The organism is Paenibacillus sanguinis 2301083 = DSM 16941, from assembly GCF_000374825.1.
Classification (GTDB): domain Bacteria; phylum Bacillota; class Bacilli; order Paenibacillales; family Paenibacillaceae; genus Fontibacillus; species Fontibacillus sanguinis.
The window spans coordinates 57,672-173,014 of record NZ_KB895384.1 but is presented as its reverse complement, the minus strand read 5'-3'; the positions used below and the strand labels follow the sequence as shown (position 1 = coordinate 173,014).

Here is a 115,343-nt window from a genome sequence, read left to right as displayed (position 1 = left end):
TTGTTAATATCAGCAGGAGTCATGCCTGCATCACTCAAGGCACGGCGAGTTGGACCCAAGGTGCGTTCAACAAGATCTGCAGTCAATTCTTCAAATTTGGCACGAGTCAGACTGAGCTCCAAATGCTGAGGAACTCCGTCAGCCACGGTAATAAACGGCAAGGAAATCGTGGTCGTCAATACGCCGGACAATTCCTTTTTCGCTTTTTCCGCAGCATCCTTCAGACGTTGAACCGCAGCTTTATCCTTGCTCAGGTCAATACCTTGGTCTTTCTTGAACTCGGCTACCAAATAATCAATGATCTTCTGATCGAAGTCATCGCCACCCAGGTTGTTGTCGCCACTGGTTGCTTTTACTTCAAAAAATCCATCGCCCAGCTCCAGAATGGAAACGTCAAATGTACCGCCACCAAGGTCGTATACGAGAATCGTTTGATCATCCGACTTCTCCATACCATAGGCCAAAGCTGCAGCTGTAGGCTCGTTGACAATCCGCAGCACTTCAAGCCCGGCAATTTTACCGGCGTCCTTGGTTGCTTGACGTTGGCTGTCATTGAAATAAGCCGGTACGGTAATGACCGCTTGAGTAACTGGCTGGCCAAGATAGGCTTCCGCATCAGCTTTTAGCTTTTGCAAGATAATGGCCGAAATTTCTTGTGGAGTATATTCTTTGCCATCAATCGATTCTTTGTGATTAGTACCCATATGTCTCTTGATAGAGATAATTGTACGATCAGGGTTAGTAATTGCCTGGCGTTTGGCCGTTTCCCCTACTACCCGTTCTCCGTCTTTCTTAAAGCCTACCACGGAAGGCGTTGTACGCGCTCCTTCCGGATTAGGAATAACTACCGCCTCGCCGCCTTCCATCACGGCAACACAGGAGTTGGTGGTTCCAAGGTCAATTCCGATTACTTTGCTCATTTGCTTATGTCCTCCTTAAAATGGGTTGCTACCCCTGTATGATCTGTGTGATTACCCGCTAACCTTAACCATGGCCGGGCGCAGTACCTTATCCTTCAGCATGTAGCCTTTCTGAACCTCTTCCACTACAATGCCTTCCTCATATTCCTCAGACTCGACCTGCATAATAGCCTGATGGAACTCCGGATTAAACGGTTGCCCTACAGTCTCCATCGGAACAAGGCCTTCTGCACTAAGTACACCTTCAAGCTGGCGGAATATCATTTCAACGCCCTTGGTATAGGATGCAGCTTCAGGGCTGTCTCCCGCCGTACCAAGCGCTCTTTGAAAATTATCGATAACGGGCAATAGCTCGGTAATCAGCTTCGCAGAAGCGTATTTGCCCAGTTCTTCCTTCTCCTTCACCGTACGGCGTCGGAAATTATCAAAATCGGCCTGCGTCCGAAGCAAGCGCTGTTGTCCTTCTTCATTTTCGGCACGAAGCTTCTCAACTTCCTCAGACAAGCTCACAGTATCGGCTGCCTGGTCGTTGCTGGCCGTCTCCTGACTGACTGCCTCGTCTTGCCTTACATCCTCATCGGGTGATTGGCGCAAATCCTCTTGTACGTTATCATTCATGTTCAATTCGTCCTCTTTACTTTCACTGTGATTGATGTTGTCTTGAATCGGCTGTGATTCCTTCAAGATGTTCACCTCCTTAAAGCACATGCGTAGCAAGCTTACTAATCGCTGTTACGACATTCTGGACAAAAATGCACTTAAGTCCTTCGATAAAATATCCAGAATCCGAATGACCCTGGCATATTCCATCCGCGTCGGTCCCAAAATGCCAATCGTTCCAACCGCTTCGCCTTCAATCCGGTAGGTCGCCGTAATCAGACTACAGTTGGCAAAGGCTTCATGGTCATTTTCAGTTCCAATACGCACCTGAACGCCGGATCCGGCAGATGCGGACGATATCATCTTGGTTAATGTCGGTGTTTCCTCAAGCAGGTCAAGAATGCTCTTCACCTTGTCGACATCACGGAACTCAGGTTGTGTGAGCATGTTCGTGGCTCCGCTCAGGAACAATCTTTGTCCCTCCAGTCCTGCACCCAGTGCTTCATCCAACATCTTCATCAATTCTTCAAAATGCTCGATGTGCCGCTGCATCTCCTGCCCGATCTCACTATACAAAGCCGCCTTCAGCCTGTAAATAGGCACACCGGCCAGCTTGCGGTTCAGCAGGTTCACCACGCGCTCCATCTCAGAAACAGAAACCCCGGCTGGCAGTGAGACCGTCTTGTTCTCCACCTGCCCCGTGTTGGTCACCACAATAGCCACCGCCGTATCTTCATTTAATGGCAGTAGTTGAAAATGGCGTAAAGATGTCTGGAAAACCTCCGGTCCCAGCAAGATGGAGGTGTAGTTGGTCATATGGGATAAAATCGTTCCCGCATGCTGAATCACTTGTTCTGTCGCACTCAGCTTCTCGGCAAAAAAGGCTTTGAGGGTCACAATCTCTTCCTTCTCGAGGAGATTAAATGGCGTCAGATGATCTACATAATAACGATATCCCTTATGTGAAGGAATCCGACCGGCCGACGTATGCGGCTGCTCCAGAAAGCCGAGTTCCTCCAAATCGGACATTTCATTACGGATGGTCGCCGGACTATACCCGACATCGCCCCGTTTGGAAATGCTTCGGGACCCCACCGGCTCCGCTGAACGGATATAGTCATCCACAATGGCTGTCAATATCATTCTTTGGCGTTCCGTTAACATGGCAATCCCTCCTGTGTTTAATTCATTGTCATTTATATCCTTGCCGCAATTCTTACTTCGTTAGCACTCGTTAACGTTGAGTGCTAATCGCTAATACAAAAATACCAAACCGACCTGACGATTGTCAAGTCAGTCCAGTATCTTAAGTACAGCTATTTCATCGCAGCAAAGTTGCTTCGCACAATTAACGCAATCCGTCCATACTTTTTCCGGGAAAATCTCCTTGCTTACTACATCAAATCCGTTCTTCACAAAGAAAGAAACCTCATAGGTCAAGGCCATGAGCTTGGGGATTCCCTGCTTGCGCGCTTCCTTCTCCAATTGCGCTACCAACCGGGACCCAAGCCCCTTACCCTTATGACCTTCGGCAATGCCAAGCGAGCGAATTTCCACCAATTCATCACCAAGCTGGCACAGCGATCCGCAGCCCACAACCTCGCCATCTACCTCGGCAACCACAAAGTTCTTGATTTGGCGCTCCAGTACCGCCCGGGAACGGGGCAACATAATCCCACGCTTGGCATAGTCCTCAATCATGATATAGAGAGGCTCAACATCTGCTAAATTCGCTTGTCTGCATACAATCACCGCTGGCACGCCCATTTCCCCCTTGCACTTTCAAATAATATGAATAAATATACATGATACAGTATAAAACTTCAAGAGGTTAACAAGCGTTGTTATAAAAAAATAGCCCGTGCATTTTTCCCCAACAGGAAAGCACGGGCTCCGTATTAATGAGTTTGTTTAATGAACTTATTTAATGAGTGTTTAAAAAGTCAGGTTTTCAGCACGGAGAACAGCCTTTACTACTATGGAACAAGAACGCCAACGAATTCGGCGAAGACCTCGTTACCAAACAACACGCCTTGATGGCTTAGCTTGTAGCCTTCGCCATCTTCATGTGCTTCCAGCAGGCTGGTCTTCAGCATTCTGGCCAGCGGCCCTGCAAACACATCGTCAAGCTCCTCGCCGAACTGCTTGTAAAAATCAGCCTTGCGGATGCCATCAAGCATGCGCAGACCAACCATCACAAAGTCCTCCATCGCCTCTTCACGCGATACCTCGAACTGCTCCAGCCGGGGGAATCCTTGCTTCGCTGCCTCAACGTAAGGAGTAACCCCCTTGATGTTGACATGACGCTGTCTGCCGAGATAGCCATGAGCTCCTGCTCCCAGTCCATAATAGTCCTCATTGCGCCAATACGTAATGTTATGGCGACTCTCATAACCAGGCTTGGCAAAATTACTGATCTCATATTGCCTGCGCCCTGCACTCTGCATTCTCTCCATTAGCAGAAGATACATGTTCAACTCATCCTCTTCGCTTGGCAAAGGAAGCTGGTTCTTATGATACATCGTATGAAACAATGTATTCTCCTCCACCTTCAAGCTATAAATCGAGTAATGGGGCAGTCCCAGCTCAAGCGCACGCGTAATGCTGTAATCCAACATCTCTACCGTCTGGTTAGGCAATCCGAACATCAAATCGATGGACAGATTGTCAAGTCCAACCATATGGGCATTCTCCAGGCTTCGGTAGACATCGTCCGTATTATGAATTCTGCCGATTCCGCTTAGCAGCTCATTCTGAAATGCCTGCACACCAAAGCTAACCCGGTTCACTCCCCCATCCTTCATCACACGCAGCTTCTCACGATCGGTGGTACCCGGGTTGGCCTCCATGGTAAATTCAATGTCCTCCGCCCAGCGAGGGTAGTGACGTTTAATGGAAGCGAGAAAGTACTCCATTTCCTCCGGCTTGAGCACCGTTGGCGTTCCGCCTCCCACGAAGATCGTACGAATTTCGACAGGTGGGGTCTGCTTCACCGAAAGTTCCATCTCCCGATCTAGGGCTTTCAAATAATCCATCACTGGCTGATCCTTCAATACATAGGAGTTGAAATCACAATAAAAGCATTTATTGGTGCAAAACGGAATATGAATATAGACGGCCTCCGGTGCATGCGTCGGCACTCCCTGCGCTGCTCCTTGGTTATACTGATTCATTAGGTCATGCCCCCTCTATACTAATAGTAGATAAAACACCGGACCTTCTCTTAAGTCAGGCTTGGAAAAAAGGAAAGCCTGACGGCTTCCCCCTGTTAATCTTCGTCAATTTTCAGTACGGCCATGAAAGCTTCCTGCGGCACTTCCACGTTGCCGACCTGCTTCATCCGCTTCTTGCCTTCCTTTTGCTTCTCGAGCAGCTTCCGCTTCCGCGAGATATCCCCGCCGTAACATTTGGCGAGTACATTCTTGCGCATTGCCTTTACGGTCTCACGGGCAATGACCTTCTGTCCGATCGAGGCCTGAATAGGCACCTCGAACATTTGACGCGGGATAAGCTCACGCAGCTTCTGACAAATAATCCGTCCACGATGATATGCTCGTTCCCGGTGCACGATGAAGGACAAGGCATCAACTTGTTCACCGTTCAGCAGAATGTCCATTTTCACCAGACTCGACTGACGATATCCGGATAGCTCGTAATCAAATGAAGCATATCCCTTCGTGCTCGATTTCAATTGATCAAAGAAATCATAAACGATTTCTGACAAGGGCACCTGATAAATAATCGTCACCCGTGTCGTATCGAGATACTCCATATTCACGAACTCGCCGCGCTTGCTTTGGCAAAGCTCCATAACCGTCCCTACATAATCATTAGGCACGATAATCGAAGCTTTGACGTAAGGCTCCTCGACGTATTCAATCTTGCCAACCTCCGGATAGTTGGACGGATTATCAATGGAGATCATTTCGCCATTAGTCAACGTAACATGATAAATAACACTTGGAGCTGTCGTAATCAACGGAATGTTGAATTCCCGCTCAATCCGCTCCTGAATGACGTCCATATGCAGCAGGCCCAAAAATCCGCAACGGAAGCCAAAGCCAAGCGCGCTTGAAGTTTCCGGTTCAAAGCTAAGCGAAGCATCATTTAATTGAAGCTTCTCCAGCGCTTCACGCAAATCGTTGTAATCCGATGTCTCAATCGGATACAGACCACAGTAAACCATTGGATTGATCTTACGGTAACCCGGCAACGGCTCTAGCGTCGGATTTTTCGCATCCGTTACAGTATCCCCGACACGCGTATCGCCAACCGTCTTGATCCCGGCTACGATAAAGCCAACATCGCCGACATTCAATTCATCCACCGCTGTCATACGCGGCATAAAGGCTCCGACCTCAATAACCTCAAAGGTTTTGTTCGTTGCCATCATGTGAATTTTGGAACCGGCCTTGATTTGCCCGTCAATGACGCGGACATAAACGATAACCCCTTTATACGGATCATAATGGGAGTCAAAGATCAAAGCCTTCAACGGATTTTCCGGATCTCCTGTTGGAGCCGGAACCTTCTGCACCACTTGCTCGAGAATCTCCTTGATGCCGATTCCCGCTTTGGCTGAAGCAAGCACAGCCTCGCTGGCATCAAGGCCAATGACATCTTCGATTTCTTCCTTTACCCGCTCAGGATCAGCGCTTGGCAAATCAATTTTGTTGATGACTGGCAATATCTCCAGGTTATTGTCCAGCGCCAGGTATACGTTGGCCAACGTTTGCGCTTCGATGCCTTGAGCCGCGTCCACGACCAATAAGGCGCCTTCACAAGCAGCCAAACTGCGGGATACCTCATACGTAAAATCCACGTGTCCCGGAGTATCGATAAGATTAAGCAGATATTCCTCACCATCATCAGCGCGATAGCTCAGACGCACTGCCTGCAATTTGATCGTAATTCCCCGCTCGCGCTCCAGATCCATGTTGTCCAGCACTTGCTCCTGCATCTCCCGGGAAGTAAGCGCTCCGGTGAATTCCAGAATGCGGTCTGCCAAGGTTGATTTGCCATGGTCTATATGTGCAATAATGCTGAAATTCCGAATTTTTTCCTGCCTTGCCCTAATCTCTTTCATTCTTACCCCCACCAAAAAGTGCTCGAAGTCTTACTGTAATTTATTAATTATAACAGTTGAGCAGGCAGGCAGCAACGACATTAAAGTACAGTCACTTAGTCGGAATATCTGGCAGATGCGCATCATGCACTGCCTGGATATCATCGAAGTAGAGAACACCTTGATGATCACCTTGATCCATAGAATTAACATAAAGGTTGAAGCCAGTTACCTGTTTCAACCCTTCCTTTGTTATCGGACCCCCTGAACTCCACGGAGCTACGACAAATTCATCGAAGGGTATGGTCAAATCATAGGCTTGGGCGGGCTCGATATTCGGATAGTATTCATAGGCTGTGCCGCTGATCAAAACCTGAATAACCAGTTTCAGCGGTTTTCCCTGCCCGGCATAAGCGCCTGTTTCATCTGTCTTTATCCAGATATGCAGCCCATTGCTCTCCGACCAGTCTACTGAATTCAAATTTTTACCTGCACCGGTATAGCCGGCCGTATTCACCGCATATTGATACTTCATACTGTATTGGCCGTTGAATTTCTCTTCCCCGCTCAAAGACACCCGGACATCATCTCCGCCTGCCTTGGGATACTTGGCAGACAATGCCTCATCAGAGCCGTCATAGGTTTCAAAATCATCAACCCATGAAGCCTCCAGCACTGGAGCCATATAGACATCATACAGTTCCAGATCATCCAGATAGAGACTGATTGGGGCATTTGCCTCCAAGCCGCTGCCAACCAGAGAAATGGCCAGCCCTTCAGCCGATGCAGCCGATGCAGCCTGATCAAGCTCGATGGACGTCTTATACTGATAATATGAAGCTCCCGACACGGTCACCTTGGTTAGTTCGGATAGCCGCTGACGAGTGGAGCCTTCCCCATATTTATGACTCCAATCCTCCGGATACATGGCGACAGCCTGTATCGTTGCAGCATCCTTGGCCATAGCGGCTGGAATCAGCGCCGACAGTTTAATGCGGCGTACTCGGGACAGATCGACGTCCGCCAGCGCCTTTTCGGTCAGTTGCAGCTTCAGCTCCTGCCAGGTTTGCGAAGCCTTCAGGCCCTTATCAATCTGAAACGCCAGCTTTCCGTTGTCATTGACATATTTATGAGCAAGCTTCATTTGAATATCGGCCGGATAGGTCCCATTATTTTTGAACCAGGCCAGACTCTCTGCGGTATCAAATGTCCAACTTTTTAGCTTTAGTTCAGGCACCTTCAGGGTTGCAGCAACCGTCTGCTCAAGAGCGGCTTTGCCCCCATGATAAGCCCGGACGGTTAGCTCGACGGTCGTTCCATTCAGCTCGACAGGCGGAGTCCAGGAGGCTGCATAATATCCATCCGGCCCCAACGACATTTGAATCTCTTGTCCTGCCTGCCCGATGCGGTAAACTACCTTATCAGGGACCAAGTTCAGCACTTTGGCGCGAACTGTAGTTGCGGCCTCGCTCACAGCCGTGGCATGAACAGGAGTTACAATATGAAGAAACGGCTGCTTGGGCCTTGTATTTACCTTGCGCCCATATACCTGCTCCCTCTGCAAATCTCCGGCAAATGCAGTGTACGGGTCCTTATAATAGTTAATAAAATCGTTCAGCAGCTCATGACTGCCTTTGCCGGGAACCTCTTTATATGGGACATACAAATTATTGTCTTCCCCAAAATTGGCCCAGGTCAGCATATAGGCAATTTTCCGAGCATCAGGATCGCTTTTGATGGCATTCATCACTTTGGTAAACCACTCTTTTTCATGATTCCCTGTTGTTTTCATCCCAGCGGCGCTATAGCCATACTCCGATAACGCCGCAATTTTCCCTTTGCTGTCTGCAAGCCCGGAGATCATCTTCAAATCTTTGACTAGCCCGGCAAGGAAGGCCTCGCTTCCGGCATTCTCCTTATTGTCATACTGGTCCATCCCTAAAATATCAACATACGAATCACCGGGATACGTCTTCAAGTATTCCTCTTCGTTGCCATTAAATGATCCGTTTGGCGAAAATACGTAGAGAAGATTGTGGACATGCTTCACATCGCGCAAGTATTCCACAGTATAACGGTATAGCTCCTTATATTCGCTTGTGGTTGTCGTCGCGGACCCCCACCAGAACCAGTTGCCGTTTTGCTCGTGGAACGGTCGAAAGAGCACCGGAATCAGTTTGCCCTGATCATCCTTTAATTGGTTGGCAAAGCTAGCGATCCGGTTGAGATATTTCTGGAAATCCGAATTCAGATCACCGCCTGGCAGCACACGGGCAGCTACGGATTTCACTGCCCCCTCCGAATTCCCCGTATCATTGAAGCTTCCGCCGGTGGCAAAATTGTAGGGATGCGTGCTTAACGTCACTATGCCGCCCATCTCGTACGCTTGCTTCATCGCGCTTGACAGCCCGATTCGGCTGGCTTCGTAATCTCCAGCCACCCCCGGCGGAGCTTCCAGCCCATCCAGGCTCAGTGTATCCCAGCCAAATACGGCCGGATAATCGCCAACCGAGTTTTTTACATCTGAAATGACTCGCCCCTGCGCATCCTTGCCCGCAAAGGAAACGGTTGTATCATGCTGATGTCCGAACAAAACAGCTTTCCCGCGCGTTTCATTTAAAAAGGCAAATAAAGACCGGGTTTCCGCCGTAGCATCGGCATCGGCCAAATCGACGTCCTGAGCCTTCGGTGCTGTTAATTTTCCGGAAAATGATTGCGCTTTCAAATTGTCGGATACTACCTCCTTCGTCTGAGGATTTGCCGCATGAACGGCATAACCTGGCATCGCCAGCGTCACAGCCAAGACTACTGCCGACAACAACCTGCAAGTCTTTCCTATCTTTCTTCTCATCAGCCTCACCCTTTAATTTAGAATATAAATATAAATATAAATATATTGGGAAGGGCAAGCAGACCGCAGCCCGAAGTCTATACTGTACTACCAGCAGCCGCTTGCCCATCACTCTATGAATTTATAGCTTTAACATTTCCTCCAGTACACGGTCGCTCAAGAAAGGCAAATATTCATGGCCGTATTCGTGATACACAACCAGCTCTTTGTCGGAAGCCATTTTGTTATAAGCGGCAAATTGCGTGTAGGGAGGGCACACCGTATCCGCCAATCCCGTGACAAAAACGACCTTCGCGCGAATGCGATCGGCCAAATTCTGAACATCGATATAGCCCAATTTGTTGAAGAAAGCCTCCTGCGTCCGGTGCAGCGGGTCCATAAACCGAAAATAGTACGCTAATTCCTCGTAGGCTGAAATTGTCACATCCATCTCCCAAGCCTTCTGATAATCGGATAGAAACGGATACACCGGGATAGCCAGCGCAACTCGCGGCTCCAAAGCGGCGCAGGCGATGGTCAGCGCCCCGCCCTGAGAGCAGCCATGGGCGCCAATCCGCTCCGGATCGACCTGTTCCATCGACATCAAAATGCGGACAGTCTGCACTAGATCCAGAAACACATTCCGGTAATAAAGCTTATCCGGGTTATCTTCATCAACGCCGCGAATAATATGTCCCTTCAACGTCGTTCCCTTGACCGTCAAATGATCCTCGGATAATCCGCCCTGGCCGCGGCAATCCATCGCCAGCACGGTAATGCCATGCGCCGCATAGGCCGCTTTGTCCGACCAATCCCCGCTTCCGGAATGATAGCCATGGAACAACGCCAGCCCTGGCCCTTTGCCTTGAGCAGCTCGCGGCTTCACATATTTGGCATGGACTCTAGCCCCTCCGACACCAGTAAAATAAAGATGATAGCACTCTGCCATCGGTGTCTGGAAATCGGCAGCCACCAGCTCATAGTCCAGACTCTGGGCCTCCAGCTCCTTCAATGCCCGCTCCCAGTAAGCATCAAAATCCTCCGGCTTCGGACTGCTGCCTTGATATTTCAGCAGTTCCTCAATTCGATCGTTAGCCATGCCCAATTTTCCCCTTTCACTGTGTTACATCACGCCGATTTCGGCGTCATCCCCAATTTCCTCATGCGTTGCCTTCACATAGTCTACAATTTCCTGAACTGTAGTATAAGCCAGACCTACATAAGTATCTGCAGCGCCATAGTATATCGCAATTTTGCCGCTTGCTGCATCTGTCAGCGTAGCACAAGGGAAAACAACATTAGGCACAAAGCCGCGCTCCTCATACCATTCCTCAGGCGTCAGTACGTAGGTGCTGGAGCGGTATTTGACGCGGGACGGCTCCTCCTTGTCAAGAATAACCGCGCCCATGCTGTACACCAGACCGTTGCAAGTTCCTGTAACTCCATGGTAGAACATCAGCCAGCCCTCGGAGGTTTCGATCGGAGCCGGACCTCCGCCAATTTTTACAGATTGCCACCAGCCCTGACCGCCCTTGGTCATCACATGACGATGCTTGCCCCAATATACGAAATCCGGACTTTCGCTAAGGAACACATCACCAAAAGGCGTGTGTCCGCTATCACTCGGACGAGACAGCATCACAAAATTGCCATTCAGCTTGCGAGGAAACAACACCCCGTTGCGGTTAAATGGCAAAAACGGGTTTTCCAGCCGTACAAACGACCGAAAATCCTGCGTTTTGGCAACGCCGATCGAAGCGCCATAAAAATCGGTGCACCAAATTATATAGTAAGTATCCTCTACCTTCACTAGCCGGGGGTCATAGGCATAATTCGGCTGAAACGGCCGCCCTGCCTCATCCACAAAGGAAATCCGCTCCTCTTCAATCGTCCAGTTCAGACCATCCTCACTCCGGCCCAGATGCAGATGTGGCCGCCCGTTAATCATTTCAGCGCGAAATACGCCGACGAATCGATCCTCATGCCATACAACTGCGCTATTGAAAATGCGGGCAATGCCCTTGACCGGGTTTCTTGAAATAACCGGGTTTTCACTATGCCTCCATACCGGTCCCACGGCTCCCTCCGGTTTATTTTGCCATGGGATATTCGGCAAATTCTCTCCAATAATTTTCACTGTGCTCATATAGCTGCTCCTTCCAGTTTAGAAATACGATGATTATTTGACAGATCCTTGCGCAAAGCCGTTATAAATATATTTTTGCAGGGAGACAAAGGCGATCAGGATCGGCACAATGGTAATCATTATACCTGCGCAAATCACTTCCCATTGCGAGCCGTACGGTCCTTTGAATTTAAACAATGCGGTTGAAAGCACCTGCAAATCCTCGCTTGGCATATACAGGAACGGTGTATAGAAATCGTTATATATGTTGACACCCTTCACGATAATGACCGTCACGATAGCCGGCGCCAGCAGCGGTAAAATGATTTTACCGAAAATTGTAAAATAGGACGCTCCATCCAGCATGGCCGATTCGTCCAGCGATTCCGAGATAGAATCCAAAAATTGCATAAAAATGTATACGGCAATGATGTCCGTGCCAAGATACAGCAAAATCGGAGCGAAGCGCGTGTCTACCAGATGCAGAAAGTTGATGATCCGGAAGGTCGCAACTTGCGTAGTAACGCTTGGAATCAAGGTTGCCAGCAAAAAGGCTCCCATTAACAGCTTGCTGCCGCGAAACTTGAAGCGGCTCAGCACATAGGCGATCATCGAGCCAAGCAGCGTAGCGCCAATAATCGAAATTACGACGATGATCAAGGTGTTGCCAAAGCCAAGCAGCATTTTCCCATTGATAAACGCCTTGGAATAGTTGGCAAAATTCAGCCAGTTCTCCGGGGGAGTCAGGGGACTAGTTACGCCGTATTCCTTGTTTGTTTTAAAAGAGGCGAAAAATACAACAACGATCGGCACCAGCGCAGCAAAAGCGCCAAGCAGCAAGCTCGCATATTTAAAGAAGGAAGCGGCGAAATTCTTCAGTCGGTACATGGCTTATTTCTCCTCCTTAATCAACAAGCGCTGCAGCAGCGTCACTAAAATGACGATAAACAGCAGAACAACCGCCATGGCGGAAGCAAGTCCCAGCTTGTTATATTTGAACGCCGTGGTGACAGTCTGAATGACAAACGTATTACTTCCGTTTGAGCCACCCGTCATGATATACGGAATATCGAAGGCGCTAATTGCGCCGCTAATCGCTAGAATCAGATTTAATTGCAAAATCTTCATAATACTCGGCAAGATAATGTGGCGAAATTGATGCCAGCGGTTGGCCCCGTCAATTTCGGCGGCTTCATATATGTCCGAGCCGATGGACGAGATTGCGCCAAGGAAGATAATAAAGTTGAAGCCCATATATCTCCATAAAGATGCACCAGCCAATGAAATGTTAATAATGCTGGGGTTCTTGAGCCAGCCCTGGGTGTAAGCACCAAGCCCCACCGATTGCATCAGGGTATCCAGCGTGCCGTCGGGCCGGAAAAAGAATAGAAAGATAAAGCCGATGGCCACCCCATTTAGCAAATAAGGGAAAAACAGCACCCCTTTAAAAAAGTTTTTAAGCCGAACCTTGAAGCTTAGAATAGTGGCAAAATACAAGGCTAAGGCCATCTGCACGAAAGTCGCTCCAAAATAATACAAGCTGACCTTGAAGACAGAAAAATATTTAGAATCCGTAAAAATCGTTTTATAGTTTTCCAAACCTACAAAATTGTAGTGTTTGCTATAACCGTTCCAATCCGTAAAGCTGTATTTAAACATATTGAATACTGGCAAATAAGCAAACGTGAACAGTAGAACGACCGGAATTAACGAAAAGGCTAAAATAATGACCTTTCTTTGTGTCTTGTAGCTCAGGTTTTTGAACACATCCACACCTCCAAATCCACAATCTGTATATCTTGTTTAGCTAACAAGGAAGGGAAACGCACATCAAGCGCGTCTCCCTCAGCTTGAGCTAATTTCTTGAAACTGTTGCGTGCTATGGCCTATTGGACAAACTTGGCACGGGACTTGACCCAAGCGTCGTTCAAATCCTGCATAATTTCATCATAGGTTTCTGTGGTGTTGCCAATAGCAGCTTCAATAATCCGTTTCTTGAACTCCGGCTGCCAGAGTCCGATTTCCCCATCTTTATCAATTTTATCGACTAAACCCTCTTGCCCTGGCTTCGCAGGAGTTTGGAGTTCAAACCTCACTTCTGTGCCCTCAAATTGCTTCAAGGTTTCAGGAAGCGGAGCGTCTATAACCGGACTCATGCCTCCAGCCTGCTCTGTCGGATATCCGGATTCTTGAACAAACCAGTCAATCCAGGCGCGAGCAGCGGCTTTATTTTTACTGTGTTTGCTGATCCCAACTGTATAATCGTCAGCCAAAGGCATAATGATCTCTTTCGCATTCGTCGGGAACGGCATATATGCAATGTCAGCCTTGTTCTCGGTTAGCCCTTGCACTTGGCTAATTGCCCAGGACCCTACCACCATCGCGCCAATTTTGCCGTTGGCCATATCAGCCTTGGAAGTCTCCCAGTTCGTGGTCATCGGATCATCCTCGATCAAGCCTTGCTTGGCCGCATCATACATAATCTTGTACAGCTCGTAATGCGGCTGTCCGGGAACAAAGTTGTCATCCGTATTAGGCTGCGTAACATTCACGTAATCGACGTCGCCGGCTACCGAAGTCAGGACAGCTTCCCACTGTGTCAACGGCCAGCTGTCCGCATAGTTGGTATACAGTGGAACAGCATCACCCTTATCCTTTATCTTCTGCAATGCATCTAAAAATTCATCCGGCGTGCTTGGCGCTTTCGTGATGCCCGCCTCTTCAAATACTTTCTTGTTATACAGAACACCGGAGAAATTCACGGCAATCGGAATACCATAGACGTTACCATCAACCGTTCTTTCCTCCAGACCGATATATTGCTTGCTCAGCTCCTCCAGTGTCCCCAGCGGCTCGAAAAATTCCGGCGTATCCGCCAGCGGAATACTGGTCGGCAGCAAGAGCACATCGCCATAATCATCAGAGTTCATCCGTACCGTGATTTGCCCCTCATAATCGGACAAAGCCTGAAAGTTCACCTTCACGTCAGGGTATTTTTTATTAAACTCGACAGCATAGTCTTTGAACACCGTGTCTACGATGTCTGTTCTCTGTGTAATGACCGTAATCTCTCCCGAAATATCCCCGCCTGTCTGCTGCTCCTGTCCAGCTCCATTGTTGCTCTTGTTATCTCCTCCCGCGTTGCCGCCGCAGCCAGCCAACATAGCCACCAGAAGAAGCATGGCCATAAATCCCGTTAAAATTTTATTTTTCTGCACTTGATTAGCCCCTTTCTCTTTAATTAAGTTATCGATTAGCTAATAAAATATTAATATGAATGCGCTTTCTAGTCAATGACTAAATTTAAAATAATTTTCTCCGCGCTGTATATGTTAAGTTATTATTAACTTTTTTTCGTATTATTCCATAAGCTTATCTTTATATTCGCCGATACTATCATGTATACTGAATGTGAATTATGCCTGATTTCTTGGGCCACGATGAACGGGATGGTGAATTGAAATTCATGAAGAACAACGTAACAATGAAAGATATCGCCAGTGAATTGGGAGTTAGCAGCGTAACGGTCTCCAAGGCGCTAAACGATAAAGAAGGGGTTAGCGACAACCTCAAGCTAAAAATTAAAAAGGTGGCCAGTGAAATGGGCTACCGATTTAATTCTGCTGCGAAATCTATAAAAGAAGGGCTCTCCTACAATATAGGTGTAATGATTCCACAACGGTTCACAGGGCCGCAGGAATCGTTCTACCTGCAGGTTTATCAGCAAATTGCCATCCAGTTGGATCACTACGGATATTTTGGCATACTGAATATTTTGAGTCATGAAGACGAGGAAGCCTTGAGTTTCCCACGAGTATACAGTGAAAAAAAAGTAGACGGCATTATTGTGCTGGGCCAGATCAGCAAGCAATACATCGAGATCGTACAAAATATGAATTTGCCCAAGCTGTTTCTTGATTTTTATGACGAGCATGCCGGCATTGACTCGATTGTTACCGACAACTTCTACGGCGCGTACGAAATTACTAATTATTTGATACAGTGCGGACATCGCCATATCGCCTATGTTGGCAATATTTACTCTACCAGCAGCATTCAGGATCGATATCTTGGCTACTATAAATCTTTACTTGAGCACGGGATGGCAATCGATCAACGGCTGCTGCTGAACGACCGGGATGAGCAAGGCCAATACATCGATATTGCATTCCCTGAACAAATGCCCACCGCTTTTGTATGCAATTGCGATCAGGTCGCTTATAACCTGTGCGAACGCTTGATCAGTATGGGCTATCGCATACCGGAAGACTGCTCCGTGGTTGGCTTTGATAATGATGTGTATGCAACACTGGCCAATCCCCAGTTGACTACGGTCGAGGTGGATATTGAGCAAATGGCCCGAATAGCCGTGAAATCAATCATGGATAAAGTAACGAATCCTCATCGCCGCATCGGCCGGGTGCTGGTGCATGGGAAAATTATTTATCGCAACTCCGTGAAAATTATCCACGATTCCAAATAAAAGTATTGAATTCTTCTGTGCACTAGATATATAGTTATGGCATGCTCAATTTTGTTATTAATTTATAAATAACAAATGCTAACAAAATAACAAAGAGGTGAATGCCAAGCATGAATCTAGTGGATCCTTATGTAGCTGGAATGACGTGGGGCTTCATGGGAGTTCGAGGTACCTGGAATCAGGAAGCTGCGGGCCGCTCCATGGAGATGATGGTGCAATCCACCGGCATCAATTGGACGGCTATCGCCTTCTCTGCCCTGCAAGCGACAGCCTTTTCGACGGCAATCCCCTATTGGCAAGAGCCAACGGTGAGCGATGAAGAAGTCAGATGGGCGATCCGCAAAGCCAAGACATTGGGTTTAAAGGTATGCCTGAAGCCGATTGTCAACTGCGCGGACGGCACTTGGCGCGCACATATTAATTTTTTCGATAAGGATGTGCCGTGCGAGCCCAAATGGTCAGACTGGTTCGCCTCCTACCGAGCTTACATTTTGCATTTTGCCCAAATCGCTCAGGAAACGGACTGCGAAATGCTGTGCATCGGCTGTGAAATGGTACAGACTGACAAACGCGAGCTGGAATGGCGGGAGCTGATTGCCGAGGTCAGACAAGTCTACAACGGCCCTATCACCTATAACTGCGACAAATATCAGGAGGATAACGTCGCCTGGTGGGATGCTGTAGATATAATCAGTTCCAGCGGATACTATCCGATTGGGGACTGGGAACATCAGCTGGACCGCATCGAGCAGGTTGTTCAAAAATTTGGAAAGCCCTTTCTTTTTATGGAGGCAGGCTGCCCTAGCCGGACTGGATCGGCGAATATCCCAAATGATTGGACATGGCAGGGGCAGACGAACCAGCTTGAACAAGCTGATTATTATCGGGCTATGCTAAGCGCCTGCGAACCGCGCACCTGGATGCGTGGCTTCATGCTGTGGGATTGGCCGACACAGCTTTATTCGCTTGAGGAAGCTGCCCAAGATGACGGCTACTGTGTATACGGGAAGCAGGCGGAAGCTGTTGTGGCCGAAGCATATGCTGCCAGATTAAGATGAAAAATTGTAAGGAGGTCGGCGTCAATGGATAAATCCATTTGGATGAAACAGTTGCGGCAGGAGCTGCAACACCATATTTTGCCATTTTGGATCGACCATACTATCGATCCAGAGCATGGCGGATTTATCGGTTATATCGATCAGCAAATGAAAGCTGATCCCTTGGCTGATAAGGGGCTCGTGTTGAACGCTCGAATTTTGTGGACCTTTGCTTCGGCCTACCGCTTTTCCCCACAAACTGAATATGTGCAGACCGCTCAGCGTGCCTACACTTATCTGATGGAGCATTTTCTGGATCGCGAGTATGGCGGATTGTTCTGGATGGTTGATTACCAGGGGAAACCCACGCAAGATAAGAAGCAGATTTATGGCCAAGCCTTTGTAATCTATGCCTTGGCGGAATATGTGCTTGCTTCCTCCAGCCAGGATGCACTGGATATGGCGATAGAAATTTACCATCTGCTGGAGAAGCACAGCTATGATCCTGTTCATCAGGGATACATTGAAGCGCTATCCCGGGATTGGAAACAAACGGACAATTTCAGTCTTAGCGATAAAGATTTAAATGAGATGAAATCGATGAATACGCATCTGCATATCCTTGAGGCCTACACTAATCTGTACCGGGTGTGGAAGTCTCCGGAACTGCAGCAGAGTCTGTCCGAACTGATCAAGATCACGCTGGAGCATATTATCGACCCGCAAACCGCTCATTTCCGCCTGTTTTTCGATGAAGCCTGGCAGATTAAAAGCTCTCATATCTCCTATGGGCATGATATCGAAGGCAGCTGGCTGCTGGTAGAAGCCGCCGAGACGCTTGGCGATCCCGCTTTGCTGGCGCGCGTCAAGCATACAGCGGTTGCGATGGCACAGGCTGTATATCAGGAAGGCATAGACCAGGATGGCGGCATTTGGAATGAAGCGGATCAAACGGGGCTAACGGATCAGAACAAGGACTGGTGGCCACAAGCCGAAGCGATGGTGGGCTTCTATAATGCCTATCAGTTAACGGGAGAACAGAAATACCGCGAAGCTGCCGCAAGCTCCTGGAGCTTTATCCAGCAATATTTAATTGACCGCAAGCATGGGGAATGGTTCTGGGGAATCGGGCCGGATGGACAGCCACTGACCAGCGAGCCAAAGGTCAGCTCGTGGAAGTGTCCTTACCATAATGGACGCGCTTGTCTCGAAATGCTGATACGGCTGGAGCTTGAGTAACTAGTAATATAAAATGGCTTAATCAAAAAATCAGTGTTTGCCAACATGGATGTATAGAGCGTAGGGTCGTAGGGATTCTGGAGAAACTTAAAGCCTTGAGCCTATAAAATTATTTAATCTGGAGGAAAGACGCATGAGCTTATTTGAGGAAAGAAAGCAGCAGCTAACCGCACGTTATGAACAGTTAATTAACCGCCGCAACGAACAGCTGCCCTGCGGCAATGGAATTTATGACCGCTACCGCTATCCGGTTTTGACTGCCGAGCACGCGCCTCTCATCTGGAAATACGATTTCAATCCGCAGACTAACCCTTATTTCTCGGAGCGCCTGGGTGTCAACGGAGTTTTTAACCCCGGGGCTATTGAATTAAACGGCAAATTTTATTTGGCGGCTCGCGTTGAAGGGGTAGACCGAAAATCATTTTTCGCCATAGCCGAGAGCGACAACGGCATTGACGGCTTCCGCTTCTGGAATCGTCCAATCGTTATGCCGGAGACGGAGGACCCGGATATCAACGTGTACGATATGCGGCTTGTTCAGCATGAAGACGGATGGATTTATGGCCTCTTCTGCACCGAACGCAAGGACCCCGCCGCTCCGCAAGGCGATCTGTCCAGCGCCATTGCTCAATGCGGCATTGCCCGCACCAAGGACCTGATCACATGGGAGCGGCTGGATGATTTAAAGACGCGTTCTCCGCAGCAACGAAATGTTGTATTGCATCCCGAGTTCGTCAATGGAAAATATGCATTCTACACCCGGCCGCAGGATGGCTTCATCGATACAGGCTCGGGCGGCGGCATTGGCTGGGGGCTGTCTGACTCCATTGAGCATGCCGTTATTGACCAGGAGATTATCGTCGATGATCGCAAATATCACACTATTAAAGAGGTGAAAAACGGACAAGGTCCCGCCCCCATCAAAACTGCCAAGGGGTGGCTGCATATCGCTCACGGAGTGCGGGGAACGGCAGCCGGGCTTCGCTATGTATTGTACGCCTTTCTGACCGACCTGCATGAACCGCATCGTGTTACCCATCGGCCTGGCGGACATCTCATTGCTCCAGAAGGAGAAGAACGGGTTGGCGACGTGTCCAACGTAGTATTTTGCAACGGAGTTATCGCCCGTGCTAACGGAGATGTGTATATTTATTATGCCTCTTCAGACACCCGCGTCCATGTGGCAACCACAACCATCGACCGTCTTCTCGATTACGTGCTTCATACACCGGAAGACCCGCTGCGCTCCTATGCCTGTGTGCAGCAGCGACTGGAGCTCATCGCTCGCAATGAACAACAAACCGCGATGCAGTGATCGAACAGCTCCAAAAAGCGTGCAAGCCGTGAACATCATGTTCGGTCTGCACGCTTTTTTTATACTTAATTAGTAGTTGTTCCAGGCTCCGACGTGGACATGCGATAGATGGCATCTACCGTAATCAGCACCTTCTCCTGTCGGGCTGACGGCTCAGCGAGCCGTTCCAGCAGCCTCCTCACTGCCCGCTGCCCCAGTTCCTCCTTCGGTACGTTAACTGTTGTCATTGCCGGAACATGCTGGGCTGCATCCGCGATATTATCGAAGCCGCTTACTGCAACCTCATCAGGTACGGATATACCGGCTTCCTTCAAAACTGAACAGGCGCTCAAAGCTACCGCATCGTTCACGCATACCAATGCTGTCGGCAGCGTTCCCGCAGCTCTGCGCTGCTGCACCCATTCAGACAGGTCCTCCCGATAAGCTCCAGTCTCAATCCCCTCCAGCTTGAGCATCGGATCATCTCCTGACTGAGGGGTAAGTCCATTCTCTTCCAGCGCACTGCGAAAGCCAAGCCAACGATCCCGAAAGCTTCTGGAAAAAGAGGAGTTGCCCAAAAAATGCAGTTGCCTGTGACCAAGACCAAGCAAATAATTTGTCAGCCGGGCCATCCCATCCAAATTGTTCGCAAAGATCGTGTCGCTGGGAATGAGCGGGTCCTCATGGTCAACCAGCACCATTGTCAGGCCCAGCCGATGCGCCTCAAGCAGAAATGGAGTTGCGATATGCCCAACGCCGATCATTCCGAGAATGCCGGCTGGATTCAAAATGTGCACAAAGTGGTCGCTTTGGGGATCGGAAACGATGACCATTCCCAGTTCCTGTGCTTCCAGTTCTTTGGAAATCCCCTCCAGCAGCCGTCCCCAATACAAAGAATCCTTGTTCTGATAACGAATATTAGGCATCAGCACGAGCACAGACTGCTTGCCTGCCTGTGCTAGCCCGCCCGAAGCTGCCGGCGGATTCATCGTATTTTTGACATACCCGTTTTTCTGATTGAAGTACCCCAGCCGTGAAGCCGCCTGAATCACTCGCTCCCTGGTTGTTTCATTCACGCCCCCTTTACCGGATAAAGCCTTGGAAACGACGAATTTCGACACCCCCAGATGGTCGGCAATTTGCTGCATCGTAATTTTCTTCAAAATTCATGACCTCCGGTCGATCCGTAACACTAACGGTTATAATAACAAGCTAACAATATTATAACATAGGCAAGCACGTTATTCGTTCGGATCAAACCATGAAGCGACCCAGTGAATGCTTTGCTGCGAGACACGCTGCAATAAATGGGCAACTTTGTCGGCAAAACGGTCCACAGTTGGTGCTGAAGGAGGCGGCAGCAATAAATCTGCGGGCGTTTGCATCACCATGTTTCCGCTATAAGCTTCCTCTGTCGCTTCGCCCGCGTAGTCCTGCTTCGGGGGAACCAAGGCCTGCGGCTGGCCTGCGGCAAGAGGAGCGTTGCCCTGCACCATAATGTCTCCTTGCCCGTTGGTCCATACGTAGGCAGGATTCCAGCCCTGGGCTATCTGCTGAGTGGAGGCTGTTCTGTTCGCATCAAAGGAAGGTCCATAGATCGAGGCTGTTCCATTCTCTGCTAGCTGCATGCCAAGCGTCACTCCCCCGACTAGTAAAAAGCCATATAATAAAGTGTTACGCAGCATTTTCGCCATAGCAGCCCATCTCCTTCAATTACGATTTTTGGTTGGATGCCCCTTCGGTTGTTCCGGCATCTCCGCTCCGCGTCAACGTGCCAGCCTTCTCGGCATCCTGGCTCTCCCAATACAGATCAGCAATAATACTAGCCAATACTTTGGCCGTACGTTCCAATTCATCCTGGCTGTTATCGATGCCGCCAACTTCAATCAGAATGCTGTTGGGAGACAATGACTGATTATATTCTCCGTTGCCCTGCGAGGATGTCTTTCCCCAAATGCCCCGTGAAATGCCGGGGTAGCTCCGCTCCAGCCGATCATGAATCGAGCTTGCAAACTTCTCGTTCTCTCTCCAGTTCTCGTTGCCATGACCGATGATAAAATAAACCTGCGCATAATTGAGTCCGTCGATAGATGTTGTTGTCTTATCGTGACGCTGCGAATCCCGGTGAATATCGATGAAATATTCGAGCTTGCCGTTCTCAGCCATAGCTCGTTTGACCGTCTCTCGTGAATATTTATATGAGTAGTTATAGCTATAATTGCTTACCTTGGACGCATAATTCTCGAAGGAGTGCAGGGCAGCAACCCCTTTACGCTCCAATTCCTTCGTCAAAGCCTCTCCTACCAGCCCTACATTCTTCATATTTTCTGCCGAGCTGGGATTGTCTATGTCTGTGCCCAGCACGGGGTTAAAGGATTCCTGAGGATGTGAATGGTAGACCATAACAATGTTCTTGCTCCCCGGCTTCACGGAAGGCTTCCCGTTATCCTCTCCAACACCATTATCCGGCGGGGTGGGCGGAGGGACTTCACTTCCATCTTCCTCCCCTGGTTCTACACCAGGATCATGTCCCTCATCCGGATCGGAATGATCCGGCGCGCTTCCATCTGCTCCTGTACCAGGCCGGTAATCCTCAGGCGCGCGCGCTGTGTGATTGCCTGAGCCCGTCCGCAGCAGAATCGGATGATCAGCTCCAAGTCCCGGCACCTCTCTGGCTACCAGACTTTTGGGGTCCGCGGGATTCACATCAGTCAAGAGCTGAAATACAAAATTCGTCATTTGCTTCCCCGAAATGGTGGGGGTCTGCTTCTCGCTCGCCACATGGGGAACCTCCATGCCAACCATATCCATAAAAAAACCGCTGGACAACGAAGCTGCCAGGCCTTTCATAGAAGACACCGGCGATGTATTCAGGCTTTTCTCGGCAATTCCCAAGACGCCCAGCATGATAAAGAAGATCATCGACATGACCGACAACAGCGCGAAGGTCCGTCCTAGCGCTAACGCATGCAGCAGATTTCGTCTCATCTTTCCCAGGTTCCAAGCTTTGAATTTCATAAGTAAAACCTCCTCCAGCCGCTTTCAAACTGTATACTCCAAATCTATGAACCTAGTTTGGCGGCTAGAACCCGGAATCTCATAAAAAAAAGAAATCCGCTAGATTTGCGGATTTCCATATATTCGCGACTCGCTTTATTTTAATAATTATGTTCAAAAAGTCAGACTTTCAGCATCACTACCTCTAAATTAATGGGTATAGGAGGCTACATTATCCGGAGTTACCGCCTCATGCAGCGCAATATTAAGTCCGCTGGCAATCACGTTAGCTACATCTTCGATGAATTCGTCAATTTCCTTCGGCGTGACGATAAGGTCATGCCCCAGTGGCTCCAGAACCTCTTTGACCAGTCCCAGGCGTTCTCCTTCACCCAAATCATTAAGCATGCCCATGATCTGTTTGGTCGGAGCCTCGCCGTCACCATTTTCCTGGTTGAAGTGATTTTTCATTAAATCAAATACATTATTAACGATAGTGGACGCGTAGCAGACGGTGGGAACCCCAATCGCAATACAGGGCACTCCCAGTATTTCCTGGGTAAGCCCCCGCCGCTTGTTGCCGATACCCGATCCCGGATGTATGCCGATATCGGCGATCTGGATCGTCGTATTGACCCGTTCCAGAGAGCGGGATGCCAGCGCATCGATCGCAATAATCAAATCTGGCTTCGTCCGGTCGACGATGCCCTGAACCACTTCACTGGATTCAATGCCCGTAATTCCCAACACTCCCGGCGCAATCGCACTCACCTCGCGATAACCCGGGGCTACCTGGTCAGGTGTCAGTTCAAAATAATGCCTGGTCACTACGATATTTTCCACGACCAAAGGCCCCAGCGCATCCGGTGTAACGTTCCAGTTGCCTAAGCCTACGATTAAAGCCTTGGCTCCGGGGGCAACGCCAATCCTCGGCAGGAATGCTGTTAGTTCTTGGGCAAACGCAGCGGATACCCTCTCTTGAAGCTCCGTGTCTTTCGTCCGCAAGCCAGGCACCTCCAGCGTAATGTAATGCCCCTGGATTCGCCCTATTTGCTTGGAGGCAGCCTCGCTGGTTACGTCCAACCGAGTTATTTTAATGCCAGCATCCAGCTCTTCAACCTGCTCATGAACACCCGGTACAGGCCCGCCATGGGCTGTCTCCGCCATTTCCTTCGACTCGACAGCAAGATCAGTGCGTACGGAAAATTTGCGCAAATCCAAATTCATGCCATAAGACCTCCATTTGCTCTTGTTGCCTTTATTGTGCGGGAGAGGGAATCCGTTTATACCCTTTATTTTGCAAATTACAGCGACGCCTCCATAAACTGATCCCTATAAAGCACCCGCACTCAAGATTACGGGTCTGATTCCTTACAGCGGATAGGACAATGTGACGATCTTATATGGTCCTACTTCATAAGCCTTACCTTGATTCATCAACTCATGTCTGCGTTCTAACACATCACTAACATAGATATCGCCTGTACCATGTGCAAGCTCAGTTGTAAGTGGAACCGTAGCTTTGCCAAGATTATAGAATCTGGCAATTACATCTGAAGTGCCTTCACTTAATTTAAAGGTTGAAAATGCAAGAGATGCTTCGGCTTCATTCCAGCTTAACCAGCTATACGTGGTTGGTAATGTTCCATGCCCAAGCTCTGTTTGCGCCGCAGTCCAAGGAATTTGGAATTGATAGGCTAACGCATAAGCGTGAGAACTAATCCCATCCTCAGCATGAGGAATAATTGCATATTCCACAGCCTGCTCTCCTAGACACTGTGCTTCTGGTGTTTCAAACACACCCCAGTCACCTAACTCAGAAACGGCACGCAACAAGGTCACAGCAATGGTATTTTCCTCGCCTTGGAGCACTTCATATTCTTGAAGCCCTTTGTTTGCAATAGTTAACCCCCGATTTTGCTCATGCACACTAACAAAAGCACCTTGGTGCTGACAATTACTTGGGTTAATCCATTCCTTGGCAGGCTGCGTATTACGTTGTGCTACCTCAAAAATAGAATCTGCATAGTGATGCTCACTTCTTAGTCCAGTTGGGAACAATGCGCGTAAGCGATGATCCTTAGCCTGATTATTGAAGCTTGTTTTCACCTTCACTAGCCTACTATTCCCTTCTAGCGTATATCTAGTAGTAATTGTGAAAGGAATCATTTCAGTCGTTCTTACTGCTGTCCGGTCTCTAAATGGTACAAATTCACGTTTTTCCTCAACAAATTTCTCATTTGCAGAAGCTGGGATTTCCCAAGCCAAGACCGCTTCAATGACTGCACGTACTGCACTTTGCTCAACAACAGTCACTTGTGCGTTTAACCCTTTTGTTGTGAGTGCAACCTCACCATCAGGTTGACGGTACACATATTCGTTCCCGATGTCCCCTGTGTTTTCAAATGCATTCAGTCCAGTATAAGTATGCCCACTAACTTTATCTTGCAAAGTTAATGTACCATCTCCTTCTACCGTTGCACGTAGCTTGCTGTTTTCCATCGTGTGTCCATCTACTTGCACACTAGCTTCTGGCATTACAGAAGATACTGATTTTCCATATGCAAATACTTTATAACCTAATGCAGGAATTTCACTTGCAAGCAAGGTCACCTTCACCTTGCGAGCCATATAAGGCTGGCGGAAGCGATCCTTAGGTAATTCATAATCAAAATGAACTCCTAAATCTTCAATTTGTGCGGGTACAATGTCTCCATTTGCATCCATAATCACATTATTGTCGAGTGCAATTTGTTTTAATTCCTGTGCCAACGCTTGCGGAGAAGGACCCTCTGGGAAGTATTTCTTAGCTACAACTAATTCAACCTCCACAGCACCACTTCGTGTCCAGCCTGCTGTATTAAATACCGTGAATGGAATATCATTGCCATCCCAAGCCTCAACATCCAGTGTATTAATTTGCTTGACTATTTTTGAAGTTGCTTCATGGATGAGTGATTCTGCTACATTGCGGCTCTTTAAGAAACGAGTCTCCATCTCCTGATGCACTTCATCGACACTACATCCACAAATACTGTCATGGGGATGATTTTGCATCAACGTTTTCCATGCATAGGTCAGCTCATCATGTGGATATGCCGCATTAGCGTCAAGATGTGCAAATACGGCTAGTGGTTCTGCAACCTTTTCAAGCAAAGTCTGTGCTTGCTGGTTCATTTGCTTCAAGTACACACGAGCAGAAGCTGTATTCACCAAAGTTCCCCAGCCATCGGTATGCTGACTACGCAATTCACCTTCAATGACGGTGAGATCAGAGGGTACAGCTTTTGCCACATCCGCAATGTATTCGTCAAAGTTAGAATGTTTAAACCGGATGTCTGGATACAACTCCGATGCTGTCTCAATGGCTTTAGACAAATCAGTCTGAATCGGCTGATGATCGCAACCATTCATGAACAGCAAGTGAGGCGTAGAAGCAAACTGCTCTGCATCCTTGAGATTTTTATCCCAGTATGCTTGCGCAGCCTCCTTGTCCACAGGAACTTCCATTCCGTTACAATACCAATTGGCAAATAGAATACCGAGTACCTGTGAACCATCTGGTGACTGCCAGATCATTTCAGAATACGGGGATTCATAGGTATCAGACTCTCCAACTGTATTGTTGAAGCCTGTTGGCTTCACGCCGCGTCCAAACACCGCATTATTAATACCTGCTTGCTCCATAATCTGCGGGGCTTGTCCCATATTCCCGAACGAATCCGGGAAATACCCTACTTTAGAGATAACGCCATACTTGGCAGCGTCCTTGTGCCCTGTTAACAAGTTGCGGATGTTTGCCTCGCTGCTTGTGAGAAACTCATCCTGCAAAATATACCATGGACCAATATGAATACGTCCTTCTTTAATATGGCGTTCTAGCCGCTCGCGTTGATTCGGACGAACCTGCAAATAGTCCTCAATTACAATCGTTTGTCCATCTAAATGAAAGTACTTGTAATTTGGATCGGAATCAAGTGTATCCAGCAAGGTATCCATTAGTTCAACTAATAGCATATGATGGTATTCAAAGGGCATGTACCACTCCCGATCCCAGTGCGTATGGGAGATAATGTGCGCCGTTTTTTTCTGGGTCAACATATTCAACTCCTCTGTAGCTTATCAAAATCACAAATGTCTACCTTAGCCCTTCGTAGCTCCACCCATGCTAAAGCCTTTAGACATATAGCGTTGTGAGAAGATATATAACACGACGGATGGCATTGTATACAATAGTGAGAATGCTGCTAGACGGCCATATTCAACCATGCCATGACTTCCAAAAAATTGATAAATAAGTACAGAAGCAGGCAGTTTTTCTGGTGTTTGCAGCAAAATGTACGGAACAAAGAAATTACCCCAGCTTCCAGAGAAGGTAAAGATCGCAATGGTTGCAATACCTGGAACCATCAATGGAGCTACAATTTTCCGTAATCCAGTCCCTACAGACGCCCCATCAATCCAAGAGGATTCCTCAAGATCAATCGGAACAGAATCCATAAAATTCTTCATCATCCAGATACCATAAGGCAAGGAGGACGCAGTTAGGAACAGCATGGTAGCAAAAATGGAGTTTTGTAATTTCAAAAATAAGAACAATTGGAATACAGGAACCATTACTGCTGTAATTGGCAGCGCGGTCATGAATAATATACCGAGTAAGAAGCTTTTTTTAAACTTCATCTCATATCTCGACAGCGGATATGCAGCCAAGGCAGATACAATGACGACTAACGTTGCCTGACCACCAGAGAGCAGAAGTCCCACTCCAAAAGATCGAATGTTTGCAGAATCACTGAGCACATCTTTAAAGTTATTTAGCGTAAATGTATCCGGTATTTTAATTCCTTGCTGAGCGTGAGGATCAAAGGATGCTAACACGATCCACAGCAATGGGACAAGGAAACATATTGCGATAAATACTAATACTCCATATTGAATTTGTTTATGAATGCGATGTTTTTGAAACATTTTCGCTCACCTCCCCTAGCCTATACTTTGACTTTCATGCTTCTCATGTACAACAAGCTTGCTATGATACCAATAAACAAGAGCACCAAGGAAATTGCTGTACCATATCCGAACTGATAATTCACAAACGCTTGATTGTACATAAATATTGGCAAGGTTTGCGTAGAATTACCTGGTCCACCGCCTGTCATTGTATAGATCAAAGTAAACACCCCGAGCGTGGATAACGTTACTAGCATCATGTTCGTCACGATAGAGCCTTTAACCATTGGAAGCGTAATATGACGCAAGGTTTGGAATGAATTTGCCCCATCAATTGTTGCAGCTTCCTCAACATCCTTAGGAATATCGTCTAAGGCAGATTGGTATACCATCATAGAGAAGGCAGTGCCATGCCATATATTCGCAATTACAACTGTGGTCATCGGGAATGTAAATAACCAAGATACCGGGGTTAGTCCCACAGTCTCCAGAACACTATTCAAAGTACCTGTATCACCAAAAAACGCAACCATACAGAAGGCAACAACAATTTCAGGCGTTACCCAACCTGCGATTACGATAATACCAACAAATCGTCTAAACGTAACATTTTTCTCTTTCATCAATAACGCAATAATAAAGCCTAATACTACCTGTCCAATGACAGCAGACAAAAATAGGAATACTAATGTACGATACACACTGATTTTAAAATCCGGGTCCTGAAACATATTTGCAAAGTTCTGGAACCCTACAAATTCTAAGCTTTTTGCTGCTGCTCCCGTCAATGACATATTCGTAAAAGCAAAACCAAAGGTCAGAAAAATCGGGATGACGAAAAAGATAAGCAACAGGATAATTGATGGAAATAAGAATAGGAATGCTTGTAATCCTTTTCCCCTATGTCTGTCCATGTCATTCTCTCCATTCACAAGCGGATAGAGGGATAGCTGCTTATAAGCTTTATCCCTCTATTCCTTTTTTAGGAAATGCTATATTTCATACTATTTTTGTTCAACTGCATCTGCACCAGCAACACGAGTTACATTATCCGTAAATTGCTTGATTGCATCTTCAGGTGTTAACTTACCAGAAGCAATACTTTCTACGATGCTTTGGATTTGTGTAGATACAGAAGCATATTGATCGTTAGTTGGACGGAAATGAGCAGTGTTCAAGAAAGATTGTGCTTCTTTAATAAACGGACGATCCAAGTATCCGCCGACTTCTACAGAATCCATACGTGGGCTTAATGCACCTTCAGCTACAACACGAGCGGTTGCATTTTCTTTATTCATAATGAACTGCAGGAATTTCCAAGAAGCGTCCTTGTGTTTACCATTTGCCGGAATGGACCATGCCCATCCACCAGACATTGTTGTCGCACCAGGCTCTTGACCATGTTGAGTAGGCATTGCAACAAAGCCCATTTTCTCAGTTACATTTTCAATTGGTGCAGCACCGTCAGGACCCCAGGTTGATCCTGCCCAGCTACCATCAAGGGCAATCGCCATTTTATCTTGTGGCAGCAATTGTTCAAACGCCATGCTTCCTGCTTGTCCACTAAGTGCAATTTGCAAGGATGGACCTGTTTTGTCTACGTTGAATACTTGGTTAATAAATTTGAAGGAATCTAACAAGCCTGGGCTGTTCACGATCCATTTTTTCGTTTCAGCGTTGTATAGCTCATCTTCTGTTCCATAGAGTAGCATTTCCAATGTTTGCATCGTTACACCTTCGCCGCTTGCTTTACCAACAGTCATGTGCATCGGTGTTACATCTGGCAATTTTGCCTTAATTGTACGGGCTGCTTCTAACACATCTTCCCAAGTTTTAGGCTCCCAAGGCACAGGAAGCCCTGCTTGTTTGAATAGATCCTTGTTATACCACAACCCACGAGTATCGGATGTTGCAGGAATACCGTAGATTTTACCGTCTTCCCCAGTTACACCTTCTTTAAGATTAGGAATGATGTTAATCCAATCAGACCAGCCTTCAACCTGAGTATCTAACGGTTCTAAATATCCTGCTAGTGCATCTGATTTCAGAATAGAAGTATCTTCTGCAATCAAATCAGGAGAAGTATCACTTGATTTCATTTGCAATACCACTTTAGAGAAGTAGTCGCCTTCACTTGCAAGAATTGGAGACAAGTTGATTTTGATATCTGGATTTTGTTTTTCAAATTCTTCAACTAGACCGGATTTAAAATATTTGTTTAAGGAATCATCAGAACCAGTGGAACGAAATGTGACGGTAACCTCTTGCTTTCCGCCTGCATCATCTTTACTGTTGCTTGAGCTTGAGCACGCAGTTGTAAATACCATAAGTGCTGCAAGGATAAGCATGAGAGAAGCCTTGAATTTGTTAGATATCATTTTGACATAACCCCCTGATGAATAATGTAGTTAAATTAGATTATTTATGAATGCGGATACCGCAGTAATCCATTAAAAATTCGCAGAATAGCATATTCGACCACGAGAACCAAGGTCTTGTGTACTGCGTCGGATCATCAGCATGGAAGCCTTCATGTGTCATTCCTGTGCCAGCATCTGTAGCCTGGAACAACTCAAGCAAGCGCTCTCTTTCTTCTGAGTGAAGTGAAGTCAATCCTTGCATCGATAAGGCAATGTGCCAAATATAACGCTCTGGTGTATGTGGACTTCCAATTCCTGAAGCCGCAGTACCAGTGAAGTAATAGGGATTGTTTGTACTAAGTATAAATTTGCGAGTATTTAAATAAATTTCATCATCCTCAGAAACACAGCCAAGATATGGAAGGGATAACAAGCTTGGCACATTGGCATCATCCATTAAATTATAGTTTCCTAAACCATCTGTTTCGTAAGCATAAATTTTTCCAAATTCAGGATGATCCACTACTGCATATTGTTCAATCCCTTGCCTAATCTCATTAGCTAACTGAAGTGCTTGCTGTGCTAAAGCTTCATCAGACCAAACTTCAAGTGCAATTTCATTTAAGTATTCCAGCACAACAACGGCAAACATGTTTGAAGGAACGAGGTAACCGTATTCACAGCAATCGTCACTTGGTCTAAAACCAGACCATGTCATACCTGTATAACCTGTTATACTACCTTTGCCTTCTCTAGTTAATGTGTCTGTCAAAGGTGCATTAAATCTTTGGAACAGATATGGTGACTTCTCTTCATGATGCTGTTCTGTTCTCCAAAGCTTGATAATTTTCTCCGAAGCCTTGCGGAAAGTTTCGTTAAATTGAACTGTACGTCCACTATTTTTCCAAAGTAGATACCCAAGCTGTAATGGGTAGCACAAGGAATCGATCTCGTATTTCCGTTCCCATATCCAAGGACCCATCTCGGTTAAGTCATCTTGATGACCTTTCCCGTTCTCGCTTTGGTTGAAAGCATTGGCATATGGATCTAGTATTACAAATTCCATCTGACGCTGCACTAAGCCTTGAATCATATTTGCAATATCCTGATCCTTATCAGCAAGCACCAGATATGGACGAACCTGAGCTGCTGAGTCTCTCAGCCACATAGCAGGTATATCACCTGTAATAACAAAGGTTGTCTGATCTTCTAAAATCTGAATCGTTGTATTCATTGTATTGCGGAAGCCATTCTCAAAAATTTCTGCAAGCTTAGGCCGATCGGCAAATTTAGTCTTCATCTCACCAATCATGGCTTCAATGGCCGCATTACTTGTTTTTTGTGTGGGGGATGACAATTCCACACCTCCTAATTCATGTAATAGCAAAGTGTGCTAAGTGGACTGCTAATTATGGACGAAAAATACTAGTATTTATAATTGATTTTCGGTTAACCGCTTACACCAATTATATTCCATTTAATTAATATGTCAATATATAATTTGCGAAATATCATATCTTAAAAACACAATTCATACCATTAAAACGAATAAAATATATTGATATAACAGGAAAAAGAGCAAGCCCTCATAAAGATGGCTTGCTCTTTTTTGTCCTTGTCCAGGCAACTATCAAAACTAAAATGTTATGTGGTCTGGTCAAGCTGCTAGATCGTACCGTAGCCTCCTACGTAATAGCTGCCGGTGGTTAAACAGGCTTTACTTTAGGAGCTGCTGTTGTTTTACCAATGACAAGTGGTGCATGTAGCATCACTCTACCCGCTACTTGCTCTTGATTATGCAGCTTCAACACACTTTCAATGGCTCGTTTACCAATCTCAAGCTGATTTTGTCTAATATGAGTAAATTGATAGGAATCGTTTCTGGGACTATCAAAGCAAATGATAGAAATATCGTCAGGAACAGACAGCCCCAATCTGCGAGCCGCCTCAAAAGCATATTGTGCAATCGTATATTCAACAGTAAATAAAGCTGTAATCTCTGGATGTTGCTTTAAATGCTGCTGGATAATTTCAATATCACGTTCACGTGTATTTGGATCAAACTCATTTGGCAATGTTGAAGTAATATTTTCTAACCAAAGTCCCCGATCAGCAACAATTCCTTTTTCCGCATGCGCTTGAATAAATCCTTCAATCCGTTCCTCAATGGCTGTTGTATTAATAGATGGCTGTGTCAAAAAGCTAATCTGTGTATGTCCTAATTCAAATAAGTAATTGGTCGCTTCCTTGGCAGCTTGAAGATTGTCACTACTTATCGAAGATGCGGAAATGCCCTTTAAATATCGATCTACTAACACAAATGGGAACTTAGAAATGACGAGTTTTAATATCTCTGCACTAAAGTACTCACCTTGCGCCGGGAAAATAATGAGTCCGTCCACACCTATTGCAAGCAATTGAGAAATCGCTTCTTCCTCTCGTGCAGCAATTCCAAAGGAACGACGAATAATTAAATAGCTGTCGTGTTCACGCGATGCTTCCTCCATGCCATAAACAAGCTCGGTTCCGTAGCTGTCATCAAAATTTGTAATAACAAGACCAATCAACATTTTTTTTTGGCGTTTTATCCTCTGATTAGTCGTTAAGCTAAGGGCAGCATTTGAAGGATCGACACCTTCTCTTACGCTCATGGATTCACTAACAAAAGAACCCTTCCCGGGTTTGCGAATAATGTAGCCTTCTGCAGTAAGCAGCTCAAGTGCCTTTTTACTTGTAATTCTGCTCACATTAAATTGCTCACATAATTCCTTTTCTGACGGAATTCTATCTCCAGGCTTATATTTAAGCGAAGTAATATCTTCACGCAGAGCATCAAAAATTTGCTCATACATCGGTTTAGATGTTGATTGGTTAGACATACGATCCCCCCTAAATCCTGTAAAATCAAATAAAATTATTATATATTAATATAACATGTTATATATTATTTAGAAAGCGATATGACACATAATAAACAATTTAGTGTAAAAATTATGCAGTTGTATACAAATAACAGCTAAGCCGTTTGCTAAGATTTGTAATGGTCAGCTCCATTTCCCCAAGATGTTCAAGAAAAACGTACTTTCTTGACGCTCCAGAAAAAAATAGGGTAGACGTCTGGTTCATCGCCGCGCAGCTTCGATCCGGTTATCTCCCCCCGTGCCTACAAATGAGCGAGTCCTTGGTCGCCCTTCAGCCGTACACGGACTTTGTACCATGTTGTACAAACTTTGACATGAGCGACGAATTTCCTGCTGGGGAATCGGTTTGATCTTCGCAGCAGGCCCCCTCTTGGAGATTGGCGACATCCAGAGGTTTCCTAACCCAAACAACGCTTGCGAAGTACGCGAGTCTCCAATGGACCGAGATCCAGTCTGGCGATTTCAAAGGCGTGGAATCACTGCTTATTAGTAGGGCAGGTTTAGTTTAGGCTGGCCTTTTTTCGGCTCACCTGCAAATCGGGCTACGGTCTCTCAAGATTTTTTCCAATTAGAGTCTGATGATCTTATTGCTTTTTACTACCTTGCGTGATAAACTATTTTAAGTTGTGAATCATCTGGTTGATATATGCTTTACAGGAGGTGAATGCAATGCCAAACATTAAATCCGCAATCAAACGTGTGAAAACAAACGACAAACGTCGCGCTCTGAACGCTTCGCAAAAGTCCGCCCTGCGTACAGTAGTGAAAGCTGCTGATTCCGCACTGGCTAACAACGAAGTAGAAGCAGCTAAAACTGCCTTCGCTGCTGCAACCAAAAAATTGGACAAAGCCGTAACTAAAGGTTTGATCCATAAAAATGCAGCTGCCCGCAAGAAATCCCGCTTGGCTAAAAAATTGAACGCCCTTACGTCCCAAGCGTAAGAGACGTTATTATATCAAGTTTAAGCTCAAAAAGACCTGGACGATGTTCGTTCAGGTCTTTTTGGTTCACCTTATAATTTTGAGATCATCGCGTAGGGCCTTGAGATGGGACATTAAGCCCCCAGCTTTAACAAAAACAGTTCCAAGCCTAGTACCTTGTCAACTTTCCCGCTCTTCATGCGGTAATCCAGCTCTGCCAGGTCGGACATAATTGTGCGCAGCCGTTCGGCTTCAAACTTTCGCGCCTGCTCTCCGGCCAGCTTGACCACATAAGGATGCAAGCTCAGTCTGGAAGCGATCTGTTGCTGTGAGTAGCTTTGTCGTCCCAGGTCCTTGACTTGCAGCATGATTCGGAATTGACGAGCAATTAATGCAGCTATTTTGATTGGCTCCTCACGTTGCTTGAGCAGTTCATAGAAGATGCCCAAGGCCTGCTCCAACCTCAAGGCCGCAATATGCTCGACCATCACAAATACATTCTGCTCCGTGCTCCGAGCTACCAGCTGCTCTACAGCGACGGTATCGATCACTCCGCCCGCCCCGGCGTACAAGCACAGCTTGTCCATTTCGGCGGCCAACACGGCCATCTGCACGCCGCTGGCGGCGATCAATGCCTCTGCGGCATCCCCGGCGATTTGACAGCCTCGCTTCTCCACCTCGTGCACCACCCACTGGACAAGCTCGCGCCCTCCCATAGGCATAAAGGACAACACGGTGCCTGAGGCCTTCATCGCCTTGACCACCTTTTTCCGCTCATCCAGCTTCTCATGATGTATCACAAATACAATGACGCTATGGTCGGCCGGGTTCCCTATGTAGGATAGCAGGGCCTCCACCTTATGCTCCAGCTTTCCTCCATCCTTGCCTGCGGTGAACACTGATGAATCACGAACAATGATCAGCTTGCGCTCCACCAGAAACGGCATCGTCTCCGCTTCCTCCACCACCATCTCAATCGGCGTCTCTGCCAAGTCGAAGGAGGCTAAAGCGAAGTCCCGCTGTTCCCGATCTACCAGCTTCTCCTGCAACAGGCCGACGAACTCCTGAATTTGATATTTCTCCGTACCGTAGCACAAATATAACGGGGAGATGCGCCCCTGCTTAATGTCTTTTACCGCTTGCTTTGCATCCATCAGCTTCTCCCTTCCGTTTCTCGCCTCTTACCATCATACTTCGAGTTCCCCTTCTTCTTCAAGGTCTCCATTACGCAACAAAGGGACCTCTGCCTCATGGCGAAAGATCCCTTTGTCCCGGAGCATCTATATAAACGCGCGCCGAAGAGCCCTAGAAACTCTCCGAATGGCGGTCATACGACGATCAGGGGGATATACATTGTCTCTACTCTATATAACTATTCCATATCTCCTGAAAAGGTGACTGCTTTCGCATATTTAGGAACTCGCCTGAGCTCGAACCCAGCTACCCACACTGCAGCTTTATGGCTGTTTTCCCTCATCATTCTTCTCGGTCAAATGTCCCGCCTCGAACTTATGATTAATTGCAGCTCCATCTTTCTCTGTCTGATACGTAAATATATAGCCTTCTGCTGACCAGCCGCCAGTCACCCAATCCCCGTCAAGCGGCTCGGCATGGACCTGCTTCCGTTCCCCGGATTCCCATTTGTAGATATACAAATGTTCCTCCTTCACTTCTGCGTCAAAGGCTCCGTCCGGGGAAGACCAGACAAGGAGTTGTCCGGAGAGTAGATACTTGTCTCCAATGTCGGCAACTATAGCTTGATCAGTTGGCTCCTGTTGCTGCTGCGTCCGCTGATTCATATCGCCTGAATCCAATTCATCCCCAGGATTCGCAAATAATTCTGTGTGTGCGGGCTCCTGAACTTCAGGCTGCACCTGATCCGCTCCTTCAGGATTTCCGGAAGATGAATGGCCTGGCGAACCAGTCCGAAGCTGATCAGAGGGCAAAATTCCTTCAGAGCTTCTATCCGGTTGACTGGCTTGTGGCGAATGACCTGAACCTGGCTGCTTAGAACCTCCCTCAGTCGAACCTCCATCCGAGGAAGTTGGCTGCTTGTCGATGACAGGGGCTTTCGCCATTTGATCCGGTAAATCAGACGATATCTCCTTATTGTTGGTACTACCATCATCAACCTTGAATCGAGGAGACATCTCGCCAGCGGCCTTATCGGCTGCGGAACTACTGCCGCTCAGCTGGTCATTCAGACTCTCACTTTGCTGTGAACCCATGGAGCCTCCGGCATCCGATACCGTGCGCGGCTCATATTGAGAAATGAACACGCCCAAAATGAGAACCGCTGCCGCTCCGAGTGCCACATAACGGTTTATCCAGCTGCGTTGCCGCACTTTTCTATCGCTCCGGCGCCGTATATCCTGTTCATTTGGAACTGCCGCCAATTCGCCGGACGTGCTCTTGTCCATCGACATCGTCGGCAAAGCCGAACTCTCCACGGTACTCCCTTCCTCCAGCCGGGCCCGATCGATTTCTTCCAATTGCGGAAGTATCGCATCCACAAGACTAAAGTTAGGCATGACCTGAGGCAGCTTCTCCAGCCGGGCAGACAGGTCGCTTAATCGTTCAAACATTTCAGCACAAGCCTCGCAATAGCCAATATGCTCGAACAGAAGGAGCCGTTCTTCTTCATTTAAATCATGGTCCAGATACCGCTGCATCCATGCCTCCGCCTCCTGGCATTTCATCCTGATACACCACCCTTCTGATAATCTTGGAGTAGATGCTGCAACTGTTGCCTGGCCCTGAATAAATAGGATTTCACTGTATTCAGGGGTAAATTCAAGCTATCAGCAATTTCGTTATACGAAAAATCCTGTAAATATCTAAGCACAACCACCGACCTGTGGTGTTCCGGCAATTGCTCAATCGCCTGCCGAATATCCTCGGTCAAATATCCCGCCATCACTTCCCGCTCCACGCTTTCCTTGCCTTGGAACACCATTTCATGTTCGTCAATGGATACGGTTGGTTTTTGTCTACGGAATTTATCAATGCAAATGTTGGTCACAATCCGTTGAACCCAGGTTTTGAACTGCGCCTTCTCTTCATAGGAATCGATTTTGGTATAAATACGAATAAGGGCTTCCTGAGCCGCGTCATGCGCATCCTGCTCATTGTTCAAAATATAATAGGCCGTCCGGTATACGTGATTCTCGATCTTGCGCAATAGGGTGATTAGAGCGTCGCGATCGCCCGTTTGAGCGGCTCTGATGAGATCCTGCTCTACCACTAGAGGCTCCCCCTTCCTTGCATCTTTACAGACGCTAGAGTCTGACAATATGTTGCAATGCTGTTACTGTAAAAATTAAAAATATGATCAACACTTTTTGCTCTCTTAATCTCACCTTAGAATATCAGAAAAGAATGGCCTCGTCATCCTGCTGTAATCAGGTAATCCTTCTCTCTGGACAAGTCTTCCTTATCGGGGCTCTACAGATAATTTGAACCTTGCTTCAATTTGCCGTTCCCTGCGCACTTGGAGCTGTACCTCCCCTTGCTGGTCCGTGCGGTAAATTTGCACCCTCCGCTCGTCCAGACGCTCAACTACCGTTGGATGTGGATGACCGTATACATTTTTGGCTCCGGCCGAAATTAGCGCCCGCTCCGGCCGCCAGTAATCGAGCCAAACCGCCGATGTCGATGTTTTGCTGCCATGATGGGCGACCTTCAAAACATCTATAGAATGCTTGTGAATAGGGTTATCACCCCCCTTATCTGCCTGTTCCAGAGCTAGCGCCTTTCTCTCTGCCGCTTCATCCATATCCCCGGTAAACAAAAAGGAAGCCCCGTTCATCTCAAGCATAAAGACAATAGAGCGATGGTTCTGCTCTTTGTCCACAGGCAGCGTTCCTGCCGCTGCTGTGCCTGACTGCGGATACAGAAACTGCAACCGGGTGTCCTTATCGGGTACAAGCTGCATTCCCCGGCTCACGGAATAGACGGGAATCCTCTTGCTTAGGGCCGTCTTCATCAATTTTGTCATAGTTACCGATGGAGACAGGCTGCCATTAATGAGTAAGGACTCGACACGAAATTGCTCCAATATGGCCTGCACCCCGCCGATATGATCCTGGTCGCCATGGGTCAGAATGACGGCGCCCAGCCGATGAATTCCCCGTTTTTTGAGGAGCGGCGCCAGGGTCTTGGCTCCTACCTCGAAGGGCTCCCGACGTTCTCTCCAGTTATCCTTGGCTTTACGAAAAGAAACAGTACCTCCGCCGTCCACCAGGATGTGAGCTCCGGAAGGCGTTGTGATCAAGGCGCTGTCTCCCTGACCAATATCAATAAACTCCACATAGCCCGTGCCCTTGACATAAGCGGTTCGATAACCAAGGACCAGCAATAGCACCAGACCAGCCATGGCGGCCAAGCGAAGTAAGGCTGCGGGCCGCTCCATGACAATGCGGTATATCGCACATCCCCATTGCCGTGCATCAAGCGGGAAGCTGCGTCCGCTTCCAATCATAGCTAATCCATCTGTCGCTAAACAGGTTGCAGCCTGTTCCCAGGCACTTGCCTTTCTTGCTCCAAGCGGAACGGTGTCCCCCACCGCCCCTACGTTCGCCGGCCAGACATCGGCTTGCTGCTGACGTTCCCTGCCCATCACGAGCACAAAATAGCACAGTCCGTAAAAGGCGAGAATCCACCCTATGTCCGGCGACCTCCAATAGGTCATAAAGCCGCCACGCCCGCTAAACCATTCAGTGACTACGAAAGTAGCATTATTTAGCCAGCGCACCGGGATGGCCGCCCATAATCCCAGTTTGGCAGGCAGCAAGCTAAGGAGCAGCGCTCCCGTACCAAGCGGCAGGGCAATGACGCCAATAACCGGTACCAGCAACAGATTAGCCAGAATCGACAGCAGGGAAAATTGATTGAAATAGGTAATGGTCAGTGGGAACGAAACCATTTGCGCCGTCAATGTAATAGCTATAGCCCCTCCAATCTTTGGAGGCAGCCACTGGAAATAACGATTTAATAGAGGCACAAAGATAATTAACCCGGCGGTAACGGCAAAGGAAAGCTGGAAGCTTACATTCAGCAGATAATAAGGCTCCCACAACAGCATAAGCCAGGCTACAGCAGCCAATATGTTTAAGCTATCCTTCCATCGGCCTTGCCTGAGCAAGTATATTCCCAGCATCGTCATAAGGCCGGAGCGAATTACTGACGGGGAGAATCCGGTCAACAGCATGTAAACGGGGATAAAGCCCATAACGACGTTTAGTGCGGTTTCCCGCGTTGCCCGGCATAAGCGCAGCAGGCCAAACAGAAGCCCAATATTTATAGCTACATGACTGCCGGAAATAGCCAAAATATGTGTTAATCCAAGGTTAGTGAACTCGGTGTATTTGTCAGGTTCAAGCTCGTCCTGCAAGCCGATCAGCAGCCCCTTCATATACCCGGCCTGCCAGCCTGGGAACAACCACTCAATACGCTCACCCAAGGTGTAACGAACCTCATCCACCTTACCGAAAAAAGCCGTTATTCCATGGCTCCCACTTTCCACCTTTAGTGTCGAAGCTCCTTCGGCTTTGAGCAGCCAGTGGATACGCTGGATATGTAGATAACGCCGATAATCAAAACCGCCGAAATTCCGGGCAACCTGCGGCTCCTGTAAGCTTCCGCTCAGGCTGATTCTCTGTCCTCGCTTCCATTGCTTTGTCGTTTGAAGCTCAGCTTTTGCAGAGAGTCTCAATTGTACAGCCACCTGTTCTCCGCCCCGAATTTCTTGCTCTGTTCCTTGGCTCTGTATTAGACGATGCACCTTTAATGTGAAATCAGCCCGATCGCCATCGACTTCTACCCTAGAGACAATCATGCCTTCGACGCGCCCCTCCCATGCCGATTCACCTGGCGGAATCGCTATATGACTAACATTGCGCGCCTCATTGTAAAGCCAATAGGAAGCTCCCAGTGTAAAAATCAGCCAAAATAAAATGAGCTTGCGCCAAGGCATCCTTAAGACTATGACGGACACTACAGCTAAAAGAGAGATGCCAAGCCACAGTAACCAGAACACTCTGCTGCTGCTCCCTGCCGCCAGACCGCTGCCAAGCAGCCAGCACACCGCTATCGCTGTTAAGGGTCTTCTTCTCATCTTCACTTCTCCTCCTTTCTTTAGTGCGATCCAAGCCTCAGCCAACTAAAAAAAGCACCCCATCCGCTGCTTAAGCGAATGAGGTGCTTCCCGCATTCCGATTCTGTGCCGAAAACCTGGCTTTTTTGAACACGTACTTCTACAAATCAATTTGCTCCGCTGTTTCCCTGGGAGGCTGGTAGGCCTCCAGACGGCGAAAGGTAATGCCGATTTGCTTCATCATAGCCGTGACCTTCCCGGTATCCTTTGGATAGGGACGATGGAACACGATTTCCGTAATGCCGCTGTTAGCCAACATATTAGCGCAGGTCCAGCAGGGCTCATCGGTAACATACACGCTTGCCCCTTCCCGATCAGTCCGATCAGTGAACAAAAGCAGGTTCTGCTCGGCATGAATTGTACGAATACAGCGCTGCTTCTTGACCATCTTCTCCTGCCCGTCTTCTAGCACGAGTTCAACTTCTTCCGAGATCATACAGCCGGCCTCCGAGCAATCAGGCACGCCAGAGGGAGCTCCATTGTATGCCGTGCCAAGCAGCTTCTTCCCTTGAACCAGCACCGCCCCTACATGCCTGCGGCTACAACGTGAACGCGTGGATACCATGTAAGCAATATCCATGAAATACGTATCCCAATCTTTGCGTTTTTCCGGATTCATCTCCTAGCTCCCCCTGTCTCACAGCCTGATATATGGCTTCATCTTCGCCAGCATTTTATCTCCGATTCCCTTTACTTCTGTCAACTCTTCAATCGAAGTAAATCCACCGTGGGCATCGCGGTAATCCATGATGGCCTGAGCCTTTTTCTCGCCAACACCCGGAATATCCTGCAACTCCAGCAACCCGGCCTGATTAATACTGATCAAGCTGGAATCAACGACCTGCTTATGTGTCTCCGCTGTATCCCCTGGAACGGTGCTACCGCTCGCCACTCCTACTATATTCTCCTGAATATCGCTTGCAGCAGCCTCACTTTTCCCAGCAGACTGCGCAACTGCTGCGGATGACGTGGAAGGCTGGCCTTCCTCCGTCTCTGCCTTAGCTGCTGACATTGCGTTGACATTCACCTGAACCTCACCGCTAGAAGTGGCGCGCTCACCTTCGGCAGCTTCGTTGAGCGCAGCTGCGACTTCTACATTAACAGGAACCCAACCCTCGATTCCAGCAGGCTTGCTTGCTCCCGTCGCCAGCAGCATCAAGCCCGCTCCCAGCATCGCAGATACGATGGATGTCATGACCAACTTGCGCATACCCACACCCCAATCTTTAAGAGGTAGTTCAAAAAGTCGTCTTCCCAGGACGTAGCGGTTCGAGAAGTGGATTCGGCGTCGAATCTTGAATTCACCCGGGACTTCCGTTGCTCACGTAGATTTGTCTACGCTCCGCTACTCAGTCCCTAGCTTCATTCAACCTTCTTGATCCTGAAAACCCGACGTTTTGAACACGCACTTAAAAGAATCAACTCTTATGTCATGAAAATCCAATCAAGTTGCATACATATTGTTACAAGTGGAATAAACATGCATAGACATGCTTCATTCAAGAAAGGTGCAACAAGCACGGAAAGGGGAACCCGGATGAAAGTCTCCTTCATCGGAACCGGATCCATGGGAAGCTTGCTCATCGATGCTTTTTTGCGTTCAGGCGCACTGCTCCCACATCATATTTGTGCCAGTAATCGTTCTCCCTCTAAGGCCAAATCACTGGCTTCACGCCACCCTGGATTGCAAATTTGCGACAGCAATACCCAAGTGGTGCAAGGAAGCAAGATCATTTTTCTTTGCATCAAACCTCTGGATTACCCCGATGTCATCGCGGAAATCCGGGACGGACTCGACGAGAAGCAAATTATCGTGTCTATTTCCAGTCCTGTTCAAATCGAAGCTCTGGAGAGCAGCGTTCCCTCCAAAGTTGCCAAAATCATTCCCAGCATTACTCATATGACTCACAGCGGAGCTTCACTCTGCATTTACGGCAGCCGGATCCTTCCGGAGGATCGGCTCCTGCTGGAGCAGCTCATGTCTTCCATTAGCGTACCGCACTCCTTGCGAGAAAGTGAAACGAGAATCGCCTCGGACCTATCCAGTTGCGGACCAGCCTTCATAGCTTATGTATTACAAATCTGGACGGACACCGCCGCCGAGCTTACCGGCATCAGCCAAGCCGAAGCCCGCAGGCTCGGCTCAGAGATGCTGCTGGGAACGGGCAAGCTATTAACCGAAGGAGGACTCACCGTTGAAGCACTCCGAAAGCGAGTAGCCGTACCAGGCGGAGTTACCGCTGAAGGCATCGCTGTTCTGCAAGGCGATTTACAGCGTTTGTTCACCAGCTTGATTCAAGCGACTCACCGCAAAAACGATGCGGATATCAGCAAGCTTCAGGAACTGTTCCGTTCCGTCCTCAAAGAAGCTGAATCCGATTAGCCAACCACGATATTGACCAGTTTGCCAGGAACTGCGATTACCTTGCGAATGGCTTTGCCTGCCATAGCCTGCTGTACATTTGGCAGGGCTAAGCTGTACTCTTGCATTGCCGCTTGATCCAGATCCTTGGAAATTTTAGTGCGATCCACAATCTTACCGTTGACTTGGACGACGATTTCCACTTCCGCTTCTACAGTCCACGTCTCATCGTAGGCTGGCCATGGCTCATAAGAAATCGTATCTTCATGTCCAAGCCGCTCCCATAATTCTTCCGCTAAATGCGGAGCCAATGGAGAGAGCAGTTGCACAAAGTTCTCCGCTGCCTTTTTCGGCACTGCATCAGCCTTATAGGCTTCGTTCACAAAGATCATCAACTGGCTGATGGCCGTGTTGAAGCGAAGATTGTCAAAATCTTCAGTCACTTTCTTGACTGTCTTGTGCCAGGTCCGCTTCATCTCGTCGCTGCCGCCATCCGCCGTAATTTTGGGGTTCAGGCTCCCATCCTCAGCCACGAACAAGCGCCACACACGGGACAGGAAGCGATGAACTCCCTCCACCCCATTGGCATTCCATGGCTTGGTGGCTTCCAGCGGCCCCATGAACATTTCATAAACGCGCAGCGTATCCGCTCCGAATTCATTTACAATTTCATCAGGATTAATGACGTTGCCACGGGATTTACTCATCTTCTCATTGTTGGTGCCCAAGATCATCCCTTGGTTCACCAGCTTGTGGAATGGCTCCTTCGTAGCCACAACGCCCAGATCATAGAGTACCTTGTGCCAAAAGCGGGCATACAACAGATGAAGCACCGCATGCTCGGCTCCCCCGATGTACAGGTCAACCGGCAGCCATTCCTTCTGCTTGTCTGGTGAGCACAGCTCTTGATCGTTATGTGGATCAATGTAGCGCAGGTAATACCAGCAGCTACCCGCCCATTGCGGCATCGTATTGGTCTCACGCCGCGCCGGAAGCCCTGTCTCCGGATCGGTGGTGTTGACCCAGTCCGTAACATTGGCCAGTGGCGATTCGCCTGTACCTGATGGCTTGATCGCGTCCACATCCGGCAAAACAAGCGGAAGCTGGTCCTCCGGCACCGGCTTCATCGTGCCATCCTCCAGATGGAGGATTGGAATCGGCTCTCCCCAATAGCGTTGGCGGCTGAACAGCCAATCACGAAGGCGATAGGTGATTTTGCCTTTGCCTTTGCCATTCTCCTCCAGCCAGCCGATCATCTTCTTGATCGCTTCCTCATTATGGAGGCCGTCGAGGAACCCGGAATTCACATGGGCTCCGTCGCCTGCATAAGCTTCCTTGCTCAAATCACCGCCGGACACAACCTCAATAATGGGCAGCTCAAATTGCTTGGCAAAAGCATAATCCCGCTCATCATGCCCAGGTACAGCCATGATTGCCCCTGTGCCGTAGCCTGCCAGCACATAATCGGCGATCCAAATCGGCAGCTTGGCTCCATTCACCGGATTAATGGCATAGGCCCCGGTAAATACGCCCGTCTTGTCTTTGGCCAAATCCGTCCGCTCCAGATCACTCTTGCGGGCTGCCCGCTCCTGATAGGCCTCAATGGCTGAACGTTGTGCCTCGGTCGTAATTATGCCAACCAACTCATGCTCTGGAGCGAGCACCGCATAGCTCGCTCCGAACAAGGTGTCCGGGCGGGTGGTGAACACGGTCAATGCCGCGTCATGCCCGTCAACGCCAAAAATAACCTCGGCCCCTTCCGATTTCCCGATCCAGTTGCGTTGCATATCCTTGATACTCTCGGACCAATCCAGCTCCTCAAGATCCTCAAGCAGACGTTCCGCATATTCAGTAATCTTCAGCACCCATTGGCGCATCGGCTTGCGAATGACTGGATGGCCCCCGCGCTCGCTTTTGCCATCAATGACTTCCTCGTTCGCCAGTACCGTTCCCAGCGCCGGACACCAGTTCACCGGCACTTCGGCAACATAGGCCAAGCCGCGTTTATAGAGCTGGATAAAAATCCATTGCGTCCATTTATAGTAAGACGGATCGGTCGTGCTAATCTCACGGTCCCAATCATATGAGAAGCCCAGCGATTTAATCTGACGCCGGAAATTATTAATATTCTTTACCGTAATGTCCCGGGGATGCTCACCCGTATCAAGCGCATGCTGCTCCGCTGGAAGTCCAAAGGCATCCCAGCCCATCGGATGAAGTACATTGTAGCCGCGCATCCGTTTGAAGCGGGAGACGATATCCGTCGCCGTATAACCTTCCGGATGGCCTACATGCAGGCCTGCACCCGAGGGATAAGGGAACATATCCAGCGCGTAAAATTTGGGCTTGCCCTGTTCCTCCCGTGTTTTGAACGTATGATGCTCATCCCAATAAGCTTGCCATTTCGGCTCGATGACCTGGGCCCGATAAATATCTTGGGACACGTTGTGATCCGCCATATTCCAAAATCCTCCTTGATCAACTATAGTTTTAGTGCAAAATGCCAGGATTGTCGTACCGCTGTAAGTGTATGTTCAAAAGTCGGGTTTACAAGACAGAAGCTTAAGCATCAGATGTGCGTTTTTTCAAAACGCTTGAGCCCCCGATGAAGCTAGGGACTGAGTAGCGGAGCTACACGTTTTCGGAGAAAACGACTTCGGAAACATACTATGAAAGCATCTGCTAGTCCCGGCTGAATTCAAGATTCGACGCCGAATCCACTTCTCGAACTGCTTCGTCCTGGGAAGACGACTTTTTGAACTACCTCTTAGGATAAATAAAAAACCTCCCGATCCATAGCGTATCATCGCTAGGGACGAGAGGAAGTTTCCCGTGGTACCACCCTAGTTAGCATCGGACATGCTTTGTCCTAGCTCCCTTTGACCCTTAACGCGGGCAAGACGATGATGCTTTTGAGCATCATGACTCCAAGGCGAGTTCATTTTCATTTCCCAACCGACTTGCACCAGACGCCGGCTCTCTGAATGGTGAAATCAAAACTACTGTTCCTCTTCAAAGTTATCATGATGTATGCAATTTTGGCTATCAATTATTATATCCAATTTACCGCTATAAAGTCAACGGCGGACCAGGATTCCCCGGTTCGCCGCTAAGTTCCAAAAGACAGGTTTTCAGCACCAAGGCCTCTAATTGATTCGAGCTAACAGGGTCTCCATATCACTCTCACGAAGCCCACCTTTACTTAGCCATACCAGCGCGCGCAACGGCAGAAAATGCAAATCCGCCTCAGCAATATCCGCCGGCTTATCCGCCGGGAATATACCGCTATTGGCTTTAAACTGCTCGATAAGCTCCAGAGTAGCCGCGTCTGGATTTCCCAAGGTCAGCAAATCCCCCAGGGTGGAGTTGCGCGTGAAGGTACGATTTTGCCGAGTCGTATTCTCTACAAAGACCTCCGCTGTTGCCGTGATATCACGGGAAGAACGTCCGATCATAATGTCGAACAGGCCACTCTCCACATGCCAATCCCCTAGCTCGACATCGTAAAAGGCAAACGCTCTTTTACTCAATTCAAAGGTGACCGTTTTCTCTTCTCCTGGTTGAAGCTCGATTTTCTCGAAACCCTTTAGCTCGCGAAGCGGGCGAGCAACAGAGGCTTCCTTATCTCCTACGTACAGTTGAACAATTTCCTTACCTGCAAGCGCGCCAGCATTTTTTACCCGCACGCTTACCGTTAAAATGTCTTCCTCCTGAATACGGGAGCTACTCAAGGTTAAGCTGGAGTATTCAAAGCGGGTATAGCTTAGACCATGCCCAAAGGGGAACAGTGGTTCCAGGCCTTTGGCGTCATAGTAGCGATATCCGACAAAGACACCCTCGCGGTACTCCGCCCGGTCATGCTCTCCGGGGAAGAACAGGTACGAAGGGTTGTGCTCCAGCGCAGCCGGGAAGGTCTCGGCCAGCTTGCCACATGGATTGGCATCGCCAAACAACAGATCGGCCAGTGCTCCTCCGCAGGCTTGTCCACCAAGATAGGCCTCCAGTACAGCCTGGCTTCTGTCGAGCCAAGGCATTTCTACCGGCGAACCATTGCTAAGAATAACAACCAGATTAGGCTGCACATTAGCTACCTCTTCAATCAGGCGGATATGATTCTCCGGCAAGCGCAGATGCTTGCGATCATATCCTTCTGTCTCGTAACGATCCGGCAACCCGGCAAATATCACGGCAACCTCGGCCTGCTTCGCAGCTTCGACCGCTTCGGCAATCATCCCGGCATCCACTTCGTCCTCATCCAGCGGATATCCTGGTGCATATACCAATTGTGCCGGATTGGCCACTTTACGGCCGATTTCCTCAAAGGCATTGTCCAACTGGGTCGGTACGATGTGCGAGCTGCCACCGCCCTGAAATCTCGGCTGCTGCGCGAAGCCACCGATAATTGCGATGCTTGCAGACTTGGAGAGAGGCAAAATATTTTGCTCATTCTTAAGCAATACCATACTTTCCCGGGCCACTCTTCTAGCCAGACGATGATGCTCCTCCGCGTCAAAAGAGGCTTGCTCCCGCTTGGCTTCATATCCCTTGAAGGCCAGCTTCAATAATACGGTTACCGCTCTGTCAAGCAGCGCTTCATCCAGTTCCCCGCTTTGCACGGCTTGAATAATTCTCGCATCGCCTTGTCCCAGGCTAAACGGCATTTCCAGGTCAAGACCTGCACGCAGGCCAGGCACACGTTCGTTGACCGCGCCCCAGTCGGATACGACCACGCCCTCAAAGCCCCATTCATCCCGCAAAATGTCGGTAAGCAGGGTCTTGTTCTCGGCACAGTATTCGCCATTAACCCGATTATACGCTGTCATCACGGTCCATGGCTGACCTTCCTTCACGGCGCCTTCAAAGCTGGCGAGATAAATTTCCCGCAACGTCCGTTCGTCCACGATAGCATCGACCGTCATCTTGCGATATTCCTGATTGTTCAGGGCAAAGTGCTTGAGCGAGGTACCCACGCCTTGGCTTTGCACCCCTTGAATATGGCTGCCTGCCATCTCCGAGGATAGGTATGGGTCCTCCGAGAAATATTCAAAATTTCTGCCGCAGAGAGGGCTACGCTTGATGTTAGCGCCCGGACCTAATAAAACGGATACGCCAGCAGCCTGACACTCGGCACCCAGCGCCGCTCCCATCTCGCGAATTAGCGAACGGTCCCAGGAGCACGCCAATCCGGCAGCGGAGGGAAAGCATGTAGCCGGAATACTTTGGCCCGCAATCAAATAATCGGCATTCTCCACTTCCTTGCGCAATCCATGAGGGCCATCCGCAACCATAATAGAAGGAATGCCCAGACGCTCCACCTTCTTCAACCGCCAGAAATCCTGACCCGAGCAAAGGCTGGCCTTCTCCTCTAAAGTCATTTGTTCAACGATTTCCTTGATTGATTGCTCCATGCTTATCGCTCTCCTCCTGTTTCGGCAGCTGATTTGAACACTAATGCCTCATAAGGCTGCAATACACCTGATTTCCGTTGCTTATAATTAGACAAAATTTGTTCTCTGCCCAGTGAAAGTTCAGCTAGTTCCGGCAGTTCTACATCCTGATCTGTGAAGTTGCAAATGACGATGAACTCCTGATCTTCATACACCCGGCGGTAAGCTCCAAGCTCTCCGGATTCCTCGAAAAGATCCTCATATAATCCGTAGACCAGGGCCGGGTGTTCGCGTCTGAGTGCAATTAACTGACGATAGAACTGGAGAACAGAATCCTCGTCCTTCATATTGTCATCCACGTTGATTTGTTTATAGTTAGGATTCACCTTGATCCAAGGCTCACCGCTGGTGAATCCGGCTTCCGCCTCGCTGCTCCACTGCATTGGAGTACGTCCCTGATCGCGGCTGCGCCGACCGAGATAATCCATAATCTCTTCTGGCGAACGGCCCTTCCCAGTCTCATCCCGGAACAGGTTGATGCTGCCAATATCCCGATACTCATGAATAGATTCAAAATGACAATTCGTCATGCCGATTTCCTGACCTTGATAAATAAACGGTGTACCGCGCATGAGAAAATAATAAGCCGCAAGCATTTTGGCCGCAGGTTCACGATAAGGACCATCACTCGCAAATTTGGATACCGAACGCACATGATCGTGGTTCTCCAGGAACAAACCCATCCAGCCTTGACGATTCGATTCCTTTTGCCATAGAGACAATGCATCCTTGAATTTCTTCATATTCCAATCGATAAATTCCGCCTTGCCGCCAGGCTTGATGTCCAGATCTACATGTCCAAACTGGAAGAGCATCGTAAATACTCCGTCCGTTTCATCCACGAAATCTGGAATTTGCTCCAGCGGCACACCGGGAGCTTCAGCAACTGTGATGGCCCCCCGAGGCTCCAGGGCTTCCTGCTTCATTTCACGAAGGAAGTCCAGGATGCCGTCCTGGTTCAAGCTTGCCTTCTCGATTGGAGCAAAGGAACGGCCATTCTCAACTTCAAGCTGAGGGTAAGCGGGGTCTTTCTTGATGTAAGTAATGGCATCCACACGAAAGCCCGCGATGCCTTTATCCATCCACCAGTCAATCATATTGTAAATTTCCCGCCGCACTTCTTCATTCTCCCAGTTCAGGTCCGGTTGCTTCTTTGAGAAGCAGTGAAGGTAATACTCGCCGCTCGTTTCATCCCATTCCCAGGCAGAGCCGCCAAATGCGCATTCCCAGTTAGTTGGCTCCTTGCCATCCTTGGCCGGACGCCAAATATACCAGTCTCTCTTCGGGTTATCCTTGGAGGAACGCGACTCAATAAACCAGGCATGCTCATCCGACGTATGGTTGGCCACCAGGTCCATGACCAGCCGAATGCCTCGTTTTCCCGCTTCTTCCAGCAACTCGTCCATGTCTTCCATCGTGCCGTACTCAGCCAGAATGCCATGATAATCCCGAATATCATACCCGTTATCATCATTTGGGGAATCATATACCGGACTCAGCCACAGCAAATCAATTCCCAGGAACTGCAAATAATCGAGGCGCTGGATAATCCCCCGCAAATCCCCGATTCCGTCTCCGTTAGAGTCTTGAAAGCTGCGGGGATAAATCTGGTATGCTACACTTTCCTTCCACCACTGCGGCTTTTGCTCTCTCATTGCGCGTAACCTCCGTACCCGATAAAATAATCAAATTCACAAAATGATTGCATGTATAGTTACAGCCAGCAACTGTCCATTTCCCATTTATTAAGCTTCTCTAGCACAGCCGAGCCGTCGCCAAAGAATACAATTCCGTCAGAATTTTCCCCCGGATAAAATCGGGCACTCATCACCTGTTCGCCATCATTAATGAAGATTTCGATGCATGAGTTGTCAATGAAAATACGCAAAAACAAACGGCCATCTTGCAAGTGCACCGGGGCTTTACGTATTCCTCCCACTCCTTCTCCGGAATGAGTGCGGTCCAGAATGAATTTGCCTTCCGGTCCGTTAAAGGTTAATAGGGTCTCCTCGGAGCTATCTGCGCTGCAGCCAATCTTTAGCCCAAATACAGAGTTGGCCTCTGCTTGAACAGCCAGCTCCAACTCAATACTATTGCCCCGGACGCCATCAAGCGCCTGTTCCTGATCCAAAGTAATATTGGTATGGCTGACACGCTCTTTACGCAAGCTTTCCATTTCGGGTAAAGGGGTGCTATACAACTGCTCACCCTTGAGCGTTAACATGCGCGGAATCGTCATCGCTCCTGCCCATTGATGCGCTTCCTCCGGCTTATCTCCGTCCCATAAGGACATCCAGCCGATCATGACGCGTCTTCCTTGACGGTCCAGCACCGTCTGCGGTGCGTAAAAGTTGAAACCGTAATCCAGCAAATGAAAATCATGATGTTTAAACGAACCCTGCATTTCATCAAAATGCCCAATCAGGTAACCCGATTGGCTCTTGTTATGATAAAAATCACCTTCTGGCTGCATACCTTCCGGCGAAATAATAAGTACATGCTGATGGTTCAACTCGAACAGATCAGGACATTCCCACATAAAGCCCAAGCGCTCGTCGCCTTGGGCCAATACATTAACAAACTCCCAATCCAGCAGATCGGATGATTTGTAAAGCAAGACCTGCCCGCGATCATCCTGACTGCGGGAACCAAGCACCATGTAGTATTGATGCCCCTGTTGCCATATCTTGGGGTCCCGAAAATGATAAGGATGAATATTGCCTTCGGGTGCCACATCGATCAATGGATTTTGCTCCAGCTTGGTAAAAGTGATACCATCTTCGCTAACTGCCGCGCACTGTACCTGAAGCAATTCCTGTGACCAGTCTGAACCGGTCCATACATTGCCGGTATACAGCAAGTACAGCTTGCCATCCTTCTCGATGGCGCTCCCGGAGAAGCAACCGTCCTTGTCGTATTCCTGGTCAGGTGCCAAGGCCACCGGCAGGTGCTCCCAGCGTACCAGATCATTACTCTTCATATGACCCCAGAACATATTTCCCCATTCAGGAGCGTAAGGATGGTGCTGATAAAATAAATGATAGTCTCCCTTATAAGCGCTGAATCCGTTCGGATCGCTCAGCCAATTGGCCGGCGCGGAAACATGATATTTGGGTTTCCACCGGCTCTCATCAGCTACGGGCTTAACCCGCTTCAGATATTCTTCCGCCTTCATGATGGAATTGTCCAAATAATTCGTTGGTTCATATGACATTATTTAACTGCTCCTTCAACGACACCTCGAATAATTTGTTTTTGCATAAATAAATAGAACACAATAACGGGAATCATTGACAATACGAGCGCCGCCATAGCTACTCCGTAGTCCGAAGTGTACTTCCCGAAAAAGTAGAAGGTGGACAACGGCAAGGTTCTATCGTTCTCTCCGATCAATACCAAGGACGGCAGCAGGAAGTCGTTCCAGATCCACAAAACGTCCAAAATAGCCAACGTGGTTGAGATCGGTTTGAGGATTGGGAAGACAACTTGAGCAAATACACGTAATTTGCCTGCTCCGTCAATCAAAGCAGCCTCTTCCAACTCCTTTGGCACTCCCTTAACAAAACCGTGGAACATGAAGGTCGCCATGGCCAGACCAAATCCTAAATAGAAATAGGCCAGCCACCATTTGCTGTTCAGCATGTTCAAATCCCCATAAATCGTAACAAACGGAATCATGACCGCCTGAAACGGGATAATCATGGAGGATACAAGCACCATCAGGATGTAGTTATTGATCTTCCATGTCCACCGCACCAGAAAATAAGCAAGCATGGCCGAGAATACGATAATCAGTGCCACCGAGAGCACCGTAACGATAACCGAATTGGATAAAGCATGCGGGAAGTTCATCGTTTCAAAGGCTTCCTTGTAGTTGCCAAAACTGAAAGTTTCGGGCAGGCTCAACGGGTCCCGAACGATATCCAGACGTGGCTTCAAGGAATTCAAGAAGATCATCAATAACGGAAAAATGAACAAAGCGAGCATCAGCGCGCTTACGACAAATAACAGTAACTTTCTTATAACTTTGCCGCTCATCACGCTTCCACCTCCACTTTTTTCATCGCTCTAACTTGCAGAACGGCAATCAATGCCACAATCAGGAATAATATAAATGCCTTTGCCTGTCCAGGTCCGTAATTCTGATATACAAAAGCTTCATTATATACGTGCATGGCAATCATTTCCGTACTACGATATGGTCCACCCTTGGTCAAGGATAAGTTGGTATCATAGACCATAAAGCTGCGTTGCAGCGTCAGGAACAAGCTAATTGTAAAGGCAGGTACCATCAAAGGAATGCGGATACTGATCAACTGTCTGAAGTAACCTGCACCATCCAGATTGGCAGCTTCGGTAAGCGATTCCGAAATCCCCGTCAAGCCAGCAATGTAAATTAGCATCATGTACCCGGCATTTTGCCAGACACCTACTACGACCAAAGACCAAAAGGCCATTCCCGGGTCTGCAAGCCAGGACGAAGAGAAGATGCCCAGATGCAGTTCAGTACCTACATACACAAGGACTTTAGTGAAAATAAACTGCCAGACGAAGCCGAGAATAATTCCGCCAATCAGGTTAGGCGTGAAGAATCCGGCACGGAAGAAATTTTGGCTGCGCAGCCCACTAGTTACGATCAGTGCAAGAGCGAAGCCAATCACATTGGTCAAAATCAACGTAAAGAACACATAGCGGATCGTTAACCACATGGAGTCCCAAAATATATTGTCTTGCAGAGCCGTGACATAGTTGCTCAGGCCCGTAAATTCAAAACTGCCTGTCCCCTGCCAGTTCGTCAAGGTCATGAACAGCCCCGCTAAGAAAGGCACGATGATGACCGTGATGAATGCAAACAGCGGAACGGCTGCGAATAAGCCGAATGCCTTTAATTTACCTGTCCATGTTTTTTCATTATACATAGGGTTGGATGACCTCCAAAGAAAGGGCTCTGAATAATAAGGTAGAGGAAAAGCCGGATAGGCCTTTCCCTCTACAATTCAACTTTATTATTTCTTTGTCTTCCAATAGTTCTCAAATTCTGTTACTACGCCTTCGCGATCAATAGTATTCGTCAAATATTTTTGCAATGTTGCTCCCATCGTTGGGAAACCATCCGGTGGGAAGTACAGATTCATCCACTCCAGAGTTTGCTCCTGATCCATATAGTACAATACCGATTGCGACAAGGTATCCTCTGGTTGAACTTGGAAATTATTGAAGGCAGGAAGTGCGCTGAATTGATTCACGTAATAATCCTGACCCTCTGGGCTGCCAATCATCCAGTTCAAGAAATCTTTAGCAGCAGCTTGTTGTTCGGGAGTGGATTGTTCTTTGTCAATTGCCCAGTACAAGGAAACACTCGCCGAGATTTGACTGTTGCCGTAATCGTCAGCGTTGTTGCTGATGGGTACAGGCAGAAAGCCATATTCGCCCTCCGGATCGGCTTCTTTGATCTGTGGATATGTCCAGTTGCCCATGAACCACATCGCCGCTTTTCCGTCAGCCAACAACAATGGAGCCTCGTCATATTGAGCTGCCAGTGGGGCATCTTTTGCTGTATTATATTGTTTCATCAAATCGAAAACATCCATCCAGCCATTGAAAATGGCGTTGTTAGACAAATCAACGGTGCCTGCGGTCATGTCATCAAGGAACTTGTGACGCGCTTCCCGATCCTGCGATTGAGTAGTGAACAGAATATTTGTGAAGTGAGCACCAAGCGACCAGTCGAGTGGAGTTACTGTGATTGGGGCTACACCGCTGGCTTGAATTTTTTCAAACAGCGCTTTCAGGTCATCAATAGTTTTGACGGTTGCAGGATCAAACTTTCCTCCGGTTACCTTGTCCAAGATGGCTTTGTTATAGATAAAACCAAAGGCTTCAACGGACATTGGCATACCCAGCACTTTGCCGTCGAAGGTGGCATAATCTAGCGTACCGGTAGATGCATTCTTGACCCACTCTTCATTGGTCAGATCCACCAGCTTGTCCTTCATCAGCGGCATTTCTTGCCCGATGCTGATTACTGTCGGCGCATTGTTCGCCGCATACAATGTTGTCATTCTTTCGTACCCGTTTGCACCAGACAAAGGAATGATCGTAACTTTCGCCTTATCCTGCGATTCATTGTAATCCTTGACCATCGCCTCAAAAGGCTTGGCAATTTCCTCTTTACCAACCAGCACCGTAATATCTACGGGCTTTCCGCCCGTATTGGCAGCCCCTTGGCCTCCATCGGCTTCATTGGTTGCCTTGCCATTTCCTCCACAGGCCGCTAACACTGTAACAACAAGTGCCAAGGCTATGGAAAGAGACATCCACTTCTTCATTTTTTGTTCCCCCATTCTGCTTTTTTTGAAATAGGTTCAATGAACGAACTCATGAACTTTATTATATTCTTTTTTGATTTTATGTCAAACGTTTTCATACAAAAAAAACGACATAAATCAATGGTTTTGTAAAATAATATGACGTATAAATCACAAAAATGTGGTAACGTTAACACATTGATGCTATAGTTTATAAGGAAGGATTAAAGCCCCTTCTATAGAATTTTAAAAAAGGCAACAACAATAAACAAAGGATGATCTTATGTCGAGTATTAAAGATGTGGCCAAAAAGGCCGGAGTTTCTGTTACGACTGTATCCCGGGTAATCAACAATCGTGGCTATATCAGCAAAGAAACCCGTAAAAAAGTGGAGACGGCTATGGAAGCCGTGGATTATCATCCTAATCTGATTGCCAGAGCCCTGCAAAAAAGTCAAACCTTCTTTATCGGCGTCATCGTCCCTGACTCGAATCACCCCTTTTTCTCCGAGCTCATTAAATATATCGAAATTCAGGCCAATGGTCGCAACTACAAAGTGCTGGTCTGCAATTCGCTGGACGATCCTGAAAAGGAAGCCAATTACATTAGTATGCTCCGGCAAAATCAAGTCGATGGTATCATCATGTGTAGTCACACCTTGGATATTGACCAATACAAGAAGGTGACCTTACCGATTGTCTCCTTTGACCGGTTGATTTCCCCCAATATTCCCTGCATCGGTTCAGACAATTTTCGCGGGGGCGAATTAGCCACAGAGCATCTTATCCAACAAGGCTGTAAACGGATTCTCCACATATCCGGTCCTCTTGATCTGGACATGCTCTCCAATCGGCGGGGAGATGCATTCCTCCTCACCTGTATGAAATACAAGGTGGAATACGACTTCGTTGAAGGCGCACGCAACAAATTGACCTTCGACTATTTCTGGGATTTCATCACCCATGAATTGTCTACGATTGAATTATCTGGTTACGATGGGGTTTTCTGTAGTAATGATATTGTTGCATATGCCCTCTACATTTATGCACAGCAAAAAGGGATTAAAGTCCCTGAACAGTTGAAAATCGTGGGTTATGACCATCACAGCTTCACACGGATGCTGCAAAACCCCAAGCTGACCACCATCAAGCAACCCATCGACCGTATCGGACGCCTCCTGTTAAATACGCTTATTCAAATGATCGAAAATAAAGATGAGGAAATCAACAGCACGACTATTGTAGACGTTGAATTAGTCCGCGGGGAAACAACTTAATCGGGCAGCTTAAAGGGGGAGCCAATATGTGGCTCCCCCTTCTTTACCGTGACTTTACAAATCAATTTTATCGGAGTAAAATGACTAACTGTTAAAACACCCTACGAGACGTGGCTCAGCTTGGTAGAGCGCTTGCTTCGGGAGCAAGAGGTCGCAGGTTCAAATCCTGTCGTCTCGATCTGTGAAACCCTTAATCATGACCACCCGTCCAACGGATGGTTTACTCTTGGGGGTATAACCCCCTGTTGCCAAACTGCGCCTAAAGACGCTAAATTGACAGTAAATCTGTTCAGGCTCAGTGGTATTTGTCACTTTCACTTACCCGTTAAACTGGTTTTACTTCTTTTTGCTCCTATTGCTGCTATTACTGCTAAATGGGTCTTCGTATTCTTTTACACTCAGCTTATCTACGCCTGATCATGTGCTTCTCGCTCACGAATATACCTTCTTACGGTTGCTTCATTTCGACCCACTGTACTCACATAGTAACCTTCTGCCCAAAACTTTCGATTTAACTCTTTATACTTACTCCATTTATGAAGAAACTCCACCAACCGAAGTCAGCGGAGCTAACAAATTTATCATTTATAAATATCGCCGCGCGACCCTATTGCTCGTATATAAATGATCTTTTCTTATTCATTTATTTCAAATAAGATTCGGTTATTTCCAACTCTTAGACGATATAAACCATTCTTTATGGTAAATCAACTTTTAGCCCGAACTCACGCTTAGCTTCCTCCCCTGAAACAAACTCGGTCGAAGCTTTTAGTTGTCTCATTTCTTCGTCGCTTAACGGTTCATCCCCTACCGCCCAGGAAGCGAAAGAATACGTACCAATAATAATGATGTTTTCGCCTTCAGGATGTATAATTATGGAATGAGTTGGACTCATTACGGACAAGGGAGAGTTTGCGGATGAATAAATTAGTAAAACTTATAGTTGCACTAGGGCTGGTCTTTAGCTCGGGGCTGACGGGCGGCCTGACTTCAAGGGCTGAAGCGTCCACAAAAGCAGCGGATGAATTGCAAATTCAGGATATGGCCGGGAAGCATGCAATGCTGATGAGCGATGGCTCACTATGGTCATTGCTGGGCGGAGAACGGATCATTCGGACTCCAGGCCCCTTTAACGAGATTTCTTCCTACGGGGAGTTCGGCGGGATCGGGATTAACCGGAACGGAAGCTTGGTGGAGTGGGATGTCGGCCAGGCGCCACATGCTACAGCAGGACAAACCGCTGTGAAGCAGATCTCCGGCGGTTACTGGCTTAAGCAGGACGGAAGTGTGTGGAGCAAAGGCGGTCGGGTGGAGCAGCTGGAGGCTGTCCGTCTCATCGGTACGGGTGACAAGGAATTGGCGGCATTGACTGAAAATGGCGAGCTGTTGCTCAGCGATCCGTACAAGCCGGATACCTTTAAACAACTGGCAACGATTCCCGATGCGGCGTCAGTGGCGTCGCTCGCGGCATACGATAGCCGTGTGGCTCTGCTATACGCCAATGGTCAGGTTGTCTTATATCAAACCTATGAATTTGATGATCGAGGCCAGCTGATTCCTTCCACAGTAGCTCAGGATGCTGTGCATATTGCCTTCGCAGCGGAAACGACGAAGCATCCTACTCCTGCTTTGCTGGTAGCGAGAAAAGACGGTACCGTATGGGCGACAGGGAACTATAAAGACCGGATTAAGCTGACGGAACAGCTGACCGGGCTGAATCAGATCGTCAAGATTTCAGTGTTGTCGGATATGGATCATTTCTATGCCAAGCGAAACGACGGCAGTTGGCTTCTCTACGAAAAAGGCCAGGTGAAGGCGATCGAGGTGCCCAGACCGGAGAAATTGACGGTCCATGTATCTGAGACCCAGGTGGCGGTTGGCGATCATGTGGAGATCAGCGCCAAAGAGACCTATTCAAATGGTGCTGAGATCAAGGTGGATATTCGTGAAGCTACGTTAAGCATCGATAAGCCGTATTTGCTGCGGGTTGGTTCGGGAGGAATGTTGGAATCGCTTGGGGTAGGCGAAGCCAAAGTAACTGTCAGCACCGGCGAATTATCGGAGAGTGTTACGATTTCGGCAAGCTTGACCCGCAATTTGAACTCTGCAAAACTGATCGGAGGAACGGTATACGTATCCGCGAAGCCAGTGCTTCAAGCATTGGGCGGCCAGTTGGATTCCGCACAAGGAGGCGGGTTTAAGGCAACGCTTGGAGAGACGACACTGCTGCTGAAGGCGAAGGAGAAGAACGTCATACTTCAGGGCGAGTCCAAGGTGTTAAAGGCTGCGCCCGTATTTGACAAGGGAGCACTTCTAATTCCGGCCTCCTTGCTCGCTGATCATTTCGGTGCGACGGTGAAATGGGACAGCCAATGGAAGCAGGTTCATATCTCATTCGGTTCAGCTAAAATGACGGTGGTCTCACCGGAAACGGCTGCTCTTGTGAAAAAGGCGAAGCAGGGCCAATTGGCGAAGTACATCGGTAAAACATACTGGGTTAACGACTTCAGCGACTGGGAGCGCTTCTCCAAAGTGACAGTCAGCGACGTCATTCCTGATGAATCAGGTAGCTTTGTAGTTGCGTTCAAGACCAGCAGGGGGAAAACACTCAAGACCTATCCAATGTTCTCGACGAATGTAACGGATCTCTTCAATGATGGCTATTCCTTCCTGAAGTATGATCCTTACAAGAAATATAATTGGTCCTCCTCGATATGGAACAAAATCAAGCTGCGGCAAGTCGATCTGGGAATGACGAAGGAACAAGTATCGTTGGCTTGGGGAGAACCTGCCGGCAAAAGCACGCTTAAGACCAATGGTAGACTCCTGGAAACCTGGGTGTACGGCAATTTTGATACCGTTGCTTTTATAAATGGAAAAGTGTCTGTTATCCTTTATTAATCAAATCAACAGATCAGAACGAATGACTGACAGGAGGGGATTCCCGTGCTATCCATAAGAGAAATTAGAGAGGAAGATGCAGCGAAGCATCTGGAGCTATGCCATAAGCTGGATCAAGAGACGAAATTTATGCTGTATGAGCCTGGAGAAAGAAACACACCGCTTGATCGTCACCAAAAAATGGTGCAGTCGTTCCTTGCTTCCGATAATTCAACGATTCTGGTCGCGGAACATAGTGATCTGCTTGTTGGATACCTCTTGGTGGATGGAGGAAAGACGCGTAGAATCAAGCACGTCGGTTATATTGTTGCGGGAATCCTGAGTACTTATCAAGGACAAGGCATTGGCACGCGTTTGTTCCAAGCTTTGGAAGAATGGCGGAAGAACACCGGATTGAAAAAGCTTGAGCTAACCGTAATGTCCCATAATGAAGCGGCCATTGCTCTATATAAGAAAATGGGATTTCAGATTGAAGGCACCAAGCAAAAATCGTTGTATATTGATAGGGTATATATCGACGAGTTCTACATGGGGAAAACGTTTGAATAAGCTCGGTAAGAAGGAGGGAGACGATGAAGCCGAAGAAGAGATCCAGACTCAGGGTTAAGGCAGGCTCCTATTATTTCAAGCTTAAGCGGTATATGAAATGGTATTTCGGAAACGTAACATTTGCAAGCCGTATGCTTGACGATCATCTGCCTCATTTGGCTGCAAGTCATGCTACCCCGCTTCTTCGGAAGCTAAAAAACGTGGATATGTGGCTTCAGTATAATAAGATCAAAAATCTGCAAATTGCGATTCCGCGCCTTAACCAGATCGTGATTGATCCCGGAGAAACTTTTTCTTATTGGAGGCTAATCGGCAATCCTACCAAACGAAAAGGCTATGTGGAAGGCATGGTTCTCTACTATGGCACCTTCAAACCCGGAATTGGCGGGGGACTGTGTCAGCTATCTAACCTGATTTACTGGATCACACTTCATACTCCGTTAATTGTGACCGAGCGGCATCGCCATAGTTATGATGTATTTCCGGATGCGAATCGAACCCAGCCTTTCGGAAGCGGCGCTACCTGTTCTTTTAATTATCTGGACTTGCAAATTTATAACCCAACGAGTCAGCCCTATCAATTGCTCGTTTATATGGACGAGGAAGCTTTACATGGAGAATGGCGGACAACAAGTGCGCCAGTCCACTATTACGAAGTATATGAAAGAGAACATCGATCAGAACTAATTCCATTTACAGAAAAGAATTCAATCTGGAAGGTGAACTGCTTGCGGACGAATTCATTACAGGCAATCAGGCCTTGATGATGTATCAGCCTTTGCTGCGGGCGAAGGCGAAGTAAGTGACAGGAGGCTACCCGCTTGCAAAAGTGCTCAATCTAGCATACTTCTTCATTCTTCTGCGCTCTAAGTGGCTCCCCTCTCTTCTGAATATGGGAATCATTATCATTAATTGTATCTATTATTTCTTTGGGGTACATATCAAATTCTTAGATTCCTACATGGATTTTTCTTGGATTTCTCTAAGGCTAGGAGATTGCGTCAGTAATCTTACTGTCTCGTCCATTTGCTGATTAATTACATAGGGTGCATAAATAAGCCATTTATTCCAATCGATAAAAAAGAAGCGTTGCTTTCGTATAGCGGAGTGTCGTCTCCAGGCTGGAAGCTTCCTATAATCCAATGTCATTTTCAGTCTCATATCCGAATCGCTTAGCACCGGCTCCGCATAACGCAGCAGACCATCCAGCATATCATGCAGGTACTGCTGACTAGAAAACGGATCTTGCTCTCGCCATAGCTGCCCTTCTGCAACCAGCAAGGCAAAAAGCTGTTTAAACTGGCTGCCCGATTCATTCGGCACTGGATGGGGGTAAAAGAAAGACCTTGAAGGAATTGATCCCCCCAAGGTCATACAGACTATCCTTTAATATCTGCCAAAGTATTCATCTGAGAACTCACCATCAATATTATAATCAACATGATAGTAGAAAAGTTGAATCCCCGTCTTTGGATGAACCAAGTCAAAACAAATTCTAAAATAAGGAAACTCCCTATCAAAGCTATTTACGAATATACTTACATATCTATACTGTATTCTTAAATCTGAATAACTTAAGTCCTTTGGCAAACTCCTCTTCTCATCTTTTAGAAAATTGGTTGAGCATTTACGTACAAGTTCTTCAAGTATTTCTTGGGTAGAATCCTTCAATTTTTCGAAGTCATAAATGAGATTAAAAGTCTGTTCTATTGACTTCAAATCCATTCTTCTCACCACTCTCCATTTGCTATTTCCCACTGGTCATGTAATCAAATACCATAGCGCCATTCCCATCTATTCTCCCATAGACCCTTACATGATTTGGTGCTCCTGCAACTTTTATTTTGTAATTGTAGGTGTATCCCTTATATTTAACAATTTCTTTGTCGGTCAGGCTGATTATCCCATCTGCCCCTTCACGTGCTTTTGCATAGCCCATATCTTTTGCCTTTACGAACTTTTTGTCCAATTGTAGTCTCTTTAATTCATTAAAGACATCATGATTAATCCATCGCGCACTTGGCAGATTTATCAGTGCACAGTTGTGCACCCAAACACCGAGATTCGAAACGAAGTAAGAATTAAAATCCTTTACCTCAAAGTTATATACCGTTGCTTCTCGCGGCTCTTTCTCAATCATGTCTATCGCAAGTTTAGTACCGTCACTTGAAACAAGCAAGTCGCCGACTTTCAGGTCTTTGACGAACGTCCATCCCTTACCATCCAACCAAAACGGATGCTCACCTGTAACCTCGATGATTTCATCACCGATGTGGACATAGTAAATTTCGTCAGCCTGTTTTTGGAACAGCCCCACGACCTCTTTATACGCCACTTCTCCGGTTTCATCAGACTTAGCAAGAACCTTATCCCCTACCTCAATTTCCTCGATAGGTTTCTCCCCTTCGTCTGTCATTATTTCGGTTCCCGCAGTAAAGCAGTTACATTTCTTCGAAAAATCCAAAGCTTCATCAACAAGCTTAAATTCCTTATTAACCGCATTTCCCGCTTTATCCGTAAGCTTTAGGACAATTTTTCCGCCTTTTACCACCTTACCTACAGGAATAAAACCGGCAATAGCTAAACTTTTAGCCAAATCCGATGAATTAGGATCACGAAGTGCATTAATATCGTCTAAAATTAAAAAGTTGATTACGGTGCCAACCGGCCCACTCCAATCTTTCCAAGGATCTTTCGCTGAGTTTGCGTTTCCCGCAAATCCTGACCACCCTGCATTAGCAGCATGCATATTCCCACTCGGATCCACATACTTAAGCGGATTATTTACCACATACGAATACCGATTCAAGCTCAGCGGATTATCAATACTCCCCTCATACGGGTCCTTGGACACAAATCTACCGGCATTCGGGTCGTACCAGCGGGCGCGTAAGTATTGCAGGTCGGTGGTGTTGTCCCAGTATTCCCCGGAGTAACGGAAGAGGTTTGGTACGGTCTCTTCCTCCGTTTCCGGGTTGCCCCAAATGTCGTAGGTATACGTATTAAGCTGATTTGCCGTTCTCCAGCTTCACCTGCGTTAGCTGGTTCAGGCTGTCAAAGGTGAAGTTCGCATCCGTCAGACCACGCGAAGTGCGCCCTTCTACCTGCTGTATATTCCCGGTATGGGTATAAAGAAAGACCTTGGGGATTTGCTGCCCCCAAGGCCAAGTTAAACATCGCCATTAATTATAAACTTTATATCCTTTAGCGATTACCCACCCATTAAGACCATACGAAGCTGAAATCACATAATAGTTATACTTTTCATTTTGTAAATGTTCAAGCAACTCCTCTTTTTTTCCATAATGCATTGGCCACCCGTAGTTCTTCTATTTCTCTAACAGTTCTTTGTTATTTTCGAGAAATCGGCTTACTTCAAATGTGCTAATATCAAAAATAATACTCCCCTGTAGCTGTGTCTCAAACACATGAGCTAGGACATCAGTAAACTCGATAGTGGTGGTAAGTTCGTCACCATCTAATGTTTGAATTTTAATTGTAGATTTTCGAATATCTACTTCATAGGAAACAATTTCATTGTCATGAATACTTAGCATTTTCCCTGCAACCCCCTATCATAAAAAGAAATTTATTATTTGCTTCTTTTTGGAGAACCACTACTCCAATCCCAAGTATGTCTATGAGGAAATTCATGGCTATTGTCTCCATTTGAGTGTTCATAATCTATGTTTTCTTTAACTCGACCGTTCCCGTCATAATATCTTCTCTGTTTTAGTGTGCCATTCTCATCGTATAAATCTACAGAAGAATTAGGTTTACTTGTCGTCGGCAAATTTCTCCGCGTTACAGTTGAGTGGTTTTCATACGCCTTACCTTGAAAGATATTCTAAAACCCAAGAGTCACTTCCCCTTCATGAAAAATCTCTATTACATATTTTGTGGGACAGTATATCCATGTATCCGAACCTACTGCAGTAACGTCATCTATGCAATTAAACCCTAGATCTCTACCAATCCCCTCGTTGATAAAGATCCATTTTATCGAAGTCTCTTGTAATTGATTCCTTTACAAATAATGAAATTGATTCAACAAATTCATATTCAATATCTTGTTCTACCCAAACTCCAAAATGTTTCTCTGAGATAAAACATTCATACTCAGGATCATAATGAAATTCTGAATACTGTTTTTTAAATTGAGACAACGGCATACCGATATAGATATCCTTGTACCTCCCTTTATATCCTTTTATAAGTTTAATACAATATAATTTCCCATTAAGAATATGAAAGTTTAGCTCTATACATTTTTCGATTAAATAAGCAACTTGAATTGGAGATTTTAAATATGCATTTTGCTTTTTCTTGAACGGGTCTTGATTCAGGATTGTGTAATAAAAAATAAAATCGTAGTACTGGCTTATATGTTTACCCAATTCGAATGGCCCCACCCCAACTGATGGTCTGATCGGCGACTCGACATTTACATTCATGGCCTATTCCCCCTATTATTAACCCACCTAAATACTGTGCCTGATTTTAATTCTTCCTGTATCTTTCCTTTGTAAGTTTTAGCATTACCTTCTACTATCTTGAGTGTATTACCTCCGTAAAGTGATTTAATATTTCCTCTTTTTCCATATTAAGTATTAATAGACTCTCTTATTTTATCGGCGCTTCATAAAAATTCTTAATTAGGAAAATTGCAACTCCGAACATAACCCCCACCGCATCTTAACAACGATATCAAGAACAACCGATGGGCATTCCAACGTTTACTTTTGAGACGCCCTCTTTTCTTACACGAAAAAAATCCCCTCGGCTTTGATAACCAAGGGGATATTGAATACTCTAATTTTCAAGCATCTTTATACTACTCTACCCGGAAGCTGCTGCAGATCAGGCGCCCAATGAATTTTCTCCTTGAGCGGGACAGGAAGACCCAATTGCTGCAACTCATTAAAGATCCAATTCACATGATAGTTATATACGATATCAATCCGTTGGCTTATATCTTCATCTAAGTTGCCAACCTCATTCCGATCTGCACCATCCTTGAAATGAAGCGCTGGATGAGACTCATTAACCAATCGCCAGACGATGATCAAATGCTCATAAATATGACGATAGGACTCAATTTCCTCACCGATTTGATCCATCGTGGCATTTTGGTCCTTTGTCAGATGGAACTCTTCCTTACAGAGACGATAATACTTCTCCAGCGCATTCAGCTCATCGCGCAGCCCTTTCAAATTTGCTTTCTCCCCACGCTCTACCACTTGATCAAATACCTCGGCCACTTTCTTGGCTGCGGCCTTTCTGGCCTTTTGCAGGTAGACCTCATGCTTGGGAGGGAAAATCACCAGGTTAACCACAACAGCTACAGCGATGCCGATCAAGGTATCCGTAATACGGTTCAGGCCATAAAATATTGGACCTTCGCCTACATCCAGATTCAGCATAATGGCCAGAAAAACAATACATCCAATCGATATCGACTTGTTCCACTTCAGTACGTTACAAATGTATATCACTATAATAACGCCAATGGCGCAGTATACCGCATTTCCCGGGGCAACCAGTGCAAAGGAAGCGCCAACGATCGCGCCAACAAATGTCCCCATCGTCCGATGCTTGCCCGCGGTAAACGAATTGGTCACCGAATTTTCCATCGAGATAATGGTGGCAATAGCTGCGTAAAAGGGATATTCCAGACGCAGTAAAGCCGCGACAACGACACAAATACAAATGGCCAGCCCTGTCTTTAAGTTACGCAAACCAATTGTCCATCTCACTAAACTCAGCTCCTCACCTTGGCTCAGAACCGTATTATATAGGATGTACTCCAATTGCTCAAACCCCAAATAACACGAAAAGACTAGACCCTACTCATATTACGAAATTTTCATGGAAATGTCATTATTATACACTTCCTCTGTTGCTTTCTTCTTCTCTTTCAGGAAGGATAAGGGACTCATGCCTGGGCATACTACAACATCATAGAGGAAGGAGGATATCCATGAAGCCGCTCTTCTCATTCAGTAATACAAAAAAGAAGCCCAAGCACGAAGAGGAAACTACTTCTGTTCCCTCCTCACGGATCCTAACGCATTCGTTGGCCTTCAATTTACAACATTTAAGGGACACGATCGGGCAAAGCTCGGATGTCATATTCCGCCGCGTCAATGAGCCTGGAATCAAGCCCGAGATTGCCTTGGTATATATCAGCGGACTGGTCAACCAGGAGACGCTGAATCAGGACATTTTGCTGACATTGACCAAGCACCCCGCTTTACAGGAGCCTGATTTGTCTCCGGAACTGATGCTTGCCAAGATGAAAGACGAAGTGCTCGCTATCGGCGAATTATCCGAGTGTAAAACCTTCGAGGTGCTTCATTCGATGCTGTTTGAAGGACATACCATTATTCTGATCGACGGGACCAACCTAGCCCTTTCAGCGGATACCGCAGGCTGGGAGAAGCGCAGCATCAGCGAACCCAGCTCACAAGGCGTCACTCGCGGACCCAAGGAATCCTTCAATGAGGATCTCCGTACGGGCACTTCCCTCATGCGCCGCCGGATCAAATCATCTGATCTACGGATTGAAGAGTACAAGATCGGACAGCGTACGCATACCGATATCGCCCTGGTTTATCTCAAGGGGATTGCCAGCGACGAGGTGCTGGGCGAGATCCGCCGCCGGCTAAATGCTATTAATACCGATGCCATACTGGAGAGCAATTATATTGAAGAACTGATTCAGGACGGGAGCCTGACTCCGTTCCCTACCATTCAAAATACCGAACGCCCAGACGCATTGGCCGGAGGGGTGCTTGAAGGACAAGTTGGCATTTTGATTGACGGGACACCCTTTGCCTTGCTGGCCCCCTCAACCTTTTTTAGCTTCTTCCAGTCAAGCGAGGACTACTATCAACGCTTTGATATCTCTTCATTCCTTAGAATGATCCGATTCACATCCTTTTTCGTATCGATGATGCTGCCGGCACTATATATCGCCATAACTACATTCCATCAGGAAATGATCCCGACCACACTTCTGGTCAGCCTGGCCGCCCAACGCGAAGGCGTCCCCTTTCCTGCGCTAATTGAAGCGCTGATGATGGAATTAACCTTCGACGTGCTGCGTGAGGCAGGCGTTCGGATGCCGCGGGCCATCGGCCCCGCTATATCCATCGTCGGTGCGCTGGTGCTTGGACAAGCCGCCGTGCAGGCCGGGCTGGTCTCCGCTGCCATGGTCATTGTTGTATCGTTCACAGCAATTTGCAACCTGGTCATTCCGGCGCAGGTTATCGCCAACTCTATCCGGCTGATTCGCTTTCTAATGATGCTGATTGCGGGCGTCCTGGGGTTGTTTGGCATGATGTCCTTCCTGATCGTTTTGCTCATCCATATGGCCGGGCTGCGTTCCTTTGGCGTGCCGTATCTGTCGCCAGTTGCACCACTGACCTTCCGCTACTGGAAGGATATCTTCATTCGTGCTCCGCACTCCATGATGAAGATCAGGCCGCAAATTTTTGCTGCTCAAGAGGCGCGGAGACAAGCTTCACCAAGCAGCAAACATGCCAGCTCAAGCCATCATAAGCAACCGGAAAGGTGATTTGAATATGGACTCCAAAATTAGCTCGTGGAATGCAGTGCTTCTGGTCGTTAACTCCATTTTACCCACTGCCTTTATCATTCTGCCCCCGATCGTAGTGACCTACCTTGACCAGGATTCCCCTTGGTCTATCTTGTTTGCTTATGCCGTGGGAATTGGGATGACGGCAATGATTGGCGTTATCATCAAGCACAATAATGGCACTCCATTCCTTGAATGGGTCAGCACAGTCAGCTCTCCGGTTGTTTCTACCCTGTTGGGCCTGATCTTACTGCAGTATTACCTGGATGCTTCATCATCCGTCCTGCGGGAATTCATTAATTTTCTCAAAGATACCGTATTGTTTCATACACCGGTACTCTTGCTGATTGTTATCTCCCTTTTGATTACTGCCTACATGGTTCGTCAAGGGATTACTACGCTCAGTCAGGTCAATAGCTTGGTCTTTTTGCTGTACTTCATTGTTCTGCCGGTCTACTGGTTCGGGTTGAAGAATTACCTGGATATTCATCGACTGCTTCCCGTCTTTGAACATTCCTATCGGGAATTTCTCCTGGGCAGCATAACTCCGGTTACCTGGTTTTCCGAGGTTGCCATCCTGCTGTTTCTTGCCCCTTATTTGAAAGATCCCAAACACGCGGGGCGCATCGGCCGCAGAGCTCTGCTCATTATTACCATACTATTGACGATTAACCTGAGTGAGATGCTGATGATTTTTGGGTCTAACTATGTAAAAGCCTCTTCCTACCCAGGCTTTATCTCAATTAGCGTCGTCCATATCGGCAACTTTCTCGAAAATCTTGATATTTTTTTCATTGCCTACTGGATGCTCTCGATCTATTTTAAACTGGGCATCTTCCTGTTTGTCACTCTGGAATGCTTCAAGCAAACATTTCGCGTTAAAGAAATTGAACCCTATCTCGTTGGAATTCTAATGGTGATCTGTGCAGAATGTCTATACACCTGGAAGGATCCCTCCAAGCTGACTGCCTTAAATGCGCAGGGACGTTTTCCCATCATGATGCTGGTCAACCTGCTCCTGCCCACCCTTATTTATCTGTATAGTTTAATAGCCAGCAAAATGAAAACTAAAAGAAAGGAAACCCCATCATGATAAAGCAAACTTGGGCACGCGGCCGAAAAGTCCTGTACCTGGGTTTAAGCCTATGTCTGACAGCAACGACATTAAGCGGCTGCTGGGATGATCGTGAGCTTGATGATTTAGGCATTGTCTCGGGAACGGCATATGATTGGGAGGACGAGGAATGGCGTATCACCTATCAGATTATTAATCCCAGCTCCACAAGCAGCATGGGCGGGACCAATGGAGGCTCGGCGATCTCCCCGCCTTTTCTTACCTTTACCGAACGGGGATCAACGCTCACGGAAGCGGTGGCACGCAGCAATCTTAGAAGCACAAGGCAGCTCTTCTTCTCCCATTCACGTATTTCTATCATTAATCTCAAAACGGTGGATCAAGGTTTGCCTGCTCTGCTGGATCTGTTCTTGCGCAAGCCAAATGGAAATGAAACCTTGTTTGTCTTCTTGAGTGAACGGCAGGCCAGTGATGTGCTGGAGCAGCTGATGCAAGTTACGAAAAATCCGGGGATGGGCATTCAGCTGATGATTCAGCAAGAGAGCAGACTGTCCTCCTATTATCCCGGAACGCGCATGTTCGAATTGACCGTGGCCCTGTCCTCCGATTCCCATTGTGCTACAGTCCCGGAGATCAAGCTGACGAAGCCCGAAGTCATGGACAAAGTCGAGGAAACCCAGGTTACGGATTTACCTAGTCGTATCTCCTTGGGTCGGCTAGGTGTGCTGAAGAAAGACCGCTTTGTCGGCTGGCTGAATACGGAAGAGGCATTTGGCCTGACCTTCCTGCGCAACCGAATTAATGCTGCCAGCATTCCGTTCTCCTCTGACCCCAAGAAGGAGAAGAAGGACTCCACCTTTTCATTGCTGGAATCCAAAACCGTGGTCAAGCCCGTTTGGGAAAATGATCATTTTGTCATGCATGTTCACATTAAGGGAGAAGGAATGTTGTTGGAAACGGGAGGGAAGGTTAATTTGAGCAAAGACAACGAATTAACTCAGTTGGAAAATAACATTGAAGGAGAAGTGCTCGAATACATTCAATCTGCATGGCGTGCCGTGCAGAAGCTTAATGCCGATGCCACAGAATTTGCTTCGCTGATTCATTCCAAGTATCCGAAGCGCTGGAAGCAAATTCAGGCGGACGACAGTTGGGATCAGGTGTTTAAGGAAATAGAAATCCGCCCCTCGGTTACCATAGATATCAACCGTTTCGGCTTAAGCAGCAAATCTTACAAATCGGTGGAACAGAATTGAGGATTCGCCATGTTGATTTGGATTATCGTCATTGACGCTGCCCTGCTGCTATGGGGATTTCAAAAAATCAAAGGTAAGCGGCGGCTGTTAAAGTGGTTGCTATATACCGTCTTGATTGCCTGGAGCACTTACCTGCACGTGTGTAACAGCATCGGAGTCCCGCATATCAGCTTGTCCACACCTTACTTGATTGTGTTCCAACCCCTTGGACAAGCAATTTTCCGTTGGTTAGGAGGATAAACTTTGGTGAAAGAACATCAGGAGAGGATTAGCTCTGTTCAAATCTTTTTTATGGTCATTTTCTTTGAAATCGGCAGCACTCCCCTATTCCTGTTGGGCGGTAAGGCCAAGCAGGATTCCTGGATCGCCATGTCGATCGGAGCGCTGGCCGGCTTCCTGCTTCTACTGGTGTTCCTCTGGATTCAGCAGCGTTCCCCTCGTTCAAGCTGGATGAACATATTGCAGCATGGGTTCGGGCGTATTGCAGGCACTGCGGTTGGCGCACTCTACTGCCTCTACTTTGCCTACGAATCCATGCGTAATGTGCGTGATCTGGGAGAACTCACCAAGCTGGCGGTGTTGCCGCATACTCCTATGTACCTCACCATGCTTATTTTTGTCAGCATCGGTGGATATGCCATTTCCAAGGGCGCAGAGGTCGTGTTCAATCTGCCTGAGCTGCTGCTCCCATTTGTAATGCTGTCCTATGCTGTACTGATCGCTTTGTTGCTGACATTTGGCAACGTTGATTTCACCAATTTACAGCCTGTACTGGAGCAAGGCTTTCTTCCTGTCGTTCAGGTTGCGCTGCCGGACATCGTTTCCTTCCCTTTCGGGCAAATGCTCGTCTTCCTGATGATATGGCCTTTGTGGAATCAACGCGGAGTCCCTGTCAAAAGCACGCTGCTTGGCTATTTTGTCGTCAGCCTGTTTTTGATCTTCATGAACGTGCTGAATATGGCCATTCTTGGGCCAGCCATAGCCACAACAAGCCAATTTCCCTTCCTGAAGTCGGCCCGCACACTATCGCATTTTCTGTTCATCGAGCGGCTGGATTTGATTGTGACCAGTTTGCTATTCTACGGACTGCTCATGAAAATGACCTTGTTTTTCTTTTGCGCTGTTCGTGGCATGGCTCAGCTTACTCAGCGCTCGGACAAGCTTTGGGTAATTCCATTCGCCTTGCTCATTTATGCCGCCTCTTTTATAGAAAGGGGTTATGTGCAGCACTTCGCCATTGGCCTGGGCCCCAGCCTGAAGGTGGTCACGGTGTTCCAGATCGCCATTCCTTTGCTGATTCTACCCATTCTGCTGATCCGCAGGCGTATACGATGACAGACCGGATTCCCCACAGCATCATTTTCATTTCCCGGTAAATAATATCCGGACTCTGCCCTGAAATCCGCTGCAAATTTTCGGTGAAACAACTGATATCGGCAGCAATCCCATCCTCTTTCTCTTCTGAGCGCTCTCGCCCCTTCGGGATATCATTCCTGCCTTTCTTTTCTTCCTATTATCACCCGATACGAGCTTCGTATGCATGAATGAGCCTAGCAACACACATAGTCCCGCCCTCTCCCGAGCGGGACTATTCTGTCTAATGATAGTGTCAAAAGCTACAAGACGGTGGACGTTCCCCCGTCAATATTAACCGCGGTTCCTGTAACATAGGAGGCGGCAGCCGATACTAGAAAAGTGATGACCCGCGCGGCTTCCTCTGCGTCGCCAATACGACCCAGCGGAATACCATGGCGCGGATCGGCTGCGAACTGCTCCCAAGTGAGCTGCGGAGCAACCTTCTGCCATCTCCGCTCGATTTGAGCACTGCGAATTAAGCCAATGCAGACAGCATTCACGCGAATGTGATCGCGGGCCAAATCCTTGCTCATCGCTTTGGTCAAAGCCAGACCGGCCGAGCGGCTGACAGAGGTAGGCAGCGAGGAAGCACCTGGCGTTTTCCCACCGATGGCGGTCACGTTCAGGATGGATCCCCCGCCAGCCTTCCGCATATGCGGAATTGCCGCCCGGGCAAAATGAATTCCGCCGAACAGCTTAAGCTCCAGATCAGCAGTCCAGTCTGCCGTATCAAGCTGATCAAAGGGCTGGGCAGCGGAAGTGCCTGCATTGTTCACCAAAATATCAATACCACCGAATTCTCCGGCTGCCTGTTCGACAGCACGCACTGCCTCCGCTTCCTGTGAAACATCGGCCGTGATGATCAACGGCGCTATGCCCGTCTTCTGCTGGATAAGATCAGCCGCCTCTTGCAATGGCCCTTCATTCCGGGCCACAATAGCAACCCGGGCCCCTTCCTGGGCCAGCAGCAATGCCGTAGCCCGGCCAATCCCCTGGCTTCCCCCGGTAATGATGGCTCGCTTGCCACTCAAGCCTAAATCCATTCTCCACTCCTCCTTAGAGAGGTAATTTATCTACACTTGAACCCGCTTTATCCCCTTGCCTTCAGGTAAGCAGCTTTGTAATCCGCAGCCTTGCGGGCAATAAGCGAGAAGTTTTGCTGTTTAACCGCTTCGTTGGTCAGATCGGACCCGATCCCCACAGCAACGGCGCCCGCCGCAATCCATTCACCAAGGTTATCAAGCGACACCCCGCCGGTAGGCATAATATTGGCTTGCGGCAAGGGTCCCTTGATCGCTTTGATCATGGATGGATGATACAGGTTGCCCGGGAACAGCTTTACGATGTCCGCACCAAGTTCAAGCGCCTCTTGAATCTCCTTGATGGTCATGCATCCAGGCATCACTGGTACGCGATATCGGTTGCACAAAGCAACCGTCTCCGGATTCAACGATGGACCTACCACAAAGGTAGCTCCGCTCAGTATCGCAGCCCTGGCCGTTTCAGGATCGAGCACAGTCCCTACGCCGATGATAGCATAAGCCGACTCTTCTTTAGCATCCCAGGCATACTTTCGCGACAATTTCTCAATGGCTTGCAAGGCAAACGGCGTCGTCATCGTTAACTCAATAACCTTGATTCCGCCGGCAATCGCTTGCTCCGCCATCAACACAATTTCTTCGGGAGAGTTACCGCGCAATACCGCAACAACGCCTTCCTCCATCATTTTCTGAACAAGCTGCAGCTTCTTCATCTGGCATTCCTCTTTTCCTAATGAAATATATGTAACCCTATTCCTGATGAATGAATAGCACGTCATTTCTGTCTTCTATTATAAGTATTTTTTATTTCCATGTCAGTGTGCAAAGCACTTGCCAAATACACTAAAAGAGATTAATATGAACCCATATAAACAAAATAAACAAAAACGAACATAAAGAGGAGGTTTTTCGTATGGAACGGCGTTATGCTTCCCATCCGAATGAAGTCAAGGCATTTGAAACTGAGCGTTTGCGTGAAGAGTTCCTTGTTCCCAAGCTGTTCACTCCAAACCGTCTGGAACTGGTGCTGACTCATGAGGATCGCTTTATTATCGGTGGAGCCGCACCGGTTGACCAGGAAGTCAAGCTGGAGACAGACTTGAAGGAGCTGGGAGTATCCTTTTTTCTTGAACGGCGCGAACTTGGCGCCATCAATGTAGGCGGCCCTGGACTGGTTGCGGTTGACAGTAAGGAATACGAACTGAACCCTAAGGATTGCCTGTATGTCGGTCAAGGCTCGAAGGAAGTGATCTTCAAGAGCAAGGATGCCGCGAATCCGGCCAGATTCTACCTGAATTCCGCTCCAGCACATCAAGCCTTTCCAACCGCCATCACCACGCTGAATGATGCAGAATCCGGCGCTCTAGGCTCTATTCAGAACTCCAACGAGCGGACGATTCATCGCTTCATTCATGAGACGGGAATCCAGAGCGCACAACTGGTTATGGGCATGACCCAGCTCAAGACCGGCAACATGTGGAACACGATGCCTGCCCATGTTCATCCACGTCGTATGGAGGCCTATATGTACTTTGACCTGCCGGAAGATGCCGTTGTATTCCATCTGATGGGTGAGCCGGGAGAGACGCGCCATATCGTCATGCGCAATGAACAGGCCGTGATTTCTCCGAGTTGGTCGATTCATAGCGGAGTGGGTACCAGCAATTATACTTTCATCTGGGGAATGGCCGGGGATAATAAGGCTTATGCGGACATGGACAGCGTTGCAATGAAGGATTTAAAATAAAGGCATTACCTGATGGAAGAGTGAAAAAGATATGAGCCAAATTCGACGGCACGAGAAAATTATGGAGGTTCTGCTAACCCGCAAGGAAGTTACGGTAGCGGAATTAAGCGATCAACTAGGCGTCACTGGCAAGACCATTCGCGAGGATCTGGCCAAGCTGGAGGAGCAGGGCTTGCTGATGCGGGTGCATGGAGGCGCTATACTTGCCCAGAGCGACCAGTACGGCATTCTGCCCTCCAGGGAACCGCTAGCCAAGCATGCCGAAGAGAAGAAAGAAATTGCCCGGAAAGCGCTTCTTCATATTCAAGCCGGAGATATCATAGCCCTGGATGGAGGCAGCACTACGCTGGAGATTGCCCGGCGCCTGGATAACAGTCCACTTACCGTGGTCACCAATGACGTCTACATTATCAGCGAGTTGGCCGCCAAGGACCAGATCAGGCTGGTCGTACCGGGCGGATACCGGGTGCGCAATATGCTGGCTGGTCCCGAGTCCGCCGCCTATATCCGGCAACTTAATATCCGGAAGGCGTTTGTCTCAGCCACAGGCATTCATCCCGAACACGGCTTGTCCATCTATACCGGGGACCTGATTGCCTTCAAGCGGGCCTTGATCGAGACCTCCCGCGAGGTGATCGCTGTCATGAACCACCAGAAATTTGGCCAGACAGCGTTGCGCACCTTCGCCCGGCTAGATGAAGTGACACGCATTATTGCGGATCAAGGCCTAACTGCCGAAACAGCTCGATTATACGCGAACTCCAATGTTGCCATCGAATAGGAATCCATGCGGAAGACATGAACTTATCATTTGAAACGGAGAGTGTACGCCAATGAAACTGTTTGACCTGTCGGGAAAAACAGCTCTCGTTACGGGAGCTGCAAGCGGACTCGGACAAGGCATTGCCATTGGGCTTGCCGAAGCCGGTGCCCATGTTGTAAATGTTTCGCTGGGCAGTAGTGCGGATACAGTAAGTAAAGTGGAAGGCTTGGGGCGTAAATCCACTGAGATTATTGCCGATTTGAGCAACCATGACCAGCTTCAATCCATCTTTGATGAAGCCCTTCAATTGACCGGACAGATTGACATTCTGGTGAATAATGCGGGAATTATCCGCCGGGCTCCAGCGAAGGACCATCCGGAGAAGGACTGGTTCGATGTCATTAACCTCAACTTGAATACCGTATTTCTATTATCGCAGATCGCTGGACATCATATGATTGAACGTGGCAGTGGCAAGATCATCAATATCTGTTCCATGCTATCGTATCAAGGCGGCATCAACGTTCCGGGCTATACCGCCAGCAAGCATGGCGTCGCCGGGTTGACCAAAGCCTTCGCCAACGAATGGGCCAGCCTTGGACTTCAAATCAACGCGATTGCGCCAGGCTACATGTCGACTGACAATACCGCACAAATTCGCGCGGATGAGAATCGGAAAAATTCCATTACCGATCGCATCCCCGCAGAGCGTTGGGGAACTCCCGAGGATCTCAAAGGACCTGCGGTATTCCTGGCTTCCCCAGCCGCCGATTACCTGAACGGTCATATCCTCTGCGTGGACGGCGGCTGGATGGCACGGTAGGTCTTATAATATATTTATGATCATAATTTAAATGAAAGGTCAAAAAGTCAGGTTTTCAGCACCAAGAAGGTTGGATGAAGCTAGGGACTGAGAAGCGGAACGTACTTTGGGTACGTGAGCATCGCCAATGTTTCTGCAAGAAACATACTACGAAAGCCTATGCTTAGCCCGGCCGAATTCAAGATTCGACGTCGAGTTCACTTCCGGAAGCCGCTTCGTGATTAAAAGATGACTTTTTGACAACCTTTTAAACAGATATGACTTGCAGGCAGCTCCGTATCTCATCGACGGCAGCTGCCTGTCTCCATTCTCTGCGGTATCCCAGACAAGCGCAGATCATCTCCGTCTGCTGATGAACCTGCCGCTTCCGATAATGCACATGCCCCATCACAGCATAGCGAACATCGTACTTTTCATACAACTGCGTGTATTCCGTGCTTCCCAGGAAGGCGTTGAAATATTCCCAGCGCGGATTCGGCATCGGCACCTTGAAGAAGGGATGTCCCAGCATATGAGTGACCAAAATGATCTGTTTCCCCTGGTATTTGATTAATTCCTGCTCCAGGGTGTTGTAGAAATAACGATGCATCTCCGCGTTGCTTCTTCCCCATTTTACGTAGATACTGTCCTGCCACGTGCGCTCGCCCAGCTTCATTTCCTCAAAATCAGCAACACCATATTTAGGCTCTCCCATCGTATAATCATACCATCCGGTATTGCCGATAACAGCCCATTGCTCATTCAACGAATAGGAACGTTCGCTTAAACAACCGGAATACGCTTGATAAGCTTTATAAATCTCCCATGTATCCGTAATGCCATTCTCCTTGCTCCAGTAATCATGATTCCCGGGCACGAACAATACCGGAATACCGCTTGCCTCGCCCAATTGCTCAAGAACCTTCAAGCTAAGATGCATATCGTTGGAAATATCTCCCGCAATTATCAATTGACTCAAGTCCCGCTCCTTCACCACCTGCAATAGCGCTTGCTCTATCGAAAGATCCCCTTGTTGTTCATTCAAATCAACGTGAAGATCTGATATGACTCCGATGTTCATCCTGTTCCTCTCCTTCTCTTTTGGTCATATTCCTTCATATAAGTGGCAACTCACCAGATTCCCCTCCGTATACGGAACTAGCTGAGGCTGATCCTGCCGACATCTCTCCATGGCGAAGGGGCAACGTGGATGAAAGGCGCAACCCTTGGGAGGATCGATCGGACTGGGCAGGTCGCCTTGCAGCAAAATCCGTTCCCCCGTTGCCGGCTTCACCCGAGGAATCGCGGAGAACAAGGCTCGCGTATAAGGATGCAGCGGTTCATGGCTTCCTTGCTTCACATCCATGATCTCCACCATCTTCCCGAGATACATGACCCCGATGCGGTCGCTCATATACTGCACGACATTCAGGTCGTGGGAGATGAATAAATACGTCAGCCCATACCGCTGCTGCAGTTCCTTCAGCAGATTAAGAATCTGCGATTGAATGGAAACGTCAAGAGCGGATACGGCCTCATCGATCACGATAAATTTAGGATTTAATACAAGAGCTGCCGCAATGCCCACCCGTTGTCTTTGCCCACCGCTCAGCTCATGGGGATACCGCTTCAGATAGCTTTCATCCAACCCTACCTGCTCCAAGGTGGAGACAACGATCCGTTGTCTCTCCTCCCTGTTGCCGATTTTGTGAATGACAAGGGGCTCCTCCAAAATCCAGCCAACCTGCTTCTTGGGATTTAATGAAGCATAAGGGTCCTGAAATACAATTTGCAGCTCCCGACGCAATGCTCGCATGCCTTGCCGATCCAACCCGCCGATATCGGTGCCCTGATAACGGATGTTGCCTTCTGTCCGCTCCAGCAGGCGGACCAGCATTTGCCCCGTTGTGGACTTGCCACAGCCGCTTTCCCCGACTAAACCAAAGGTCTCCCCTGCAGCGATCGTGAACGACACCTGATCCACGGCCTTCACATATCGCTGACTTTCCCATAAGCCTTGCCGGGGAACCGGATAGTATTTGACGAGTCCTTCCACCTCAACCAATGCCGTACTCATAGCCCTACCTCCGTCTTCATGCTCGTGGCTGCTTCTCCATATAAGTGACAGCGAACAAAATGCTTGGCCGTTGGCTCCGTAACCGAAGGAATCTCTGCAGTGCAAATGGGCTCCGCATGTGGACATCGCCCAGCGAACGGGCAGCCCCCCCCACGCTCGGCGAGTGCGGGCACACGCCCGGGAATGGTATGGAGCGGTTGGTCCTTATGTCCAATATCGGGGATGGATTTCAGCAAGCCTACGGTATAAGGGTGCTTTGGATCATGCAATAATTCTTCCACCGGAGCTTCTTCCACCACATAGCCGGCATACATCACCATCACCCGGTCGCTGATCTCGCGAATGACGCCCAAGTCATGGGAAATAAACAGCATGGCCGCCCCGGTCTCCTCCTTCATATCCCGCAGCAGGCTAAGAATCTGGGCCTGAATAGTCACATCCAGCGCCGTTGTAGGTTCGTCGGCAATCAGCAATCGGGGGCTGCAAATGAGTGCCATTGCGATCATGACCCGCTGGCGCATTCCGCCCGACAATTGGTGGGGATATTCGCGGAATAGCTGCTCCGCACGCGGCAGGCCAACTCGCTTCATCATATCCACGGCAAGCTGACGAGCTTCCTTACGGGAGATTTTCAAGTGATTCAATGCCGTCTCTGCAATTTGCTTTCCTACTGGGACCAGCGGGTTCAGTGCTGTCATAGGGTCCTGGAAGATCATGGCCGCCTGCTTGCCCCGCACGCCGCACCATTCCTCTGCACTCAAGCCATACAGGCTTGTCCCTGCCAGCCTGATCTCGCCTTTGGTTACCTTGGCCCCTCCGGGCAGTAATCCCATCACCGACAGCGAAGTTAAGCTTTTTCCACAACCGGATTCTCCGACGATCCCCAGCACCTCCCCTTCACGCAAGGCAAAGGAAATACTTTGCAGTGCCGGATATGAGGTGCTTCCACCAGAGAAGGCCACCTCAAGCTCCTTTACCTCCAATAGTGCCGTTCCCATCGCTTTTCCCCCCTAGCCCTTCTTGTTGTAGAGATCTCGAATGCCGTCGCCCAGCAAATTAAAGCCCAGAACCATAGCCGTCAGCACCACCCCGGTCAAAATGACATACCATGGCGCATTGATAATGAACGGCTGTGCTTCACTCAGCATCCGTCCCCAGCTCGGGTCCGGCGGCTGAACGCCAAGGCCCAGATAGCTAAGCCCAGCCTCTGCCAGCACCGAGCCGGAAAAGCCCAGCGAAGCTGCGACGATCAAGGGCGAGACCATGTTCGGGAGAATATGACGAAGGATAATTCGCCATGGCCCTGCGCCTTTTGCGATGGAGGCCTTCACAAAATCAAATTCCTTGTATTGGATGAAGCCGCTCCGCGCAATCCGTGAGAAGGACGGAATACTCATCAAGCCCAATGCCAATATCGTGTTATTCAGCCCGGGGCCAAATACCGAGACTAGCATAATAGCTAGCAAAATGCCCGGAAAAGCCTGCATGGCGTCGATAATCCGCATAATCACTTCGTCCAGCCATCCGCCAAAATAACCCGCCATCGCCCCGATGATCAGCCCGCAACTCAAGCCGATAGAAACAGAGGATACGCCGATAAGAAACGCCGTTTGTGCTCCCTCCATAATCCGGCTGAAAATATCCCGGCCAAAATTGTCTGTCCCCCACAAATGACTGGCTTGCGGCGGGGCCAGCCTCATCGCCGTATTCATTTCATTAGGCTCGTATGGCGTATAGAATAGCCCTGTCAGCATAAAGAGCAGCAACAAAACGACCAGTATGCCGCCAATGACCAGCGGTTTGCTGCGAAGCCAATATTTAACGTTCATGATGGTTTCTCACCTTTTCAGTCGAATACGGGGATCAATCGCTTTGTATAACAAATCGACGACAAAGTTAATCCCGACTACCAAAATAGCAATATATAATACCAAGGTTTGCACCAGGGGCAAATCACGTGTACCAATGGAGGTAATTAGCAAATTGCCGAGTCCAGGCAAGGCAAATACATTTTCCACAACAATGCTCCCTCCAAGGGTATCGGTAATAATTAGACCAATGATGGTCACCACCGGAATCAATGCGTTGCGCAAAATGTGATGGTACATAATGCCCTTCTCCCTCAGCCCCTTGCTTCTGGCTGTCCGCACATAGTCCATACGGCTTTGATCCAGTAAAGTATTACGCAAATATCTCGTTACAACGGCAATTCCGGGGATGGCTAAGGCCAGGGACGGCAGGAACAGCGAACGCAATGCACCTGCCGGGTCCTCACTCCACGGAACGTAGCCGTACGTAGGGAACAAGCGAAAAGTAACCGAGAAGACCAGAATCAGGATAAAAGCGAGCCAAAAAGACGGCATGGCTACCCCCAACTGAGTGAAAGCCGACAACCATACAGCCGGCCACTTCCCGTCACTTCTGGCGACCAGGGTTCCCAGGGGAATACCTATCGCCAGAGTTAGGGTCAGAGATAATAAGGCCAGCGAAACGGTAACCGGCACCCGCTCCGCCAAAATGTCCGCAACCGGTCGTTGGTAGCGCAGGGATTGGCCCAGGTCGCCTACGGCCGCATTCTTGATCCATGTCATGTACCGCTCAGCTACCGGTCGATCAAGACCCATCGTTTGACGCAGTGACGCCAACTGATGCGGATCGGCATCCACGCCCAGAATAATCTGGGCCGGATCGCCGGGGAGAACCTGAAATACGAGAAAAGTGATGATTGATACGAGCAGCACGGTAGCAGCCAGCGTAATCAGCTTCCGGATATAGAATCTCAAGATGCATGTCCCCTATTCTATTTTTCCGTATAATACATGGCCGCAAAATCATACTTTTGCACCGGATACATTTTGAAGCCTTGCAGACTCTTCTTCATGGCCACATTGCGGCTTGGGTCCATAATAAATACAGCTACGGCCTGTTCTGTCAATAGCTTCTGGGCCTGCTTGTAGAGATCGGCCCGCGCTGTCTCATCCAGCTCCGTACGAGCTTGCTCAATCAAAGCGTCAAATTCGCTGTTGCTGAATTTGTAGAAATTTTTGGCATAGCTGGATTCATAACGCCCCAGCACCTCATGAGGGTCCAGCTTGCCCGTCAAGCCGATAATCGTTGCTTCATACTTGGCATTGTTGTAGACATCCTCCAGCCAACTGCTCCATTCAATCTGCTTGAGCGTGGCACGAATACCCACTTGCTTGAGCTGTTCGCTGATAACCTGAGCCGTATCCACATGGGTCTGATAGTTGGAAGGCACCGTGATCGTCAGATCAAATCCATCCTCATAGCCGGCTTCCTTCAGCAATGCCTTGGCCTGCTCCACATTCGGCGCGTAACGGTTCTCCAGCCCTTCCTGATAGTACATCTTCATCGCAGGGCTCATGTTCGAGCCTAGAGGTGTACCGTTGCCATCAGCTACCGTTTGAATAATGACATCCTTATCGATGGCAAAATTGATGGCCTGGCGGACTTTAACATCATCCAGCGGCTTCACCGAGTTGTTCAACGCCATCAGCTGCACCATGTTTTGCGGACCGGACACAATCGTATAGCCTTCTCCCAACTGCAAGGCGCCTTGCGCACTTACCCCCGGAACCATATCCAGATCCCCGGCTTGTAGCGCCAGCACCGAAGAATTGGCATCCGGCATGATTTTAAACTCTACTCGGTCCAGCTTGGGGGCCCGCTCCTTGTCATAGAAGTCGGCGTTCTTCTCCAGCACCAGCTGTTGCCCAGGCTGATACTCTACGAATTTGAACGGCCCTGCTCCGACCGGCTTCTCGCTTTGCTTGTCATAGTCTTTCGGCACGATGGCTGCGATGTTTGCCGCCAGGAAGGCCGCATCCTGGCCTTTGAGCGTAACGATCACTGTATGCTCATCCGGCGTCTCAATCTTGTCCACACCGGAGAACTTGGACGAAAGCGGCTCCTGTCCATCCAGTCCCGCCAGCTTGGCGTAGGAATAATAGACATCCTCCGAGGTCAAGTCAGAACCATCATGAAACACGACCCCTTGCTTCAATTTGAAAGTATACGTCAGGCCATCCTCCGACACTTCATAGGACTCGGCAATCGCCGGCACCAGTTCCCCGTTCTCCCCCGCTTCAAACAAACCGTCGAACACATTATCCATCATGGAATTCGTGTCCGTAGCCGCCGACAGATAGGGGTCCAGATTATCGGGCTCCGTGGAGATGGATACTCTGACCGTTCCACCCTCCTTGATCATCGTCGGCTCCGTGCCTGCCGCAGCTCCGGTGTTCTCCGGCTGATTCCCTGCCGGTGCGGGCTGAGCATTGCCTCCGCACCCCGTAACGAGAACTGCTAATAACGTGACTGCCGACAAGCCTACGCCCCATTTTTGCTTCCATTTCATGATGAACTGCTCCTCTCCTGATCCAATATATTTTTGTTTATATGTTCTTACGATCACTGTTGCTCATGGATTTCTCTTATTTATTAAATTATTATGAGGTAGAAATCCTTTCCCAAAGGCGAACAAGCTTAGGCTTCCGATGCAGCTTTCTTGCAAAAAGCTTTGAGCTTCTTCAGAATCATTTTTCTCGCTTGCTTGTTATGCCTATCCCTCAGTCTCAACTAATAATTTTGATCGCTATAAGCTCCACTTCAACCCGGAATGGGCCAATTCGATAGGGCCCTCATAATAGCGCCCGGCTTCTAGCTTAAGTTGCTGATGCTCTCCGTAATGCGGAAGATGCGTGAGAATCAAATGGCCTGCGCCTGCCAGGCGAGCTACCTCTCCCGCTTCTCCGGCAGTAAGATGTCCTGACATCATGCCTTTCTGTACCTCGTAGAAGCTGCTCTCCAAAACGAGCAAATCAGCGCCTGATGCAAACTCGATAAAGCTTTGGCAGAAGCCTGTATCTCCCGAATAGACAATCGACGTCCCCTCCGGGGATGTCGCCTTAATGGCGCAGCAGGGAACCTCATGAATGGTCTCCTGGAATGTAAACATGACTTCTCCTACCTTCACCGTTTGCCTCGTATCAATGAGATGTACCCGGATATATTCGGGATAAGCAAATTGCAAGCCTTCCAGATCTTCACTGTACACGTAGACATCCAGCGGCCTGGTACGCTTACCAATCTGCGTCAAGACCAACGTGGCAAACTCCAGCGCATAGGCATCGGCAAAATGGTCAGCATGCGTATGAGTGATAAAAACAGCATCCAATTGCTCCAACCCGACTTCGTTTTGCAGCCGTGATAGAACACCACTGCCACAGTCCAGCAGCACCGCACACTCCTTATGCCTCAGCAAGTAGCCTGAAGTAGCTTCATTTCTAGCGGGAAATGCTCCCCAATAACCGATTACCGTAAGCTCCATGCGATTCCTTCCCTTACTGTTGTCGTTGAATTCTACTTTGATTTGTGCATCCATTCAAAGCTATCCTGGAATTCCTTGAACATGGATTCCATCCGTTCCAGATTGCCCCGCACCCGATCTCTCTCCAGGTAGGACACCTCATTAATGATGGCATTGACGACGGATAAAGAGGCCGTATAGGAATCAAGAAAGCCTGTAGACTTGCATTCCGCCAGCAATACCAGGTCAGCAAGCTTGGCAAAGGGAGACAACCCGGAATCGGTAAGCACAATCAATTGTGCCTGCTGCTCCTTGGCTAATCTGGACAGCTTCAAGGTTCTGGAACAATACCTTGGAAATCCGCAAGCAAATACAACATCTCCCGGTTTAATGTACGGTGCGTATTCCGCAACACCCCCTTGTGGAATCAACTCGCAGTTGCCCAGCATGTATTTCATCACAAAACTGAAAAAGGCCGTAACAGACAAGCCCATTCTCCAACCAACCACCCAGATCCGATCCGCCTGTAACAGCAACCGGGCCGCATCATGAATCTGTCCTTGCTTCACCTGCAGCATCGTTTGGCGAATATTTTCCGCTTCCTGCGCAAAATGCTTTTCCAGCCAGGATTCCTCCTGCCGATTCGTGGTTTGAATGAAATTTTGAACAGCCCGCCGGTCCCGAATTACTAACTGTCTTAAATCCTGATGCATCTCGGAAAAACTCGAATATGCCAGCGCTTGAGCCAAACGGTGTACCGTAGCTTCGCTAACTCCCGATTTCTCGGCAATCCGCTGCGCCGATTGCAGTGCCGCCTCCCGCAAATTACTCTGAATGTAGTGGGCAACCTTCTTCTGACTTAAGCTCAAATGGTCAAACTGCTCACGAATACGCTCTTCAATTCTCGACATGACTCGGTCCCCCGACTCCAGATTCGGACAGCTCCTCCCGCTTTGCCGGATGTCCCAAATAAGCGGGAAGCTCATGAACCCCGGATATGACCTGTCCATAGCTCAATTCTTCAATCCCTCGTTTGCCGTAAGGATTAATCAACAGGCAGCTCATCCCGACCTGACTGGAGCCAATATAGTCGTCATAATAATTGTCGCCCACATAAAGGGACTCCTCAGCCGTAACGCCAGCCTTTTGTAAAGCATGGACAAATATGGCTGGATCGGGCTTCTCCAGTTCCAACTCTGAGGAGATCACAATGACGTCCAGCTCTTCGTCGAGTTGATTGCGCCGCAGGACATCACGGGCAGTGTTGTTCCAATTGGAGATCAGGCCAATACCGTAACCAAGCTCTTTCAGATACCGCAGCGTTGGCTTGCTGTAGGGAAAGGCGCGCCAGCCTGTGGCTCGCTCCTTCAGCATCGTACGATGGATTTCCAACACTTCTTCGATGGGCAAGCTTAATTGCAAATAATAATTGAGCACGCCGATATACCAGGGCATATATGATCTGCTGTCCTTGCCCAAGACTCCCTGGAATTCTCGCATAAATAGCTTGTCCGCCAAATGATAGGCAAGTGTAATCTCGTTTAGCGTTTTTGTTACGCCAAGCCCCTGCAAGGTTTGCAGGTAGACCTCCTCACGGTTCGTCTTCACCAGGGTGTAGCCAAGATCAAACCACACATATCGAATCATAGATGCCTCCACTCTTTCTCATGTAGCCTTTCCTTCATACACTACATAAATGTTTGTTTTCCTTCATTCATGACTCCATCTTAGAATGAAAGTATTTGCTCGAAATCAATTCAAATGATGACTTTCGTAAATGTCCTTGTTGGAAAAATTTATTATTAAAGAGCTTGTTATGCTTTTTCTTGAGTTCAACTGATTTCAACTGATATAGTTTTGTTATACTGTAATCAGAGCTTGTACTTTGACTTGTACAGATCATCCATGAAGGGAGTTTGCAGCATGACTCAAGCGAGAAAGGCAACACCTGAACCTGTATACTGGGCTCTTCTTGCCGATGAAGGCGGTCCTCTGCACATCGCCGCCACGCGGAAGGGCCTCGCCTATGTTGGCTCACCTCATCAGCCACTATCGGTTATGGAGGACTGGGCATCCCGCCGTTTTCCCGGCTCCCCGCTCGAGCACAACGAGGATGCTCTGGCACCTTATATCAGCGAATTAGCAGCGTATTTGCAAGGCGAGCAAAGTTCATTCACTGTACCCTGTGATGTAAGAGGCACACCGTTCCAGCTTGCCGTCTGGCAAGCCTTGCGTGCCATCCCTTACGGACAAACCCGATCCTACGCCGACATTGCAGAAGGGATCGGCAAGCCGGCCGCAGTTCGCGCCGTCGGAACCGCTATTGGCGCTAACCCGGTTCTCATGGCCATTCCATGCCATCGGGTCATCGGCAAGAATGGGTCGCTCACTGGCTACCGCGGTGGGCTGGAGATGAAGAAGCGATTGCTTGAACTAGAACAAAACGGCTGCTTTCCGAAGTAAATTCTGAAAGCAGCCGTTTATTTTTATTACCTATCGTACAAATTCAAAATCATATTTTCAGCATTGGATGGTTATTCTGGTCATTTACCGTTCCACATGCCCTTTTCCGGATAACAGTTGCTCAATCTCCACCCCGCTTGGCAGTCCTTCCCAATCGCCCACCGCCTGAATGACCTGTGAGCCAATGAGATTGCCAAGACGCACTGCTTCCTCCATACTGTAGCCGCGGACTACGCCAGCCAGAAATCCGGCGCAAAAGCCGTCTCCTGCCCCCACCGTATCAATCACCTGATCCACCTTGAAATAAGGTACGGCAATGAGTTCATCCTTCTCCAGAACATAGGTGCAATCCTCTCCGCCTTTGATGATACTGATCCCTGGAAGCTCCTTTAGCTTGCCCGTGATAGTGTCCATGGCATCAATCTGATACAACAGCTTTAATTCATCTAGTCCAGGCAGGAAATAATCCGCTTGTTGCGCAAGTGGCAGCAACACCTGGCGTGCTTCCTCCAGATTCCACAGCTTCAAACGAAGATTGGGATCAAAGCTAACCTTAACCCCATTCCGCTTGGCCATGGCTACCGCCGCATGGACCGTTTCAATACAAGAAGCGCTTAGCGCCGGTGTAATCCCCGTGAGATGCAGCACCTTGGCACTAGCAATATACGCCTCATCCAGATGCTCGGGCCGCATGAAGCTGGCCGCAGATAGCTTGCGGTAATAATACACCGAGCTTTTTCCCGCGACATTTTCGCGAACCATTAGACCTGTAGGAGCCTCATCCGTTAATTGTACGCGAGATACATCGACCCCTTCACCGCGGATCGCTTTAATAATGCGGCGGCCGAAGGGGTCATTTCCCAAACGCCCACACCATCCGGAAGCCTGTCCAAGACGCGCCAGCCCAATAGCCACATTCGATTCTGCTCCGCCAATGGAAGGAGATAGGTTGCTGGCATATTCCAGCCCTTTTCCCCCTTCGGCAATAAGCAAAGCCATACTTTCCCCAAAGGTTACCACATCAAGAATTCCCTTGTCCTGCTGCTTGCTTCCACTCATCTTATCCATTTCACCTTCCCCTAATATTCGGTACACGCGCCATTCATGTTCAAATGCATATATATGTATTTCTCTTAACCGCTTACATTTTCCTTTTTTCGCAATAAAATATTAGTCGAATTTATGATTAAGTGTAGCCACGCAAAATTTTTGGCAAAAATTCTCACGATATTTGGCAAAAATTGCGTCCACAGAAGGGATTAATCATTATTAAATCGAAGTAAGTAATACCAAATCTAGGGAGCGTAGGGAGCGTTTAAATATGGGAAATAGGTTTGTGAAGTTTTTGAGTACCTGGCCCGGTATGATCTTAGGAGGTATAGTTGTTGCTGCGATCGTAATAGCAAACGGGGTTATATCAGGTCATGTAACTATTAATTGGCCCTTATAAAAAACCCCCGGATCGGCTCCGAGGGCATAAAAAATACACCTATTTGGCGTCTGACTCCTGCGATGATTCTGGTAGCGGAACATCCTCAAAGGTTCCGTCTGCGAGTCTACGCTTGCCTAAATAAGACGAGTCGAATGAGTCAACCTCGAAGATGTTTTCGGCATCAGGTACGACTTGACTATCACTGATTGCACACACGATTCCGCTGTTACTAACTTGGATATATGGCATTTATTTAACCCACCTTTTTAGTTGTATTCAATAATTTCAAAGTAAACCTCTACGCTTAAAGAACCAGAGCCGTTTACGTTTAGCGACTCTCCGAGCCACAACCTAACTCTAGTCGCGTCAAACAAGTAGACTCCTGGATGCGTGCGTCCCGGAGTTGGACTGTAGATTGATGATGTATCTGAATAACGTGCAAAACCATATAGGCGGTAACTTGTTACGTTGACTGATGTTTTACTGGGATCAACTTGCGGTATCGTTAAATAAATTTGTGACTCTCTATCAGGGTCACCATTTTCAAATCTAACCGCATATCTCGTTACTTTTTTCACTCCACCACCCCATGTCTGCCAGGCTGTCCATGTCCCGGCTCGTAATTGTCTCCAATACGTAACTCCCGTATTAAAATTCGTTGCCCTCTGAAACCGCCAAGCTCCAGGGTTAGCAGAATGTACGATATTCTCGACATAATGCCAATCTGTACTTGGGGCATTAGCCATGCTGGACCCATCGTAAAAACCGTTTTCTGTGATGCTATTCAGATTGTTGGTAGACCGCGTAGCCCTCGGCACGCTTGCATTATTGGCCGCATTCGCTGCGTCATACGCCGCCTTGACTGCACTAGGCGTAGCAGCCTGGTTGGTGGCGGTGCTGGTGGTGGATGTGTTGAGCTGCACCACCCCGCGCGCCTGGGTCGTCGCTGAAGGCAAGTCGGACGCTGTATGGCTATGCACCTTGGGCGCGGCTGCGGTGTCGGTGTACGCCTTGGCGTTACCCTCTGCTGCATTCCAGGCGGCACGTTCCGCTGCCGTGATATGTGCCACCGTATCCCCAATATGATCCTGAAAATCCTCGTCTGCTACGACCCCGTTTTCGGCGGGGTTTTCTTTGATGCTGTCGATCTGGCTTTGCAGATCAAGGTCGTTATCATAAAGCGTGTCAATCGGAACGTTAAGGACATCCGCATGGCCTTGATCCGTGATCACAAATCGTCTAGGCGGTTGTATTGCCATCTTCGTAGCGCCCCCTTAATAAATGTCGTCTATCTCGAAAATGAATTCCATGTCGCCATCCTTGAGCTTATCGCCCATGGTGCGGAGGGCCGTGAACTTACCAATCTCATCCACCAGGGCCAGCTCATTGATGATCTGCCCGGATAGCTCATTTTCGGCTAATGGGCAGCGGTAGCGGATTGTAGCTGGTTCGATGAACTCATAGCTATCAATGTCCTTACGGAGCAATTCATTACGCAGCGTTTCCTCCGTACCGTCCACTGGCAAAGGGTTCCCTCCTGAATCAACACCGCCATTACCAAAGGCCATTTGCACTACCTTGGTCAAGCTGCCGCCTTCTGCCCGCGCTCGGGCCACCTGGGCGCGGGCGTAGGCCGTTGTAACCGTCAATACCTGATCTGCCATGTGTGTACCTCCTATATAGTTATGATGGTCTCCGTAGCACTCAAGAGCCGCGATCCGTCCAGCGGAACCGATCCATCCAGCAGCCAATAGTTGTGACGCTGACGGATAATGGCATCCTGTCTGATCTCATTAAGCTGCTTACTCCGGAGTAGAATCTGGTTGTTAAAGCGGGGGCGGTTGCCTGCCCAGCCTGACAGGGATGGGTGGCCGTTAAGCTGCTCCACGCCGTCAAGGTACCAAGGATAGCCGCCGAAAAAGTTCACACGCGACCGAAGTCTCAGTCTTGTCTTAATCTTGTACTGGTGATGAAAGTCGAATCTGATTCCATAGTTCGGCTTGGAACGTGCTGGCTTAAGCTTCATAACCTCGGCATTGATAACAGATAGGCTATTCACTCCTGGGGGAGTCTTGCTGCCAAGATAAACGATGAATTCAGCCCAGCGCGCCGGATCATACAGATAGTAAGGTTCGATGTAGGACTGGTCGTATCCCAAAGCCTTCAGGGCAACCAGGATACCGTTTTTTGTTCCGGCCTGTTCGGCTATGACGTTCTTCATCATCAGCCGCATCCGATAGCTCTCAAGATCTTCTCCCTTAAGCCGTGGCATATCTCTCTCACGTCCATGCTCATCAAGTAGCAGCTCACTGGCCGATATGAGCATGGACTCCTCGCGGACTCGGAATATGTCCTGCTTGGAACGGTCGAACAGCTTGCCAATCACCTTGAAAAAGATATAGAACTGATTGCCTTTTTTGATCACCTTCTTGAGGGGGCCAAACAGCAGATAGAACATGTAATCGGAAAACTTCTCAAACATGGCCGCTACCCCCTCAGAATGGTGATGCTGACGGCTCCCAGCACGATCACCTTGTTATTGTCCAGGGCAACGTCCTGCGGTGGATCAGTGACCTTGACATTCTTACTGATGCTAATTCCGGAGCGGATCGCATAGATGATGTCCGCATGGTTAAGCACGTTCAAGTCCCGGCCTTTTTTAATCCGGAGCAGTTCGGTCAAAATTGCAATCGCTTTGGTCTCAAGTCCATCCTCCGAAGCATCCACTGGAATCCAGATCGTAACGGCAATGTCCTGCTCCACGGTGTCAGATGCTTTGACTAGGACGTTATCATCTGGCCCTTTGATGGAGTCTGCCGCCTCTTGAACTTGGGCAAGCAGCCCCTCTGAAGGGGTGCCTGCCGTCCCTGTAACAATGATATCGATCGTCCCCTGGCCGCGCGGGTGCATGTCATCCACTCGGACGAACAGCACGCCGGGAATTGCTTCACAGACTGACTTATATTTTGCGGCGGTAGGCATCGCGGAAAGCTCAGCCCAACTGTTCATCGTCCTTTCTCGCAAGCTCTCGATCTCTTCCAGATCGCTGCCTTCGCGGGTAATCCAGCCGGACTCATTCGTGATAGAGTCAATGCCCTCTATATGAGTCAGTGACCGCTTAATCTGGCCGATAGGCACATTGTAGGCAGAGCCTTCCGCTTCAGCTTCAACCAGCACCCGAAATGAGAGGGCATCCGCTGGCATGGTCTGATTCTCCAACACAAGGTAGCGCAGTTCCTCGCCCAAGAGGTCGGGCTCCGTTTTAAACATATCGCCCTTGGCGATCTGTACGGCTTCTCCCGCTGTGGAGCGGAGTAGGGTTACATATCCGCGCGTTTTGACAGGCTGCTTCCGGAGCTTGGAGAAGTCCGCTGCCTTAATCTCTAGCCAATCCCCGGAAGCGTGACCGATGAACATATTATTCAGCACTGTCCGAAGTAAGTTAACCAGGTCAATCCGGATCTGAATTGCAATCATCAAGAGCGTGTAGAAGATGCCCCCTGAAGCGTAATTCGTAATGGCGAACCCTTCAGACTCTAGTTCCTCCTGAAGCTCGTTCTTCAGTTCCTCGCGATCTGGCAGCGGGAGGATCTGATCCAGCAGTTTGTCATCAATCATCTTGCAATCACCTCAACTTGTACCCGGTCTAGCTCAATGTCGAGCTGGTACGGAGTATCGCTACCATAGAACCGAAAGGACACACAGACCGAAATCCTGTCCTCATTGAATCTAGCCAGCGCGTCAATCGTATCCGGATCGATCTCTGACCGCCGCGACAGTTTGACCTGTACCCGCTGCGCGATCTCTGCCCTGGTCAGCTCATCGTCCTGCGTCTGAAGGAAGTCCAGCAATGACCAACCCCAGCTCTCGTCATAGAACAGTTCGCCCTCTTGGCTCATTGCCTCTAGCCGGATATCTTGCAAGAAGCAATCCATACCTGAGATCAGCAACGCATCACCGCCCGTAGCCTGGGCAATCTGCCAATTAGCATCGAGCAGGATGTCCGTGTCATTTAGTCCTGCCATCAACTCACCACCTTGCCGACGATGTACAGATCAAGTTGGCCGTACATCAGCAACACGGCCACCGTGTCACCAACCTCAAATATCTGCTCCGATTTGACGTTCGGAATCTCCGGATAACGTGCGTCAATAACGCCGTTATCGTCAAGTATTTTGAGATTGTACTCTCCGGCAGCCTTCGTTATTTTTGCACGGACAGCGGCAGGGTAGAGCAGATGAGGGTAATCCGTTTCAATCTGCTTCTTAACAGCCGTGTTAATCATTTGAGCTAACGACATATTCCCACCGCCTAAAAATAAATTCTTGTCCGAATAAATCCGGATACCTCAGTTGTGAACACAACCTTATGAACAACGAACTCACCGGATATATTGGGATGATCAACCATGATCTTATGACCGTGCCTGATCCACGGGGCAGATATGGTCACTAGCTCCCATAGGCCGCCCTGGCGTTCAAGCTGAATGATGTTCTCTGCATACTTAAATTCATATACCTTGTCCTGCTCTGGCTGCTCTCCCCAGTAGAAGATCCCGGCTGAGAAAAAGAAAGGCTCCCGGATCTGCCATACCGTATGAATTGTTTCGATCACCGATATGACATTCTTCTGGACGATGGGGATAGTCGATCGTTTCGGGTAAACCTTTGAAGAAATTCTTATATCACTTACCCCGGCCTTAGACAAACAGTATCTCAGGATCTCTTGCGGTGTTGCCTGGAGGAAGGTGTTCGTGATCATGGTGTCTTCCAGCAGGATCATAGCATCCTTCAGTAGGATTTCATTCTGGCTGCCGCCTGTATTATAAGGGCTTACCACGTAGCCCTGAAACACTTCCTCAAACTGTCCGTCATAGCCCAGTTCAATCAGTGCCTTGTCCATCTTGGCCGTGCTGATCTTGTCCTGGAACTGTTCTGTAAATCGCACTTTGCCCCAATCAAAGTAAGAGTCAGCAGAAGAATACACTTCAACTTCGACTCCTTCAGACAGATCATAGCTGCCAAGCTGAACATTCAATTCCGGGTAGAACAAATCTTCTTCATCCATGCCGTTCCCCCTTACACTGGCATCCGAAGGATACCGTTTTTGTATACGGATGTGTTTTTATTGTCGACAGCTGCCGTTTTTGAGGTCTTGTTAGATGTCTTGGGAGCAGTCCCTCGGTTACCATCAGACAAGTATCTACTGAAATCCTCGGTAAGTTTGATTGAGGATGATGATTTAGAAGCGGATTTCTTAGCTGTGGCTTTACCGCTGGATTTTGATGCCGTGATCCTGCTTGCAGCGTATTGCCAAAGTTCGATCATAACCGTTATTTCCGACTTCTTATTCTGCTCTCTTGTGGTCAAGCTCTTCAATATCACCTTGTTCACACCGCGCACAGAGGAATGGGTGCTAACAAAGTCATGTACTATTGGTTTGGCTTGACCAGGCTTTTGAAACAGCCGTTGGATCGTCTCCAACCTGCGAAGTTTGGTCATGTTCGGGCTATCCTCCAGCGCGATCTCCAGCGTGATCTTGGCGTCCTCATACCCGGTTGCTTGCTTAGGCTTTGTTGTCTTTCCCTTGACTTCCTGTTCTTCTACCTTTGCTTCGCCCTTGATTTCCATACTCCGGAACAGGCCGGGGAGCACAACGCCTCCGACCTTAACGCCTGTGTCATCGATATAGATCATGTTGTCCTCCTATCCAGCCGGGGCCGGAGTTGCCCCGTTACTGTTGGTGTAATCTTCGATTTCTTTTAACAGTTTGAAGAGGGCAGGGAGATCCTTCAGCTTGGAAATATCTACACTGATGTTGAGCGTTTCTATCATCGTGCCATTTTCCCGCTCCTGCATAAGAGTGCTGCTGTCCGATCGTTCGGACATTACTTCTCGTAGACTAATCGAATTCACTTCGCTGCCCCGATCCATGCCCATCTGACCAAAGGCTTTGTCGGCCATCTCAGCAGGAATGTCCTGGCTTTGTTCCATCCCGGTACCAATTGTCTCGAACACCCGGCGACCGGACAGCGTGAGCTGCGAGAGCGGCCCTTCGTGCGCATCCGAAAACGGTAGCAGCTCTCGCACTTTGGCAAGTCCTTTTTTGATGGTTTCAGCAGGCGCATTGATCACGCTCTTGATTCCATCCGTAAAGGTTGAGACTACCTTTGTTCCCGACTCTCTAAACCAGGTCAATGCTGCCGTAATAGTATCCTTTGCCCGTTGAATGCCGCCTGTAAAGATCGTTACGACTCCGTTCCAGAGATCTGCAAAAAACTGTTTAATAGTTCCCCAATTGTTGATGATCAGCATAGGGATGCCGATGAATGGGAAGAACCCTGCTATTGCAACCTGGAGCCAGAGAGGCATTCCCGCAAAGAGGTTCTTCACCCAATTGAAGCCTGCCACAATGCCATTGACAAAGGAATTCCAAGTCTTTTGCAACCAGGCTACTACGGTGTCCCAATTACGCCATAACAGGATGATTGCCGCAACCAGGGCGACAATACCGATGACGATCCATGTCACCGGGTTAGCGAGTAGGGCAGCGTTGAATGACCAGACCGATGCTATCAGCCCCGGTAGCGCACGTAATGTGCTTATAGCCCCTCTGCCCATAGCCCTTAAGCCATCCCCGGCATATAAAGCCCTGAGATACATTGTTTCAAGCAAGCTCGTGCTTGCCAACATTGCGACCCTAAACCCTGTAAAAATTCCAATGGTCTTCGTTATTATTAATCCAATGCCGCCAATGGTAGCTACAAGGGTACCAGCAACTGCTAACAATGTTCCGATTGAAAGAACAGTCAGGACGATGTATTTTGTGAGTTGTTGATTTTTGCTGATCCAATCGCTTACCTTGCCGACGACTTGTTCCCCTTTGTCTAGAAAAGCATTGAATGTGGGAAGCAACATATTTCCGACTTCTTCAGTGACATTATGAATCCGTTGTTGAAGCCGCTCGTATCGTTCTGGTTCTGTCGCATTTATAGCCTCCGCCATTTCACGAGTGACTGCTGTGCCTTGTCCCATTGCATCATACAAGTTGAGGATATTGCCCTGTAAACTATCCGTTTTAGAGTACAACAGGTCAATCAATGCAACAGCTTCAACCGTGCCAAACGCCTTCTGTATTTCTTGCTTCTCCATTGCGTCAATGGTCTCGCCATATTTGCCATTAAGCGTCTCTAGTATTTCAGGCATGGAAAGCAACTGATTGTTTGAGTCCATGAAACTGAGTTTTAGCTGCTTACCAGCGTTAGCAGCAGATTTCACAAAGGCGTTATATTTTGTCCCCGCCTCTGACCCGGACATTGTCGCCATGAGCTGCCCAAGAACAGCGAGCTGCTCTTCCATTGGCACGCTGGCTGAGGTAGCCGATGCACCAAGTGATTGGATGGCAGCAGCCAATTCCGGGCCGGATGCTTTGAAGACGAGAATTGCCTGTGCGAGACCAGCAGACATCATACCGCCAAACTCCATATCAGACAGATCATCATAATAATCTTTATAAATTCCGTAACCTGTTGCGAAGAGGGATGTCATCTGTTCCGCAGTTGCCCCTGTGGCCTTTGCAGTCAGCGCAGCGATATCTGTGAAACCAGCTACGCCTTCGTCCGTAAGACTATCTATACCGCCTTTAATATCGACCGCAGCCCGGAGAAATTCAGCCTTTGTTGTACCAGCCCACTCATCAGAAAAATCTCTTGCCGCTGTCTCCAGCGTAGCAAAATCTTCAACACCCATAGCGGCTAATTCGCCCAAAGCCCGGCGAGTTTCTAATGTTGCCTCTACTGGAGCAAGTGCCGCATCGGTAATTTGGGCGCCGATCCCAGCCATTACTAACCCGGTCTTCGTCATCCCAGCAAAGCTCTGATTGAGCTTATCAATACGACTGACAGAATCATCTACAGTGGAATTTATTCGGGCCATGGGGCCAGTCATCTGATCAATCATCCCCACGATCACGGATAGCCTAAACACTGCGTCAAGACTCACAATGTAGTCACCCCCTTGCATTTGTGATATATTGGAAAAAGAGATACATAGAGGAGGCGCAAAACAATGGTTGGACTTTTATTTGCATTCAAGGTTCTGGTGTTCGCTCTTTGTGCAGGTGCCATCATTGCAGTTCTTATCTTCGTGCCGCTGGCCATATACGTCACCCCATATACACTCTGGGTAGGCTTTCAAAACAACGCCGGAAAACACCTTGATAAGAAAAAAGAGAAGAACTGGAAAGCTGCAAAGAATGCAACTAAGTTATATGCCAGTTGGATTACCCGAAAGAAGCCGTCCTTTTAACAGGGCGGCTTTATTCTTTATCTAGCGCCCGCACAATAGCCTTTGCCATAACGATTTCCTCTACCTCTTGAATATAGCGAGCCTGGGCCAAGGCCTTAATGAACTCGTCTATAACCATCTGCCCCGGATCAACCTTTAGCAGAGCAGGAGGCACAAACCTGTGAATCTCCAGAATTCCGGATTCTATTATATTGGCTCGTACCTCCTGAAGGGCTCTCTCTAAAGTTGCTTTAAATTTACGTCCTTACTCAGCCCAAGCATGGTCAGCAGCTTTTCACCGATTGCAAGGGAGAGGGCCGGATACTCTTCCAAATCCGCTTCAAGCTTAGCAGCTTGCTCTTCCACTATGTTATCTAGGATGAAATTCCTCAGGGCTTTAGTAGGGCTCTGGGATGTGTTTTTAACATAGCGGTCATAGCTTGCCGCAGCGGGTCGTTTGAACACGTAATCCAAATTCACCGTAGTATCGTCATCGGGCTCCAGCGTGGCCTTTACTTGATACACCTTGCCATACTTCACCTTGTAATCATCCAACTTGGTTGCTACTGCTTTTTCGCTCATGATTTTCGCCTCCGTAATTTGTCAAATATATTGAGATTAACGAGTTACAACGGCTTAACGCCGTCCCGATCAACGCCATTCACAATCAAAAAATCAAGATCCACCTTCAGCGATTTGTCGCCCTGGGCATTTTTGTGTGAAGCCTTCGTGAAGGTGATCGTATTTAAGACATCCGTCCGTGTACGACTATTGCCATCTGCATAGCTGACAACGATCTTTGGGATCACGAGCTTGTACAGACCCACGCCTTGAGCCTTGCAGTAGGCAATCAGATCATCGTAATCATCCCGCAAGAGGGACAGCTTACCCTCCGACTTATAGTTACCTTCGCCGTATCCGCGCGGACGTTGGCCCCTACCGTAAACCACTTCTTTTTCGAGTTCATCATCGTAGGAGATTTCCTGTGCTTCCAGCTGCAGGCCTGGCATCGTGATGTTAATGTCTCCCCAGTCATACGCTTTGCCGTTAATGACGCTCATGTTATGCACCCCCTACAAATGGATTTTCCATTCCAAGATCGATGACAATTTCCCGGACATAACCGACTGGCACAAAACGAATGATGACCTGAAGAGTTTCGCTAACCAGGATGTCCTGGTCTGGTGGAACCTCGATTCGCCCCGAAGAAATTTCTTTGGTTCTGGCCATCACGTCGACTGGCGTTTCAATAAATTTCGCAATCGTTTCCAGGCTGCCTTGGACATCCGACATATCGACTTGCGCCTGAAGCTGCTTAAGAGCTTCCTTCCGGGTTTCCCGGATCAGCTTGTTCTTAATCCGGACATTCTCGGCATAGCGGTAATCCGATCCGTCCGGGCACATCATTCTAGCGTTGGTTACGTAGTAGCCTTCAAGGCCTTCGTACTGCCGGAAGGTAAGGTATTTCTCATCGTCAAGGAGGCCGATGTAATCCTCAATTCCTACCGGAAGTAGTTCCGACATTTTGTATTCGTCAACACTGAAAGTTTTCGTCTCGCCGATCGACTGCTGCGGGGCAGCCTTGGCATACCAACCGCAGACGATCGCGGCGTTATTGATTTGCATCGTCCGACCGTCCATTTTGGTATACCTGCTCCAGGCCGAAACGATTTGGACATCCGTATGTTTGAAGCCTTTACGCTCGTCAATCAACCGTTGAGCGTAAGCATCGATACTCTCACTGGGTTCCGGGCGCGGAGCTTCTAAGACTGCCCAAATCGGCTTCTTGTATGTTTCGTGTAGCGTTGTAATTTCCGCAGCTACCGCAAACCAAAGGGCGCGGGTAGATTCTCCGACGATGTGAACAAATTCAAAGGCCAGTGTGCTATTCCTTAATTTAGTCAAGGCGTCGAGCACATCTTGATTAGACATTTGCGGAGCCTCCGATTTGACTGTGAACATATCGCCAACTTTGAACGAATTCTCCGGTTCGGATGAATCCTCCGTAAATTTGAACGTTAGCCCCGTGTCAGGGATCGCCAACTCACCATTCAGCGGAAGCGTGACTTCATCCCCAAAAGAATATCCGCCATCAACCGAATACTTTAAAGCAGCTGCATTAAGTCCTCCACTTTCCGTAATCTGAACAATGATTTCATAAGCATTTCCAGGCTTACCTTCCACCGTGGCCGACCCGGTTCCGGTACCGACCTTTTTGACCGCTCCGATGGTACCATCTACGGAGGCCGCAATCGGTACGCAATAAATTTTTCCAGCGCCACTTTCCACGCTATCCATGACTGCATCGGCCAAAGGGGAGAGACCGAGTAGTTGCTTGATTTTAGCCGCGCTCATATTGCCGGTGATGATGATCGGCGAGTTGGCCGTAACCGAAGAGACTCCGATCTTCAAATGAACCCCTATCCCGGCATCGGGACGGATGCCTAGACCGCCGTCGGTGACGGTCGTTTTAACATCTCTAAGCATCTTTCTTCACCTTCTTTCCGCTGATCGGATTGCCGCAGAAGCGTTTCACAGCTTCTTCAAATTTGGCTTCAGTCACCTGGCGACCAGGCTTCCAACGTTCGGCAGCCGTCATCCCTTGGTAAATAGAATCCGGCACATTCAGCCGCCGCTTCAGTTCGCTAATCTCTTCCAGCTTTGGGGCGGGGCCTTGTGATATGGATGGTGCCTTGTTATTTGCTGCCATTTCAGACCTCCTGTTCTATGCTTCGCACTTCATATTCGCTAACTTGGGCGAAGTCGGTGTCGCGGTAGATGCCGCCCAGGAACTTCACCTGAAGTTGTACTGCTATTTGTGCCTTTAGGATACTGTCGTCCTTGTCTACCCAGTCCGCATCTGTCGGCAGGATCTCCGTGTAATTCCCGTCAATGACGATGCCAGCATCCAAGCCAGCCATGAAATTACCAAATATCTCCGAAGCCTGAAGATAATCTTTGCCTCCAACGACGACCAGGAAGGACAGCTCCCGATCGAACAGTTTGCGCCGCTTGTGCTTATTGCCCGCAGCAGACTGATAAACTTTCTTGCTGTGCGACCGGACAAAGGTATCCCCATCCGGAATAACCGCCCCAACTAGCGGATCTGAGAACTGCTTCAGATCCTTGAGCGATGTACAAACTTTGGTTTTAATACCCGCATCCTTCAAGTGCTGGATCAAGTAATCTCTGCATTCTGCAATCATGTTCATTCCTCCAGCAGATCTTCCAGCGTACCCTTGATTTCAAGCATGTCGGTCTCGTTAATACCCAAAAATGGCCGCGCTGGAATCTTAATATTGACTTTGACCTGGCGCTTGCGAATCCACTGATTCCCGATCTTGAAGACAAGTCCTTTACTGGTCTTGGCCCGGATCGTCATCGCCCGACCTTTCTCGCCAAATTGATGTGTTCTGGCGTAAATCTTGTTTGTCCCTACGGCAAATCCATCCATGGATGCTTTGGATTTGATGGAGTTGCGAAGGCCCGCACTATCTACCAAGGTTCTGCCGCCTTCGCGATCAGCTCGAATCGATTTGGGCCACGCCTTGCCGTCCGGATCTTTGCCTTCCTTGAATCTCTCACGTGTGGAGGTCTTCAGGGATTCTGCAAGAGCCAAGTTAACGCCCCGAATATCAACCTCTTGGAGCTGCTTCAATCGCCGCATGAGCCGCTGGACATCGCCCTCTAAACGAATGCTGTACATTACATGCCTCTCATGCTGTCACGGCTAAATCGTCTTGGGCTGGAGTGTACGGCAAACCCGGTACTTGCTTTGCGGGAATTGTCGTCAGCTCCACCAGCGCCGATATCTACTGTTCCTTTAGCGACTAACTCCAGAAAGCGTATAGCAGCCTGGTAGCGATTGAGATAATTCTTCTCCCGGTCTGACTCATCAATGCCGGAGCGGGAGAAGAGATTGTATACAGCAATATCTTTGGCAAACTTATTAACCACCTTGGGAATGCTTCGGAGAGGAACCGGGTATCTTTTTGCCAGATACCCGTCAATCTCGCCGCAAGCATCCTCAATGGCGCTATCAATGAGCGGTGTGATTTGCGCTTCGCGCTCTGCTGGATCGTCCGTATAGTCGCCGCCAATTATCGTACCAATAGCATCATCCTTGATGGCCGCGCGAACCTCATCTGTGGTGCAGTACATTTCAAATCACCCTTTCAAGGTGCTTGGCACTAGGCTTCTTCACCTGTGCTGCCAAAGGCCATTTGCCAGAAGCCATAACCGGCATTACTACGGCCATCGATGCCATAGAGGAACTGTTTTTTCATGAACACGTTGGTGTCCGTTTCAGCCGTGAGTGATACGAACTTAGGCTCTTTTCTCTTTTGATAAATGAGCGGTTTGAGCGGGCGGTTCGTGCAAAGCAGATACCAAGCGTCATCAGCCCCAGCAAGTTCCGGAACAACGAGCAGTTCTGCTGTTCCTTTTAATGTGTTCGTCGTGCCGTCAATTAGATCGGCCATCAGAATCTTGCGGGCTTCGGCTTCGTTTTTGGGAGCTACGACCAACAGGTTCGGTACCAACTTTAGCGGCTTGCTTTTCTCGTCGGTGAGAGACATAATCCCGGTTCGGGCCGCGCTGTACGATTCTGGAGAAAGCTTCTTCGTCCCCTTGTTAGTGACCACCGTTTCACCTAGCTTGTGATTTGTGGCAAAGAAAGGTTTCTTGTCATAACACTTTTCTTTGAAACCATCACGGAGCAATCCGAACACAAGATCATCCGGATGTAAGGCGGCACTTTGGCCCATTTCTTCGATGATTGGGGCATAAATCCCGATGCTGTCATCCTCAATGTCGTTACGATCTACACCAACGGTCAATTCATGGTCTTTGTTCTTGATGGTATAGTCAGACGCTTCCAAGTTTTGAATCTCACGGTCGCCAATCCATTCCCGCATTTTGGGGAACTTCCCTAGCCACTTATAATTTTCTTCGCGGGTTGTGCTAGGAACGAAGGTAGCGACTTTCTCCCAGTTTGTTTTCGATTGATCAAAGGCTTTCTGGAATATCACTTTAAATCCGGTATAAATGCCCCGAAGAGCCTGCTGGTTTACGATCATATGAATCTATTCCTCCTTAATATTTGATAGATAATGGCTACAGAATTTCTACAATAACCTCTGAACCTTCAAAGCCCAGTACCTTACCCGCAATGCTGGTATCCGTAGCTGTGGCACTGACAGTCTCATCGTCCTCAATGTAACAGTCTTTCAGGACGTCCTTCTGAGTGATGGGGGCGGTGGATGAATTGCTATACACGAATACGCCGCGGGAGATCCTGACTGTCAATTCACCATCGGCTCCATTGGTATTGTCAGCTTCCTCTTCAGCTCGCCCGGCAGCCGTCAGATCTGGGGCCAGTGTTCCTGGAATGGCAAAACCATCCGCATTCAGAGCGACCAACGCTCCATCAAAAATCTTTGCTCCTGCCTGTACAGGGACAACAATCAATCTGCCTCCGGCAAACTCCGGAGTATTTCTACCTCTTGTCAACATGGCTGTTTGCTCCTTTCAGCAAAATCAATAATCAGATTAGTCGCCGTACTTCTCTACGTCTTCCTTGGATACACCCAGTTGCTTACACACGGCCAGCGTGGTTTCCGTGACTTCCGTTGTTTTCTCCTTGTTGTCCTCGATCCCCAACGTACCTACAGGCACAGATTGTGGAGCCTTCTCAACAAATTTGGCAAATCCCTGCGGATCTTTAAGCGCATAATCTTCAGCCCATTCTTTTTGAGCGGCTGAGATCTTGCCATCCTTCAGCGCCTTAGTAACAAGTCCATCTGAATCCATCTTGTCAAGGCGAGTCTTCAGCGCCTGGAACTCAGTGACAGGGACAAAATTAGTAGGGTTCTTCAGCGCCATGATGGCCGCCGCCACATCTTCCGTCTTCGCCTGTTCGTCAACGCCCAGGAGAGAGGTAATAGTTTTATTAGCAACCAGTTCTTCATCTGACTTCTTGTCCTCTTTCTCAGCAGCCTTCAGCAGCTCGCCAATCTTCTGAATTAATTGTTCTTCCGTGGCTTCCTCGCCTAAACCCAGCAAAGCAGCCAGCTTCTTCAGTAATTCCATGTGTTCATTTCCTCCTTCATCATCATCAAAATTTACGTGGAGCGAGTTAATAATAGGAAACATGCCGTCAATCGCTGGGGTGTTTGTCAGCGCCACCGAATGCAGGACGATGGCTTTCAGGTCTGACTTACGCACCATAACGACCGGGGAGAGATAGCGGTACTCTTTATTACGCAGATACTCCTGGGCTTTCGGAGTCCATTCCACTTTGGCGGCAATGGCATCCTCCTGGAGTATCAAGTCCTTAATCCAGCCGCCAGCCGGAGCCTGCACATCCTCTAGCGTCTGATGCTCATAGTCCACAACGATATCCAGGGCGCGGTCGATAAATTTGTTCTTGATAGACTGGAAGGACTCCTGATCGACAACAAAATCACCTTTTTGCGACTTGACCTTTCCCAATGGAAGAATCTTAATAACCTCGGGAATACCCTCAATCTCCATCGCCGCAGCGGAGCATAACAACCATTTTTTCAGGGGAACCACCTCCTTAACATGTCATTTGCCTTTCAGACCCCGTTATAACGCGTTATAACGGGGGTGATACGTCTTGCCGCGATATTCGTGTGTCAAAAGTTCAAGTCCCTTTAAACGGGCAGCCAGGGCCTAATTCTGTGATTTGCTTCTTTGGCGAGTTTCATAGGCTTTGCGCAACGTATCCGGGTACTTGCTGACATCCGGATTAAACGCCTCTTTAGCCGGATTCGTAGAGAAGTGCGGATCAGGAATCACGTTCGTGAATTGTCCGTTCACTTCCGCTGACACCGGGGCAGAGGTTTCCACCATTAATCCTCTCTCACGCACTTGCCGCTCGGATAACGTTGTGACCCCACAGCGGCAGCGAAACCCGTTCGGGGGATACCAGGTATCCCATATTGGATCATCTGCCCTGAACACCTTGCCATCCATAGCCAGATGGGAGGGACGTGTGCGGCTATCATTTACGGCATCGTATTGCCAGTAGGGCCGCAAGCGCAGGACAGTAGGATCTGTCATCTGCTTATAGTGGCCAACCTGGTAGGCCGTCTGAATATTTGTGCGGTATATGTTGTCAGCCTGGAAGTTCGTAATGCCTTCATAGCCCCGGCGCTGGAGGAAGTCATTCATGTTACTCCTGAACTGCTGCATCGTTTGACCTTCGTCAATCGCATTCAGCAGCTCATCCTGAAACCTCTTCAGCACCGTGATTTTGCTATATCCAGATACAGTAAATGCTTTATAGCGGTATTCATCAGCCAGCTTGTAAAACTCTTCTGGCTGCAAAGTCAGTTTGTCACCGAAGAACTCCAGAGCTTCCTGGAAGGTAAAGCCTCGCTCCGTCAGAAGTTCAAACAGATCATCGTCCATGTTCCTCAGCCCTCCCGATCAGGTCAGCGTAAAACATTGCCTTTGCCAGCAGCTCATCCAGATCCTCGGCGTTCATCTTGTCATATAGCGATTGGACAAACTCCTGATCCTCCAGCTTGGCCTTCATCTCTTCCAGGCTTCCGGCCTCGCCGACCATCTGCATGATTGGAGCAAAGACTTTTTCAAAGATTCCGTTGCCTTGCTGGATAGCTGCATCAGCCAGGCGGTCAATCTGCTGCTGTCCGCTCGGTTCTGTCACGCTCTTATTTGCAACCAGCGACGTTGTTGACATGGGCAAAGTTAGCGCCTGAGTGGGAGGAGCAGCAACCTCTTCGCCAGTTTCGGGCTTGGGAATACTAAACTTCTTATACAGATGGGAAGTAGGTACTTTAAGGCCAATCTCGCCGATTAACGTCTTGTAGATATCTGCCGTTTCCTTCAGGTCTCCCGCTTCCTCCGAATCGAACCGAAGCTGAGGAATCCGGCGATCCTCCCCAAAATTGAAATACACCAGGGGGCGAATCAGATCCCGGCGCAGGGTAGCCGCTAAGGCTTTACAGTCTGCAACGGTCAGATCATGGCGAACCTCGTTATGCGTCTTAGACTGAGCGAAGCTGCCGCCGCCAGAATCGGAGGTCAGTGTCTGCCCCAGTATGGCCTTGGACATCTGCTCATCACAGTACCGGGCCAGTGATTCGTAGACGTTGATCGACGTTGTTTTGCTCGACTCTTTAAATTCGATCTCTGTCCCGGTCGGGATGATCCCCGCTGCATCTGTGCCGATCTGAATTAGAGCTTGCATCAGAGCCAGCTTGTCATCCTCAGAGGCCGATGGATCATACTTGCCCAGCCTTAGCGGCATCCCGAAGACTTCGCAGAAACTAACCCAGTCCTTCAGGTCGTAGTTCTTGAACAGATACATCCAGGCTATGACCCGCAAGACCCCGGCGCGAGCTGGGTGTCCTGACCTGGCTTTATATCGGTGAACGACAAACTTGTTCGGAGGAAGCGGGATGCCGTTAGGCTGCTCCTTGGTGGTGACTTTGAATATGTCGTCATTGTCCCAAAGGAACCGCTTCGGATGCCGCCACTTGATATCCTCAATGACCGTGTGGCCGTCAACATATCCCCAGATAATCTCTGCTGTGGATATGCCTTTGCCAATCGCGTCCAGCAGATCCATGAAGACATCCTCGATATTCTCCAGCGCGTCGATCTGCTCTTTTACGAACTCTGCGATCTGTTTGTCCCGATCATCGTCAGAGAAGGGAATGATCTCAAAATCAAGGCCAGTCACAGCATTTTTGCGTGTTTGGAGCTGGCTAAAGAGATGAGGGTCTTTCTCTTCCATCTCCTCAAACAACTCCATCTGGCGCATAATGTCGCCAGCGTCAGCCTCCCGAAAGATTTGAGCCAGGCGAACTGGGGTTAGTCCGTTGCTGGGATAGGTCGAATATTTGTCATGTACCTGGGCGACCGCAATCTCCATCATTTCAGCCTTGCGTGCAGGAGCTGCTTGCTGAGGATTAGGCTGCCGCTTTCTGGATTTGTTTCTTGCCAATACGTTCACCCCTTTAATAGCTAGTATCCGCCACGCCGGAACTTCAGTGCCCGACTGATCACGGATTTGTAATCCACTTTGTTCGTGGTCTTGATGCTTAGCGCCAGCCTGACGGCCATTTCCAAACCGTCCGGGCCGTCATCATTGCGCCCCATAGGATACTCCTTAAGCTGCTGGAGCAAAGCCTTGTGCTTGCGCGAGAACTTCAGATAACGATTCTTGATCAGCGGCTGAAGGCTTTCAATCCGCATATGCTTGTTCTGTGTACTCTGGATCTCTTCGATGGGGAGATATTCCCCAGCTTCAGCAGACTTTTGCACCAGCACATCCTTGAAGTAATGCTGGAACTGTACAGTCTCGACTCCAAAGCGATATAAGGATTTCTTCAGATCACGCCGAAATCGCTTGGACATCTCAATAGCATCATCGATAATGACATCCGGATGCCGCTTCTCGATGGAGGCTTCCGTCACGTACATGTATCCTGTGCTGGTATCCTTGGCTATGACAATGATTGAACTGGTATCTGACTTTTTGTTCTTCCCAAGTGATGGGTCGTTCGCCCCGACTAAGAAAAAATGTGGAGCCGAAAAGTCAAGGTTAGGATCGTCATCGTAGAAGTCGAACCACTCTTCGTTAAATGTGCAGCTATCCGGATCAATAGGATCATTCTGGATCTCCGAATTAAACGAAGCATCGCCTTCAGACAGTTTGATGGTCATGAGATCGTAATAGCTGAGCTTGTCTTCCCAAAGGACTTGAGTACCTTCGAGCATCTCTTCCTCGTTCGTCTGAAAGAAAGCAAGAGCTTCCTCTTCACGGGCAGGGTTACTCAGATCGCCATAGATCACTGACCAGGCTTCCCAAAGTTGATCCGCTGTGGAGAAACTGATTACCCCACGATAGGTGACACACTTGTAGGATGGGTTCTTCAACACCTTAGAGAGCAGAGAATCATAGTGCAGGATCGTACCGATATACACGATATCCGTGTAGGTATCCCCAGCCTTGGAAACTGCTTTATAGAACCAGTTCTCCAGCTTGCGCCGCTGCTCTGGTGTATTGACATTCTCGTCATTCTCGATATCATCCAGGACAATCAGATCCGGACGCCAATTCCGATGACGACGACCACGAATCTTTTTCCCGCTGCCGATGGCCTCTACCTTGATGTCGGTGGAAGTCAGCAAGACGCTGCCTTTCCAGACCTTACCTTTCAGGCTGCCGAAGTCCTCCAATATAGCCGCATTGTCTTCCAGCTCTGTCTTGATGTCAGTCAAAAACCCCTCGGCCTGCTCTGAACTGTCCGAAATAATAATTGCATAATGCTTGTATTGATAGACGGTAGCATGTAGGGTGTCCTTGAAAGTGAAGCTAGTGGACTTGGCATGACCCCGTGGAGCTGCCGTTCCTCGCTTGCAGCCCTTGGCTCTGGAAATGGTCTTTCTGTCCGTAATGGGGTTCAGGCCCTTCATGACACCTTGCGTCCAGATCCGGTCAAGCTCCCCATGGAACTGAGGTGATTCCCTTACAAAGTAGTGGGGGAGGTAGGCCCGGCCAAAGTATTCCATATCAATGGCAGCCAGCTGCTGACGCAATCCCTTGGGGCCAGTAAGATCAGCACCTTGTTGATACTCCTGCCACAGCGATTGCCTATAGTCCGCATGTTCCTTGTTTCTGAGCGCATAGCGTTCAAATAGCTCGCGCTGATAATCCAGGCTTTGAATCTGCTCCTTCAGTTCATCGTCTTCATTGAGCTGCCGAAGGTATTCGTCCAGATTAATCATCGCTCATCATCTTTTCCTTGGCTTTTTGCAAGACCTCTTTGAGTTGAGCGGTCAGCGAAGCATCTGACTTAATGGCAGACATCAATTCCGACTCCATTCCCGTAAAGGCTAGTTCGATCTTCTTCTGCATGTCTTGCTTGACCTTATCTTTGTAAATCTTGCTACGAGATAGAGCGACCATTAACCGCCCGGCCTTATCCAAATCCATCTCGTCCCATTCCTCTTGAGCCTGGGCCATCTTGCGCGTCAGCTCACCCGCCATGATCTGCATGGCTCCCTCGGTATAGTCTGCATCTGGATTCTGCTTAATGAGTTCCACCAGGGCACGAGTCTGTTCCTGTGCTTCAAGTAGGCGTTGCGTCGATTTATCCAGCCGGAGAGCATAGCGGCCTACGGCTGATTTACTAATCGCATAGCCTTGACCGTCCAGATACTCGACAATCTCCCAGTAGGTGATCCTTGTATCGGCAAGCATGGCATTGACCTGGTCTTTGATATGTAGCGGCAGATCATCAATCAAGCAACGGGTACGGCGTTTAGCCATTAGAGCATCACTCCCGGATCGGCCGGAGTTGATCCCTCCAGCAAATCAATACCCTTGACGGTCAAGCGGATGACAGCATCCTGGGCGTAAGCGGTGTAGGAATTAATCCGATCATCTGTAAACTCGACATACTCTTTGCCAATCAGATAATTCAGGTGCTTTGAAATGTCCGGGCTTACGATGACCCCGTCATTAACCATCACGGATACAAGCTGACGACACAGCAGAGAATTGTTATGACCCTTGACCAAGGATCGCAGGATATAACCGCGAACGGCCTTGTTATGCTGCGCTCCGCGATATTCTTGTTCATCCAGTGCCATGCTGATTGCCTCCTTTCAACAGCACGTCATGGATCTTCTCCAGCTTGCTGTCAACGTTATTCATGGTGCGAATAAAGTCCTCCCTAGTGGTGTAAATAAAGGGGAGATCTGATTTGAGGTTTTCAAGCTTTTCCTCAAGATCATCCACACGCTCATCTGTTTTCTTAATTTGAGACTTCACTTCGGATAGTGTCATCTTCAGAAAAAAACCGATTGCACCAATCCCAAGCATGGTAGCGGTTTGTATGACCCATGAATAATCCATTAAGCCGCTCCTTTAAGCTCCAGTACCTTAGCTTCGATGGTATTTTTGATGTAGTTGTCCATGTCGCCCAAGGTCGTCGCCAGCACGGCCAAATACTCCGGTTCGAGTTGATCGACAATCTGATCGAAAGCATCTTGCGATAGCTTAATCAGTTGCTCACGGCTTGTGATGCCAGCTTTCACTGCCTCCCTGAGTTCTCGGGCCGTGGTCTGTTCAATAGCTTGAACCGTCTTGGTCGCAACATCATCAAGCCGATTGATAGCTGCAAGCGCCAAGGAACGTTGTTCTTCGTTGTCAATCTTCTGCGCCTCGGCTTTGAACTTGGCTACCCCTCGTTTGAGGTAGTACATGGAGTACGCGCAGAGCAGCGCCACAACTCCAAGCACAAGATTTGCAAGTATGTCATTAATGGTGTTTTGCATGATATCCCTCCTTTAGAAAATAAAAAAACCAGCACAGGCAAATTGCCTATACTGGTATCTTATCTTCATTATTCAGGACGGTATCGGGGAAGCACTTCTGTGATTTTTTCGGGGTTATTGGGGTTGTCGATGAAATCAAAAATACTCATTTGATCTTTATGATGACCCGGCCCACAGATTTCACGAATCCATTTTTCAGTCAGGTTGTACTTTTCGGCTAGATCAGCATGATTATACCCGTTGAACTCTTGTTTGATCTGCTGATCTCTGGCTGGCCGGAGAATGCTGTCTGCCTTTGGAATATAGATGGTGCTTCCTCCAAAAGCCTGTGCCAGCTTATACAGTGCCTTGACACCGATCAGTTCAGCGAAGTCCTGATACGCCGCTGGAATCATATCTATTTCCAGTTTCTCCACCCATTCCTCCATGGGGTTTAACACCTCCCATTATAGCAGGGACGGCCCGATAATCAACCAACCTTGAGACCAGATGCCTGACGCACGGCATCGGCCAGGCGGTTAAATTCATCTCGGGCGGCATCGAACTCCTGCACAACATACCAGCCAGCAGATAAGAAACGAATGATCTTTTCGGCATCTGACTGCTTAATATCCGTACCCCGGCGCAGCTCTTCAGCTAAGCGGTTGAACTCAAATTTTGCCTTTGCATCCACCTGAAGCAGCTCAACACTGTGCCATCCAGCGGATAAGAAACGAATGATCTTCTCGGCATCTTCCGAAGTTACCTTGTGCTGAGTAGTTGGCTTGTCCTGGACAGCGGTGTTCCACCAACCCTCATTTCCGTATGACAAGTTATAATCCACGGTCATTCCTTCAAATTGCTGACCATTCTTATATTGGTACACATCAGCTTGGTCGCTCTTTTTTCCCCGTGACCAGGCATAGGTTTGCCAAAAGTGTTCGGCAGCCCTCCGCTTTGCCATCTCTTCAATGACCGTATAAGACCCGTACACGCCGACCCTGTATCCCTTGATCTGCTTTGCTGTCTCCCGAAGGTACGCTTCAATTTTGTCATAGTCCTTTGAGCTTGCATCATAGTCCACTGCAAAATAAATGGCAGTACCCTTCGGCTGCTTAATCAGCAGTGCCTCCTGGTAAGCTTCTAATCCATCCACCGTACCAGCAGATGCTCCCCCAGCCGGGCGGGATGCCGTAGTTTCAAACACGCTAATGATTTGCATTCCTGCTGCCGTGATGGCTTCCGCTTCAGCGCGGTTCAGCCGCTTCCATTTCAGCCGGGGAGGTACCAAGTAACGAGCGGCAAATTTATAGCCGGCTGCTGCCAGCTTCTTCGCTCCAGTCGTGGTAATGGGAATAGCGCAATCGATTCCTTTTGTCATGTTATAATCTCCTTTTATTATCATCTAGCGATTGGAATATCGTACAGGTAACGTAGCGCCATAGCAGCCACTTGCTGCATCTTCAGCCGGGCCTTGAGTAAGTCATTGCCTTTAATTGCTTCCCATGCCTGGTCAACCTCCGACATCAGCACAGCGTATCCTTCATGTGCTGACGTGAGCGGGGCAGTACGGCCCATAGCCCGGCGTAACTCCAGCACTACATCTGTGGTGATGTCATCGATCTTCATGTCCATTGGACGGCGATCTTGGTTGCCTTCGGCCTTGCGATTATTTTCAGCCTTGCTGAACTTATCAGACTTAGGACTCCTAAGCCCCCAGGCCTTGAGCTTGCCATATAACGTATTTTGTCCCATGTTGTACTTGCGTTCGATCTGTCGGATCGTTAGCCCTCGATCAAACTCTTCCAGCACCATTTCTTTCGTGATGTGGTCATACTTAGTCTTTGCGCCACGCTTGCGCTGTTCTGGCTGTATGGGCTGTGTGGGTTGCGCAGGTTGTATGATAGGCTCTTCGGGCTTGTCCGGTCGTGTCTTGCGTTGCAAGCTGATGGGAGGGGATTGCTTCGCCTGTACACGGTCAGGAGCGGGTAAGCTCTCATTAAATTGCTTCAGTTGTTCAGCGGTTAACGTATACTCCTTGACCTCGCCAGAGCCTACAGCGGCACGGCTTTCAATCTCCCTACTTGGGATAGGGTAATGATAATCGCCCATGCTGGCACCTCACACTTCATATTTAATTTCCATTCGTAAAGTAGATGGGTTATACATGATTTCGGTAATTCGGCGGTCATATGGCTGCTTGTTTACCTGGTGTACCAGGCTTTGTAAGCTCACCGCTGCCGTTCCTGCCGTCAAAATTGTTGGGAATGCGACGAAGCTAAGGTTCGGATCAGGCGGGGTAGCGAAGGGCAATGAGATGGGCTTAGACTTACTCTTCGCCATCACATTCACCTTCCACAACCTCAATCACCTTGTTATGCTTGATCAGATGGCTTTTAAGTGATCGGAATGATTTCCACTGCGGCTCATGATAGAAATACTTACGCGACTCTACGAACCTTTCAAAATCTTTCTTCCGGCGATAAATCTTTTTATAAGCGGCTCTTTCTTTCGCTGTAAGCAGCGTTTTGCTACGCTGGCAGAAGAAACGACGGCGCTCCTCGCAATCTTCCAAAAACCATTTCCCTTCGACTTTTCCATTCACGAACAAATTGATTCTATTCTTAAACTGGTCAACACGTGCAAGAACAAGCTCAATCTTGTACCCATCACAGTACAGCGTTGCTATGCTATATAGAGATTGGAGTTGCTGTTCAATTGCTGACCAATCTTCCTTGGTAATCGCTCGCCGAACCGTCAACGCGATTCCTCCTTTGCCAATTATTTTGATAACTGAGACTGTTTCTTGGCTTTGCGAATTTCGGCAAACCGGATATATTCGGCCATCTGTTCATCAGAGACCGTATTTTCTAAGGACGGCTGAATGATCGGGATTTCCCGCTTTCTGCTCTGTGTTGGGCTCACTGATCCTCCCTTAGACAAGTTGCGGATGATCCCGCGCGTGTAATGTTCTTTGATGTTGGGATATTTGGCGACATGGGTTTCTAGTGCTTGAATGACAAGATCAGTAGGGTACTTGCTCCAATACTCTAATTCCTTGGTCTTGATGCCATTCGAGACCTTTCCGGTGGATCTAGTCCAACGAATGGTGTCCCAGTAGGACTCAATAACTTCGATCTGCTGTGTGCTGTACCGTTCCAGAAGGGGTTGCAAGGGCTCACCCCCTTCCCTGGAAGAGCTTGATGGAGAGGGCGGCATAACCGGAGGGCAGATATGGAGGGCCGCGCAGAATGTGCGTCACGATGACTACAGCACAGGCCCCCGTGTATCTACGCTCTAAAGGCTGCCACTCAGTCAAGCGCAGCACGTCACCGACACAAAACTCCTTGTCATCCTCTTGCCGAATTTCAACTGTCTTGCGCCGGAATGGATCGGGATGGGTGACAGCCGCAAACTGCTCCGGCCAGATCTTCAGGTTATGGGCGTATGTCATGATGTACCATTCCTTGCAGCAGCACGCCGCTTCATGGCCTTCAGCGCCTCAATTACCCTACTGGCCGCACTAGGAGACAGGTAGCTTGGATGACTGACTTGAAACTGATTCTCCAGAAAGTGCCGCAGCCGTCTAGCGTCATTGTTCCATCCCATTTCCTCAACCAGCTTATTGATCTGCCAGATCTGCTTCGGCGTGGCGCGAGTCGGGGGATGCCCCTGACCTCTAACGATGGCCGTAAGCCGATCAATGACCTTAATGCCTTGATCTTTGCTTAGAGCCTTGATGCTGTCTGACCTGGTCACAACGTGTACCAGGTCATGCAGCTCATCGTCATTTAGCTTGGCCTGTTTCGCAAGGCCATAAATCTTTTTGATTTGCGGATAGGTGATGTTACTCATAACTACACCTCGCCTTTTTTCTTCAGCTTGTACAAGTAGTTCCAGCATGTACGACAAACAAACCTGTTATCTCCTGCAAGGGGCGATTGAATAAGCTCATACCTTTCTCGTGTACATGGTTTGCGTTGACATGGTTGCAGCACTTCATCAGGATGTCTCTTCATTTACATCACCTCACAGATCGGCGAGCTTCTCACGGTCAACCTCATACCAAAATGTATCATCGACCGTGAGCGTGGCTCCGACCTTCAAAATCTCATTCTCCGGATACTTCTTCAGGTTGTCCTTATCAATCTTCTCAGGCGGCTGAACAACACAATCCGTCATGCCAAATTCCTTGAGCTTGCGAATCACTTCCGCAAGCTTGGCAGCCGCGCGGGGCAGGGATATCTTCGTACTCTTGCGATAGCCTGTCTTGCCGAAGTTTATTTCCTTCGTCTTCCGGTTCCCCAGGTCATCACGGTTCGCGTCAACAAACTCCTTCATTTGCAGTTCCAGCAGCTTGATACGCTCCTTGTGCGGCTTGGCTTCCATTTCGGATGCCAGCTTCACGTCAGAGATAACTTCATTCATGTCTGCCTCAACCCGCTCAATGGCGAGCTGGCATTCACCAATCTCTTTCATTACCAGGTCAACATCGTCCCAGCTCTTCAGCGCCGGAACATCCGGCAGTTTCACTCTTGTCATGCAATTTCCTCCTGTTCTTGTTCGATATAGGTATGAATAAGCTGCCCCGCTGAAACTTCAAAGGTGCAGCCTTGATCACGGTAGAGACGGTCTGCCGATGTTACGGGCAGCACCCTTGCAAGCTCTTGCTCAACTCGTTCAATCATTACGTCAGCCGGATCACGATAGGCGATCCGACCCTCCACAATGGCAAGCTGAGGATCACCAGCAACGATCTGACAAACCTCTTGTTCGGTTAATCCGGCCACAATTGCCGCTGGCCGGATCAGGATCGGAGACTTCGCAAAGCTCAATAACGTGCGCAATCTAAGCACTGGATTTGTTGGATTCAGCATGTTTACCCCTCCTAGAGCATCATCATATTGCTGGCTTTGGCAATCGTGTCAGACGTTACCGCCGACCCACCGGATACCCGCATGATATTGTTCAGAGTTCTATCCAGCAGACGGAAGCAGCCCGTTTGCGTGTTGGTAGCTCGGACAACCATTTCATTAATAGCCTGGTCATCAAAATCAAAGCTAGTAAGGTACTTCGCAACCTCTTGCTTGGACAGCCCCTTGAGCGTGGTGTAAAAATCCACTCGGTTCGCAAAGCGGGAAAGATAGCCCTTGATCAGCCCTTCGAGCTTCGGCTCCCCAGCGATGACCAAACCGACATCGGCCTGGTCGAAGATCCCGCGAAGAATCTCCATCTTCTTCTGTGTGTATTTGCTGACAAGCTTGTCCGCTTCATCGACAATCAACAAATAGCCCCGGTTGAGATTGAAGAACTCCCGAATGCCGTTGACCCGTTCCCAAATTGAGCCATAGCCTGAAGGAATGCCTACAGAGCGTTCAATCGCTTTGACCAGGTCACGTTGTCCCATGGTGTCATCACACTCGACATAGGCCACGCGCGGCATCTTGGCGTAATACTTCAAGGTGTGCGTCTTGCCAAAGCCAGACTTGCCGACAACAATCCCAAGGCCAAGGTATTCCTGTGCGGACTGGCAGACCCCGATTATATTGATGGCATCACGGGACTCAAAAAATGTGGGCTTGGATGGCAGGGAACTTTCTCGCGTAGAAGCCAATTCAGTCTCGCCAGTCTTGGCAGCCATATAGGCAGCGACCTTCTCTTCGATATCGCTATTCTCAACCTTATAGTTCCCACTCAAATACTGTGACAGGGCCGGACGGGAAAAACCGATCTCCCGCGCAATTTCAGTAATCGTTGTGCCCGTGCTTTCCATATACTCACGCACTTTCACAACGACACTCTTGTTCAAGGTGTATAGCTCAGCAACAGCCGTCATCTTTAATCCCTCCAATTAGTTTGCTAATCGACGAAGCTTGGCAAGGGCTTGCTCTGCCTTCTCCGTGTACAGTTCAACTTCCGTGTCACGCTTGGTTCTTCTGGACTTGATCTCTTCCTTGTACTGCTGATCCGATGGCAGAGCGACCACCTTCGGTGCATCGTTTTTAATCATGAATCCGGCTACCTCGCCGGGAACTTGGTTATATCCATTTACGCGCTCTTCAAGCGGCGTTCGGAAGTAATCGCCCTTGGCCGTGTCGCGCTTGATCTGATTCTTCTGCATTCGCATATGATCCTCCAGCGCCTTCTGCTGCACCTTCGGAGCAATAAGCAATAACTCTTGGGAAACTGCTTCACAGATCTTCTTCCCATTTTTCGTGTACACATAGAGGCGAGTAACATCCTCGGCATCCCACTTGATGTCTACCTTGTCGCCGATGTAATCCGTCAGCTCATCAGCGCGGTACTCATAGCCAAACTTACGAATCCCGATGTTATACACTCTCACGCGCTCAGCCTTCATCATCAGCACTGTGGCATAGGACTTCGGAGGCGCTGGTTTCATGTAGCGTTCTTCAGCGTTCTGGAATACTTCCATAGGCGTAACCCATTTCTCGCCTTGACGCTTCAGGCCGCTGTGCGCTGTACGGTGATACTCGTTGTCACGGAACTCTTTCCATAGCTCATAGAGTTCCTCCATGCTCAGCAACTCGTCACGTTCCAGCAGCTTGTCAATGTCCTTGTTAACCTTGGCCGCCGTTCTCGATCCGGTCAGGGTTCCGGTATAGCTGGTAATCCACTTCTCAAACTTGGTGATCAGCGTCCCAAAGAACCGTTCGATTTGTCCCTTAGACCAGGGCTGGTAAGGCAGTGAGCGAATATCATCCTTGATACCGATTGAGCGATAGAAGCCTTTTGTCTCAGAGTCAAAGCTGACCCGATCATTCCGCTTCCGGCCTGTCATGGTCTCAGCGGTGTAGTCCTTACCATTGTCGATGAGCAGCCATTCCGGCACGCCGCCAATCTCTCCGGCGTACATCATGTTCAGCAGGGATTGCTTCAGGATCTGAGCGTTAGGGTTCAGACAAATCACATCCCCAACAATGCAGCGGCTGCGAGTGTCCAGCCAGGCGACCAGCTTAGGACGGATGGCTGTAACCTTTCCGTTCGGGTGAGTGTACTTGACCCAAACATCCAGCGTATGCGCATCCCCTTGCACCAGTCCCATAACGGGCAGGGCCATTGTGTTACGGGATGCCTTGACCATGACATGATTCTTGTACTCTCTGATTCCTTTAGCCGCTAGAAACCGAGCGTTACCCCCGCGAAGTTCATCCATCAAGTACCCTATGTAGCGTGCCACTGTGGGGTAACTTGGGTAATCCCAGCTATTCGCGCTTGCTACCTTCATGAGCTTGCTGTACACCATTTCAATGGTGCCGTTGTTGGCGGCAAAGTCCTTGTCAAACCAAAGGTTTTCTATAAATGCCTTGCATTCTGGCGAGAGCGAAGGGAATGTAAATTTTTGCTTAGGCTTCCGGCAAAGAGCTAGAACCTTATAAAATTCGTAATCGTTACCATCCTGCTTCTTCATCTTTAAAGCCCATGCACTCGCTTCAAGGTAGCTCTGCGAGTATCGGTATAATGTCCGTTGGCTCATACCGTTTTCTGCCGCAAAAGCAGAAGCAAACTCGGTGCGGTCACGATCTCCGTAATTCAAGAACTCACGAATCTTATTAGCCAGCTCGACCGCCTCATAATATGCCTTTCCATTTCTAGCGATGTACTCCGCAGGATCAGCGTCGATATACCAAGGCAGCTCTTCTGATTTAGTATTTTCTTCGATGACCACATCTTCACCAGGAATGCCACAAGCCTTTTTGTAAGCTTGACGAGCTTGCTTTGAAAGAGACGATACAGCGACCAGCACCCTGTCTTTACCGCTATTTGAGCCAGTCTCTATTTTCGTTCTGTATTGGGATGAATTGCGCTTGATCCGCTGAATCAAGGTATTGTACTTCACATTTTCAAGCTCAGATGCTTTATCAAGCGCGATGTATATTTCTGACAAATAAGATTCCTCCTTCCTCAATAAACTCCTTGCTGTTATAATGGAGGGGAATCAGATTTTGCAGAGGATTCACTTTGGAACGACTCACTTCGGATGAGTCGTTCCTATTTTTATAGTGCTGAACCATCTGATTTACCTCCCAACCTTCCATGTACACAGACAGAAAAGAGGTTTTTTCCATCTATGTTCGGGGCGCTATTGCGTGGATTTAGATAAAGCGTAATTTGTAAAGCGGGTATAGCGTGGTTGTTCAAGCTGGTTTGCGTAATGAATCAAATTCAATTTCAAGCGCTCTGGCGATTTTGGGCAGGTAGTTTCTTCCTGATCGAGCACCAAATAAGATAGAGTTCAGGTATTGCTCACTGGTTCCAATTTCCTGGGCTAATTGCCGATGTGTGATTCCAACTTCGATCAGGCGCTTTTTAATCACCTTGCCGATCGGTGTTAGTTCGCGTTTCTGTCTCAAAGGCTTTCACCTCCTTCACCTTCTTCGCCAGGCTCCTCCAGCGCTTCCTTGCTAATCGCGTCAAATTGGTTTTGCAATTCCTGCAAATGTTCTTCCAGCTTGACCAAATACACCATTTTGCTATTGGCGCGAGCCAAGAAGTATTTAATTTCAATCTCCAATCGGATGCGTTCTTCGCGAATCTGTTCAAGTTGTTGTTCGTTAGTCTCTCGATAGGAATCTGTCAAAATGCCGAAAGATTCCTTGCTGAAGAAATTTACGCGGTCAACGATGGCTGATACATGTGAAAAGCCTTCCTTGTACATGGACATCAATCGTTCATCCTGCACAAAATTGTGCTGCTCCCTTTTAACGATCACCTTGTCACCTCCACTTGCACGAAGTTGATTTGAATCGGTGTTGCTATTCAGTTTTCAAAGAGCATATGGCCTGCCCGCTGTGCAAGGCGGCGGCTATTTGGTCGCCTGTTGCCGATTCATGATGTGTGGTAAACTTTGAATCAGTGATGTAGTTCTAAATCATACTTCAATAATATTTCAGGTATCTGAATAAGTCAATAATAATTTCAAAATTCTGAAAATTATTTATTAGAAAACCGAAAATATGGAGGCGTTGAAGGTGGGAAGTATTGGTCAGCGAATTAAGAGAAGAAGGAAAGAGCTAGGGCTCACGATAGAGGATGT

114 protein-coding genes, 1 tRNA gene, 4 pseudogenes and 1 other annotated feature (2 of these 120 cut by a window edge) are annotated in these 115,343 nt (G+C 48.5%); of the genes and pseudogenes, 22 read left to right on the top strand and 97 right to left on the bottom strand.

The genetic code is table 11. The features are described from left to right. The 12 genes from dnaK to C557_RS0115220 all read right to left on the bottom strand — a co-directional run. A protein-coding gene (gene dnaK / locus C557_RS0115275; RefSeq protein ID WP_018752758.1) for a molecular chaperone DnaK crosses the window boundary here: on the bottom strand, positions 1-920 show its 5' portion. It extends 928 nt beyond the left edge of the window; the window shows 920 of its 1,848 coding nt (coding positions 1-920); it begins with the start codon at positions 918-920; its stop codon lies off the left edge, out of view. A gap of 51 nt (positions 921-971) precedes the next feature. After that, complete coding sequence (gene grpE / locus C557_RS0115270) at positions 972-1,604, bottom strand: nucleotide exchange factor GrpE (protein WP_018752757.1); 633 nt, start codon at positions 1,602-1,604, stop codon at positions 972-974. Between the two features lie 48 nt (positions 1,605-1,652). After that, positions 1,653-2,684, bottom strand: coding sequence for a heat-inducible transcriptional repressor HrcA (gene hrcA, locus C557_RS0115265; RefSeq protein ID WP_018752756.1), 1,032 nt, complete (start codon positions 2,682-2,684; stop codon positions 1,653-1,655). Between the two features lie 129 nt (positions 2,685-2,813). Further along, entirely contained in the window at positions 2,814-3,287 is a 474-nt protein-coding gene (locus C557_RS0115260; protein ID WP_018752755.1) for an N-acetyltransferase, read from the bottom strand. Positions 3,288-3,496: 209 nt separating this feature from the next. Further along, the gene (gene hemW, locus C557_RS0115255; RefSeq protein WP_018752754.1) at positions 3,497-4,693 is read right to left on the bottom strand and encodes a radical SAM family heme chaperone HemW; all 1,197 of its coding nucleotides are present in this window, start codon (positions 4,691-4,693) and stop codon (positions 3,497-3,499) included. Positions 4,694-4,788: 95 nt separating this feature from the next. Then, the gene (lepA, locus tag C557_RS0115250) at positions 4,789-6,606 is read right to left on the bottom strand and encodes a translation elongation factor 4 (RefSeq protein WP_018752753.1); all 1,818 of its coding nucleotides are present in this window, start codon (positions 6,604-6,606) and stop codon (positions 4,789-4,791) included. A gap of 91 nt (positions 6,607-6,697) precedes the next feature. Then, positions 6,698-9,436 carry a glycosyl hydrolase gene (locus tag C557_RS23630; protein ID WP_083930197.1) on the bottom strand — a complete coding sequence of 913 codons (2,739 nt, stop codon included), beginning with the start codon at positions 9,434-9,436 and terminating at the stop codon, positions 6,698-6,700. A 121-nt stretch (positions 9,437-9,557) separates the two neighbouring features. Beyond that, positions 9,558-10,514, bottom strand: a complete 957-nt coding sequence (locus C557_RS0115240) for an alpha/beta fold hydrolase (RefSeq protein WP_018752751.1) — start codon at positions 10,512-10,514, stop codon at positions 9,558-9,560. A gap of 24 nt (positions 10,515-10,538) precedes the next feature. Next, positions 10,539-11,561, bottom strand: coding sequence for a glycoside hydrolase family 130 protein (locus C557_RS0115235; protein ID WP_018752750.1), 1,023 nt, complete (start codon positions 11,559-11,561; stop codon positions 10,539-10,541). 33 nt (positions 11,562-11,594) lie between these two features. Next, positions 11,595-12,428: a carbohydrate ABC transporter permease gene (locus C557_RS0115230; protein ID WP_018752749.1), complete on the bottom strand. Its 834-nt coding sequence runs from the start codon at positions 12,426-12,428 to the stop codon at positions 11,595-11,597. A gap of 3 nt (positions 12,429-12,431) precedes the next feature. Further along, the gene (locus C557_RS0115225; RefSeq protein WP_018752748.1) at positions 12,432-13,307 is read right to left on the bottom strand and encodes a carbohydrate ABC transporter permease; all 876 of its coding nucleotides are present in this window, start codon (positions 13,305-13,307) and stop codon (positions 12,432-12,434) included. Positions 13,308-13,426: 119 nt separating this feature from the next. Continuing rightward, a complete protein-coding gene (locus C557_RS0115220) occupies positions 13,427-14,758 on the bottom strand; it encodes an ABC transporter substrate-binding protein (protein ID WP_018752747.1) in 1,332 nt (443 codons plus the stop codon). A 248-nt stretch (positions 14,759-15,006) separates the two neighbouring features. Here C557_RS0115220 and C557_RS0115215 point away from each other — a divergent pair, with 248 nt between their 5' ends. The 4 genes from C557_RS0115215 to C557_RS0115200 all read left to right on the top strand — a co-directional run bounded on the left by C557_RS0115215 (position 15,007) and on the right by C557_RS0115200 (position 19,614). Then, entirely contained in the window at positions 15,007-16,023 is a 1,017-nt protein-coding gene (locus C557_RS0115215; RefSeq protein ID WP_040677128.1) for a substrate-binding domain-containing protein, read from the top strand. 110 nt (positions 16,024-16,133) lie between these two features. Continuing rightward, entirely contained in the window at positions 16,134-17,081 is a 948-nt protein-coding gene (locus C557_RS0115210) for a glycoside hydrolase family 113 (protein ID WP_018752745.1), read from the top strand. 24 nt (positions 17,082-17,105) lie between these two features. After that, complete coding sequence (locus C557_RS0115205) at positions 17,106-18,299, top strand: AGE family epimerase/isomerase (protein ID WP_018752744.1); 1,194 nt, start codon at positions 17,106-17,108, stop codon at positions 18,297-18,299. Positions 18,300-18,432: 133 nt separating this feature from the next. Continuing rightward, a complete protein-coding gene (locus tag C557_RS0115200; protein ID WP_018752743.1) occupies positions 18,433-19,614 on the top strand; it encodes a glycoside hydrolase family 130 protein in 1,182 nt (393 codons plus the stop codon). A 65-nt stretch (positions 19,615-19,679) separates the two neighbouring features. On the opposite strand, the gene C557_RS0115195 is transcribed toward C557_RS0115200, so the two are convergent. The 10 genes from C557_RS0115195 to C557_RS0115150 form a co-directional block, all read right to left on the bottom strand. Beyond that, positions 19,680-20,756: a substrate-binding domain-containing protein gene (locus C557_RS0115195; RefSeq protein WP_018752742.1), complete on the bottom strand. Its 1,077-nt coding sequence runs from the start codon at positions 20,754-20,756 to the stop codon at positions 19,680-19,682. Between the two features lie 78 nt (positions 20,757-20,834). Further along, complete coding sequence (locus tag C557_RS0115190; protein ID WP_018752741.1) at positions 20,835-21,287, bottom strand: hypothetical protein; 453 nt, start codon at positions 21,285-21,287, stop codon at positions 20,835-20,837. Positions 21,288-21,306: 19 nt separating this feature from the next. After that, positions 21,307-22,611: a stage II sporulation protein P gene (locus tag C557_RS0115185; protein WP_018752740.1), complete on the bottom strand. Its 1,305-nt coding sequence runs from the start codon at positions 22,609-22,611 to the stop codon at positions 21,307-21,309. Positions 22,612-22,800: 189 nt separating this feature from the next. Further along, complete coding sequence (gene gpr / locus C557_RS0115180) at positions 22,801-23,817, bottom strand: GPR endopeptidase (protein WP_018752739.1); 1,017 nt, start codon at positions 23,815-23,817, stop codon at positions 22,801-22,803. A gap of 144 nt (positions 23,818-23,961) precedes the next feature. Next, positions 23,962-26,691, bottom strand: a complete 2,730-nt coding sequence (locus C557_RS0115175; protein ID WP_018752738.1) for an alpha-mannosidase — start codon at positions 26,689-26,691, stop codon at positions 23,962-23,964. A 42-nt stretch (positions 26,692-26,733) separates the two neighbouring features. Then, positions 26,734-27,561, bottom strand: coding sequence for a carbohydrate ABC transporter permease (locus C557_RS0115170; protein WP_018752737.1), 828 nt, complete (start codon positions 27,559-27,561; stop codon positions 26,734-26,736). Between the two features lie 20 nt (positions 27,562-27,581). After that, complete coding sequence (locus tag C557_RS0115165) at positions 27,582-28,457, bottom strand: carbohydrate ABC transporter permease (protein ID WP_018752736.1); 876 nt, start codon at positions 28,455-28,457, stop codon at positions 27,582-27,584. Positions 28,458-28,547: 90 nt separating this feature from the next. Continuing rightward, positions 28,548-29,921: an extracellular solute-binding protein gene (locus C557_RS0115160; RefSeq protein ID WP_018752735.1), complete on the bottom strand. Its 1,374-nt coding sequence runs from the start codon at positions 29,919-29,921 to the stop codon at positions 28,548-28,550. Positions 29,922-29,961: 40 nt separating this feature from the next. Further along, positions 29,962-31,215, bottom strand: a complete 1,254-nt coding sequence (locus tag C557_RS0115155) for a glycoside hydrolase family 125 protein (RefSeq protein WP_051082460.1) — start codon at positions 31,213-31,215, stop codon at positions 29,962-29,964. Between the two features lie 394 nt (positions 31,216-31,609). Further along, positions 31,610-32,782, bottom strand: coding sequence for a GntR family transcriptional regulator (locus C557_RS0115150; RefSeq protein ID WP_026263508.1), 1,173 nt, complete (start codon positions 32,780-32,782; stop codon positions 31,610-31,612). Between the two features lie 711 nt (positions 32,783-33,493). Between C557_RS0115150 and rpsT the strand changes: the two genes are divergently transcribed. Continuing rightward, positions 33,494-33,766, top strand: a complete 273-nt coding sequence (gene rpsT / locus C557_RS0115145; protein WP_018752732.1) for a 30S ribosomal protein S20 — start codon at positions 33,494-33,496, stop codon at positions 33,764-33,766. Positions 33,767-33,879: 113 nt separating this feature from the next. Here the strand turns inward: rpsT and holA are convergent, their stop codons facing one another. The 6 genes from holA to C557_RS0115115 all read right to left on the bottom strand — a co-directional run bounded on the left by holA (position 33,880) and on the right by C557_RS0115115 (position 41,109). Continuing rightward, positions 33,880-34,899, bottom strand: coding sequence for a DNA polymerase III subunit delta (gene holA / locus C557_RS0115140; RefSeq protein WP_018752731.1), 1,020 nt, complete (start codon positions 34,897-34,899; stop codon positions 33,880-33,882). Positions 34,900-35,202: 303 nt separating this feature from the next. Continuing rightward, complete coding sequence (locus C557_RS0115135; protein WP_018752730.1) at positions 35,203-36,444, bottom strand: anti-sigma factor family protein; 1,242 nt, start codon at positions 36,442-36,444, stop codon at positions 35,203-35,205. Continuing rightward, a complete protein-coding gene (locus tag C557_RS0115130) occupies positions 36,441-36,989 on the bottom strand; it encodes an RNA polymerase sigma factor (RefSeq protein WP_018752729.1) in 549 nt (182 codons plus the stop codon). Before C557_RS0115130 ends, C557_RS0115135 begins: the two co-directional genes overlap by 4 nt. 189 nt (positions 36,990-37,178) lie before the next feature. Beyond that, positions 37,179-39,860, bottom strand: a complete 2,682-nt coding sequence (locus C557_RS0115125) for a ComEC/Rec2 family competence protein (RefSeq protein ID WP_018752728.1) — start codon at positions 39,858-39,860, stop codon at positions 37,179-37,181. A gap of 139 nt (positions 39,861-39,999) precedes the next feature. Then, on the bottom strand, positions 40,000-40,518 hold the full coding sequence (locus tag C557_RS0115120) for a deoxycytidylate deaminase (protein ID WP_018752727.1): 519 nt from the start codon (positions 40,516-40,518) through the stop codon (positions 40,000-40,002). A gap of 18 nt (positions 40,519-40,536) precedes the next feature. Next, positions 40,537-41,109 (bottom strand): ComEA family DNA-binding protein, encoded by a 573-nt coding sequence (locus tag C557_RS0115115; RefSeq protein WP_018752726.1) that lies wholly within the window; start codon positions 41,107-41,109, stop codon positions 40,537-40,539. A 327-nt stretch (positions 41,110-41,436) separates the two neighbouring features. On the opposite strand from C557_RS0115115, the gene comER reads away from it, so the two are divergent. Next, on the top strand, positions 41,437-42,282 hold the full coding sequence (gene comER, locus C557_RS0115110; RefSeq protein ID WP_018752725.1) for a late competence protein ComER: 846 nt from the start codon (positions 41,437-41,439) through the stop codon (positions 42,280-42,282). On the opposite strand, the gene leuS is transcribed toward comER, so the two are convergent. From leuS to C557_RS0115075, 7 genes are all read right to left on the bottom strand, one after another. Beyond that, positions 42,279-44,720, bottom strand: a complete 2,442-nt coding sequence (leuS, locus tag C557_RS0115105; protein WP_018752724.1) for a leucine--tRNA ligase — start codon at positions 44,718-44,720, stop codon at positions 42,279-42,281. The genes comER and leuS overlap by 4 nt on opposite strands. Positions 44,721-45,069: 349 nt before the next feature. Continuing rightward, positions 45,070-45,286: a binding site (T-box leader), on the bottom strand. A gap of 121 nt (positions 45,287-45,407) precedes the next feature. Next, positions 45,408-47,669: a glycoside hydrolase family 3 C-terminal domain-containing protein gene (locus C557_RS0115100; protein ID WP_018752723.1), complete on the bottom strand. Its 2,262-nt coding sequence runs from the start codon at positions 47,667-47,669 to the stop codon at positions 45,408-45,410. Positions 47,670-47,671: 2 nt separating this feature from the next. Next, positions 47,672-49,363, bottom strand: coding sequence for an alpha-glucosidase (locus C557_RS0115095; RefSeq protein WP_018752722.1), 1,692 nt, complete (start codon positions 49,361-49,363; stop codon positions 47,672-47,674). Between the two features lie 59 nt (positions 49,364-49,422). Beyond that, the gene (locus C557_RS0115090) at positions 49,423-50,922 is read right to left on the bottom strand and encodes a glycoside hydrolase family 32 protein (RefSeq protein WP_018752721.1); all 1,500 of its coding nucleotides are present in this window, start codon (positions 50,920-50,922) and stop codon (positions 49,423-49,425) included. Beyond that, complete coding sequence (locus C557_RS0115085; protein ID WP_018752720.1) at positions 50,922-51,746, bottom strand: carbohydrate ABC transporter permease; 825 nt, start codon at positions 51,744-51,746, stop codon at positions 50,922-50,924. The genes C557_RS0115090 and C557_RS0115085 overlap by 1 nt, the downstream gene beginning before the upstream one ends. Beyond that, the gene (locus tag C557_RS0115080) at positions 51,746-52,627 is read right to left on the bottom strand and encodes a carbohydrate ABC transporter permease (protein WP_018752719.1); all 882 of its coding nucleotides are present in this window, start codon (positions 52,625-52,627) and stop codon (positions 51,746-51,748) included. The genes C557_RS0115085 and C557_RS0115080 overlap by 1 nt, the downstream gene beginning before the upstream one ends. Before the next feature lie 87 nt (positions 52,628-52,714). Continuing rightward, entirely contained in the window at positions 52,715-54,037 is a 1,323-nt protein-coding gene (locus C557_RS0115075; protein ID WP_018752718.1) for an ABC transporter substrate-binding protein, read from the bottom strand. A 262-nt stretch (positions 54,038-54,299) separates the two neighbouring features. On the opposite strand from C557_RS0115075, the gene C557_RS0115070 reads away from it, so the two are divergent. Further along, positions 54,300-55,292, top strand: coding sequence for a LacI family DNA-binding transcriptional regulator (locus tag C557_RS0115070; protein ID WP_018752717.1), 993 nt, complete (start codon positions 54,300-54,302; stop codon positions 55,290-55,292). Between the two features lie 104 nt (positions 55,293-55,396). Beyond that, positions 55,397-55,470: transfer RNA gene (locus tag C557_RS0115065), tRNA-Pro, on the top strand. Positions 55,471-55,628: 158 nt separating this feature from the next. Here C557_RS0115065 and C557_RS24510 read toward each other — a convergent pair. After that, positions 55,629-55,831, bottom strand: a pseudogene (locus tag C557_RS24510) (transposase); the annotation flags it as partial. A 379-nt stretch (positions 55,832-56,210) separates the two neighbouring features. On the opposite strand from C557_RS24510, the gene C557_RS0115060 reads away from it, so the two are divergent. The 3 genes and pseudogenes from C557_RS0115060 (at position 56,211) to C557_RS23625 (ending at position 59,544) form a co-directional block, all read left to right on the top strand. After that, entirely contained in the window at positions 56,211-58,193 is a 1,983-nt protein-coding gene (locus tag C557_RS0115060; RefSeq protein ID WP_018752716.1) for a stalk domain-containing protein, read from the top strand. A gap of 45 nt (positions 58,194-58,238) precedes the next feature. Then, positions 58,239-58,742 carry a GNAT family N-acetyltransferase gene (locus tag C557_RS0115055; protein ID WP_018752715.1) on the top strand — a complete coding sequence of 168 codons (504 nt, stop codon included), beginning with the start codon at positions 58,239-58,241 and terminating at the stop codon, positions 58,740-58,742. A gap of 23 nt (positions 58,743-58,765) precedes the next feature. Beyond that, positions 58,766-59,544 (top strand): annotated as a pseudogene (locus C557_RS23625) (VanW family protein). Between the two features lie 155 nt (positions 59,545-59,699). Here the strand turns inward: C557_RS23625 and C557_RS0115045 are convergent. The 8 genes and pseudogenes from C557_RS0115045 to C557_RS0115015 form a co-directional block, all read right to left on the bottom strand. Continuing rightward, positions 59,700-60,116, bottom strand: coding sequence for a hypothetical protein (locus C557_RS0115045; RefSeq protein WP_018752714.1), 417 nt, complete (start codon positions 60,114-60,116; stop codon positions 59,700-59,702). A gap of 12 nt (positions 60,117-60,128) precedes the next feature. Continuing rightward, positions 60,129-60,467, bottom strand: a complete 339-nt coding sequence (locus C557_RS0115040) for a hypothetical protein (RefSeq protein ID WP_018752713.1) — start codon at positions 60,465-60,467, stop codon at positions 60,129-60,131. 22 nt (positions 60,468-60,489) lie between these two features. Further along, a complete protein-coding gene (locus C557_RS25485; protein WP_338048799.1) occupies positions 60,490-61,491 on the bottom strand; it encodes a polymorphic toxin-type HINT domain-containing protein in 1,002 nt (333 codons plus the stop codon). 63 nt (positions 61,492-61,554) lie between these two features. Further along, positions 61,555-61,728 (bottom strand): annotated as a pseudogene (locus C557_RS25610) (RHS repeat-associated core domain-containing protein); the annotation flags it as partial. A 343-nt stretch (positions 61,729-62,071) separates the two neighbouring features. Further along, entirely contained in the window at positions 62,072-62,299 is a 228-nt protein-coding gene (locus tag C557_RS25275) for a hypothetical protein (protein ID WP_018752711.1), read from the bottom strand. A gap of 290 nt (positions 62,300-62,589) precedes the next feature. Continuing rightward, positions 62,590-62,691: pseudogene (locus C557_RS25705) on the bottom strand (CDI toxin immunity protein); the annotation flags it as partial. Between the two features lie 19 nt (positions 62,692-62,710). Beyond that, positions 62,711-63,196 carry a hypothetical protein gene (locus C557_RS0115020; RefSeq protein ID WP_018752709.1) on the bottom strand — a complete coding sequence of 162 codons (486 nt, stop codon included), beginning with the start codon at positions 63,194-63,196 and terminating at the stop codon, positions 62,711-62,713. A 375-nt stretch (positions 63,197-63,571) separates the two neighbouring features. Beyond that, entirely contained in the window at positions 63,572-64,498 is a 927-nt protein-coding gene (locus tag C557_RS0115015; RefSeq protein WP_018752708.1) for an FUSC family protein, read from the bottom strand. A 224-nt stretch (positions 64,499-64,722) separates the two neighbouring features. Between C557_RS0115015 and C557_RS0115010 the strand changes: the two genes are divergently transcribed. Genes C557_RS0115010 through C557_RS0114990 form a run of 5 tightly spaced genes read left to right on the top strand, consistent with a single transcriptional unit; the run spans position 64,723 to position 70,008 of the window. Further along, a complete protein-coding gene (locus C557_RS0115010; RefSeq protein WP_018752707.1) occupies positions 64,723-66,321 on the top strand; it encodes a spore germination protein in 1,599 nt (532 codons plus the stop codon). 7 nt (positions 66,322-66,328) lie between these two features. Then, entirely contained in the window at positions 66,329-67,435 is a 1,107-nt protein-coding gene (locus C557_RS0115005) for a GerAB/ArcD/ProY family transporter (RefSeq protein WP_040677123.1), read from the top strand. Continuing rightward, positions 67,432-68,673, top strand: a complete 1,242-nt coding sequence (locus C557_RS0115000) for a Ger(x)C family spore germination protein (protein WP_018752705.1) — start codon at positions 67,432-67,434, stop codon at positions 68,671-68,673. Before C557_RS0115005 ends, C557_RS0115000 begins: the two co-directional genes overlap by 4 nt. 9 nt (positions 68,674-68,682) lie before the next feature. Next, the gene (locus C557_RS0114995) at positions 68,683-68,913 is read left to right on the top strand and encodes a hypothetical protein (protein WP_018752704.1); all 231 of its coding nucleotides are present in this window, start codon (positions 68,683-68,685) and stop codon (positions 68,911-68,913) included. 6 nt (positions 68,914-68,919) lie between these two features. Next, the gene (locus C557_RS0114990; RefSeq protein ID WP_240472974.1) at positions 68,920-70,008 is read left to right on the top strand and encodes a GerAB/ArcD/ProY family transporter; all 1,089 of its coding nucleotides are present in this window, start codon (positions 68,920-68,922) and stop codon (positions 70,006-70,008) included. 281 nt (positions 70,009-70,289) lie between these two features. On the opposite strand, the gene C557_RS0114985 is transcribed toward C557_RS0114990, so the two are convergent. Beyond that, the gene (locus C557_RS0114985; protein WP_018752702.1) at positions 70,290-71,072 is read right to left on the bottom strand and encodes an SDR family NAD(P)-dependent oxidoreductase; all 783 of its coding nucleotides are present in this window, start codon (positions 71,070-71,072) and stop codon (positions 70,290-70,292) included. 47 nt (positions 71,073-71,119) lie between these two features. Next, positions 71,120-71,782, bottom strand: coding sequence for a bifunctional 2-keto-4-hydroxyglutarate aldolase/2-keto-3-deoxy-6-phosphogluconate aldolase (locus C557_RS0114980; RefSeq protein ID WP_018752701.1), 663 nt, complete (start codon positions 71,780-71,782; stop codon positions 71,120-71,122). A 200-nt stretch (positions 71,783-71,982) separates the two neighbouring features. Between C557_RS0114980 and kduI the strand changes: the two genes are divergently transcribed. Genes kduI through kduD form a run of 3 tightly spaced genes read left to right on the top strand, consistent with a single transcriptional unit; the run spans position 71,983 to position 74,402 of the window. Continuing rightward, positions 71,983-72,816: a 5-dehydro-4-deoxy-D-glucuronate isomerase gene (gene kduI, locus C557_RS0114975; protein WP_018752700.1), complete on the top strand. Its 834-nt coding sequence runs from the start codon at positions 71,983-71,985 to the stop codon at positions 72,814-72,816. A gap of 31 nt (positions 72,817-72,847) precedes the next feature. Beyond that, positions 72,848-73,597 carry a DeoR/GlpR family DNA-binding transcription regulator gene (locus C557_RS0114970; RefSeq protein WP_018752699.1) on the top strand — a complete coding sequence of 250 codons (750 nt, stop codon included), beginning with the start codon at positions 72,848-72,850 and terminating at the stop codon, positions 73,595-73,597. Positions 73,598-73,649: 52 nt separating this feature from the next. Further along, complete coding sequence (gene kduD / locus C557_RS0114965; protein ID WP_018752698.1) at positions 73,650-74,402, top strand: 2-dehydro-3-deoxy-D-gluconate 5-dehydrogenase KduD; 753 nt, start codon at positions 73,650-73,652, stop codon at positions 74,400-74,402. A 247-nt stretch (positions 74,403-74,649) separates the two neighbouring features. Here kduD and C557_RS0114960 read toward each other — a convergent pair whose 3' ends face one another. The 9 genes from C557_RS0114960 to C557_RS0114920 all read right to left on the bottom strand — a co-directional run bounded on the left by C557_RS0114960 (position 74,650) and on the right by C557_RS0114920 (position 83,434). Beyond that, entirely contained in the window at positions 74,650-75,462 is an 813-nt protein-coding gene (locus C557_RS0114960; RefSeq protein ID WP_018752697.1) for a metallophosphoesterase, read from the bottom strand. A 24-nt stretch (positions 75,463-75,486) separates the two neighbouring features. After that, positions 75,487-76,458 carry an ABC transporter ATP-binding protein gene (locus tag C557_RS0114955; protein ID WP_018752696.1) on the bottom strand — a complete coding sequence of 324 codons (972 nt, stop codon included), beginning with the start codon at positions 76,456-76,458 and terminating at the stop codon, positions 75,487-75,489. Then, positions 76,455-77,456, bottom strand: a complete 1,002-nt coding sequence (locus C557_RS0114950) for an ABC transporter ATP-binding protein (RefSeq protein ID WP_018752695.1) — start codon at positions 77,454-77,456, stop codon at positions 76,455-76,457. Before C557_RS0114950 ends, C557_RS0114955 begins: the two co-directional genes overlap by 4 nt. A gap of 12 nt (positions 77,457-77,468) precedes the next feature. Then, a complete protein-coding gene (locus C557_RS0114945; protein ID WP_018752694.1) occupies positions 77,469-78,287 on the bottom strand; it encodes an ABC transporter permease in 819 nt (272 codons plus the stop codon). A 9-nt stretch (positions 78,288-78,296) separates the two neighbouring features. Then, positions 78,297-79,241, bottom strand: a complete 945-nt coding sequence (locus C557_RS0114940) for an ABC transporter permease (protein ID WP_018752693.1) — start codon at positions 79,239-79,241, stop codon at positions 78,297-78,299. A gap of 17 nt (positions 79,242-79,258) precedes the next feature. Continuing rightward, the gene (locus tag C557_RS0114935) at positions 79,259-80,836 is read right to left on the bottom strand and encodes an ABC transporter substrate-binding protein (RefSeq protein ID WP_018752692.1); all 1,578 of its coding nucleotides are present in this window, start codon (positions 80,834-80,836) and stop codon (positions 79,259-79,261) included. 237 nt (positions 80,837-81,073) lie between these two features. Continuing rightward, a complete protein-coding gene (locus tag C557_RS0114930) occupies positions 81,074-81,862 on the bottom strand; it encodes an MBL fold metallo-hydrolase (protein ID WP_018752691.1) in 789 nt (262 codons plus the stop codon). Then, positions 81,841-82,698: a MurR/RpiR family transcriptional regulator gene (locus C557_RS0114925; RefSeq protein ID WP_018752690.1), complete on the bottom strand. Its 858-nt coding sequence runs from the start codon at positions 82,696-82,698 to the stop codon at positions 81,841-81,843. The genes C557_RS0114930 and C557_RS0114925 overlap by 22 nt, the downstream gene beginning before the upstream one ends. Further along, complete coding sequence (locus C557_RS0114920; RefSeq protein WP_018752689.1) at positions 82,685-83,434, bottom strand: HAD family hydrolase; 750 nt, start codon at positions 83,432-83,434, stop codon at positions 82,685-82,687. Before C557_RS0114920 ends, C557_RS0114925 begins: the two co-directional genes overlap by 14 nt. A gap of 276 nt (positions 83,435-83,710) precedes the next feature. On the opposite strand from C557_RS0114920, the gene C557_RS0114915 reads away from it, so the two are divergent. Continuing rightward, a complete protein-coding gene (locus C557_RS0114915) occupies positions 83,711-84,250 on the top strand; it encodes a methylated-DNA--[protein]-cysteine S-methyltransferase (RefSeq protein ID WP_018752688.1) in 540 nt (179 codons plus the stop codon). A gap of 84 nt (positions 84,251-84,334) precedes the next feature. Here C557_RS0114915 and C557_RS0114910 read toward each other — a convergent pair whose 3' ends face one another. The 10 genes from C557_RS0114910 to C557_RS0114860 all read right to left on the bottom strand — a co-directional run bounded on the left by C557_RS0114910 (position 84,335) and on the right by C557_RS0114860 (position 93,682). Further along, entirely contained in the window at positions 84,335-85,318 is a 984-nt protein-coding gene (locus tag C557_RS0114910; RefSeq protein ID WP_018752687.1) for a sugar kinase, read from the bottom strand. A gap of 630 nt (positions 85,319-85,948) precedes the next feature. Continuing rightward, positions 85,949-86,941 (bottom strand): pyocin knob domain-containing protein, encoded by a 993-nt coding sequence (locus C557_RS24235; protein WP_018752685.1) that lies wholly within the window; start codon positions 86,939-86,941, stop codon positions 85,949-85,951. A 15-nt stretch (positions 86,942-86,956) separates the two neighbouring features. Further along, positions 86,957-87,346 carry a phage tail-collar fiber domain-containing protein gene (locus C557_RS0114895; RefSeq protein WP_018752684.1) on the bottom strand — a complete coding sequence of 130 codons (390 nt, stop codon included), beginning with the start codon at positions 87,344-87,346 and terminating at the stop codon, positions 86,957-86,959. Positions 87,347-87,357: 11 nt separating this feature from the next. Further along, a complete protein-coding gene (locus C557_RS24500) occupies positions 87,358-88,164 on the bottom strand; it encodes a hypothetical protein (RefSeq protein ID WP_018752683.1) in 807 nt (268 codons plus the stop codon). A 5-nt stretch (positions 88,165-88,169) separates the two neighbouring features. After that, positions 88,170-89,300, bottom strand: a complete 1,131-nt coding sequence (locus C557_RS0114885) for a baseplate J/gp47 family protein (protein ID WP_018752682.1) — start codon at positions 89,298-89,300, stop codon at positions 88,170-88,172. Next, positions 89,297-89,707, bottom strand: coding sequence for a hypothetical protein (locus C557_RS0114880; protein ID WP_018752681.1), 411 nt, complete (start codon positions 89,705-89,707; stop codon positions 89,297-89,299). The genes C557_RS0114885 and C557_RS0114880 overlap by 4 nt, the downstream gene beginning before the upstream one ends. Beyond that, positions 89,707-89,982: a hypothetical protein gene (locus C557_RS0114875; protein WP_018752680.1), complete on the bottom strand. Its 276-nt coding sequence runs from the start codon at positions 89,980-89,982 to the stop codon at positions 89,707-89,709. The genes C557_RS0114880 and C557_RS0114875 overlap by 1 nt, the downstream gene beginning before the upstream one ends. Positions 89,983-89,993: 11 nt before the next feature. Then, a complete protein-coding gene (locus C557_RS0114870) occupies positions 89,994-90,749 on the bottom strand; it encodes a hypothetical protein (RefSeq protein WP_018752679.1) in 756 nt (251 codons plus the stop codon). A gap of 11 nt (positions 90,750-90,760) precedes the next feature. Beyond that, positions 90,761-91,378, bottom strand: coding sequence for a hypothetical protein (locus tag C557_RS0114865; RefSeq protein WP_018752678.1), 618 nt, complete (start codon positions 91,376-91,378; stop codon positions 90,761-90,763). A gap of 9 nt (positions 91,379-91,387) precedes the next feature. Next, positions 91,388-93,682 carry a phage tail tape measure protein gene (locus tag C557_RS0114860; RefSeq protein ID WP_018752677.1) on the bottom strand — a complete coding sequence of 765 codons (2,295 nt, stop codon included), beginning with the start codon at positions 93,680-93,682 and terminating at the stop codon, positions 91,388-91,390. 66 nt (positions 93,683-93,748) lie between these two features. Here C557_RS0114860 and C557_RS0114855 point away from each other — a divergent pair, with 66 nt between their 5' ends. Continuing rightward, positions 93,749-93,988 carry a hypothetical protein gene (locus tag C557_RS0114855; RefSeq protein WP_018752676.1) on the top strand — a complete coding sequence of 80 codons (240 nt, stop codon included), beginning with the start codon at positions 93,749-93,751 and terminating at the stop codon, positions 93,986-93,988. A 10-nt stretch (positions 93,989-93,998) separates the two neighbouring features. Here the strand turns inward: C557_RS0114855 and C557_RS25185 are convergent, their stop codons facing one another. From C557_RS25185 to C557_RS0114695, 32 genes are all read right to left on the bottom strand, one after another. Beyond that, on the bottom strand, positions 93,999-94,142 hold the full coding sequence (locus C557_RS25185) for a hypothetical protein (protein ID WP_018752675.1): 144 nt from the start codon (positions 94,140-94,142) through the stop codon (positions 93,999-94,001). A gap of 65 nt (positions 94,143-94,207) precedes the next feature. Then, positions 94,208-94,549 carry a DUF6848 family protein gene (locus C557_RS0114845; protein ID WP_018752674.1) on the bottom strand — a complete coding sequence of 114 codons (342 nt, stop codon included), beginning with the start codon at positions 94,547-94,549 and terminating at the stop codon, positions 94,208-94,210. 44 nt (positions 94,550-94,593) lie between these two features. Then, a complete protein-coding gene (locus tag C557_RS0114840; protein WP_018752673.1) occupies positions 94,594-95,028 on the bottom strand; it encodes a hypothetical protein in 435 nt (144 codons plus the stop codon). 1 nt (position 95,029) lies between these two features. Continuing rightward, entirely contained in the window at positions 95,030-96,454 is a 1,425-nt protein-coding gene (locus tag C557_RS0114835) for a DUF2586 domain-containing protein (protein ID WP_018752672.1), read from the bottom strand. Next, a complete protein-coding gene (locus C557_RS0114830; protein WP_018752671.1) occupies positions 96,447-96,677 on the bottom strand; it encodes a hypothetical protein in 231 nt (76 codons plus the stop codon). The genes C557_RS0114835 and C557_RS0114830 overlap by 8 nt, the downstream gene beginning before the upstream one ends. A gap of 1 nt (position 96,678) precedes the next feature. Then, positions 96,679-97,173 (bottom strand): hypothetical protein, encoded by a 495-nt coding sequence (locus tag C557_RS0114825; protein ID WP_018752670.1) that lies wholly within the window; start codon positions 97,171-97,173, stop codon positions 96,679-96,681. 2 nt (positions 97,174-97,175) lie between these two features. Beyond that, on the bottom strand, positions 97,176-97,673 hold the full coding sequence (locus tag C557_RS0114820; protein ID WP_018752669.1) for a phage virion morphogenesis protein: 498 nt from the start codon (positions 97,671-97,673) through the stop codon (positions 97,176-97,178). Then, positions 97,673-98,128, bottom strand: coding sequence for a gp436 family protein (locus C557_RS0114815; protein ID WP_018752668.1), 456 nt, complete (start codon positions 98,126-98,128; stop codon positions 97,673-97,675). The genes C557_RS0114820 and C557_RS0114815 overlap by 1 nt, the downstream gene beginning before the upstream one ends. Positions 98,129-98,157: 29 nt before the next feature. Then, complete coding sequence (locus tag C557_RS0114810; RefSeq protein WP_018752667.1) at positions 98,158-99,045, bottom strand: Mu-like prophage major head subunit gpT family protein; 888 nt, start codon at positions 99,043-99,045, stop codon at positions 98,158-98,160. A 37-nt stretch (positions 99,046-99,082) separates the two neighbouring features. Further along, positions 99,083-99,481 carry a hypothetical protein gene (locus C557_RS0114805; RefSeq protein ID WP_018752666.1) on the bottom strand — a complete coding sequence of 133 codons (399 nt, stop codon included), beginning with the start codon at positions 99,479-99,481 and terminating at the stop codon, positions 99,083-99,085. 36 nt (positions 99,482-99,517) lie between these two features. After that, positions 99,518-100,543, bottom strand: a complete 1,026-nt coding sequence (locus C557_RS0114800; protein WP_240472973.1) for a phage protease — start codon at positions 100,541-100,543, stop codon at positions 99,518-99,520. A gap of 120 nt (positions 100,544-100,663) precedes the next feature. Further along, positions 100,664-101,404, bottom strand: coding sequence for a phage head morphogenesis protein (locus tag C557_RS0114795; protein WP_018752664.1), 741 nt, complete (start codon positions 101,402-101,404; stop codon positions 100,664-100,666). Next, entirely contained in the window at positions 101,394-102,974 is a 1,581-nt protein-coding gene (locus tag C557_RS0114790) for a DUF935 domain-containing protein (protein WP_476703792.1), read from the bottom strand. Before C557_RS0114790 ends, C557_RS0114795 begins: the two co-directional genes overlap by 11 nt. A gap of 11 nt (positions 102,975-102,985) precedes the next feature. Next, on the bottom strand, positions 102,986-104,752 hold the full coding sequence (terL, locus tag C557_RS0114785) for a phage terminase large subunit (RefSeq protein ID WP_018752662.1): 1,767 nt from the start codon (positions 104,750-104,752) through the stop codon (positions 102,986-102,988). After that, positions 104,745-105,296 carry a phage protein Gp27 family protein gene (locus tag C557_RS0114780; RefSeq protein WP_018752661.1) on the bottom strand — a complete coding sequence of 184 codons (552 nt, stop codon included), beginning with the start codon at positions 105,294-105,296 and terminating at the stop codon, positions 104,745-104,747. Before C557_RS0114780 ends, terL begins: the two co-directional genes overlap by 8 nt. After that, positions 105,296-105,619, bottom strand: a complete 324-nt coding sequence (locus C557_RS0114775; protein ID WP_018752660.1) for a hypothetical protein — start codon at positions 105,617-105,619, stop codon at positions 105,296-105,298. Before C557_RS0114775 ends, C557_RS0114780 begins: the two co-directional genes overlap by 1 nt. Beyond that, positions 105,606-105,884: a hypothetical protein gene (locus C557_RS0114770; protein ID WP_018752659.1), complete on the bottom strand. Its 279-nt coding sequence runs from the start codon at positions 105,882-105,884 to the stop codon at positions 105,606-105,608. The genes C557_RS0114775 and C557_RS0114770 overlap by 14 nt, the downstream gene beginning before the upstream one ends. Beyond that, positions 105,884-106,306: a hypothetical protein gene (locus C557_RS0114765; protein WP_018752658.1), complete on the bottom strand. Its 423-nt coding sequence runs from the start codon at positions 106,304-106,306 to the stop codon at positions 105,884-105,886. Before C557_RS0114765 ends, C557_RS0114770 begins: the two co-directional genes overlap by 1 nt. A 68-nt stretch (positions 106,307-106,374) precedes the next feature. Next, the gene (locus C557_RS0114760; protein ID WP_018752657.1) at positions 106,375-106,734 is read right to left on the bottom strand and encodes a Mor transcription activator family protein; all 360 of its coding nucleotides are present in this window, start codon (positions 106,732-106,734) and stop codon (positions 106,375-106,377) included. A gap of 41 nt (positions 106,735-106,775) precedes the next feature. Beyond that, complete coding sequence (locus tag C557_RS0114755; protein WP_018752656.1) at positions 106,776-107,666, bottom strand: DUF1906 domain-containing protein; 891 nt, start codon at positions 107,664-107,666, stop codon at positions 106,776-106,778. Between the two features lie 20 nt (positions 107,667-107,686). Further along, positions 107,687-108,397 (bottom strand): hypothetical protein, encoded by a 711-nt coding sequence (locus C557_RS0114750; RefSeq protein ID WP_018752655.1) that lies wholly within the window; start codon positions 108,395-108,397, stop codon positions 107,687-107,689. Positions 108,398-108,406: 9 nt separating this feature from the next. Continuing rightward, positions 108,407-108,628 carry a hypothetical protein gene (locus tag C557_RS0114745; RefSeq protein ID WP_018752654.1) on the bottom strand — a complete coding sequence of 74 codons (222 nt, stop codon included), beginning with the start codon at positions 108,626-108,628 and terminating at the stop codon, positions 108,407-108,409. Next, the gene (locus tag C557_RS0114740; RefSeq protein ID WP_018752653.1) at positions 108,615-109,046 is read right to left on the bottom strand and encodes a hypothetical protein; all 432 of its coding nucleotides are present in this window, start codon (positions 109,044-109,046) and stop codon (positions 108,615-108,617) included. The genes C557_RS0114745 and C557_RS0114740 overlap by 14 nt, the downstream gene beginning before the upstream one ends. 20 nt (positions 109,047-109,066) lie before the next feature. Beyond that, positions 109,067-109,459 carry a hypothetical protein gene (locus tag C557_RS24230; RefSeq protein WP_018752652.1) on the bottom strand — a complete coding sequence of 131 codons (393 nt, stop codon included), beginning with the start codon at positions 109,457-109,459 and terminating at the stop codon, positions 109,067-109,069. Positions 109,460-109,463: 4 nt separating this feature from the next. Next, positions 109,464-109,739 carry a DUF3850 domain-containing protein gene (locus C557_RS23600; RefSeq protein ID WP_018752651.1) on the bottom strand — a complete coding sequence of 92 codons (276 nt, stop codon included), beginning with the start codon at positions 109,737-109,739 and terminating at the stop codon, positions 109,464-109,466. Next, a complete protein-coding gene (locus tag C557_RS0114725) occupies positions 109,736-110,140 on the bottom strand; it encodes a phage protein GemA/Gp16 family protein (protein WP_040677105.1) in 405 nt (134 codons plus the stop codon). The genes C557_RS23600 and C557_RS0114725 overlap by 4 nt, the downstream gene beginning before the upstream one ends. A 174-nt stretch (positions 110,141-110,314) precedes the next feature. Further along, on the bottom strand, positions 110,315-110,827 hold the full coding sequence (locus C557_RS0114720; protein ID WP_018752649.1) for a host-nuclease inhibitor Gam family protein: 513 nt from the start codon (positions 110,825-110,827) through the stop codon (positions 110,315-110,317). Continuing rightward, positions 110,824-111,162 carry a hypothetical protein gene (locus tag C557_RS0114715; RefSeq protein ID WP_018752648.1) on the bottom strand — a complete coding sequence of 113 codons (339 nt, stop codon included), beginning with the start codon at positions 111,160-111,162 and terminating at the stop codon, positions 110,824-110,826. The genes C557_RS0114720 and C557_RS0114715 overlap by 4 nt, the downstream gene beginning before the upstream one ends. Positions 111,163-111,173: 11 nt before the next feature. Then, positions 111,174-112,121 carry an AAA family ATPase gene (locus tag C557_RS0114710; protein WP_018752647.1) on the bottom strand — a complete coding sequence of 316 codons (948 nt, stop codon included), beginning with the start codon at positions 112,119-112,121 and terminating at the stop codon, positions 111,174-111,176. Positions 112,122-112,136: 15 nt separating this feature from the next. Then, the gene (locus C557_RS0114705; RefSeq protein ID WP_018752646.1) at positions 112,137-114,194 is read right to left on the bottom strand and encodes a Mu transposase C-terminal domain-containing protein; all 2,058 of its coding nucleotides are present in this window, start codon (positions 114,192-114,194) and stop codon (positions 112,137-112,139) included. A 250-nt stretch (positions 114,195-114,444) separates the two neighbouring features. Further along, positions 114,445-114,660, bottom strand: coding sequence for a helix-turn-helix domain-containing protein (locus C557_RS0114700; protein WP_018752645.1), 216 nt, complete (start codon positions 114,658-114,660; stop codon positions 114,445-114,447). Continuing rightward, on the bottom strand, positions 114,657-115,019 hold the full coding sequence (locus tag C557_RS0114695) for a hypothetical protein (RefSeq protein WP_018752644.1): 363 nt from the start codon (positions 115,017-115,019) through the stop codon (positions 114,657-114,659). The genes C557_RS0114700 and C557_RS0114695 overlap by 4 nt, the downstream gene beginning before the upstream one ends. Before the next feature lie 259 nt (positions 115,020-115,278). Between C557_RS0114695 and C557_RS24225 the strand changes: the two genes are divergently transcribed. Beyond that, a protein-coding gene (locus C557_RS24225; RefSeq protein ID WP_018752643.1) for a helix-turn-helix domain-containing protein crosses the window boundary here: on the top strand, positions 115,279-115,343 show its start. Its footprint extends 382 nt past the window's final position; only the first 65 of its 447 coding nucleotides appear in the window; the start codon lies at positions 115,279-115,281; the stop codon falls past the right edge of the window.

What these genes read in the sequence shown, in the direction of transcription:
- hrcA (WP_018752756.1), bottom strand. Translation starts at nt 2,684, where the DNA reads ATGTTAACGGAACGCCAAAGAATGATATTGACAGCCATTGTGGATGAC.
- C557_RS0115260 (WP_018752755.1), bottom strand. Translation starts at nt 3,287, where the DNA reads ATGGGCGTGCCAGCGGTGATTGTATGCAGACAAGCGAATTTAGCAGAT.
- hemW (WP_018752754.1), bottom strand. Translation starts at nt 4,693, where the DNA reads ATGAATCAGTATAACCAAGGAGCAGCGCAGGGAGTGCCGACGCATGCA.
- lepA (WP_018752753.1), bottom strand. Translation starts at nt 6,606, where the DNA reads ATGAAAGAGATTAGGGCAAGGCAGGAAAAAATTCGGAATTTCAGCATT.
- C557_RS23630 (WP_083930197.1), bottom strand. Translation starts at nt 9,436, where the DNA reads ATGAGAAGAAAGATAGGAAAGACTTGCAGGTTGTTGTCGGCAGTAGTC.
- C557_RS0115240 (WP_018752751.1), bottom strand. Translation starts at nt 10,514, where the DNA reads ATGGCTAACGATCGAATTGAGGAACTGCTGAAATATCAAGGCAGCAGT.
- C557_RS0115235 (WP_018752750.1), bottom strand. Translation starts at nt 11,561, where the DNA reads ATGAGCACAGTGAAAATTATTGGAGAGAATTTGCCGAATATCCCATGG.
- C557_RS0115230 (WP_018752749.1), bottom strand. Translation starts at nt 12,428, where the DNA reads ATGTACCGACTGAAGAATTTCGCCGCTTCCTTCTTTAAATATGCGAGC.
- C557_RS0115215 (WP_040677128.1), top strand. Translation starts at nt 15,007, where the DNA reads ATGAAGAACAACGTAACAATGAAAGATATCGCCAGTGAATTGGGAGTT.
- C557_RS0115210 (WP_018752745.1), top strand. Translation starts at nt 16,134, where the DNA reads ATGAATCTAGTGGATCCTTATGTAGCTGGAATGACGTGGGGCTTCATG.
- C557_RS0115205 (WP_018752744.1), top strand. Translation starts at nt 17,106, where the DNA reads ATGGATAAATCCATTTGGATGAAACAGTTGCGGCAGGAGCTGCAACAC.
- C557_RS0115200 (WP_018752743.1), top strand. Translation starts at nt 18,433, where the DNA reads ATGAGCTTATTTGAGGAAAGAAAGCAGCAGCTAACCGCACGTTATGAA.
- C557_RS0115190 (WP_018752741.1), bottom strand. Translation starts at nt 21,287, where the DNA reads ATGGCGAAAATGCTGCGTAACACTTTATTATATGGCTTTTTACTAGTC.
- C557_RS0115185 (WP_018752740.1), bottom strand. Translation starts at nt 22,611, where the DNA reads ATGAAATTCAAAGCTTGGAACCTGGGAAAGATGAGACGAAATCTGCTG.
- gpr (WP_018752739.1), bottom strand. Translation starts at nt 23,817, where the DNA reads ATGAATTTGGATTTGCGCAAATTTTCCGTACGCACTGATCTTGCTGTC.
- C557_RS0115175 (WP_018752738.1), bottom strand. Translation starts at nt 26,691, where the DNA reads ATGTTGACCCAGAAAAAAACGGCGCACATTATCTCCCATACGCACTGG.
- C557_RS0115170 (WP_018752737.1), bottom strand. Translation starts at nt 27,561, where the DNA reads ATGTTTCAAAAACATCGCATTCATAAACAAATTCAATATGGAGTATTA.
- C557_RS0115165 (WP_018752736.1), bottom strand. Translation starts at nt 28,457, where the DNA reads ATGGACAGACATAGGGGAAAAGGATTACAAGCATTCCTATTCTTATTT.
- C557_RS0115160 (WP_018752735.1), bottom strand. Translation starts at nt 29,921, where the DNA reads ATGATATCTAACAAATTCAAGGCTTCTCTCATGCTTATCCTTGCAGCA.
- C557_RS0115155 (WP_051082460.1), bottom strand. Translation starts at nt 31,215, where the DNA reads ATGATTGGTGAGATGAAGACTAAATTTGCCGATCGGCCTAAGCTTGCA.
- C557_RS0115150 (WP_026263508.1), bottom strand. Translation starts at nt 32,782, where the DNA reads ATGTCTAACCAATCAACATCTAAACCGATGTATGAGCAAATTTTTGAT.
- rpsT (WP_018752732.1), top strand. Translation starts at nt 33,494, where the DNA reads ATGCCAAACATTAAATCCGCAATCAAACGTGTGAAAACAAACGACAAA.
- holA (WP_018752731.1), bottom strand. Translation starts at nt 34,899, where the DNA reads ATGGATGCAAAGCAAGCGGTAAAAGACATTAAGCAGGGGCGCATCTCC.
- C557_RS0115135 (WP_018752730.1), bottom strand. Translation starts at nt 36,444, where the DNA reads ATGAAATGCCAGGAGGCGGAGGCATGGATGCAGCGGTATCTGGACCAT.
- C557_RS0115125 (WP_018752728.1), bottom strand. Translation starts at nt 39,860, where the DNA reads ATGAGAAGAAGACCCTTAACAGCGATAGCGGTGTGCTGGCTGCTTGGC.
- C557_RS0115120 (WP_018752727.1), bottom strand. Translation starts at nt 40,518, where the DNA reads ATGAATCCGGAAAAACGCAAAGATTGGGATACGTATTTCATGGATATT.
- C557_RS0115115 (WP_018752726.1), bottom strand. Translation starts at nt 41,109, where the DNA reads ATGCGCAAGTTGGTCATGACATCCATCGTATCTGCGATGCTGGGAGCG.
- comER (WP_018752725.1), top strand. Translation starts at nt 41,437, where the DNA reads ATGAAAGTCTCCTTCATCGGAACCGGATCCATGGGAAGCTTGCTCATC.
- leuS (WP_018752724.1), bottom strand. Translation starts at nt 44,720, where the DNA reads ATGGCGGATCACAACGTGTCCCAAGATATTTATCGGGCCCAGGTCATC.
- C557_RS0115100 (WP_018752723.1), bottom strand. Translation starts at nt 47,669, where the DNA reads ATGGAGCAATCAATCAAGGAAATCGTTGAACAAATGACTTTAGAGGAG.
- C557_RS0115095 (WP_018752722.1), bottom strand. Translation starts at nt 49,363, where the DNA reads ATGAGAGAGCAAAAGCCGCAGTGGTGGAAGGAAAGTGTAGCATACCAG.
- C557_RS0115090 (WP_018752721.1), bottom strand. Translation starts at nt 50,922, where the DNA reads ATGTCATATGAACCAACGAATTATTTGGACAATTCCATCATGAAGGCG.
- C557_RS0115085 (WP_018752720.1), bottom strand. Translation starts at nt 51,746, where the DNA reads ATGAGCGGCAAAGTTATAAGAAAGTTACTGTTATTTGTCGTAAGCGCG.
- C557_RS0115080 (WP_018752719.1), bottom strand. Translation starts at nt 52,627, where the DNA reads ATGTATAATGAAAAAACATGGACAGGTAAATTAAAGGCATTCGGCTTA.
- C557_RS0115075 (WP_018752718.1), bottom strand. Translation starts at nt 54,037, where the DNA reads ATGAAGAAGTGGATGTCTCTTTCCATAGCCTTGGCACTTGTTGTTACA.
- C557_RS0115070 (WP_018752717.1), top strand. Translation starts at nt 54,300, where the DNA reads ATGTCGAGTATTAAAGATGTGGCCAAAAAGGCCGGAGTTTCTGTTACG.
- C557_RS0115060 (WP_018752716.1), top strand. Translation starts at nt 56,211, where the DNA reads ATGAATAAATTAGTAAAACTTATAGTTGCACTAGGGCTGGTCTTTAGC.
- C557_RS0115045 (WP_018752714.1), bottom strand. Translation starts at nt 60,116, where the DNA reads ATGACCTTGGGGGGATCAATTCCTTCAAGGTCTTTCTTTTACCCCCAT.
- C557_RS0115040 (WP_018752713.1), bottom strand. Translation starts at nt 60,467, where the DNA reads ATGGATTTGAAGTCAATAGAACAGACTTTTAATCTCATTTATGACTTC.
- C557_RS25485 (WP_338048799.1), bottom strand. Translation starts at nt 61,491, where the DNA reads ATGCATGCTGCTAATGCAGGGTGGTCAGGATTTGCGGGAAACGCAAAC.
- C557_RS25275 (WP_018752711.1), bottom strand. Translation starts at nt 62,299, where the DNA reads ATGCTAAGTATTCATGACAATGAAATTGTTTCCTATGAAGTAGATATT.
- C557_RS0115020 (WP_018752709.1), bottom strand. Translation starts at nt 63,196, where the DNA reads ATGAATGTAAATGTCGAGTCGCCGATCAGACCATCAGTTGGGGTGGGG.
- C557_RS0115010 (WP_018752707.1), top strand. Translation starts at nt 64,723, where the DNA reads ATGAAGCCGCTCTTCTCATTCAGTAATACAAAAAAGAAGCCCAAGCAC.
- C557_RS0115005 (WP_040677123.1), top strand. Translation starts at nt 66,329, where the DNA reads ATGGACTCCAAAATTAGCTCGTGGAATGCAGTGCTTCTGGTCGTTAAC.
- C557_RS0115000 (WP_018752705.1), top strand. Translation starts at nt 67,432, where the DNA reads ATGATAAAGCAAACTTGGGCACGCGGCCGAAAAGTCCTGTACCTGGGT.
- C557_RS0114995 (WP_018752704.1), top strand. Translation starts at nt 68,683, where the DNA reads ATGTTGATTTGGATTATCGTCATTGACGCTGCCCTGCTGCTATGGGGA.
- C557_RS0114985 (WP_018752702.1), bottom strand. Translation starts at nt 71,072, where the DNA reads ATGGATTTAGGCTTGAGTGGCAAGCGAGCCATCATTACCGGGGGAAGC.
- C557_RS0114980 (WP_018752701.1), bottom strand. Translation starts at nt 71,782, where the DNA reads ATGAAGAAGCTGCAGCTTGTTCAGAAAATGATGGAGGAAGGCGTTGTT.
- kduI (WP_018752700.1), top strand. Translation starts at nt 71,983, where the DNA reads ATGGAACGGCGTTATGCTTCCCATCCGAATGAAGTCAAGGCATTTGAA.
- C557_RS0114970 (WP_018752699.1), top strand. Translation starts at nt 72,848, where the DNA reads ATGAGCCAAATTCGACGGCACGAGAAAATTATGGAGGTTCTGCTAACC.
- kduD (WP_018752698.1), top strand. Translation starts at nt 73,650, where the DNA reads ATGAAACTGTTTGACCTGTCGGGAAAAACAGCTCTCGTTACGGGAGCT.
- C557_RS0114960 (WP_018752697.1), bottom strand. Translation starts at nt 75,462, where the DNA reads ATGAACATCGGAGTCATATCAGATCTTCACGTTGATTTGAATGAACAA.
- C557_RS0114955 (WP_018752696.1), bottom strand. Translation starts at nt 76,458, where the DNA reads ATGAGTACGGCATTGGTTGAGGTGGAAGGACTCGTCAAATACTATCCG.
- C557_RS0114950 (WP_018752695.1), bottom strand. Translation starts at nt 77,456, where the DNA reads ATGGGAACGGCACTATTGGAGGTAAAGGAGCTTGAGGTGGCCTTCTCT.
- C557_RS0114945 (WP_018752694.1), bottom strand. Translation starts at nt 78,287, where the DNA reads ATGAACGTTAAATATTGGCTTCGCAGCAAACCGCTGGTCATTGGCGGC.
- C557_RS0114935 (WP_018752692.1), bottom strand. Translation starts at nt 80,836, where the DNA reads ATGAAATGGAAGCAAAAATGGGGCGTAGGCTTGTCGGCAGTCACGTTA.
- C557_RS0114930 (WP_018752691.1), bottom strand. Translation starts at nt 81,862, where the DNA reads ATGGATGCACAAATCAAAGTAGAATTCAACGACAACAGTAAGGGAAGG.
- C557_RS0114925 (WP_018752690.1), bottom strand. Translation starts at nt 82,698, where the DNA reads ATGTCGAGAATTGAAGAGCGTATTCGTGAGCAGTTTGACCATTTGAGC.
- C557_RS0114920 (WP_018752689.1), bottom strand. Translation starts at nt 83,434, where the DNA reads ATGATTCGATATGTGTGGTTTGATCTTGGCTACACCCTGGTGAAGACG.
- C557_RS0114915 (WP_018752688.1), top strand. Translation starts at nt 83,711, where the DNA reads ATGACTCAAGCGAGAAAGGCAACACCTGAACCTGTATACTGGGCTCTT.
- C557_RS0114910 (WP_018752687.1), bottom strand. Translation starts at nt 85,318, where the DNA reads ATGGATAAGATGAGTGGAAGCAAGCAGCAGGACAAGGGAATTCTTGAT.
- C557_RS24235 (WP_018752685.1), bottom strand. Translation starts at nt 86,941, where the DNA reads ATGGCAATACAACCGCCTAGACGATTTGTGATCACGGATCAAGGCCAT.
- C557_RS0114895 (WP_018752684.1), bottom strand. Translation starts at nt 87,346, where the DNA reads ATGGCAGATCAGGTATTGACGGTTACAACGGCCTACGCCCGCGCCCAG.
- C557_RS24500 (WP_018752683.1), bottom strand. Translation starts at nt 88,164, where the DNA reads ATGTTTGAGAAGTTTTCCGATTACATGTTCTATCTGCTGTTTGGCCCC.
- C557_RS0114885 (WP_018752682.1), bottom strand. Translation starts at nt 89,300, where the DNA reads ATGATTGATGACAAACTGCTGGATCAGATCCTCCCGCTGCCAGATCGC.
- C557_RS0114880 (WP_018752681.1), bottom strand. Translation starts at nt 89,707, where the DNA reads ATGGCAGGACTAAATGACACGGACATCCTGCTCGATGCTAATTGGCAG.
- C557_RS0114875 (WP_018752680.1), bottom strand. Translation starts at nt 89,982, where the DNA reads ATGTCGTTAGCTCAAATGATTAACACGGCTGTTAAGAAGCAGATTGAA.
- C557_RS0114870 (WP_018752679.1), bottom strand. Translation starts at nt 90,749, where the DNA reads ATGGATGAAGAAGATTTGTTCTACCCGGAATTGAATGTTCAGCTTGGC.
- C557_RS0114865 (WP_018752678.1), bottom strand. Translation starts at nt 91,378, where the DNA reads ATGATCTATATCGATGACACAGGCGTTAAGGTCGGAGGCGTTGTGCTC.
- C557_RS0114855 (WP_018752676.1), top strand. Translation starts at nt 93,749, where the DNA reads ATGGTTGGACTTTTATTTGCATTCAAGGTTCTGGTGTTCGCTCTTTGT.
- C557_RS0114845 (WP_018752674.1), bottom strand. Translation starts at nt 94,549, where the DNA reads ATGAGCGAAAAAGCAGTAGCAACCAAGTTGGATGATTACAAGGTGAAG.
- C557_RS0114840 (WP_018752673.1), bottom strand. Translation starts at nt 95,028, where the DNA reads ATGAGCGTCATTAACGGCAAAGCGTATGACTGGGGAGACATTAACATC.
- C557_RS0114835 (WP_018752672.1), bottom strand. Translation starts at nt 96,454, where the DNA reads ATGCTTAGAGATGTTAAAACGACCGTCACCGACGGCGGTCTAGGCATC.
- C557_RS0114830 (WP_018752671.1), bottom strand. Translation starts at nt 96,677, where the DNA reads ATGGCAGCAAATAACAAGGCACCATCCATATCACAAGGCCCCGCCCCA.
- C557_RS0114825 (WP_018752670.1), bottom strand. Translation starts at nt 97,173, where the DNA reads ATGATTGCAGAATGCAGAGATTACTTGATCCAGCACTTGAAGGATGCG.
- C557_RS0114820 (WP_018752669.1), bottom strand. Translation starts at nt 97,673, where the DNA reads ATGTACAGCATTCGTTTAGAGGGCGATGTCCAGCGGCTCATGCGGCGA.
- C557_RS0114815 (WP_018752668.1), bottom strand. Translation starts at nt 98,128, where the DNA reads ATGTACTGCACCACAGATGAGGTTCGCGCGGCCATCAAGGATGATGCT.
- C557_RS0114810 (WP_018752667.1), bottom strand. Translation starts at nt 99,045, where the DNA reads ATGATCGTAAACCAGCAGGCTCTTCGGGGCATTTATACCGGATTTAAA.
- C557_RS0114805 (WP_018752666.1), bottom strand. Translation starts at nt 99,481, where the DNA reads ATGTTGACAAGAGGTAGAAATACTCCGGAGTTTGCCGGAGGCAGATTG.
- C557_RS0114795 (WP_018752664.1), bottom strand. Translation starts at nt 101,404, where the DNA reads ATGGACGATGATCTGTTTGAACTTCTGACGGAGCGAGGCTTTACCTTC.
- terL (WP_018752662.1), bottom strand. Translation starts at nt 104,752, where the DNA reads ATGATTAATCTGGACGAATACCTTCGGCAGCTCAATGAAGACGATGAA.
- C557_RS0114780 (WP_018752661.1), bottom strand. Translation starts at nt 105,296, where the DNA reads ATGGCTAAACGCCGTACCCGTTGCTTGATTGATGATCTGCCGCTACAT.
- C557_RS0114775 (WP_018752660.1), bottom strand. Translation starts at nt 105,619, where the DNA reads ATGGCACTGGATGAACAAGAATATCGCGGAGCGCAGCATAACAAGGCC.
- C557_RS0114770 (WP_018752659.1), bottom strand. Translation starts at nt 105,884, where the DNA reads ATGGATTATTCATGGGTCATACAAACCGCTACCATGCTTGGGATTGGT.
- C557_RS0114765 (WP_018752658.1), bottom strand. Translation starts at nt 106,306, where the DNA reads ATGCAAAACACCATTAATGACATACTTGCAAATCTTGTGCTTGGAGTT.
- C557_RS0114760 (WP_018752657.1), bottom strand. Translation starts at nt 106,734, where the DNA reads ATGGAGGAATGGGTGGAGAAACTGGAAATAGATATGATTCCAGCGGCG.
- C557_RS0114755 (WP_018752656.1), bottom strand. Translation starts at nt 107,666, where the DNA reads ATGACAAAAGGAATCGATTGCGCTATTCCCATTACCACGACTGGAGCG.
- C557_RS0114750 (WP_018752655.1), bottom strand. Translation starts at nt 108,397, where the DNA reads ATGGGCGATTATCATTACCCTATCCCAAGTAGGGAGATTGAAAGCCGT.
- C557_RS0114745 (WP_018752654.1), bottom strand. Translation starts at nt 108,628, where the DNA reads ATGGCGAAGAGTAAGTCTAAGCCCATCTCATTGCCCTTCGCTACCCCG.
- C557_RS23600 (WP_018752651.1), bottom strand. Translation starts at nt 109,739, where the DNA reads ATGACATACGCCCATAACCTGAAGATCTGGCCGGAGCAGTTTGCGGCT.
- C557_RS0114725 (WP_040677105.1), bottom strand. Translation starts at nt 110,140, where the DNA reads ATGAGTAACATCACCTATCCGCAAATCAAAAAGATTTATGGCCTTGCG.
- C557_RS0114720 (WP_018752649.1), bottom strand. Translation starts at nt 110,827, where the DNA reads ATGACAAGAGTGAAACTGCCGGATGTTCCGGCGCTGAAGAGCTGGGAC.
- C557_RS0114715 (WP_018752648.1), bottom strand. Translation starts at nt 111,162, where the DNA reads ATGCTGAATCCAACAAATCCAGTGCTTAGATTGCGCACGTTATTGAGC.
- C557_RS0114710 (WP_018752647.1), bottom strand. Translation starts at nt 112,121, where the DNA reads ATGACGGCTGTTGCTGAGCTATACACCTTGAACAAGAGTGTCGTTGTG.